Below are 113,675 nucleotides of genomic sequence, written 5' to 3'. Positions count from 1 at the left end.
CAATGCCGAAATGGAACGGATCGAGCACCACCGACGCGTGGTAATTGACGGCCGCAAAGTCCTCGCGATCCCGGAGAAATGGCAGGAAGTGCAGGCGCTCTGACAATCGATCGCCGAGACGATGCACCAGCCGCGCCCTCAGATCACGCTCCCAGCCGGCGTTCGGGTGCTCGAAGAAGATGGCATGCCCGTGCTGGTCGCGCCGCAGTATCTCGGCCACCGCCACGTCGAAATCCGGATGGATCTTGTGCAGCATCATCGGGCAGACATAGAGATTCCCCTGCTCGGGGAGCCCCAGCGCGCCGCGGTCCTTGAACCGCTCGGGCAGGGTTGGCCGCTCGAACTTCGCGAGCCCCGGATCGAGTGCGACCAGACGCTCGCTGTAATGCGCTTGAGCGTCGGGCGGCTCGCCCAGGGACGATGAAAGGACGATGTCCATCTCGGGCAGACCGGTCGTCACCGGGTGCCCACCCATGGCAATCTGCGTACGCGCGAGTCGGGCAAAGCCCATGAAATAGCTGATGTCGTCCATGCCGATATCCTGGTAGGCCAGGACATCGAGTTCGAGACCCGCAATTTGACGTCGCACGTCCTCATGGGAGCCTGAAACCCGGACGAAACGGCCCGCGAATCCTTCGTAGGGCTTCCTTCCTCCACCTTGCGGAAGGGCCTGATCGGAGATCAGCAGCACTTCGAAACCCGGATCTTCGGCGAGCGCCTTGACCAGACCCGCGTAGCAATGGGCAACCGGGTGATCATGAACATACGCGCTGTAAAAGCCGAGGCGCACCGGTCGGGCGGCGTCACGCGGCCGGTCGACATGCAAGGCACGGAACTGCAATGAAGGGCAGAGCGCCGAATACATGGCCGCCGCCTTGCGCAAGACGGGAAGGACATTGTCGCCCTGGTAAGCGAGATTGAAGAGTGCTGCACAAAATAGATGCCCGCTGGAGCTCTCAACCAGCCCTCCGGCCTCGATCAATTCATCCAAGCCGGCCTCGAAGCGCCTGCGCTGTGCCCACATATCGTCGAGCGACTCGAACACATGGCTGATCAGCAAGGTCTTGCGCAGCCGTCGCACCGGGCTAGGGTCAAGCTGGTAGGCGCGAGTGAAGGCTTCACGGGCCTCATCGGTGCGATTCACCGCGTTGAGGATCACGCCGACGCGGTCCCAGATTTCGGGCTGGCGCGATTCGATCGACAAGCTGTCGTTGTAGTGCTCCAAGGCCACACTCGGTCGACCTCGAGCCCACATCAGCGCCCCGAGACCGGAGTGGGCCTCGGCGAATCGAGGATCCGCCGCGACCGCCGCCCGCAGCGCCGGCTCTGCCTCGTCGAAACGCCCGAGTTTGAGCAGGCTCGCGCCCAGATTGCACAACAGGGGGGCAGACGCCGGACGAAGGGCAATGGACGCGTTGAAGGCCTGCAGGGCGTCCTCATGGCGTCCCAAGGCCTGCAGCACGATCCCCCGATTGGAGTGCATGGAGTCGTTCTCGCCCAACGAGATGGCGTGATCGATCAACCCCAGCGCGTCCCCTAAATGGCCCTGCTGCATGGCGATCAGCCCCAGGATATGGTGCGCATCGGGCTGGCTCGGGGCCTTGTTCAGTATCGCTCGGCTGATCGTTTCGGCCTCGGATAATTGCCCCCGCTGATAGGCCGCGAAAGCCTCGTACAGACGACGCCGGGTGAGGTCATCGACCGGAGCCGGAGGTGGCCGCCGCTGTTCGACCAGCGCGTGACAGCTTTTGTACTTCTTGCCGCTGCCGCATGGACAAGGGTCGTTGCGGCCCACTTTCATTGAACTCATACTCTCAATTGTCCATGAGTTTCCGAGGAGCGGCCCCGGGCCCCTCCCTGCCGGAAGCCAGATAGCCGCGAATCTGCGCCAGATAGGCCTGATTGTCGAAGAAGCGCGACCTGTTCTCTTGAATCCCGGCACTGAGGCGGTCCCGCAGCGCTGGGTCACAGGCAATCTGTACCGCCTTCCTGACATAGTCGGCGGCGTCGATCGCGACACACGCTTCGACCTCAAGCATCCGGGCATACGCAAGCCCGACGCGCCCGCGCAAAAACTTGCCAGGCAGGGTCACAAACGGTGTTGCGACAGCCATCGTCGTCGCCGCTGTCGAGCCGATGCCAAAGTGAAACGGGTCGAGGATGACCGCAGCCAGGGCGTTGATGGCGGCAAAGTCGTCACGGTTTCGGACCCATGGCAGGAACAGTACGCGCTCGCGCAACTCGGGCGCTATGGTCTGCTCGAAACGGCTCCTCAGATGGCGGTCCAGCGGCAAGCTGGCATGCTTGAAGAAGACCACGTACCCGTGCGGATCGGCTTCGAGAATTCCCGCCACAGCGCGATCAAAGTCCGGGTGGATCTTCTGCAGCATGACAGGGCAAACGTATAGATTGCCCTCCGATGGCAAACCCAACTCCAGCTTCGACTTGAAACGCGACGGCAGAGTCGGCTGCTCGCAAGACGCCGGAATTGCATCCAGCATCACCAGGCGTTCACTGTAGTGCGCCTGTGCATCGTCGGGTTCCCCCAGTGACGACGACAGGTGGACATCCATTTCCGGAAGCCCGGTCGTCACAGGATGCCCTCCCATCACGCACTGCAGCCGCGCCAATCGTGCGAAACCCAGAAAGTAGCTCAGGGCCTCCATGCCGATGTCCTGGTAGACAAGGATGTCAAGTTCAAGGGCGGCAATTTCCTGCCTTGCGTCAGTCAGGCGGTCACTGACCTCGACGAAGCGTCCCGTGTACCCAGCATAGGGTCGGCGCCCCTCGCCGAGCGGCAGCTGGCGGTGCGAGATGAGGTGAATCTCGAATCCAGCGTTCTCGACGAGTGCCTGCATCAACGGCGCAAAGCAATGGGCCACCGCATGGTCGTGCACATACGACGTGAAGAACCCGATTCGCAAGCCTCGCCCCCCGTCCGCCGGCCGCGTCACGTGAGGTGCCGTCCAGGCAAGACCCGGAAAGAGTTTCAGGTACAGGGTCGCCAGCTTGCGCAAGGCGGGCAGCACATCATCACCCTGATAGGCCAAGCTGAAAATGCCGGGGAGGAACGAGCTCATATCGAACTCGGCGGGGGCGGCCGGCGCCGCGAGCAGTGCCTCGAGCTGCGCTTCGAACTGCTGCCGCTCCTCTCGCATCGACTCGAGCGATCGATGTACATGACTCAGCACCAGCGACTTCCGAAGCAGGCGTGCGGGTTGCGGTTCAAGCTGGTAGGCACGCGTGAAAGCGTCGCGGGCAGGCTCGGCTTCGCCCATTTCCTGAAGTAGGCCGCCCAAACGATCCCAGCTCTCTGCACGATCGGGCGCAAGCGCAACAAGCTGCTGAAAATCGACCAAGGCCTCCTCATGGCGCCCCAGCGCAGCATGCACGACGCCAAGATTCGTGCGCGCCGTCACCGACTGCGGATCCGCGATACAAGCCTGTGTCAGAACCCGAGCCGCCTCGTCGAGACGGCCTGCCCTCAGCAGGCATTGCCCCAGACCGTTCAGCGCCGCAGCGTCGGACGGCGCGAGATCCAACCCCGCTCGAAAGGACAGCTCCGCCTCATCGAGCCTGAGCAAGGCCATCAGCGACAGCCCTTGGTGAGTCCAGGCGGCGATGCCACGGGGGTCCAGGTCCAGCGCGCGCCTCAAGGAGGTCAAAGCCTCCTCATGACGGCCTAGCGCCTGCAGGACAATGCCCCGGTTGGAGTGCATCGTGTCATTGGCAGGCTCGGAGGACAGCGCACGGTCGATAAACTGCAAGGCTTCGAGCGGGCGTCCCTGCCGAAGCCCTATCAGGCCGCACAAATGCAAGGCATCGGGCTGCGATGGCACCCGTTGCAGCACCGCCTGACACCGTGAAGCCGCAGCCTCATCATGCCCCTGAACGAACAACTGGATGGCTTGTGACAGAAGCTCGGCCGGCGACCCCATTGCCCCGCCCTGGGTCTTCGGCAATGGTGCCGCCTGCTGGCGCACCTGCAAGCAGCATTGCTTGTGCTTCTTGCCGCTGCCACAGGGGCAGGCGTCATTGCGCCCTACCTTGATAGAACTCATCCCCTCGAATGCTCCCGGTCAGAATGCGGGTTCCTCCGCACGCTCCCGGATTATCTTTCATTCAAGGACTGGCCAGCACTGCGCGACAACGGCCCGCAGGGCGACCATGCCGCCTAGCCGGGCCGATTCGGTCTGAGTCTCAACTCAGTGCATGCATCACTCTTGCCGAGCCACGCCGCTCTTGCCCGCCACCACCGGGTCAGCCTTGGCCGGCTTCAGCTTGGCCAGGTAGCCGGCATCGGCGCCGTCGGCCTGCAGGGCAGCCAGCTCGCCGTTGCCCTGGGCGCGCTTCAGCTCGGCCAGCACCTGGGCGCGGGTCTTGGCCGTGGCGACCAGGGCGCCGCCGGTGAACTCGGCGGTATTCTCGCTGTTCATCGCAGTCAGTTCGCCGCTGGCGCGTGCGCGCACCAGCTCGGCCACGACCTGGTCACGGGTCAATTGGGTGTTGGTCGGCGCATCGGCCATGGCAACGGTGGCGGCGAGCAGGGCAGCGGCAAAAATGGTCAGGTTCTTCATGATGGGGTCCTTTGAGTACAGCCTTGGGTTGGGTATCTGTCTGGACGCCGCGAAGCTGTTTTGCTTGTCGCCGTGTCCATGGGCTGAACTCTAGGGATTCCACCTAGTTTGAAAAACCAGGCAATTAGCAAGTGACCGTTTCGAAATTAAGAAGAATCGCCCGCCGGCACTGTCAGCTGTGCTTGAAATCCGGCTTGCGCTTGTTGATGAAGGCGTCCATCCCCTCGCGCTGATCATCGCTGCCGAAGAGAGCGTGGAAGTAGCGGCGCTCGACATTGACGCCGTCGATCAGCGGGCCCTGGTAGGCCAGGTTGACCAGTTCCTTGATCAGCATCGCCGAGGGGCCGCTGAAGCCGTTGATGGTCTCGGCCGCGGCCAGGGCCTCGTTCAGCAGCTGATCTGCGGCGACCACGCGCGACACCAGGCCGCCGCGTTCGGCCTCGGCAGCGTCCATCATCCGTGCCGTCAACAGCATGTCCATCGCCTTGCTCTTGCCGACGGCGCGGGGCAGGCGCTGGGTGCCGCCGGCGCCGGGGATGATGCCCAGCTTGATCTCGGGTTGGCCGAACTTGGCGGTGTCGGCGGCGATGATGAAGTCGCACATCATCGCCAGCTCGCAACCACCGCCCAGCGCGAAACCGGCCACCGCGGCAATCACCGGCTTGCGCACCTGCAGAATCGTCTCCCAGTTCTTCGAGATCAGCCCGCTCTTGAAGGCGCTCATGAAGTTGTGCGGCGCCATCGTCGGGATGTCGGCGCCTGCGGCAAAGGCACGCTCGGAGCCGGTCAGCACGATGCAGCCGATGCTGTCATCGGCATCGAAGGCCAGCAGGGCCTGGCCCAGCTCGTCCATCAGCTGGTCGTTGAGCGCATTCAGCTGCTTGGGGCGATTCAATGTGATCAGGCCGGTCTTGCGGGGGCCGTCACCGCGCACGTCGGTGAGGATGCATTCATAGGTCATTGCGAGCTCCTGGGTTTTGATGGTTGCAACTATAGGTGCAGAGGCTATGGCGTCGGCGCAGCCTGCTGAGGCGGCGCCTTCAGCATCAGGTCGATGAAGGTGTTGGCATCCTGATGGATGCGCAGCCGCACCGGCAGGTACTGCAGGCGCGGGGCAATCCATACCTCGGCCGTCAGATCGCCGCCACCGGCCTCGCGCTGCGGCTTCAGGTGCCAGGTCTGAAGCGGGCCCATAGGGGTGTGGAGCGTCTCGTCGCCTATCACCTCATAGCGCCAGCGATAGAGCTTGCGCGGCAGGGCCAGCGGCATCTCGACCACACGGCCCAGCTCGAACTGCTCGCGCTGGGTCAGGAACAACCAGGTCAGCTGCACGAACTGGCTGGCCGTGTCCTGCACGCCGGGCTCGGCCGGCTCGCGCTTGCCATTGGCCAGCACCACATCGGCCCCCTGAAACAGCACGCTGACGCGTCGCCGATCACGGAACAGTATCTTGGTGTCTTCGTCATAGCGCAGCGGCCTCAGGCCCTGGGGCGTGAGTTCGCCGTCGCTGGTCATTCGGCGCGAAATCAGCGGCGCGAATGAGGGGCCTACGGCCACATCCAGATTGATCTGGTAGCGCTCGCCCTGGCGTATCCATTCGACCTGCGCGTTGCCGTTGACCTCGCCGCGATAGTTGCCGGTCAGCACATAGCTGAGCTTGGTGCTGGCCGGCCAATCGAAGGGCTCGGCCGCCGCAACCGCGCTGGCCGCCGGCTCGACGGGCACGGTTGGAGCTTCCACCACAGGCTCCGAAGCGGCAGCAACGACCAGCGGCGGCGCTTCGGCCACCGGTTCAGGCGAGGGTTCTGGCGCGGGATCGGGGGCCGAAGCGGGCACAGCCGGCGCCTCCGGCACTCGTGGCCTGGGCTTTGGCACGAGCTTGGCCGGTGGCGCCGGCGGCTCGGCCTGCGCCAGCTCGCGCACATAGGCCACCTGCAGGCGCTTGGGCATCTCGGCCACCGCCTCCCAGTCCAGGCGCATCTCGTCCAGCGCCACGGCCAGCCACAGATGCAGGGCCAGCACGGCCAGCGCACCGAGGGCGAATCCCCAGCGGCGACCTGCCGTGCGCAGTGCGGCCTGTTTCAGCCAGTCAGCCATGCTCGGCGCAGGCCGATCGCGCGGGCGTTGGCCTTCTCGGCCGGGCTGAGTTTGATGGGCACGGCGCAGACCTCTTGGGGCAGCTTCAGCGCCAGGTTCAGCACGCGCTGGTCGCGCGAGACCAGCAGCTCCAGTTGGTCGGGCCGTGCCGCATCAAGGGTCAGCAGCGCATCGTCCAGCCGGCGCAGGCGCCAGCCATTGCAGGCCAGCAGCTCGTCGCCGGCCGACAGGCCCGCCGCCTGCGCGGCCGAGGCGGTCAGCACATGGGTTGCGCGCACGCCGGTCAGCGCCGACTCAGCTACCCGCAGGCCCAGGCGCTGGCTCAGACTGGGCTTGCAGCCCGCACCCCAGCGCACGCCCACCCGCTCCAGCAGCGCCGGCAGCGGCAGGTCGTCGGTGCCATGAATCCAGGCCCGCAGCTCGGTGGCCATCGAGCGGCCGGCCACCTGCTCGACCACCTCGACCACATCCTGTTCGGCAATCGGTCCGCCACCGCTGCGCGACCACAGGCCGCGCATCACGTCGTCCAGGCTGCCCCTTGATTGGTCGTCGGTGCGCAGGCTCAAATCCAGCGCCATCGCCAGCATCGCGCCCTTGGTGTAGTAGCTGATGGTCGAGTTGGGCGTGTTCTCGTCCTGGCGGTAGTACTTGGTCCAGGCATCGAAGCTGGACCGGGCCACGCTCTGCACCTTGCGGCCCGGCGAGTCGAGCACGCCGGTCACGGTGCGCGAGATCAGCTCCAGATAGCGGCGCTCGTCGATCAGGCCCTGACGGACCAGGAACAGATCGTCGTAATAAGAGGTGAAGCCCTCGAAGAACCACAGCAGCTCGGTGTAATTCTCACGCGAGTAGTCGAACGCTATGAAGGCATCGGGCCGCAGCCGCTTGACGTTCCAGGTGTGGAAGTACTCGTGGCTGATCAGGCCCAGCAGCTTGACATAGGCATCGCTGGTCTCTTCCTGCCCGAGCCGCGGCAGGTCGCGACGGTTGGCGATCAAGGCGGTGCTGGCGCGATGCTCCAGGCCGCCATAGCCGTCTTCCACCGCATTGAGCATGAACACATAGCGCTCGAACGGCGCGCGGGCCTTGCCGCGCTTGGCCGTACCATGCCAGAAGGCAATCTCGGCCTCGCAGATTTTCCTGGTGTCGGCCAGCAGGCGCTCGCCATCGAAGCTGGGCAGGGCGCCGGCGATGACGAATTCATGCGGCACGCCTGCAGCGACGAACTCGCCGCGCCAGAAACGACCCAGCTCGAACGGATGATCGACCAGCTCGTCATAGTCGGCCGCCTCATAGCGGCCCTGACCGCGGGCATCCACCTTGGCGGCCTTCATGCCGGTGGCGACCTGCCAGCCGGCGGGCAGGCGGCCGATCTCGATCGCATGCGGCTCGTTTTCGCGGCCCTCTGCCCTCAGGCACATCCCGGTGCCATTGAAAAAGCCGCGCTGGGCGTCCAGAAAGGCGGTGCGCACCGAGTTGTCGAAGGCATAGACCAGGTAGCTGACCACCAGGGCCGTCCGGCCCTTGCAGGCGGCGCGCCAGCGGGTCTTGTCGGCCTGGATCAAGGGCACCTCGACCCCACCCTGCGTCGCCTGCAGGTCGCTGAGATGGCGGGCGAATTCACGCACCAGATAGCTGCCCGGTATCCAGACCGGCAGACTCAGCTCCTGGTCGGCGGCCGGCGCGGGCAGGGTCAGCGTGACGCGGAACTGGTGGGCGTGGAGGTCGGCAATCGCGATGCGATAGGTGATCATCGGCAGCAGGTGTAGTGTTTTTTCGGGGTTCAGCTGCCAGCGGCGGCAACGAAACAGCTCAAGGCGGCGACCGCGCTGAGCCGAAAGCGCAGGGTCAGCCAGGCGGCTGCACCCTGGGCCGGGTAGAGGCGCCGGTCAACCAGATAGCACAGCACCAGCATCACGCCGTGCAACACCAGACCGGCATAGGCCGGCATCACCACCGCCACCCAGGCGGCCAGCGAGGGCACGACGCCCCAGACAAAGGGCACCGGCGAAGGCACTTTCTGACGGAAGGCCAGGCCCCAGTGGATGCCACCCAGGAAGGAGATCACCAGCGCCGCATAGGCCGACAGGGCCAGGCAGACGAAGGCATGTGCCTCCAGATTGCGGTCGCCGATCAGCCACACCAGCAGGGTGCCCAGCACAAAGGGCAGCAGGCCGGCATAGGCCAGGCGCATCGCCACCGGATTGCTGGCCGGCGAGCTGGCGGGGGCCGATCTGTCGCTCGCCTTGTCCAAATCCCCTTTTGGGGCCGCTTGCATCACTGAACGCTCCGATCAAAGACTTGAAACTGAACCGCCGCGCATGGGCCGGCGGGCCAGATTGTCTCTTACCGGAGTGCCGACGGGTGCGCCGGCGCCTTCAAATGGGCGATCAGGAACGCGCGGCTTGCGTCTGCAGGCGCTTTTCCAGCTGTTCGGCGGTCAGGGCGCCAGGCACGCGCTGGCCGTCCTCGAACACGATGGCGGGGGTGCCATTGATGCGGTGCTTACGAATCAGCGCATTGTTGCGCTCGATCGCCGAGTCGTCGCAGGCGCCCGCCACCTTGGGCGGCGCCGTGCCTTCCAGCATCCAGTTGCGCCAGGTGTTCTGCTGCTCCTTGGCACACCAGATGGCACGGCTCTTCTCGGGTGAATCACCGCCCAGGATGGGCACCACAAAGGTGTAGACGGTGATGTCCTTCATCTCCAGCAGTGCGCGCTCGAAGCGCTTGCAATAGCCGCAGTTCGGATCGGCGAACACGGCAATGCGGCGCTTGCCGGTGCCGGCCTTCCAGACGATGGCGTCCTTCAGCGGCAGGCTGGCGAAGTCGATCGCGGTCAGCTTGTTGACACGCTCCTCGGTGAGGTTGCGCTTGCTGCGCAGATCGATCAGATCGCCCTCGATCAGATAGTTGCCCTGGGCATCGGTGTAGCGTATCTCGGTGCCGATGCGGATCTCCCACAGCCCCGCCATCGCGGACTGCTTGACCTCGTCGATCTTGGGCAGGGTCGGCAGGCGCTCGACCAGGTTCTTGCGGATGACCGCCTCTTGCGCCAGGGCGGTGCCCGCCAGCAGCACCAGCGCGGCCATGGCGGTCAATTTACGAATCAGCATGAATGTCCTTAAAACGGGGCGGGTCAGCCTTCCAAGGCGCGGGCTGTCAGCCAGCGCTTGAGCGGCGTCAGTGTATTCACCAGAGTCAGTCCGCGATTGCGAAGTTCCCGCAGCGGGGCCTGATCACTGGCAAAAAGTCGCAACAAGCCATCGGTCATCTGGCCCATGGCCCAGGTCGGGGCCAGGCGCTCACGCTCGTAGCGGCGCAGCAGGCGCTCGTCGCCCAGATCGCGCCAGCCCTCCCGCTCGGCCAACACACGGCTCAGTGCCGCCACATCGGCCAGGCCCAGGTTCAGCCCCTGGCCGGCAAGTGGATGCACGACATGGGCGGCGTCGCCCAGCAGGGCCCAGCCCGGGCCGGTGAACTTCTCGGCCCGCGCCAGGCTCAGCGGCCAGGCCGTGCGCTCGCTGGCCAGGCGCAGCGCGCCGGCCGCGCCGCCGGTGGCGGCATTCAGTTCGGCCTCAAATGCCTCAGGGCTGGCCTGCAACAGCTCAGGCACCCGGTCCTCGGGCATGGACCAGACCAGGCCGAAGGACTGCTCGGGCGCGGGTCGGTTGAACGGCAGCAGGGCCAGCACATCGGGCGACCGGAACCACTGGCGCGCGCAGCCCAGGTGAGGCCGGTCGGCCACCAGGCGCGCGGCGATGGCCGTATGACCATAGGCCTGATTCTTGAACTCCACGCCCAACGAAGCCCGCGTCTGCGAGGCTTTGCCCTCGCACAGGGCCTGCAGCGCGGCCGGCACCGGCTGATCGACGATCTGGATATGGGGGGCAAAGCGCACCGCCGTGGCCAGCTCGGCCTCCAGCGCAGCGGCATCGACGATCCAGGCCAGTTCGCGCACGCCCTGCTGCCACGACGAAAAGTCGAGCTGGGCGCCGGGGCGGTCGCCCTCGATATGCATGTCATAGACCGGCGTGGCGGCGTCGGCCGGCATCGCGTCCCAGACCTTCAGCGCCTGCAGCAGGGCCACCGAGGCCGCATTCAGCGCATAGGCGCGCACGTCTTCACCCACAGGGGCGGCGACCTTGCCCGGCAGCAGCGCAATGCTCAAGCCCTGGCGCGCCAAGGCCAAAGCCAGGCTGCGACCCACACAGCCGGCACCAGACACCATCACGTCGAAGCGTTTCATCCGGCGGATTGTAGGCATGCGCAGAGGGTTTTCCCGCAAGGTCGGAAATGGCCAGCCAGCCAGGCGGCAAGCGCGGGTCGTCCTTGGCGACTAAAATCCCGCCTTTGCCTCCCGCGCCTGCCCCTGGGGCTACGCCACCTAGAAAGTCATCCATGAGCCTGAAATGCGGCATCGTGGGCCTGCCCAATGTGGGCAAGTCCACCCTCTTCAATGCGCTGACCAAAGCCGGCATCGCGGCCGAAAACTATCCCTTCTGCACGATCGAGCCCAATGTCGGCGTGGTCGAACTGCCCGATCCGCGGCTGCAGCAGCTGGCCGACATCGTCAAACCTGAGCGCATCCTGCCGGCCGTGGTCGAGTTCGTGGACATCGCCGGTCTGGTGGCCGGGGCGTCCAAGGGCGAGGGCCTGGGCAATCAGTTCCTGTCGCACATCCGCGAGACCGACGCCATCGTCAATGTGGTGCGCTGCTTCGAGGACGACAACGTCATCCACGTTGCCGGCAAGGTTGACCCGATCTCCGACATCGAGGTGATACAGACCGAGCTGTGCCTGGCCGACATGAGCACGGTCGAGAAGAGCCTGCACCGCTACAACAAGGCGGCGCGCTCGGGCAATGACAAGGAGGCCGCGGCCCTGGTCAAGGTGCTGGAGAAGTGCCAGGCGGCACTGAACGAGGCCAAGCCGGTGCGCTCGATCGACTTCAGCAAGGAGGAGTGGGCGCTGGTCAAGCCGCTGTGCCTGATCACCGCCAAGCCGGCGATGTTCGTCGGCAACGTCGATGAGGGCGGTTTCGAGAACAATCCCTTCCTCGACAAGCTGCGCGCCTATGCCGAGCAGCAAAAGGCACCCGTGGTGGCGATCTGCGCCAAGACCGAGGCCGAGCTGTCGGAGATGGAAGAGGACGATCGCACGATGTTCCTGGCCGAGATGGGCCAGAGCGAGCCCGGCCTGAACCGCCTGATCCGCGCCGCCTTCAAGCTGCTGGGCCTGCATACATACTTCACCGCTGGCGTCAAGGAAGTGCGCGCCTGGACCATACACATCGGCGACACCGGCCCGCAGGCGGCCGGCGTGATCCACACCGACTTCGAGCGCGGCTACATCCGTGCCCAGACCATCGCCTTCGAGGACTTCATCGCCTTCAACGGTGAGCAGGGAGCCAAGGACGCCGGCAAGATGCGCGCCGAGGGCAAGGAGTATGTCGTCAAGGACGGCGATGTGCTGAACTTCCTGTTCAACGTGTAAGCGGGCGTTGCCCGGCGGGCCGGTGGCTCCACCTGCCCGCAATAAGCGTGTAGGCTTAGCGACAACGCGCTCGTCCGAGACGGCCCGTCAATACTTGACCCCGTGGGTTCCGGAGTTGATGCGACCGGCGGCACTGCAGCGCACTCTACAGTGAGCTCAATGTCTCGTTACCTAGGTCTCGCTCCTGCCTGGCTGCTGCAGTCTGCAGGCGTCGCCCTGGCTTATGTGCTGGTGGCGGTGCTTGCGCTTGAGCTGACGATTGCGCCCAACTACGCCTCGCCGCTCTACCCTTCCGCCGGCATCGCCTTGGCCGCACTGCTGTGCTACGGCTATCGCATGGCGCCCGCGGTGGCGCTGGGCAGCTTTGTGGCCAATGTGCTTCTCAGTGCCGACCGCGGCCAGCTCAATCTGCTGGGTCCGGCGCTGATCGGCATTGGCGCGGCGCTGCAGGCCATCGCCGGCGCAGCCCTGGTACGGCGCTGCGTGGGCACCCCGGTCTCGCTCGAGGGGCCGCGCGAGTTGCTGCGCTTCAATCTGCTGGGAGCCCTGCTGGCCTGCACCGTCAGCCCGACCGTGGGCGTGCTCTCGCTGCGCCTGGCCGGCATGATGGAGCCCGACCAGACGGTGCTGAACTGGCTGACCTGGTGGGTCGGCGATGCTTTGGGCGTGCTGATAGGCGCGCCGGTGGCGCTGACGCTGATCGGTCAGCCGCGCTCGGCCTGGGCGCCGCGCCGCCTCAGCGTGGGTCTGACCATGGTGGTGGCGACGCTGTTCATGTCATTGGGCATCAGCCAGGTCGGCCGCTGGGACGAGCAGCGGGCGCGCAGCGTGTTCGAGCGCGACGCCTTGGGCGTGACCAACGCGCTGATCTCGGCGCTGCAGGAGCCGCTGCGCGCATTGGAGGCCACCCGCGGCGTGATGGTCGTGGCGCCGCAGCTGCCGGCCAGTGATTTCCGCCGCGCCAGCGAGGTCTGGCTGCTGCCAGGCGATGGTCTGCTGGCCCTGGGCTGGGCCGCGCGGGTGGCACTGCCGGCGGTGGCCGACTTCGAGGCCACGGTGCGCACGGCCGATGGCGCGGACTATCAAATCAAAGACCGGGCGGACGGCGATGCCGAGGCGCTGGCCCAGGACGGCCACAAGCTGGCGATACGCCACATCAGCCCGGCCGCGCGCAACAGCGGGGCGCGTGGCATCAATGTGCTGTCGGTGCCCGCGGCGCGGGAGGCGGCGCTGCGCTCGCAGCGCATCGACGCGCCGGCCGCCTCGGCGGGCTTTCGCCTGTCCCAGGACCCGCAAAGTGGCGACAGCAGCGGGGTCGGCGTGGTCGTCTACCACGCGGTCTATGCCGGGCCGGCGCAAACGGTGACCGAGCGCATGGAGGCGATGCGCGGCGCGGTGTTCGCCACCGTCCGGGCCGACACCCTGCTCAAGAGCATTGCCAGCAACGTGCCCGACTATCTCCAGGTCTGCCTGGTCGACACCGACCCGCTGGCCCGCTACCGGCGACTCGCCGGGCCTGAGGGTTGCGAGCAACTGCACCAGACCAGCTTCATGAAGGTCCACGCGCTGCCTTTTGCCGGCCGGCAATGGGACATCCGAACCTATGTTGTCGGCGGCCACCTGCCGGCGCCGGTGGTGCTGGGCACCTGGCTGTTCGCCGGCGTGGGCCTGCTGGCGATCTCGCTGCTGGGCGCGCTGCTGCTGACGGTGACCGGCCGCGCCCATCGCATCGAGGTGGCCGTGCATGAGCGCACGGCCGAGTTGCAGCAGGAGATGCAGGAGCGCGAGCGCACCGCCAGCGCACTGCGAGCCAGCGAGCAGCGCTTTCGCAATATCTTCGAGAACGTGCCTATCGGCATCATCTTCACCGACCTGCGGGGCTACACCAAGGAGTCCAATCCGCGCATCCGTCGCATGATCGGCTACGAGGAGGCGGAGATGTCGTCCATGGTGGCGCTGGAGTTCACCCATCCGGACGACCGCGAAGAAGACATCCGCCTCAGCCGCCAGCTGGTGCTGGGCGAGATACCGATGTACCGGCGGCGCAAGCGCTATGTCGCGAAGGACGGCAGCGAGGTCACGGTGCAGGTGCTGGTCTCCTTGCTGCACGACGAGACCGGCAAGCCCTATCGCATCGTGGGCGTCGTCGAGGACATCAGCGAGCACCTGAAGCTGCATGAGCTGGAGCGGGCCCGCGAGGCTGCCGAGGCCGCCAACCAGGCCAAGAGCGACTTCCTGTCGCGCATGAGCCATGAGCTGCGCACGCCGCTGAACGCCATGCTGGGCTTCACCCAGTTGCTGGAGATGGACCGCGAGCACCCGCTCAGCCAACGCCAGCAGGGCTGGATGATGCAAGTACAGCAGGCCGGCTGGCACTTGCTGGAGATGATCAATGACACGCTGGACCTGTCACGCATCGAGTCGGGCGCGATCAAGCTGACGGTCGAGTCGCTGTCGCTGCCCGACCTGCTGACCTGGGCGCTGGCGATGGTGCACAACGACGCAGAGCAGCGCGGCCTGTCCGTCACCCAGGCCCTGCATCCGGATGCCGCACTGGTGCTGGCCGATGCCACCCGGCTCAAGCAGGTGCTGACCAATCTGCTGAGCAACGCCGTCAAGTACAACATCGAGCATGGGCGCATCCATATCGCCACACGGGTGCTGGGGCCGGACTATCTGGAGCTGGCCGTCACCGACACCGGCCTGGGCATGAGCGAGCAGCAGCTGGCCGCGATGTTCGAGCCCTTCAACCGCCTGGGCCGAGAGCACAGCGCCACCGAGGGCACCGGCATCGGCCTGGTGATCTGCAAACGCCTGGTCGAACTGATGGGCGGCACCTTGAAGGTGCGTAGCACCAAGGACGAAGGGTCGTCCTTCATCGTCACCCTGCCACGCGCCGTCGAGCCCTCCGGCGTGCGGCCGGTGCGCGACACGGCACCCGGCCTGCCGCCCGAGTACCGCAAGCGCATGGTCCACTACATCGAGGACAACGAAACCAACGCCGAGGTGATGCGCGGCATACTGGCCCAGCGACCGCAGGTCGAGCTGCTGGTGTCCATGACCGGTCAGGCCGGCATCGCCGCAGCGCGGGCCCACCCGCCGCATGTGATCCTGCTGGACATGCACCTGCCCGACATGAATGGCATGGACGTACTGAACCAGCTCCGAAAGCACCATGAAACCGCAGACACGCCGGTGGTGGTGGTTTCGGCCGACGCCCTGCCCCTGCACATGGAGGCGGCCTATCAGCAGGGCGTCTATCGCTACCTGACCAAGCCTGTCAATGTGCCCGAACTGCTATGCGTGCTCGACGAGCTGCTGGACGTGATGGAGACGCGCTTCGGCTGAGCGTCCACTCAATCCGGATATCCGAGAAATTTCGCACTTTCCGGGCGCTGGGCAAGGCCCGGAGCATGCGCAAAATACAGAGCCCGGCTTTGCAGCCGCCTGCCACACCCATTCCTGTCGATTTGATTGCGCCCCACCATGAGCTCCACCGATATTGCCCTGCGCGGCCAAACCGAACTCAGCACGACCCAGAGCCCGGCCACCCGCCAGTACCTGAGCTTCCGCCTGGGAGCCGAGGAGTACGGCATCGACATCCTTAGGGTTCAGGAGATCCGCTCCTACGAGGCACCCACCCGGGTGGCCTATGCGCCGGACTTCATGAAGGGCGTGGTCAATCTGCGCGGCGCCATCGTGCCGATCATCGATCTGCGCCTGTGCATGGGCGGCCAGGCGGAGTACGACAGCTCCACGGTGGTGATCGTCCTCAATGTGCGAAGCCGGGTGATGGGTGTGGTCGTCGATTCCGTGTCCGACGTGCTCGAGCTCGATCCGGCAAGTATCAAGCCCGCCCCAGAGGTCAGCTCATCGATGGACACCCGCTTCATCACCGGCATCAGCCGGGTCGGCGAACGTATGCTGATACTGATGGATATCCAAGGCCTGATGAGCAGCGAGCAGATGGGCCTGGCCTGAGGCCCCGGCAGGCATCGCGCGACTGATCTGGCGCAAGCTTGCGCTCCAAAGTTAGCAGACACTGCCTTTTGAGCCCTTAAATTCCGGTCAACCCCGGAATAGCCCCAGCGTTTAGCACTCGTCCGCCACGAGTGCTAATATGTGTGGAACCAAAGGAGCTTGGAGGTATCTGAGATGTCCATGAACAACACCGCTGCCCTCACCGTACGCAACAGCTGGGCCCCCGTGCCCTCGCTGGGCAATCTCGACGCCTATATCTCGGCCGTCAACCGCATGCCCATGCTGACCGCCGAAGAGGAAGTCTCGTTCGCACGCAAGCTGCAGGAGCAGGGCGATGTCGATTCCGCCGGAAAGCTGGTGCTCTCGCACCTGCGTCTGGTCGTGTCGATCTCCCGCCAATACCTGGGCTATGGCCTGCCCCACGGCGACCTGATCCAGGAAGGCAATGTCGGCCTGATGAAGGCCGTCAAGCGCTTCGACCCGAACCAGGGCGTGCGCCTGGTCAGCTACGCGATGCACTGGATCAAGGCCGAGATCCATGAATACATCCTGAAAAACTGGCGCATGGTCAAGGTGGCCACCACCAAGGCCCAGCGCAAGCTGTTCTTCAATCTGCGCTCGATGAAGCAGAGCCTGAAGGAAGACGCGGCCGATGTGGACACCCACCGCAACACCTTGACCGAGCAGGAGGTCGACCTCGTCGCCAGCCGCCTCAACGTCAAGCGTGAGGAGGTGCTGGAGATGGAGACGCGCATGTCCGGCGGCGATGTGGCGCTGGAGCCGCAGACCGACGACGACGGCGAGTCCTATGCTCCGATCGCCTACCTGGCCGATGACAGCCAGGAGCCGACCCGCGTGATCGAGGCACACCGCCGCGACGTGCTGGCCAGCGACGGCATCGCGCTGGCGCTGGATGCGCTGGACGACCGCAGCCGTCGCATCGTCGAGGAGCGCTGGCTGAAGGTCAATGACGACTCGTCGGGCGGCATGACCCTGCACGAGCTGGCGGCCGAGTACGGCGTCAGCGCCGAGCGCATCCGCCAGATCGAGGTGGCGGCGATGAAGAAGATGCGCAAGGCGTTGGTCGAACTGGCCTGAACCAGCGGCCGCGCGACAAAGCAAAAGAGCTCCCTCGGGAGCTCTTTTTTCGTCCGGACCTCGCGCGCCCTCAGGTCTTCTCGGCCAGCAGGATCTTCAGATCGTCGGCCAGCACCTGGGCGCCGGCACCGTAGCGCGAGAACACGCGCACCTTGCCCTGGGCATCGAACAGGAAGCTGGCAGCCGTGTGGTCCATGGTGTAGCTCTCCGGCGTCTTGCCGGGCACCTTGGCGAAGAAGACCTTGAACTCCTTGGCCACGGCCGCGGTCTGGTCGGGCGTGCCGCGCAGGGCCACAAAGCCAGGGTCGAAATTGGCCACATAGGCCTTCAGCAGCTCGGCGGTGTCGCGCTCGGGGTCAATCGTCACGAACACGCCCTGCACCCGCTCGCCGTCGGCGCCCAGTGCCTTCTTCACCTGGGCCAACTCGGCCAACGTGGTCGGGCAGACATCGGGGCATTGGGTGTAGCCGAAGAACACCACCACCACCTTGCCCTTGAAGTCACCCAGCGTGCGCGGCTGGCCCATCTGATCGCTCAGATTGAGCGTGCGCGCGTACTCGGCGCCGGTGATGTCCACGCCCTTGAACACCGGCTTGTTGCCGGCGCCGCCCAGGCCCAGCCTGTCGCAAGCAGCCAGGCCGGGCAGCAAAGCCATCAACAAGGCGGCCTGCAAAATCTTGCGTCTGAGGTTCATGCGGGCTTTCAGTTGATCAGATAGTGGTCCAGCAGCAGCGCGGCAAACAGCAGCGACAGATGCCAGATGGAGAACCAGAAGGTCTTGCGCGCCAGCGCGTCCGAGTAGTTGCGCCAAAGCGCGAAGGCGTGAGCACAAAAGCCCAGGCCCAGCACCAGCGCGCTGACCAGATAGAGCCAGCCGCTCATGCCGGTCATGAAGGGCAGCAGGGTGGCGGCCAGCAGTATCAGCGTGTACAGGAAGACATGCAGGCGGGTGAACTCCGAGCCGTGGGTGACCGGCAGCATCGGCAGGCCGGCCTTGCGATAGTCCTCGGTGCGGTACAGGGCCAGGGCCCAGAAATGCGGCGGTGTCCACAGAAAGATGATGAGGCACAGCAGCAGGGCCTCGTAGCCCACATCGCCGCGCAGCGCGGCCCAACCCAGCACCGGAGGCATCGCACCCGAGGCGCCGCCGATGACGATGTTCTGCGGCGTCATCGGCTTCAGGATCACCGTGTAGATGACCGCATAGCCGATGAAGGTGGCGAAGGTCAGCCACATCGTCAGCGCATTCACCCAGATCAGCAGGATGGCCATGCCCAGGCTGCACAACACGGCCGAGAACAGCAGCGCCTGCATCTGGCTCAGCTGGCCCTTGGCGGTGGCGCGCCAGGCGGTGCGCTTCATCTTCGCGTCGATCTGCTGCTCGACCAGGCAGTTGAAGGCCGCCGCGGCACCGGCCACCAGCCAGATGCCCACGGTGGCGGCCAGGGCCACGCCAAACTCCGCCGCGCTGGGCACACCCGGCACGGCCAGGGCCATGCCGATCACCGCGCAGAACACGATCAGCTGCACCACGCGCGGCTTGGTCAGTTCGTAGTACTGGCGGAAGCGCGAGGCCGTGGTCTGGGGAGGCAGGGTGGTCGAGGACATGAGGAGGCGATTCTACGAAAGCGTGCGGTGGGCCGACTGATGGACCCGTGTGAGCAGCAAGGTCAGCAGCACCAGCAGGGCGGCGGCGCCGCCGGTATGGGCCACGGCCGCGATCAGCGGCCAGCCCAGCACCACATTGGACAGGCCAGACGCCAGCTGCCACAGCGCAACCAGGGCCAGGCGCAGGGCCCAGGGCTTCAGGTCGGGGTTGCGCGACAGTTGCAGCGCCCAGGCCAGGGCGAGCAACCCGGTCAGCACCACGGCAGCGCCGAGGCGGTGGGTCAGGTGGATGGCCGTCAGCGCGGCAAAGGGCAGCCAGCCGCCGTCCTTGCCGACACCGAGCTCGCGCCACAGCGCGAAGCCGTGTTCGAAGTCAGTCTCGGGCCACCAACGGCCCTGGCAGGTCGGGAAGTCGGTGCAGGCCAGCACCGCGTAATTGGTGCTGACCCAGGCGCCCAGCGCGACCTGGAGCAGGCTCAGGCCCAGCATGGCCCAGACGGCGCGGCGCAATCCACGGGCCATGCTTAGTGGCCTGGGCTCGTAGGCCTGGGCCTGCACGGCCAGCAGCATCAGCAGCAACATACCGCCCAGCAGATGCATCGTGACGATGGCCGGGAACAGCTTCATCGTCACCGTCAGCGCGCCAAAGGCGCCCTGCACACAGACCCAGACCAGGGTGGCCGTGGCCCACCAGGGCGACAGCAGCGGGCCGGCGCGAGTCCGCAATCTCCAGGTCATCGCGCACAGTGCCAGCAGCAGCACGCCCACGGCGGTGGCCAGGTAGCGATGAATCATCTCCACCCAGGCCTTGCCGTGGGTGACCGGGCCGGAGGGCATGGCGCTCTGCGCCGCATCGATGTGGGCAGTGGCACCCAGGGGACTGGCGCTGCCATAGCAGCCGGGCCAGTCGGGGCAGCCCAGACCCGAATCGGTCAGACGGGTGAAGGCGCCGAACAGCACCAGGTCGAAGGTCAGGAACAGGGTCAGCAGCGTCAGCGCGCGCAGGCGTCTGGTGGGTGCCGCGCCGCGATGGCGCAGCTGCAGCCACAGCAGCGGCCCGGCGGCCAGCAGCAGGCCCAGGGCGGCCATGCTCAGCAGCGGTGACACAGCAGATCCAGCGTCCGCCATCGCTCAGCGCCCTGCCCGGTCCCAGCTGGCGGCGGCGCGCAGCAGGCGGTCCAGGTCGCGCTTGACCTTGCCCGGCTCGGCCTGCGCAGGCGTGCGCATCATCCAGTTGCCCATCGGGTCGACGACGAACAGATGCTCATTCAGTTGGTGGCCGGCAGCCGGCGCCAGCCAGGTCTCCAGGGCCGCCTTGGGCACGCGCAGCACGGTGGCGTCGGCGCCCTGGTTCAGGCCCTGCAGTGCAGCGGCCGAAACCGGCTCCGAGTCAGGGATCAACCAGACCTTGTCCAGCTTGTCGCGCTCCTTGCCCAGCATCTCGCGCAGCTGGCGCTGCATGAACAGCTGCTTGTCGCAGGCCGCGTCGCAGGCCGCACCCTGCACGGCGATGAGCAGCCACTGGCCCTTCAGCGATGCGGCCTGCACCGGCTTGCCTTGAAGGTCCTGCAGCGGCAGGTCCGGCGGCAGGTCACGCATCGGCGTGATCAGTTCGCTATAGGCCTGGCCCTTGGGCTGGATGACGAAGAAGGTGAAATAGGAGGCGATCACCGGCGCGGCGCAGGCGGCCATGATCAACAGCATGCGGATGCGTCCGCCTCGTGTGCGCTCCGGGCTCACCAGAGAGGCCGACGTCGGCTGGCTGTGCACGGTCATCGAAACAGCTTCAGGGTCGGTGCTCATGAAGGGATACGGCCTTTGCGGCGGGGTTGGATGATTTGGAACCAGATGTACAGACCGACCAGCAGTGTGCTCAGCGCGAACCACTGGAAGGCATAGCCATAGTGCTTGTGGATGTCCACCGCCGGTGCAGGCCATTGGCGCAGCAGCCCGTCGCTGCTATCGGCCGGGGTGGCCAGCTGCTGCAGCACCAGCGGCCGCAGCGCCAGCCCGGTCTCGCGGGCGAAGTCGCTCAGGTCCACATTTTGCCGGATGGTTCCTGACTCGGCCGCGCCGAACTGATACAGCCTTGACGGCGTGGGGCCAAGCTTGCCCCAGACCTCGACCAGGCCGGCCGGTGTCGGTAACGCCGGCAACTCGGCACGCTGCGCCGCATTGCGGGGCGCCCAGCCGCGCAGCACCAGCAGCGGTGTGCCATCGTCCAGCAGCAGCGGCGTCAGCACATAGAAACCGACCCGGCCCGCCATCGGCCGGTTGTCGAGAAAGACGGTCTTGTCGGTCAGCCAGCGGCCCCGCACGCGCACATGGCGTTCGTACTGGACCGGCGCTGCGGCCGCATTCAGCGCCAGCTCGGATGGCTTCAGTTCCGGCAACTGGGCGCGCTCGTCCAGCCGCGTCTGCATGGCCTGCTTCTGCGCAGCGCGGTCGAGCTGCCAGAAACCCAGGCGGGCGGTCAGGGCCACGGCCAGCAGCGCGGCGAGCAGCACGACCCAGGCGCGCGATGAGGGGGCCTTGCTCATCTCGGCGCCCACAGCCCCGGGGTGGAATAATCAAGCCCCATGAAGATCATCATCGTGCTCATCCTGGTCGGCATCCTCGTGGCCCTGGCCGCTGCCGGCCTGTTCATGCTCAAGCGCAGCGGCAAGAACAAGCCGGGCGGCATGGCGCGGGCGCTGGCGCTGCGGGTCGGCCTGTCGGTGGCGCTGTTCCTGTTCATTCTGCTGAGCTACAAGCTGGGATGGATACAGCCGACGGGCATACCCGCCGGACGCTGAAGAACCCGACCAACACCCAAGCGAAAAAGCGCCGCTGTCAGCGGCGCTTTTCTCATGGCGGCGGGCCCATGGGACCCACCTGAAGCGCTTACATCCAGTAGACGATGATGTACAGGCCGAGCCAGACCACGTCCACGAAGTGCCAGTACCAGGCCGCACCTTCGAAGCCGAAGTGGCGCTCGGGGGTAAAGTGGCCTTTTTGCAGGCGCAGCGTGATGAACAGCAGCATCAGCATGCCGACGAACACGTGGAAGCCGTGGAAACCGGTCAGCATGAAGAAGGTCGAGCCATAGATGCCCGAGCTGAGCTTCAGGTTCAGGTCCTTGTAGGCATGGGCATATTCATAGCCCTGCACGCCCAGGAAGGTAACGCCCAGCAGCACGGTGATCCACATCCAGGCGATGGTCTTGCTGCGCTGGCCGGCGATCAGCGCGTGGTGCGCAATCGTCAGGGTCACGCCCGAGGTCAGCAGCAGCGCCGTGTTGATGGTCGGTAGCGGCCAGGGGCCCATGGTCGTGAAGGGCTCGACCACGCCGGCCGGGGCGGCTGTGAAGCCGGCGGCAACGCTGGGCCAGATGGACTTGAAGTCGGGCCACAGCAGCATGTTCTCGATGTTGCCCAGATTGGGCACCGAGGACATCCGCGCCCAGCCCAGTGCGCCGAAGAAGGCGGCGAAGAACATCACTTCGGAGAAGATGAACCAGCTCATGCTCCAGCGGAAGGAGACATCGATGCGGTCGCTGTACAGACCGGACTCGCTCTCGTGAATCGCCTCACCGAACCACTGCTTGAGCACAAAGGCCCACCAGATCAGGCCGGCGCCCAGCGAATAGGCACCCCACTGATGGCCGTTGATCCACTGGCCTGCGCCAAGAATCACCAGCAGCAGGCCAAAGGCGGCCATGACCGGATGCCGTGAAGGCGCGGGCACAAAGTAATACGGCGTTTGGCCAGGTGTTGTCGCTGCCGACATGATTTCTCCTCGAACCTAAGACTTCAAACTGATTGTTAGCTGCCGGCGACGCCGCTGCCGATGACCCAATTGACCACCAGCACCAGCGCCAGCACAAACAGTGCTGCCCCTATCACCCCGGCGATGATCACATGCACCGGGTTGAGCTTGGCAACATCCTCTTCATATCCGGCGCCACGTCGCACGCCAAAAAAAGACCATGCGACCGCGCGCAGGGTCTGCAAAAACGAGCCCGGGCGCGCCGCGGCTTCCTTCAAATCCTGACCAGGCCTGCTCATGTGCGCGGCTCCGCTTCGAGCTTGGGCGCCTGGCCTTGTTTCACGTTCTTGCCCGGCACCTCGAAGAAGGTGTAGGACAGGGTGATGGTCTTCACATCGCGGGGCAGCTTCGGATCAACCACAAACACCACCGGCCACTGCTTCACCTCGCCCGGCTGCAAGGTGTATTCATTGAAACAGAAGCACTCCAACTTGTTGAAGTGAGCCGTGGCCTGCTTCGGTGCATAGCTCGGAATCGCCTGCGCCGACATGACACGGTCCTGCGTGTTGCGGAACTCGTACATGACGGTGGTCAGCTCGCCCGGATGCACGTTCAGCGTGTTCACCGCCGGCTTGAACGCCCAGGGGCCGCGCGCATTGGCGTCGAACTCGATGCTGATGCTGCGGCTGTAGTCGATCTGGCTGTTCTGGCCGTTCGCGGTTGAAGCGCCCGGCTGGCGCTCGCTGAGCGACAGCACATTGATGCCCAGGGCCGTGCAGATGGCCTTGTACATCGGCACCAGCGCGTAGCCGAAGCCGAACATCAGCGCCGCCACGACGGCGAGCTTGCCCACCATGCGCAGGTTGTCGCCGCGAAGGCCGGAGCTGATGCTGAAAGTGCCCATGGATGTCAGGAACCGAGCAAGACGATCTTGGTCACGAAGCCGATGGCGAAGACCGCGGCCACCGAGGCCAGGATCAGGGCCAGACGCAGATTGTTCTTGCGTTGCTGTTCAGTGCTCATGACGGATGCCTCGCTGTTGATCATCAACCGATGATCCTGGTTGCCGCCGCATTCAGCTTGGGCGGGGTTTCAAAGGTGTGGAAGGGCGCGGGCGAGGGAACTTCCCACTCCAGGCCTTCGGCACCCTTGCCGTCCGGGTCGGTCCAGGGGCGCTGGGGCGCCTTGGCACCCTTGCCGCGCATCATCGGCACGACGACGAACAGGAAGAAGTACACCTGCATCAGACCGAAGCCGAAGGCGCCCACCGAGGCGATCGCGTTGAAGTCGGTGAACTGCATCGGGTAGTCGGCATAGCGGCGCGGCATGCCGGCCAGACCCAGGAAGTGCATCGGGAAGAAGGTGACGTTGAAGAAGATCAACGAACCCCAGAAGTGGATCTTGCCGCGGGTCTCGGAGTACATCACGCCAGTCCACTTCGGCCCCCAGTAATAGACGCCGGCGAACAGCGCGTACAGCGAGCCTGCCACCAGCACATAGTGGAAGTGGGCAACGACGTAGTAAGTGTCCTGCAACTGGATGTCCACCGGCGCCATGGCCAGGATCAGGCCGGTGAAGCCGCCCATCGTGAACACGAAGATGAAGCCCACCGCGAACAGCATCGGTGTCTCGAAGGTCATCGAGCCACGCCACATCGTGGCGATCCAGTTGAAGATCTTCACGGCCGTGGGCACGGCGATCAGCATCGTCGCATACATGAAGAACAGCTGGCCCGTCACCGGCATGCCGGTGGAGAACATATGGTGGGCCCAGACGATGAAGGACAGGATGGCGATCGAGGCCGTCGCATAGACCATCGAGGCGTAGCCGAACAGCTTCTTGCGCGAGAAGGCCGGCACGATCTGGCTGACGATGCCGAAGGCCGGCAAGATCATGATGTAGACCTCGGGGTGACCGAAGAACCAGAAGATGTGCTGGTACATCACCGGATCACCGCCGCCTGCCGCGACAAAGAAGGAAGTCCCGAAGTGGCGGTCGGTCAAGGTCATGGTGATCGCGCCTGCCAGCACCGGCATCACGGCGATCAGCAGATAGGCGGTGATCAGCCAGGTCCAGCAGAACATCGGCATCTTCATCAGGGTCATGCCGGGCGCGCGCATGTTCAGGATGGTGACGATGATGTTGATCGAGCCCATGATGCTCGATGCACCCATGATGTGCATCGCGAAGATGCCGGCGTCCATCGACGGACCCATCTGCAGGGTCAGCGGGGCGTACAGCGTCCAGCCGGCGGCGGGGGCGCCACCGGGCATGAAGAAGCTGGCCACCAGCATGAGGGCCGCCGGAATCAGCAGCCAGAAGCTGAAGTTGTTCATGCGCGCGAAAGCCATGTCGGCCGCGCCCACCTGCAGCGGAATCATCCAGTTCGCGAAGCCCACGAAGGCCGGCATGATGGCGCCGAACACCATGATCAGGCCGTGCATCGTCGTGAACTGGTTGAACAGTTCCGGATTGAAGAACTGCAGACCCGGCTGGAACAGCTCGGCGCGTATGCACAGAGCCAGCACGCCGCCGATCATCAGCATCGTGAACGAGAACAGCAGGTACAGCGTACCTATGTCCTTGTGGTTGGTCGCGAAGACCCAGCGGCGCCAGCCGCTCGGGGCGTGGTGATCATGATCGTGGTCATGAACGTCGTGACCATGATGGTCAAGCACTGCACTCATGTTGTTTCCTTTTCTCGACGTTCAGACGGTCACTTGCGGGCGGCCAGCACTTCGGCCGGCTGCACCGCTTGGCCCGTCTTGTTGGACCAGCTGTTCTTGGTGTAGGTGATGACGGCGGCAATCTCGGTGTCGCTCAACTGCTTCCACGCCGGCATCGCGCCATTGTTCTGGCCGTTCAACAACACCGCAACCTGCTTGAGCTTGTCTTCGTCGAGCACCACCGGCGAACCGTCGATCGCCTTGATCGGGCCGGCACCCTTGCCGTCGGCCTTGTGGCAGGCGGCGCAGTTGGCGGCATAGACCTTCTCGCCACGGGCGACCAGGTCTTCCTGCTTCCAGACCTTGGCCGGATCATCGGCCTTGGCAGCCATTTCCTTCTTCTTGCCATCGACCCAGGCGGAGTAGTCGGCAGCCGACAGCACCTTCACATGGATGGGCATGTAGGCGTGCTCCTTGCCGCACAGCTCGGCGCACTGGCCGTAGAAGTCACCGGTCTTCTCGGCGCGGAACCAGGTGTCGCGCACGAAGCCGGGGATGGCATCCTGCTTCACACCGAAGGCCGGCACCATCCAGGCGTGGATCACGTCGTTGGCGGTGGTGATGATGCGCACCTTCTTGCCGACCGGCACGACCAGGGGGTTGTCCACCTTCAGCAGGTAGTTGTCGCCCTCGGGCTTGCCGGCGTTGGACATTTCGCGCTGGGCGGTGTCCAGGGTCGACAGAAAGCCCAGGCCTTCGCCCTCGCCCTTCAGGTAGTCGTAGCCCCACTTCCACTGGTAGCCGGTGGCCTTGATGGTCAGGTCGGCATTGGTGGTGTCCTTCATCGCGACCACCACCTTGGTGGCCGGCAGGGCCATGAAGATGACGATGATGAAGGGGGTCAGCGTCCAGGCCACTTCGACCTTGACGCTCTCATGGAAGTTGGCCGGCACCGCGCCCTTGGACTTGCGGTGCTTGAAGATCGAATAGAACATCACGCCGAACACGGCCACGAAGATCACCAGGCAGATGATCATCATGAAGTTGTGCAGCCACATCTGCTCGGTCGCGATCTTGGTCACCGGCGGGTGCAGATCGATCTGATTGACCGCCGGGCCGCCGGGCAGATCGCCCACCGCCAGGGCCGCATGCGTCGCCAGCGTCGCGCCCAGGGTCACCCCCAGCTGCCCCAGCCTGCGCCCGACTTCAAGTACGTTCATCGTCTTCATGGTCGTCACTTCTGTTTCAATTCCAACCCACAGCCCGGCAAGACCCAGCCGGGCTGCGCGCCCGCCTCTGGCCATCCCAGCCTCCGTATTCGCTCCCCAAGCCCACCGAAGTTCGGGGCGCACATGGCGCCCCGCTTCTCGTCATGGCACTTGGCCCATCTGCAATGACCGGATCTGCCGACAACGATCGGCAAACCCGCACCTCGTATTTCAATCCTTCTGCCCGCAAGTACCGACCGGTGCCCGCAACAAGGTCCTGATCCAGCTCAAGCCCGGCCGGCTGCCGGGCCGGTACATTCTCGCCAGCTGAGCCCCGACCATTTCGGCAAGTTCGCGATTTTAGCGTACGCGAGCGCACCGACCGCATGCCGATGCGGCGTTTTCGCCGCACGCACCGGGTTTGTGCTCATGCCGGGCGCTTTGCGCCCTGTTTGGCCATGCTTCTGAGGCTCTCGGCCGACAGACTCACCTCCTGCGCCATGCGCAGCCGCGGTGCGGCCTTGAAGGCATGACCGTAGATCACCTCCAGGCTCAACCACAAGCGGCCGTCCGGTCCGGCCAGCGGCAGCAGCGCCTGCTCCAGCCTGGCGCGCCAGCGCGGCGTGCGCAGGCCCTCGAAGCGCAGCGGCGCCGCATTGCCGCCGAGCAGACGCAGGTCCTTGAGCAGGGCCGCGGGCGTGGCCCAGGTCAGGCTAATGCGCTCCTGATCCATCACCGGATCGGCGAAACCGGCCTCGACCATCATGTCGCCGATGTCATGCATGTCCACCCAGTCCTGCAGCGGTGCGCCCCAGCCCATGGCGCGATAGACGGGACGCAACTCGCGCAGACTGTCCGGGCCCAGGCAGGAGAACATCACGAAACCATCGACGGCCAGCGCGGCCTGCCAGCGCCGCAGCTGGGTCGGCAGATCGGGCGCGGCATGCAGCACCATATTGGCCCAGAGCATCTGCGCCGCCCCGGGCACCAACGCCGACTCGGCCTGCACCTCGATGGCCGGCGCGCCGCCCATCAGGGCGGCCCACCAGGAGCGGCGCACCAGCTCGGCACTGCGCAGGCGCAAGGCCTCGGTGGGCTCGACCCAGACCTGCTTCGCCTTCGGATAGGCCTGGCTCAGCGCCTCGCGGCTGTCGCCCAGAAACCCCCACCAGTTCAGCAGCACGGCAGGCTGCAGCTTGATCACCCCCAGGCGTTCGGCCATGCGGCGCGCGATATCGGCATGCAGCCAGGGGGCTTGCGGCAGAGCGGCCAGGCGGCGCAGCTGCCTGGCCACGGCGCGCGGGTCCAGCAACGGATTGCCGCCGTGGCGGGGGGTCGTGTCGGTCATGGCCGGCAGTATATTGAGACGGTGTCCCAGCCGCCCGCCGCCCCCACAATCCCGCCCTCGGTCCAAGGCCGATGGCGGCACTGGCTGGGCCTGTGCCCATCCTTGTGTGCGCTTTGCCATGGCGCCTGCCTAGCGGCGGTGTGCGGCGACTGCCTGCGCCGGCACGCCGGATCCCAACCGCGCTGCCTCGGCTGCGCGCTGCCTGTGCCAGGCGGTGTGCGGCGCTGCGGCGCCTGCCTGGGTCAGGAGGTCGCGCTGGACCTGAGCGTGGCCGGCGTCGACTATGGCTTCCCCTGGAACGAGCTGCTGCAACAGTTCAAGTTTGGTGGCCGGCCCGAACTGGCCGAATTGCTGCTCGACCGCCTCGACGCGGCGCTCGATGACGCCCGCCCCCCGGCCCCCGACTGGCTGCTGCCGGTACCGCTGGCCCTGCCCCGCCTGCGCGAGCGCGGCTACAACCAGAGCTGGGAGCTGGCACGCCGCATGGCCCGCCGCCGCGGGCTGCGCTGTGACGCGCGGCTGCTGCTGCGCCTGCGCGACACCCCGCACCAGATCGCCCTGCCGGCCGCACAGCGCGCCTCCAATATGCGTGGCGCCTTTGCCGTCGAGCCGCTGCGCCTGGCCGAGCTGCGCGGCCGCTCGGTGGCCCTCGTCGATGACGTCATGACGACCGGCGCCACGCTGCGTGAACTTGCCCGGGTGCTCAGGGCCGCCGGGGTCATCCATGTGCAGGCCTGGATAATCGCGCGCACGCCATTGCCACCCTGAGAGACCCTATGTTCAACATCGTGCTGGTGCACCCCGAGATTCCGCCCAACACCGGCAACATCATCCGCCTGGCCGCCAACACCGGCTGCACATTGCATCTGATCGAACCGCTGGGCTTTTCGATGGAGGACAAGCTGCTGCAGCGCGCAGGTCTCGACTACCACGAGTACACGGCCGTGCTGCGGCATGCGAATTGGGAAGCCTTCATCACGGTGGCTCGACCCGACGCCGCCAGGATGTTCGCCTTCACCACCCGCGGCTCGCGGCCCTTCGCCGAGGTAGCCTGGCAGCCGGGCGACTATCTGGTGTTCGGCTCGGAGACGGCCGGCCTGCCCGAGGCGATACGTGAACATTTCAACGCCGCCCGGCGCGTGCGCCTGCCGATGCGCCCGGGCCAGCGCAGCCTGAACCTCAGCAACAGCGTGGCAGTGGCGGTGTTCGAGGGCTGGAGGCAGAACGGCTACAACGGCGCCACCTGACTCCCCCCTCAAGTGTGGGGCTATCCCTAGATCACACGATAGCCGTCGGGGGGGCGCAGCGCGCACAGTGCAGACACCTTGCCATCCATATTGGGGAGCCCCCATGAAACGCCTGCTTCTGAGCGCCGCGCTAGCGCTGTCCCTGCACACCGCCCAGGCCGTGACCCTGGTCTATGACACCACCCTCGCCCTGCCCGGCACCACATCGGCAGCAGAGCCGCAACTGGCCGGCGTGGTGCTGGAAGACAAGATGAGCGACTTCAGCATTGCCGCCCTGGGCATCTCGGGCAAGATCCAGTCGCGCGTGGTGCGCAGCGACCTGGACGGCACGCTGGACTTCTACTGGCGCATCTTCAATGACCCGAACTCGAGCGGCGCCCTGGGCGTGTTCCGCATCGGCGAGTTCTATGCGCCGGAGTTCAATGCCAACTGGCGCATCGACGGCCTGGGCGATGTGGGCCCGGCTAGCGCGCGCATGTACGGCGGCGCCAGCATCGGCAAGGGCTATATCAACTTCAATTTCCTGTCGGCCGCCTCAGGCGCCGGCTCGCTGGCACCGGGCGAGTCATCGAACTTCATCCTGATGGACACCAGCGCCGTCTACTACAACGAAACCTCGTTGATGGACGTTGCCAACATCGGCACAACGAAGGCCTCGGACCTGATGGCAACCTTCGGCCCCAGCGCCGTGCCGGAGCCGGGCAGCTATGCGCTGCTCGGCCTGGGCCTGGCGGTGCTGGGTCTGGCGCGCAGTCGCTCAACGGCAGTCCCGGATTACGTCCGGGCTACGAGCTGATCACATTAGCCCGGATGAAATCCGGGGCCGTCGGCCACATTATTCCGGCTTGACCCCCGCCGCCTTGATCACCTTGGCCCAGCTGTCGCGCTCGCTCTTGATCAAGGCCGCCAGCGCATCAGGCGTGGTGCCGGCGGCGCTGAAGTACTGACTCAGCATGCGGGTGCGCACCTCGTCGCTCTTGATGATGCGCACCAGCTCGGCCGAGACGCGGTTGACGATGGCCTGAGGCGTCCTGGCCGGGGCCAGCACGGCCTGCCAGGAGATGGCCTCGAAATTGGCAAACCCCTGCTCGGCCAGGGTCGGGATCTCGGGCAGTGCGCCGACGCGGCCCAGCGTGGTCACGCCCAGGGCTTTCAGCTTGCCGGCGCGCACCTGGCCCATCGCGATGCCAGGCACCATGAAGCCGGCCTGCACCTGGCCAGCCAGGATGGCATTGACCACCTGAGGGAAGCCCTGGTAGGGCACATGCAGCAGATCGGCGCCGCTGCGCGTCTTGAACAGCTCCATCGCCAGATGGGAGGCGCTGCCATTGCCGACGCTGCCGTAGTTCAGCTTGCCCTTTTGCTCGCGGGCGATGCGCACGAAGTCGGCGAGCGTACTGGCGCCGAGCTTGGGATCGACGACCAACAGATTCGGCGAGGTAGCGACCAGGGTCACCGGCGCCAGCTCCTTGATCGGGTCATAGCCCAGTTGCTTGCTCAGCAGCGGCGCCGTCACCAGCGGGCCCTGGATGGTGAACAGAAACGTGTAGCCATCGGGCTCGGCCTTGGCCACCATGCCGGTGCCCACATTGCCACCGGCGCCCGGGCGGTTGTCCACCACCACCGGCTGACCGAGTGCGGCGGCCAGCGGCTCGGCCACGGCACGGGCGATCAGGTCCGGTGAGCTGCCGGCCGGGAACGGCACCAACAGCTTGATGGGGCGGGAGGGCCAGGCCTGGGCCCAGGCGGGTGTGCTCAGGGCCACAGCGCCGGCCGCGGCGGTATGCAGGAAATGGCGACGTTGCATTGATTTCTTCTCCAGTTCGCGCCGCCCATGCAGCGCTTCAGTGTTCTGCGCGTGCCTGCCGCCCCATCAGCAGATCCAGGGCCGCCTGCGGCGTCAGCTGCCCCTGCAGCACGGCTACCATGGCCTCGGTGATGGGCATGTCCACGCCCTTGCTGCGCGCACGGGCCAGGACGGTGGCGGCACTGTAGACGCCCTCGGCCACATGGCCCAGCCGCTTGAGGATGGCGTCCAGGCTCAGCCCCTGGGCCAGCAAGAGGCCGACCTGGCGGTTGCGCGACAGATCGCCGGTGGCGGTCAGCACCAGATCGCCCATGCCGGACAGGCCCATAAAGGTCTCGGTCCGTGCGCCCAGCGCCTGGCCCAGCCGCATCATCTCGGCCAGGCCGCGGGTGATCAGCGCAGCGCGGGCGTTCAGACCCGGCGCGGCAGACACGTCATCGGCCGCCTCGGCCGCCAAGCGCAGGCCATCGGCAAGGCCCACGGCAATGGCCATCACATTCTTTACCGCACCGCCGACCTCCACCCCCACCGGATCGCAGGAGGTGTAAACGCGCAGGCGCTCGCTGTGAAAGGCATCGACGGCCAGTTGCGCCAGCTCGGCATCGGCACTGGCCGCCACCAGGGCGGTCGGCTGGCCGGCGGCCACTTCCTGGGCAAAGCTCGGCCCGGACAGAATGCCCACGCGCAGCCGGGGCTGCACCTCGCGGGCGATCTCATGGCCCAAGAGTCCGGTGCCGGCCTCGAAGCCCTTGCACAGCCACAGCACGGACGCGCCATCGGGCAGCTGCTTCAGCATGCCGCGCAGGCCGGCCATCGGTGTGGCGACGATGATCAGGCCGCCCTGCGCATGTTCAATGGCAGCAGCAAGATCAGCTGTAGGGGTCAGGCCTTGAGGCAGGACCACCCCGGGCAGATAGCGCTCGTTGAGGCGGCTGCTGCGCGCCTGCTCGACCCAGGCCGCGTCGCGCGCCCACAGGCAGACGTCATGGCGCGCACTGGCCTGCACGGCCAGGGCCGTACCCCAGGCGCCGGCCCCGAGAATGCTGATATTCATGCGGCAAAACGCCGGCGCTGGGCCGGCGTGTTGGGATCAGCTCAGTTCGGCAGCGACGTGGCGTCGGCGCCGGCGGCCATCGCAGCGCGTTGCTGCTGCTGCGCTTCGAACATGGCCTGAAAGTTGACTTCCGACAGCAGCACCGGCGGGAAGCCGGCACGGGTGCAGATGTCCGACACCACGGCGCGCAGGTAAGGGTAGATCATCTGCGGGCAGACGATGCCGATGATGCCTTCCAGCTGTTCGGCCGGCACATTGCGGATCTCGAAGATACCGGCCTGCTTGGCTTCGATCAGGAACAGCGTCTTGTCGCCGACCTTGGTCGTGACGGTGGCGGTGACGGCCACTTCGAAGATGCCGTCGGCCACCGGCTCGGCGGCCAGGTTCAGGTTGATGTCAACCTGGGGCTGGGTCTGCTCCAGCAGGATGCCGGGCGAATTCGGCTGCTCCAGCGACATGTCTTTCAGGTACATGCGCTGAATCTGGAACACGGGGGTGTTGTTGTCGTCGGACATGGAATTCTTTCAAATGGGAAGGCACGGCAGAGCGCGGGATTATCACCCAGGCCCAATGACAGTTTGCTGGGGGTCTGCCCGCCCTTGAAATCGAGCCGGGGCGCCCCTGTATGCCGCTCAGGCCTGCAGCAGCGCCTGCAATCCGCCGCGCTGATCGAGTGCCATCAGGTCGTCGCACCCCCCGACATGGGTGTCGCCAATGAAGATCTGCGGCACGGTGCGCCGGCCAGTCAGCGCCATCATCTCGTTGCGCTGCACCGGGTCGAGGTCGATACGGATTTCTTCGATCTGGTCCACGCCGCGCTGTTTGAGCAAGGACTTGGCCCGTATGCAATAAGGGCAGACCTGGGTGGTGTACATCTTCACGGCAGCCATCAACAAAACCTCGATTCGATCGGCAAAAAAACGGTCAGGCGGCGGTTTTCCAGCGAAAGGCGATTACACCTTTTCGATCGGCAGATTGGCTTCGCGCCAGGCCGCCAGGCCACCCGACACGGGCTGCACGTTCGCATAACCCGCTTTTTTCAGCATAGCGACGGCGCGCGTGGCGCGTGCGCCGGTCGCGCACATCACCACCAGGGGCAGGGCCTTGTTCGAGGGCAGGTTCTTGGCGCCGTCGATTGTGGCAAGCGGCACGTTCTTGGCACCGATGGCATGGCCGGCGGCATATTCGGCCGGCTCGCAGACGTCGATCAGCACCGCCTTTTCGCGGTTGATCAGGCGCACAGCCTCGGCGGTGGAAACCGCACCGCCAGCGACACCGCGGCCAAACGTGGACCACAGCAGCATCGAGCCCGAAGCGACCGCCATCAAAACCAACATCCAGTTGTCGAGAAGAAACTTCACAGGTGCGCCGTCCAGGGTGAGAGAAGCGCGGATTATAGAATTCGCGCTTCGCCCATCAATCAAGTGGGCGCAAATCGCCTCTCAACCCACTCAAGCCCCCCTGCCCATGTACAAGCTCGTGCTCATCCGCCATGGCGAATCGACCTGGAATCTGGAAAACCGCTTCACCGGCTGGACCGATGTGGACCTGACGGCCACCGGCGTCGAGCAGGCCAAGCAGTCGGGTCGGCTGATCAAGGAAGCCGGCTTGGACTTCGATATCGCCTACACCTCGGTGCTCAAGCGCGCGATCTGGACCCTGTGGCACAGCCTGGACCAGATGGACCGCACCTGGCTGCCGGTGGTCAAGGACTGGCGGCTCAACGAGCGCCATTACGGCGGCCTGCAGGGCCTGAACAAGGCCGAGACGGCGAAGAAGTATGGCGACGAGCAGGTGCTGGTCTGGCGCCGCAGCTATGACACGCCGCCGCCGGTGCTGGACGCCAGCGACCCGCGCAGCGAGCGCTCGGATCGCCGCTATGAGAAGCTGGACCCGGCCCAGGTGCCGCTGACCGAATGCCTGAAGGACACCGTGGCCCGCGTGCTGCCGGCCTGGAACGACAGCATCGCCCCGGCGATTCTGAGCGGCCAGCGAGTGGTGATCGCCGCGCACGGCAACAGCATCCGCGCGCTGGTCAAGTACCTGGACAAGATCGGTGACGACGAGATCGTCGGCGTCAACATCCCCAACGGCATTCCGCTGGTCTATGAATTGGACGCCGATTTGAAGCCGATCAAGAGCTATTACCTGGGTGACGCCGAGGCCGCGGCCAAGGCAGCCGCGGCAGTGGCCAGCCAGGGCAAGGCCTAAGACTCGATTTCGGCCCCGGCCTCGGCCTCCTCGGCTGATTCCGCTGGCTCGGCATGCTTGACCACAGTGACCGGGATAGTCGCGTCATGCAGCAGGGTCTTGGACACCGAGCCCAGCAGCGCGTCGCGAAGGCCGCCGATGCCGCGCGCACCGAGCACGATCACGTCGCAGCCATAGCGCTCGGCAATGTCCAGCAAGGTGTGGGCCGGGTCGCCGCTGCCGACCTCGTTTTCATAGGGCAGCCCTGCCGCATCCAGCAGGGCCTGGGCCGGCTCCAGGGCATGCATGCCGGCGGCCAGACTGGCCTCCAGCAGTTCGGCGCCGGGCGCCAGCACCATCTCGTACAGATAGGTGGGCTCCTGCACATTGGCAAGCACCACGCTGACCTGCAGTCCCTCCTGCGCCAGCCGCAGCACATGGTGGACGGCGTCAAGGGCCAGTTCGGAACCGTCGGACGGCAGCAGGATATTCAGCATGAGGTGGCTCCCAATCGTTCGTGTGTGGATGGCCCACTGTAAGCCCGGGCGAGCCAGGCAGACAAGTCCGAGCCTTGAGCCCCGTCATGTCACCCCGATGTCACCTGCCCGTTGTTGCGGCCGCCGCAGCGCGCCCCTAGCCTTGGCTCCACACAACAGGAGTCGAACATGGCGCTACATCACAAGTGGGCAGGTCTTGCCCTGGTCCTTCAGACCGGCTTGGCCGCAGCCGCGCCGATGGACCCGTTCTCGGTCGCCTCGCTGGGCACGCTGAACCTGGTCAGCGGCAGCTACCAGCTGATCACCGATGGCGCGGGTGGCGCGCCGGTGCTGATGGATGCGGCCAACACCGTGCTGTTTACCGGCGTCAACCGCGCCCAGGCCAGCGACTTCAACCCCAGCGTCGGTGTGCTGGACTTCGATGCGATCAGCATTGCGGCGGGCGTCACCGTGCGCGTCACCGGCAGCCAGCCGCTGGCGCTGCTGTCGCGCAGCAGCGTCAGCCTGGCCGGCATTGTCGATGCCAGCGGCTTGAACGGCGTGGACGGCATCTTCCGCGGCCCAGGCGGTGCGGGCGCGGCGGGCAATGCGGGCAGCGCGGGTGGGGGTGATGGTGGCAACGGCGCCACCGGCGGCCCGGGCCTCACCGGCTTCGGCCCTGGCGCCGGTCCAAGCACCGGTTGGTGGGGCCTGTGCCAGTGCACGATAGGCGTTGGCGGCGGCTATGGCGGAAAGGGCCTGCATCCGGTCGAGGCCGGCTACGGGCCGACCTATGGCAATCTGGGCCAGACCCTGGAGGCCGGCAGCGGCGGCAGCGGCTCGGGCAGCGCCTGGGGTGGCGGCGGTGGTGGTGGCGGCGGTGGCGGCGCCATCGAGCTGGGGGCGATCAGTTTTATTGACGTGACCATCACCGGCCAGCTGCTGGCCAACGGTGGCTACGGCGGCCTCAGCGGCGATGTGTTCGGCTACTACGGCGGCGGTGGATCGGGCGGCGGCCTGCTGCTGCATGCGGCCAGCATCACGCTCGATCAGTTCGGCCCGCAGCAGGCCGCCGTGCACGCGAAAGGCGGCGGCTACAACGGCGGCGGCGGCCGCATTGCCTTCTTCACCGCCGACGGCACCGTCAACGGCCTGACCGATGGCTACAGCCTGGTCGAGGCCAATGTCGGCACCGGCACCTATGCCGAGCGCGGAGTGATCTCCATCGGTGTGTTGAGTGCGGTGCCGGAGCTGCCGGGCTCGGCCCTGCTGTTGGCGGGCCTGGTGCTTCTCGGCAGCCGTTTCAGTCGGCGGGTCGAGGCTTGATGCTGGCCAAGAGCTCCCGCCAGGCCGGCTCTCCATGCATACGCTGGAAGCTGGGGTCCACGCGGACGAAAACGATGTTTGGGTCACGCTCCAGCACCGCGCTGCGCAGCTGGGCCAAGGCCTGCGCCAGCCTGCCGCTGCGCGTGTCGACAATGGCCCGGATATAGGGCGGCACCGCTCGCCCCTGCAGGCGCGCCATCGTGGCGTCGGACCCCGCCTGATCGCCGGCAAAGGCTTGGGCCGCTGCCAGGCTGGCCTGGCAGCCCGCATGGTCCGGCAACAGCTCGCAGCAACGGCCATAGTGGCGCAACGCCGCCGCACCGTCGCCGCGCTGCAGGGCCAGCAGGCCGCGCAGCCCTTCCAGCGCCATATTGTCCGGGGCCAGGTCAGTGGCGCCTTCGATCTCGCGCTCGGCATCATCGAGTCTGGCCTGGCCGATGCGCAGGTTGACCATGTGCAGCCGCGTGTTCAGGTACTGCGGGTCCAGGTTGCGGGCCAGCAGCAGCTCGCGCTCGGCCTCATCCAGCAGGCCCTGCGCGACCAGATGCCGGCCGTAGGCGGAGTGCACGAAAGCCACCTGCGGCGCCAGCTCGACGGCGCGCCGGAAGCTGCGCTGTGCGCCCTCCCAGTCGTGCTCGAACTGGTGCTGGATCGCCCCCAGCAGCGCATGGGCGACGGCATTCGTGTCATCGAGCACCAGGGCCTGGCGCAAGGCCTCGGCCGCATGCTCGGAGGCCACCGCCGGCGGGTGGTACCAGCCGCTGGCCAGATTGAACCAGGCCCGGGCCAGGCCGACGTAGGCAGGCGCATGGCCTGGGGACTCGCGCACCGCCATGTCGAAGCGCTCCAGGGCCTGCTCCAACGTGGCCTGGGTCAGCGGCAGACGCAGGAAATGCTCGCCGCGCTCGACCAGATCACGGGCCCGACGCGTGGCGGACTCCGGCTCGCGGACCTCGACGCTGGCGAGCACCGGCACATAGCTGCCCACCGGCAGCGTGATGCGCAGCGAAAGCTCGCGCCCTTCGCCGGCAAAGAACTCGCTCAAGCGCAGGCGCAGACGCCGCGCCTCGACGCGCACGATGCTGTCCAGCCGCGGATCGAAGCTGGCCGCCGGGCGCTCGAACACCTCCAGCGCGATCACCGTCTCCTTCAGCGCCGAGGCGTCGCCCTGCACGGAGCGCGTGACCAGGTAGCGCAAGAGCGCACGGTGCCGCGCCGAGCCGCGGAAGGCGGCGCTGCTCTCGATGCGCGCCAGCACCAGCTCCAGCTGCTCGGGAGCCGGGCACAGCACCTCGCCATCCAAGTCATCGCGCTTCATCGGGCATGCCTCAATCGGGCTCTCGGAGTCTGCGCTGACTCTACCCGAAGCCCTGCGCCCGGCCCACCCCGATTTCAGTGCCCGTGGCCGTCGCTGACGCTGTCGCCCAGCCCCTCGTCGCTGACCGGCACCTGGCTACCGTCCGCACTCTCGAAGAAAAACGGCTTGCGCGGTTTGCTGCGGGCACCGACTTCGTTCATCGTCGGCAGCTCGTACAAGCGGCCGTTGATCATCACCTGGCGGATGCGGTCGGACTGGCGGATGTCGGCCAGCACATCGCCGTCGAGCACCACCAGATCGGCCAGCTTGCCGGCCTCCAGCGAGCCGATGTCGCGGTCCATGCCCAGGTAGCGGGCCGGGTTGATCGTGGCCGTGCGCAGGGCCTCCAGCGGGCTCATGCCGCCCAGGCCAAAGGTCCACATCTCCCAGTGCGCGGCCAGGCCCTCGCGCTGGCCGTGGGCGCCGATATTCACGGGCACGCCGGCGCGCTGCAGCGCCGTGGCGGTCTTGGCCACCTCGATGACGTTGTAGTCGCCGACCGGCGCCAGCTCGCGACGCACACTGCGCGGCTCCAGCACCGAGCGGGGTACGAACTTCGACAGGATCGGATGCTTCCACACATCGGTCATCGCGTACCAGTAATGCTCGCCGTCCAGGCCGCCGAAGGCCACCACCAGCGTCGGTGTGTAGCCCACCTGGGTCTGGCTCCACAGCTGCCTGACGTCGTCATAGGTGCGGGCCACCGGCAACGCATGCTCGACGCCGGTGTGACCATCGACCACCATGGTCATATTGTTCTGGAACAGGCTGCCGCCCTCGGGCACCACCATCATGCCGGTGTCGCGCGCGGCGGCAACTATCTGCTGGCGCTGCTCACGCCGCGGCTGGTTGTAGCTCTTCACCGTGACCGCCCCCAGCGCCTTCTGCCGCTTCAGATGGGCCAGCGCGTCATCGAAGGAATTGATCACCGCCGATTGCGGCGACTTGGCCCCATACAGCACATTGCCGGTCGAATAGATGCGCGGCCCGACCACCAGGCCGGCCCGCTGCATCTCGGCCTGGGTGAAGATCTGCCCGCTGCGGTTGGACGGGTCATGCAGGGTGGTGATGCCGAAGGCCAGCGAGGCGTAGTTGACCCAGCTCTGCTGTGGAATGATGTCGTCCTCGCCCATGGTGCCGTGCCAGTGCACATCGACCAGGCCCGGGATGATGGTCTTGCCGCTGGCATCGATACGCGTCGCGCCGGCCGGAATCGCCACCGCGCCGGCGGAGCCAATGGCCTGGATGCGGTTGCCGTCGATAACGATCACGCCATTGGCGATCACCTCGTCGCCCTTCATCGTGACGATGCGCGCGCCGGTGATCGCGGTCAGGCCGCGCGGCCTGTCGGCGGTCTGGCTGAAGCCGATCTTCAGGCCGGCCTCGGTCGGCTTGGGCAAGTCCTTCGGAGAGCCAGGCACAAAGGCGAAGGCATTCTTCAGCTCGGTCGTGAACAGCTCGTCACCCAGCGCGTAGTAGAGCTTGCTGCTGTCACCGGACCAGCGCAGGTACTCGGCGGCGGTCGAGTCCAGCTGGCGCACCGGCAGCCCATCCATCTTCGGGCTGATGCTGATGGACTTGCCGACCGGAGGCAGCGGTGTGACGTAGGCATGAAAACGTTCGATGAACGACAGCCACTGCCCATCGGGCGACAGCGCGAACTCGGTCGCGAACTCGCTCTTGGCGACCTCGGTCTCCTTCTTGTCGGCGGCAAGATCGATGCGCACCAGCTTGCTGTAGAGATCGACCTCGTTGTTGACGCCACGGCGTGTCAGGAACAGCTCATCGGAGCGCTTGCCGAACTGCGGCGCCGAGCCCTCTTTGGCCACCCGTTGCGGGGCCGACTTGCCATCGCTGCCGACCAGATAGACGCCGGTCTCCAGCCCATGCCAGGGCGAGGTCAGGTAGCCGCCCTTGAGCTTGACGTAGGTCACGGCCCTGCCATCCGGCGCGAATTGCGGCTGCGTGTATTTGCCGGGTGCCGGGGTCAGCACCGTCTCCCGGCCGGTGGCGAGATCGAGCTTGCGCACGGTGCCGAGAGATGTATCGTTCCAGGCCGTGAACACCAGCTCGCGGCCGTCGCGCGACCAGCTGGGGAAGAACTCGAAGTGATCGTCCTGCTTCGTCAAACGCCGCGGCGTTCCGTTCGGCAAGTCCTTCACGTAGAGATAGCCCAGCGCCGAATAGACGACCCTGTCGCCCTGCGGCGATACGGCCGGCCAGCGCAGCTGCCTGACGTCGAACTGCTCGGGCGCCACCGCCACCTCGTTGCGCAGCGCCTTGCGGACCTCGCGCGTGTCTTTCACATGGAAGGGAATCTCGACGGCCGTCTTCTTGAACGGATCGACGCGCCAGATCTTGCCCTGGGCCCAGACGACCAGGGACTTGGCGTCCGGCAGCCAGGCGAACGATGGATACAGGCCGTGCACCGACCAGGACTCCTGCATGTCCCGCTCAAGCTTGTCCCAGACCGCGAACTCCTCGCCGGTCTTCAGGTCCTTCAGGAACAGCGTGCTTTGCATGCGCACGCGCCGCACAAAGGCCAGGTAACGCCCATCCGGCGACGGCGTGGGCCGCACCGCGCCGCCGCTGCCGGCCACGAAGGGCTCGACCGAGCCGTCCTGCAGGTCCATGCGGAAGATCTTGAAGATGCCCTGGTGGGCGTCCTTGTTGTATTCGAACTGGCGGCCGGGCGTCGCGTCATGCGAGTAGTAGAGGTATTTGCCATCGGGCGAGAAGGCCGGCTCGCCGAGGTCCTTCTGCCAGTTCGGCTTCTCGTTCAGCTGCACGCCCTTGCCGCCGCCCAGGTGGTAGAACCAGATCTCGCCCGAGCCCAACGAACGGGTGCCGGTGAAGTGCTTGCGCGCCGCGATGTAGTTGCCACTGGGGTGCCAGACCGGGTTGTTGGGCAGGCGGAAATCCTCGCTGCTCAGCGCCTTGGCATTCGTGCCATCCAGGTCCATCGTCCAGATGTTTTCGCCGCCGCCGGCATCGCTCATGAAGGCCAGGCGCTTGCCATCGGGCGAGAAGCGGGCCTGCATCTCCCAGGCGATGCTGTGCGTCAGCGGCTTGGCCTCGCCACCGGCGATGGGCAGCAGGTAGAGATCGCCGAGCAGGTCGAAGACGATCTGCTGGCCGTCGGGGCTGACGTCGACGCTCATCCAGGTGCCGCTGCGGGTGTCGATATTGACCGTCAGCTTCTCGCCGGGCGGGTTGTTGACGTCCCATTTCTTGCTTTTTGGCTCATCGGCGGCCTGCACGGTTGCGACAGCCATCAGGGCGAGGCTCAGGGCGGTGAGGCGGGGCTTCCAGGCGGGCATGGGCTTCTTTCGGTGACTGGCCCGCAGCATAGGTGCCAGGCCGGCCGCCGGGTTACCGCACAAACCCCGGCATCGTGCAGCAGCGTGCGCTGTGCGCGCTCAGCTGCCCACGGCTTGTCGTTGCAGATGATCGACCAGCAGCCGGGCCGTGGCCGTCAGCTCCTCGATCGAGCGCATGCAGATCACGAATCGGCGCCGCGCCCAGGCGTCCTGCAGCGGCAGCACGGCCAGGCCCAGCGCCTGGGCATAGGGCTCGGTGGCCTCGCGCGGCAGCACGGCCACGCCGAGACGCGCGGCGACGATGCGGCAGGCGGCATCCAAGGTCGAGACCTGGATGCGGCTGACCCATTGCCGGCCGGCCATCGCCGCGTAACGGCGCAACATCGTCTCCATGATGCTGCCCGGCACGACGCCCACCGTGTCATGGTCCAGCGCGTCGATGAACTCGATGCTTTGGCGTTGCGCAAGCGGATGCTCGGCATGGGTCAGCAGGCACAGCTGGTCGGCGCGGTAGGGCAGGGTCTGCAGGCCCTGCATATCGCCGGCATCCCAGAGCACGCCGAAGTCGGCCGAGCCCTCGCGCACGCTGCGAACGATCTCGGAGCTGACGCGCTCCTCCAGGCTGATGCGCACCGCCTGGTACTGGCTTAAGAAACCGGCCAGATCATCGGGCAGGAACTCCGACAGCACCGAGATGCTGGCCAGCACCCGCACGCTGCCATGCACGCCGCTGGCGAACTCGCTCAGCTCGGCGCGCAGCCGGCCCATGCCGGACAACATCGCCCGCGCCTGGCGCAGCAGCGCCTCGCCGGCGGCGGTGGGCGCAATGCCGCGCCGGCCGCGCACCAGCAGGGGCACCGCCAGATCGGCCTCCAGCGCGGCAATGCGCTTGCTGATCGCCGAGGCGACGATGGCCTCACGCTGGGCGGCGCGGGCAATGTTGCCCTCCTCGCAGACGGCGACAAACAGCCTCAGGGTGATGGGGTCAAAGGCGGCGCTCATGACCCATTGTGACATTCCCATCCGGAACGCTGATAGTTCCAAAATACCGCTAGTGCGGCATTCCGGAATGGCTGAACATTGCTCATCCCCAGCTTCTGCCCCGCCCCATGTCCACCCTCCCCTCTTCGGTCATCGTGCGCGAAGTCGGTCTGCGCGACGGCCTGCAAAGCATTGCCACCGTGCTGCCCACCGCGAAAAAGCTGGAGTGGCTGCGGCGCGCCCATGCCGCCGGCCAGCGCGAGATCGAGGTCGGATCCTTCGTGCCAGCCCGCTTGCTGCCGCAACTGGCCGACACCGCCGAGGTGCTGGCCTACGCCCAGACCCTGCCCGGCCTGATCGCCTCGGTGCTGGTGCCCAATCTGAAGGGCGCCGAGCACGCGATGGCCGCCGGTGCCGCGCTGATGGTCGTGCCGCTGTCGGCCAGCCATGCGCACAGCCTGGCCAATCTGCGCAAGACGCCGGACGAGGTGGTGGCCGAGGTGGCCAGGATGCGCGCGCTGCGTGACTCCAGCGGTTCAAAAGCCATCATCGAAGGCGGCGTCGGCACGGCCTTTGGCTGCACCTTGCAGGGCCAGGTCTCCACGGCCGAGGTCTTGCGCCTGATGCAGGCCCTGCTCGATGCCGGCGCCGACCGCGTCAGCCTGGCCGACACGGTCGGCTATGCCGACCCGGCGATGGTCGATGACCTGTTCGGCCGGGCCCTGAAGATTGCCGGCGAGCGCCTGGCCTGCGGCCATTTCCACGACACGCGCGGCCTGGCCCTGGCCAATGTCTACGCGGCGCTGCGGCTGGGCATCGGGCGCTTCGACGCCTCGCTGGCCGGCATCGGCGGCTGCCCCCATGCGCCCGGCGCCAGCGGCAATGCGGCCACCGAGGATCTGCTGTTCATGCTGCAGAGCATGGGCGTGCAGACGGGCGTCGATCTGCCGGCCCTGCTGGCGCTGCGCGCCGATGTCGCCGACTGGCTGAGCGGCGAAGCGCTGCACGGTACGCTGTGGCGCGCCGGCCTGCCCAAGACCTTTTTCAATCAGCACGCATCATGAGCACAGCCCCCAACACCGAGCGCACCCTGCCCCTGGCCGGCGTGCGCGTGATCGAATTCAGCCATATGGTGATGGGCCCGACCTGCGGCATGATCCTCGCCGATCTGGGCGCCGAGGTGATCAAGATCGAGCCGCCCAGCGGCGACCGCACGCGCAGGATGTCGGGTGTCGGCATGGGCTTCTACCGCAGCTTCAACCGCAACAAGAAGAGCGTGGTGCTGGACATCCAGACCCCCGAGGGCCTGGCCAGCGCACGCGAGCTGATCGGCCAGAGCGATGTGATGGTGGAGAACTTCCGCCCCGGCCTGATGGCCAGACTAGGGTTGGACTACGCCACACTGTCGAAAGACTTCCCCGGCCTGATCTATGCCTCGCACAAGGGCTTTCTGCCCGGCCCCTACGAGCACCGTCTTGCCTTGGACGAGGTCGTGCAGATGATGGCCGGCCTGGCCTATATGACCGGCCCGCCGGGCCGGCCGCTGCGCGCCGGCGCCTCGGTCAACGACATCATGGGCGGCATGTTCGGCGTGATCGGCGTGCTGGCCGCGCTGTGGGAACGCCAGCGCAGCGGCCGCGGCCAGGAGGTGCAGAGCGCACTGTTCGAGAACTGCACCTTCCTCGTCGCCTCGCATATGCAGCAGGCGGCCATGACAGGCGAATCGCCGCCGCCGATGCCGGCCCGCGCCTCGCCCTGGTCGGTCTACGATGTGTTCACGGTGGCCAACGGCGAGCAGCTGTTCATCGCCGCCGTCAGCGACAAGCAATGGACCCAGCTGTGCCAGGTCCTGGAACGCCCCGACCTGCTGGCCGACCCGGCCCTGGCCACCAATGAGCTGCGCGTGGCGATACGCCCGCAGCTGCTGGAGCGGCTGGGCGCCATCCTGGCCGGGCACGACATCGCCGAGCTGTCGGCCAAGCTCGAAGCCGCCGGCCTACCCTACGCCCCGATCGCCCGCCCCGACCAACTGCTGCAGGACCCGCATCTGCGCGCCAGCGGCGGCCTGGCCCCCATGCAGTGCGAGGACGGCAGCAGCACCGACGTCGTCCTGTTGCCGATGCTGATGGGCGGCGAGCGCCTGCCGGTGCGCCAGCCGCTGGCCGCCGTGGGCGAGCACACCGAAGAAGTGCTGGCCCGATTGGAGTCGACGAACTGATCCACAAGAACCACTGCCCTCCGCAGGAGACATGACCATGATCCAGATACATCGCCGCCTGATCGCCCTGCTCGCCACCGGCCTGCTTTGCGCCACCCCTCCCCTCTGGGCCCAGACCTCTGACAAGCCGCTGCGCATCATCCTGCCGGTCGGCGCGGGGTCGGGTGTTGACACGATTGTCCGCGCCGTCGGCCCGGCCCTGTCCAAGGCGCTGGGCGGCCAGCCGGTGATCATAGAAAACCTGCCCGGCGCCGGTGGCATCACCGGCACGGCGTCGCTGGTCAAGGCCGCACCCGACGGGCTGACGATAGGCGTGGTCTCGAACAACCATGTCATCAACCCCAGCGTCTACAAGAAGATGCCATTCGACTCGGTCGAGGACATCACCGCGATCTCGGTGATAGGCAGCACGCCCATGGTCCTGGTCGTCAATCCGGTCAAGGTGCCGGCGAAGAACGTCAAGGAGCTGATCGCCTTCCTGAAGGCCAGGCCCGACGCCTACAACTACGCCTCATCGGGCAACGGCACCATCCTGCACCTGGCGGCCGAGATGTTCGTCGATGAGGCCGGCGTGGTGATACGCCACATCCCCTACAAGGGCTCGGGCCCGATGATTGCCGACCTGATCGGCGGCCAGGTCGAGATGGGCGTGCTGGCCCTGCCTGCGATACAGGGCCACTTGAAGAGCGGCGCGCTGCGCGCCATCGGCGTCGGTGGCCAGAGCCGCTCGGCGGCTGCACCGGAGATCCCGACGATTGCCGAGCAGGGCCTGCCCAACTACGACGCCAGCGGCTGGTTCGCCGTGATCGCCCCGGCCAAGCTGCCCGCCGCCGAGGTCAAGCGCCTGCATGCCGCCTTCATCACGGCCTTCGCCACGCCCGAGGTCAAGGACGCGATGGCCCGCCAGGGCAATGACATCCACCCCAGCACGCCGGAGGCCGCCGCGCGCTTCTTCCGCAGCGAGACCGAGCGCTATGCCAGGCTGGTGAAGAAGTCGGATATCAAGGTGGACTAGGGGTCACTCGATGCGAGAAGCCCAATACTGCGGGCGCTTGCGATGCGGTGCGATGGCGACCACGAGAAGCTCGCTCTGTGAAGGTCGATAGACGACGTTGAACGGAAAACCCTTGACCAGAATGCTGCGGGTTTCCTTGAACGATGGCGCGCCGCCGAGGGGATGGTTGGCGGCGCGAGCCACTGCCGCTTGGACGGCAGATTGAAAGCGAAGGCCGGTACCTGTTCGAGCTTTCGAGTAGTAGGCAACTTCCTTAAGGAACTCAATCTCTGCTGCGGGAAGGAAGCGGACCTTGATCACTTGGCAATGTGCCTAGCCTTGGCGAAGACTTCTTCAGCATCAATCGCCTGCACCGAGCCTTGATCGTATTCGGCCAGCCGACGCTCTATCTCCGACTCCCATGCGGCATCCAGTTGAGCGGCGGCAGGCTCATTGAGCGATTCGAGCAGTTGATCTACGAGGCGCTCACGGTCCTCCGGCGGCAACGCACGCCCACGCTCAACAAGTTCAGCGACAGGATCTGGCATGGAAGACTCCTAGCGGGTTGCCCTCAGTTTAGATCAACACTCCTTACAGCTTCACCGGCCCTGCCACATCCACAGCGGCGCCCACGGCCTCCCGCGCCCGCTGCTGGCGCACCCGGTCCACATGGGTGTCGGCGCGGTCCAACTGCTCACGCAGCATCAGATTGTTCTGGCCCATCACATCGATGGCCTTGGCGCGGAAGTTGTCCATCGCATCCATGGCCTGGAAGGTCTGGTCGAACATTTCCTTCATCTTGTCAATGCCCAGCATCGGGTTCTGCGCGAACTGGGTGGTCTGGTCCACATGCTGGTTCAGCGCGCGGCCGGTCTCGCTGATCAGGTTGCCTATGGTCTCGTTGACGCCCGACAGCATCTCCATCACGCGGATCTGGTTGCCGGTGGCGCGGGCCACCGTCTGCGCCACGGCCAGCGCGCTCATGCCGGTGGTGGCCACGCGGGTGCAGCCATTGATCATCTCGCGGCCGGTCTTCTTCAGCACGTCCAGCGCCAGATAGCCGTTGACGCAGACGGCCTGCTGGGTCTGCACGTCGAGCAGGTTCTGGCGGGCATAGAACAGCACCTCCTGCTTCAGCGCATGGGCACGCTGCGGGTCGGTCGCCTCCAGCGACTGCACCTTGGCGGCCAGCTGGGTGTCCAGGGTCGTGGCAAAGCGCGCCGCGGCGGCCAGCTTCTGCATCGCGTCCCACAGCTTGGCGCGGGTGGCCTCGATGTCGATCACGTCCTTCTGCATGTCATCGCGGGCGGCGTAGAGCTGGCCCATCGAGGTCTTCAGCTGCTCGGCGGCGCTCTGGTACTTGCGAAAATAGGCCTCCAGTTTGTTGCCAAACGGGATCAGACCCAGCAGCTTGCGCGGCTGCATCAGGTCGCCCTCGTTGCCGGGGTTCAGCTCGTCGAGCTGGGCGCGGATGCTGGAGATCGCCTTGTAGGCCGAGCTGTCCTCGATGCCGTCGAAATTGCGCTGCATGAAGCGGCTCTGCATCAGGTCGGAGGCGCCGGCAATCTCCTCCTTGCCCAGCGCAAAGGCGCTGTCCAGCCGCGCGCGAAAGGCGTCGGACTGCACGTCCTCGCTGGCCAGCGCGTCGATGAAGCGCAGCACCTGGGCATCGACCTGCTGCTGCAGTTCCGGCTTGAGCGGCACGGCCTCGCGCGCCGCCTCCACGGCCACCGGCGTCAGCGCTTCGGGGGGCTGCAGCTGGAATGAAGTGGCTGCGGGTGTGGTGGTCGTGGTCGGGCTGTTCATGATTTGAGCTCCTTGTCGGCGAGATTGAGCGCAGGGGCATCCAGGCCCTGGGGCCCGAACTTCTGATTCAGAAACTTGGAGTGCACCAGGAAGGCATGCGCGTCCTGGGCGGACAGATCGTCACCAAGCTGGCGCAGCTTGGCGTCGAGCTCGTCCAGCGTGTCGGTGAAGGTGGCCTGGGCGGTCTTGCCGTTGTCCAGGACCTTGGTCGTGGCAAAGGCCGCCGGTATGGCCAGATAGGTGTTCAGCGCGTCGGGCAGATAGCTGATGGCGATATGGCGCGCATGAAAGCTGTCCTGCAGCGACAGGCTGCCACGCGAGCGCTCCCACTGCTGCAGCAGGGCCTCCAGCGCCTCGCACAGCTCCAGCACGCGCTTTTGCAGCGCCAGCGGAATGCGCTTGTCGGGGTTGTATTCGGTCAGCTGGCGCACGCCCTTGAGAGCACGCTCCATGGCTTCACGGGCATCGCCCTCGTCGCTGAACTCCAGCACCGCCCACTCGGGCTCGCGCGTCCAGGGCCAGCCCAGCCACAGGCCGCCGATCACGAAACCGGCCAGATAGCCCAGGCCGGCCATCGGCAGGGCCAGGCTGCCCAAGAGGCCCATGGCCTTGAGAACAAGCATGAGGCTGGCCAGTCCCAGGCCACACCAGTTGGCCGGGGAAGCCAGGAGGCGAAACAGCGCCGTCATTGATAGGCCCGGATGTCCTTGAACACCGTGTACAGCGGCGTGCTGCGCGCGTCGAACACGCGGCCACCGGTGATCTTGACCAGGGCCTTCAGGTCGGCCTCGTTGGCCTCGCCGAACAGCACCATGAACACGGGAATCGCGCGCACGTCCTCGGGCAGGGCCGCATAGTCGCGCTTGAAGGCCTCCAGATTGCGGCCCTGGTTGTTCTCACCATCGGTGAAGGCGACCACCGAATACTGGTAGCCAGGAGACTTCTCGCGCTCGGCCAGCATGTGCTGCAGCGACTCGAACACCGCGTCATACAGCGCCGTGCCGCCCTTCATGCGCAGCCGTTCGGCCTTGTCGCGCACCTCGGCCAGCACGGCCTGCTTGGCCTCGCTGTCGGCCTGCTCCTGCACGCCCTTGGCCCCCACCTTGCCGGCGGGCAGCTCGAAGCGCACCAGGCCATAGGGGTTCTCGGCAAAGGGCTGCAGCCACAGGCGCTCGCGATTCGTCAGCTTGGCAATGCGCCCGGTCAGCGAGGCGTCGGCCCCGGCGATGTAGTGCAGCGCCTGCACCAGCTGATCGCGGCGGCCGCCGCCGGCCATGCTGCCGCTGGTGTCGAGCACAAAGGTGCTGGCAATCGGTGTGCGGAATTCGTTCAGATAGGCGGCTATCAGGCCATCGGCCAGCGCGCGGTCGGGCGAGAACGGCAGCTCCACCTGGAGGCCCTGGCGGGGTAGCAGCTCCTCGACCTTGGCCGCGATGTCCTGCTTGATCGGCCGACGCAAGGTCTGACGCGCCAGCCACGCTTGAGCCGCATCGCTCTTCAGATAGTCCACCACCTTGAGGTAGTCGGCGAGCCTGGCCTCGTCGAGCAGCATGAAGGGATAGTCGGCCGTGCTGACGCCCTCAAACGGGTAGATCAGGTGCAGCTTCTCGCGCAGCTTGCCCGAGGCATTCAGGCTCAAGAGCCAGCTCTCGTAGTTGATGAAGGCATTGACCCGCGTGCCCTGCTGCAGGATGAACTGCTCGGACAGATAGGTCGAGTTGTCGCCGGGCAGCTTGTAGCCCTTGAGGAAATCGGCGATGGCGCCACGGTCCACGTCGGCCGCGTTCAGCGCCTCGGCCTTGCCGCCGGCCGAGGCCACCACGCCCATCAAGGCCATGAAGCCCTGGTTCGAGGTGGCCGGGTTCGACAGCGCATAGCGCAGCTTGCCGGTGCGCGCAGCCGCCGCGATGTCGCTCCAGGTCAGCTTGGCGTCTGCTCGGTCCCAGCCGTACTTCTTCGCATCGGATTCGCTGACGCCGACGGCGATCGGCGACAGCATGATCTTCTCCTGCAGCTTGACCCGGCCCTGACCCTGCGGGCTGGACAGCAGGTACTTGGCATTGGCGAACCAGGCCGCGTCGGCCTTGGCCTCGCCGCCCAGCACCGCCTCGGTGCTTTCCATCGTGCCGCCGAACTTGAAGCGCAGATTGACGCCGGTGGCCTTCTTCACCATCTCCTCCAGCGGCTGCACATCGCGCAGATCGCTGGTGGCCAGCACCTTGAACTCGGCCTCAGCTACCGCCGGGGCCGACACCGCCGCGGGTGCCGCAACAGGCGCTTCGCTCCTGCCCACCTTCTTGACCACGACATAGACCAGGGCCAGCGCCGCCACGCCCATCCACCACTTGAACTTCATTGCGCCATCTCCCTGGCCACCACATCGATCATCTCCGCCATCAACTCGAACGAGGGCGGGTCCACCACCTGGCTCAGGCGCGGCTCGACGGCCAGGCCGGTGGGTTGCAGTGCGGCCATGAAGCGCTGGGTGTCCGCGATCCGGAAACCGTACTCCACAGCAATGGACTGCAGCTCGGCGTCATTGGCCAGCAGCTCGCCCAGCGCCTTGGCGCGCTCGTTCAGCGACACGAACACGACCTTGTTGACGATGGTCGGCTGCGGGTAGAGCAGCACCATGTCGGCGCTGACGCCCTTCTTGGCCATGGCGTGGCTGACCAGCTGGTTCTCGTAGATGAAGGCCATCGGCGCCTTGCCCATGCCGATGGCGACATAGTCATCGAAGTTGCCGTTGACGTAGTTCTCCTGATAGCCCTGGCGCTTGAACAGCTCGGCCAGCTTCAGGGCGGTCTGCTGGGCGGTGGCGCGGTCGGTGACCACATCGCCCAGCAGTGCCTGGCTGGTCAGCGCCAGGTACATGGCGCCCGAGTTGCTGCGGCGCAGGTCGGTGGTGGAGACCAGCACGCTACGCGTGACCTCATAGGCGGAGGCCTCCTTCAGGTCCTTCCACTTCTTCTTGGCCAGCATCAGCTCGGTCAGCCTGGCCATGTCCACGCCATAGACCTTGGGCGAGATCGCCCTGGCCAGGCCATTGGCGACCAGGATCTTGGCAATCGGCTCCCAGGAGGCGATCACCATGGGCGTGTGGAAGGGCGAAACCTGGGCAGCATTGAGATTGGCCTTGCGCGCCGCGTCCACCACCTGGTTGGCCGCCACCACGCCGGACGGGAACAGAAAGTCCTGCTCGGCGCTGACCTTGGCCGCCATGTCGCGGCTGCCGACACGCTGCACCGCCACCGGCAGGCGCTTGGCGGCCAGCCGCTTGACGACGCGCTCGTCCTTGAAATAGGCCTCGACGTCGAGCGCGATCAGGCCCTTCAGCACCACCGTGGAGGCGAGCTGCGCCTGCTCCTGTTGCGCCGTCTGCTCTTCCTTCTGGCCACGCAATGCGAAAAAGAGGCTCCCGCCAAAGCCGGCCGTCAGCGCAAGCGTGATCAGTGCTCGCTTCGTCTTCGACAGTTCCGCCATGCCTCGCCCCTTTGTTCTCTATCTGCGCCGCGCAACTTGCGCGCAAATATAGACGCAAAAGCGATGGGGCTAGACAGTGCGCACCTTGACCCGGGCCCCGTCCTTGACGGAGGTCTGCGGATAGACGATCACCGAGGTGCCGGCCGCCGGCCCCTGCTTGAGCCAGGCATGGCTGGCGTTGCGCGCCCCAACCTGCACCTTAGTGAGCCGGGCCCGGCCGCCGTCGACGACGAACACGGCCATCTGTCCCTCGGGGCCGGGAAGCGGAAACACCGCGCTGACCGGCACACGCAACGCGGTGTCCATGGCCAGCGTGACGATGCGCACGCCGACGCGAAAACCGTCGCCCAGCGCGCGCCACTGCTCGGCCGGGCTGGTGATCTCTATCAATACCTTGACGCGCTGTTCCTCGACGCCCAGCGCCGAGACCTTGGTGAAGGCCGCCGGCTCGACCAGGCGCACGCGGCCCTGCAGGGTGCCGGTGCCACCCCAGCGCTCGATCAGCACCGGGCTGCCCGGCCTGGCCTGCAACGCATCCGCGGTCAGCAGCTCGGCCACCACCTCCAGTGCCCGGGTGTCGCCAAGCTCCACCAGCGGCGTGCCCAGGGCGACCACGGTCTCGCTGGTCTGCAGCACGCGCAGCACGGAGCCGGCGATTGGCGAGCGCAGCGCAAAGCCCGCCGCTCCGAGGCGCTGCGGCTCGCGCACCGCCAGCAGCGCGGCCTGGGCCTGCTCGACCTCGTGGGCGGCGACATGCCGCTCCTGCACGGCGGCGTCCAGATCCTTCTGCGCTGCCAGCACACCCAGGCGGTCGGTCTCCAGCTTGGTCGGTGCGACAAACCCCTGCTTGGCCAGCTGCTCGCTGCGCTGCGCCTCGTTGCGCGCGCGCAGCACGGCAACCTTGGCGCCCTCGACGCGTGCCAGCACCGCCTGCTCGCGGGCCTGGGCGCTCTCCACGCGCAGGCGCTGCTCGCGCATGCTGCGCTCGTCCAGCAACGGCGTCATCACCGGCGTGATGCCGGCCACCACGGCATTGGCAGCGATCACATCGCCCTCGCGCAGGCTGATACGCGTCAGCAGGCCGGCCAGCGGTGCCGAGACCACATAGCGCTCGCGCAGGCGCGTCTTGCCGTCCTCGTCGATGGTGGTCTGGAAGCTGCCCTGGCTGATCGCCGCGGCTTCCACCTCAACCGGCCGCGGCGCAAAGGCCCAGACCACCAGGGCCACGGCGGCCACCGCGCCGCCAGCGATATACAACCATGTCGTCTTCTTCATCATTCCCTCGTCTTCAAGGCGGCCACCATGTCCAGCCGGTCGATGCGTCGGCGCACCACCAGCGCGCTCGCCACACCGGCCACCACCACGCACAGCGCCGCGCCCACATAGGTGCGGGCCCGTATCACCACCGGAAAAAAGAACTGGTCGGACTTCAGGAGCTCGGTGATGCCATGGGTGAGCAACAGGCCCAGCAGCATGCCCAGCGGCAGCGCCACGGCGATGACGATGGCCAGCTCTCCCAGCAGCAGGCCCGAGACCTCGGCCCGGGTGAAGCCCAGCACGCGCAGGCTGGCCAGTTCCCAGGCCCGCTCGGACAGCGCGATGCGCGCATTGTTGTAGACCACGCCGACGGCGATGACGCTGGCAAAAACGGTCAGGATGGTGCTCATGATGCGCACATTGCGCGCACTGATCTCCTCCATATTGCGCAGCATCGTCGCCTTGCTCCAGGCCCCGGCCACACGGGGCATGGCCTTGCTGGCCTCCAGCACCCGTGCCTCGCCTCCGGGCTGCACGGCGACCACATAGCCGGTCGTCACATCGCCGTCGCCCAGGGCAAGGTTCAGCGTATCGCGGTCCATATAGGCGTTCAGGCCCATCATCTCGCGCACGGTGGCGCCGACGGGCAGGGTCAGGGTGCGCGCGCGGCCCTCCATCACCTCGATCTGCACCGGGTCGCCGACGCGCAGGCCCAGCTTGTCGGCCAGGCGGTCGGTGAGCACCAGGCCGCGGCCATCGAGCAGGGTCTCGCGGCGGTCCACGTCGATCACCCGGTAGAGCTCGGGCCGCCCGGCATAGCCACGGATCATGCTGCGCTCGCGGCGGTGGCCATTGACGAAGGTGACCGAGACGAAGCGCGTCGCCTCGACGCTGTTGACGCCGGGCAATCGCGCGATCTCGTGGCGCACGCTGTCCTGCACCGGCTCGGCCGTCCACAGCGTGACGTCTCCGCGCAGGCCCAGGGTCAACTGCGTGTCCAGCACCACATCCATCGCATCGCGGATGTAGTTGCCCATGATGACGATGGCCAGCGCCGCCGCCACGCCACCGACCGACAGCAGGGTGCGCAGCGGGCGGCGCTCCATATTGCGCAGGATCATGCGCAGCGCCGGCGCCATGCGATGGATGCCTAGCCGCTCCAGCACCGTGCGCCGGTAGCTGCCCGGCGCGGGCGGGCGCATGGCCTCGGCCGGCGGCAGGCGTACCGTGGCCAGGATGGCGTTCAAGGTGCCGGCCACGGCCGTGACGACGGTGACGCCGGTGCTCAGCACCAGCAGCCAGGGCGCAATGCGATGCTCCAGCAGCGGGAAGTGGAAGAACTCGGCGTACAGCCCGCTGAGCTGGCCGCCCAGCCAGTCGCCCACCAGCAGCCCCAGGCCCAGGCCAAGTGCCACGATCAGCAACACCAGCTTCAGATAGTGCGCGGCGATGGCGGTGTTCGGATAACCCAGCGCTTTCAGCGCCGCGATCTGCTCGCGCTGGGTCGACACCAGCCGCGCCACCACGACGTTCAGCAAGAAGGCGGCCACGCCAAGAAAGATCGCCGGCAGCACCGTGCCCAGCACGCGCTGCTCCTTGATCTCGTTGTCCAGCATGGCGTGCGAGGTCTGCTCGGTGCGGCCATGGGCCTCGCGCCCGCCATAGGGCGACAGCAGCCGCGCCACGCCATCGATGGCGGCCTGTTCCGAGGCCCCCGGCGCCAGCTTGATGGCTACCCGGTTGAAGGCCCCCTGCATGTCGTAGGCCGCGGCCAGCGCCTCGCGGTCGACCCAGAACACGCCGAAGCCGCGCGCATCGGGCATGCCCCACAGACCGGCGAAGATGAACTCGGGCGACAGCGCCGTGCCGACGACGACCAGGCCGCGCTGCTTGCCATTGATCAGCGCATTCAGACGCGCGCCGGGCTTGAGCCTGTGGGCCTGGGCAAAAGCCTCGGACACCAGCACCTCCAGGCTGCCATCGGAGCGCGCCGCGCCGCGCCCTTCCTGCACACCGGCCAGCGCGCGGCCGCTGCTGACGGTGACCAGGTTCATCCGCGCCGGCGCGCGCCAGTCCACGCCGATCAGCTGGCCGATGATGGGGTCGGCCAGGCCCGGCAGCTCGACTCGCACCACCTGCTCCAGGGTCGTCTGCACATCGGCCACGCCGGGCACGGCGCGCAGCTGCTCGGTCAGCGCCAGCGGCGCCCGCTTGAGTCCGGCGAACACATCGGCAAAGCGGCCGCTGGCATAGAAGCGGTCACGCGCCAGCGCCAGCGAATCGACCGCCGACAGGCTGGTGATGAAGCCGCCGATGCCGCTGGCCACCACCAGGGCGATCGTCAGTGCCTGGCTCCACATGCGGCGCAGATCGCGCAGCAGCTTGCGGTCAAGGGCTTTCATGATAAAAAGTGTTTCACCAGGTCAGCTCGGAAGGGTCGAGCTTGTGCGCATTGGTCTCGATGCGCAGGATCTTGCCGTCGCCGAGGTAGACGACCCGATCGGCCATGCCGGCGATCGCCGCGTTGTGGGTGATGACCACGGCGGTCGTGCCGATCTCCTTGTTGATGCGCGCAATCACCTCCAACACCAGCTTGCCGGTCTGGTAGTCCAGCGCGCCGGTGGGCTCGTCGCACAGCAGCACATCGGGGCGCTTGACGATGGCCCGGGCGATCGCCACGCGCTGCTGCTCGCCGCCGGACAGCTGGGCCGGGAAATGGTCGCGCCGCGGCGTCAGGCCGACGCGGTCTATGGCCTCGTCCGCCGACATCGGGTGCTCGACGATATCGGTCACCAGGGCGACGTTCTCGCGCACCGTCAGGCTCGGGATCAGGTTGTAGAACTGGAACACGAAACCGACATGCTCGCGGCGATAGCGGGTCAGCTCCGACTCGCTGGCGGCGCTCAGGTCGTGGTCGGCGAACATCACCTGGCCGCTGCTCGGCACGTCCAGGCCGCCCAGTATGTTCAGCAGCGTGGACTTGCCGCTGCCCGAGGGGCCCAGCAGCACGATGAATTCGCCACGGGCAATGTCCAGGTCCACGCCGCTGAGCGCGTTGACCACGACCTCGCCAGTGCCATAGCTCTTGCTCAGACCCCGGGCGCGGAACACCGGCGCCGCGGCTTCGGTCGACATCTCACTCAAGGCCGGCACGCCGCAGTCGCGATCGCAGCGCCTCGATCTCGTCCAGCAGGTCCAGCACCAGTGCCGTGGCCGCAGCGCTGAGCTCCAGATCTCGCGTCAGGCGCAGGGCCGCCTGGGCTCTGCGCAGCGACGAGCCGGCAAACTGCCAGTCCTCGGGGCCGTTGCCGGCCGGCTCGAGCACGCCCTCCTCGACCAGGGCCATCAATTGCTCGGCCTCGGCACGGCAGGCCCGGCACAGCTCGCCCAGGCTGAAGTACGAGGTCTGTTCGACGATCACGCCCTGCACAACGACTGCCGTGCTCATGATGCTGCCTCCACACGGGGATTGAACTGCTGGAAGCCACGCGCCAGCTCGGCATAGGCCTGCTTGGCCGCGTCGGTGTCCGCGGCCGGCAGCGCGATCGTCAACACCGCATACAAATCGCCCGGCGGATCACCGGGCAGCCCCCGGCCCTTGAGCCGCAGCTTGCGCCCGGCCGCCGAGCCCGGCGGGATCGTCAGCTCGACCTTGCCTGTCGGCGTGGGTGCGCTCACCGTGGCGCCCAGCGCGGCCTCCCAGGGCGCCAGCGGCAGATCGAAATAGACATCGCGGCCATCGGCGCGGAAGGTCGCGTGCGGCTTGAACACGATCTCCAGATACAGGTCGCCCGCCGGGCCCTCGCCCAAGCCAGGGCCGCCCTGCCCCGCCAGCCGCAGATGCTGACCGGCACGCACGCCCTTGGGGATCGCTACCTCGACCTTGCGCTCCTGCATGGCGACACGGCCCTGTGCGTCCGTCACCGGCAAGCGCAGCGTGATGGTGCGCGTGGCGCCGGTGAAGGCATCCTCCAGCGCGATCTGCACCTTGGCATGGTGGTCGCCGCCGGGCGCATGGGTCGCGGCGCGCGGGCCCCGTGCACCACCGGCCTGGCGGCCGAACAGTGCCTCGAAGAAATCGCTGCGGTCCATGCCGGCGCCAATGCCGCCATCCTTGCCGCTGAACTCGAAGCCGCTGGCCCAGCCCGGCGGCGGCGCAAAGTCCTGCCCGCCCGCTGGCCCACGGCCGATGTCGTCATAGGCGGCCCGCTTCTCCGGGTCATGCAGCGCCTCGTAGGCCTCGGCCACCTCCTTGAAGCGCGCCTCGGCCTGCGGCTCCTTGCTGACGTCCGGATGGTATTTGCGCGCCAGCTTGCGGTAGGCACGTTTGATCTCGTCCTGCGTGGCGCTGCGCTCCAGGCCCAGCGTGGCGTAGTAGTCCTTGAACTCCATGGGGCGTTCCGATGCTCGGTATGAGCTGCTGACGGTACGTCGCGACGGGGGCAATGGGCTTGCGTTTGATCAAGGGCCGAGCCCCGGAACAATGTCGTGTGTCGATGTCCGGCCCGGATACACAGGCGCACATATTCCGGGCCAAGCGGGGCTGACGCGACCAAGCGTGCGCTCATTCGCATCCACCAAGGCCCCGCTGGGCCGCATCACCATGAGCATCCGAACCAACGCGTTGCTGTTCGTCGCCGTCGTCGCCGCCTGAGTCCCCGATAGCCACCGACGCCCGGCCGGTGCCGGAGTTTCGCGGTGTCGACAACTGGTTCAACTCGGCGCCGCTGAAGCTGGACGAGCTGCGCGGCAAGGTGGTGCCGACAAGCCTCACCTGTTCGAGATGGAGTTCCTTGAGGCCGAGGCGCGGGCCTATGCCTTCACCTTCGGCTAGCTTTTCAGGGCTGCCACCAGCAACGGCACGATGGAGATGACATTGCTCGCATGCGGCACCGCGTTGGTGCTCCACACATGGCGCACCCCGGCCGCCTTGAGCTGCACATAGGCCTCGCCAACGAACAAGGCATGGGTGACAGCCACGTCAACGCTGGCCGCGCCGCGCGCCAGCAGCGCCTCGGCCGAGCCCATCAGCGTGCGGCCGGTGCTGGCCATATCGTCCAGCAGCACGACGGCCCGGCCCTGCACCGGCACATCGGGCAGGGCCAGTGTGACCTGGTGGTCGCCGTGGCGTACCTTGCGGCCGATGGCGCTGTCCAACCCATGGGCCGCGGCGGCCTCATGCACCCACTGGGCGGATTCTTCGTCGGGACCGATCAGCAGCGCGTCCGGCACATGCCGGGCCACCCAGGCACCCAGCAGCGGCGCAGCGCTGAGGCTCAGACCCCGGCGGCCCGGCAGCACCTCGTCCAGTGACTGGATGCGGTGCAGATGCGGGTCTATGGTGATGACGGCGTCAAAGTACTGGGCCAGCAACTTGCCGATATGGCGCTGGCTGACAGCCTCGCCGGGGGTGAACTCCATGTCCTGCCGCATATAGGCCAGGTAGGGGCTGACCAGGGTCAGGTGCCGTGTGCCGAGCTCGCGCGCCGTGGGCGCAGCAATCATCAGCTCGACCAGCTTCTCGTTGGGCTGATGCAGGCCGCGCAGCAGCACCACCCGCGGCGGCAGCCGGGCCGGCAGCACCAGCCGCAGCTCGCCATCGGGGAAGCGGTGGCGCTTGATGAAATGCAGCTGCACGTCGAGCGCGACGGCCAGTTCATTGGCCAGGGCGGCCTCGTCATCGAAGGCAAGCAAAAGGGTGTCGGTCATGGCTCGGATGTCAGAAGCTGTGCAGGGAGCTTTCGGCCAGCAGTTGGGCGGGTAGATGCACGCCATCGGCCACAGAGTAGCCCGTGTGTTTGTCGGCCTGCTTGCGCGCAAACTGGAGATCGGCCTCGAAGGCGGCATGCACACGGTACAGCGGCTCGCCGACCTGCACCGCATCGCCGAGCTTCTTCAGCAGGTCCAGCCCGGCGCCCGGCACCTGGGGCGCGCCGGCCAGCCGGGCGATGCGCGACAGCCGCAGATTGTCCATGCCAATGACGATGCCGGCCTCGCTGGCCAGCACCTCGAAACTGAGCGGCGCAATCGAGGGCTGTGGCGAACGCCGGCCCTGCGCATCGATGATGGCATTCATGCTGGCCAGCGCCCGGCCCGATTCGAGGATGTCGCGGGCGATGCCGTAGCCGTCGCCGCCGCGCACATCGGGATCGAACTCGATCATGCGGCCGGCCAGGCGCAGCGCCTTCTGGCGCAGGTCGCTGGGCCCATCGGGGTGGTTCTCCAGCACCTGCATCACGTCGCGCGCTTCCAGCACCGGGCCTATGCCGCGGCCTATCGGCTGGCGGCCATCGGTGATGACCACGTCCAGCTGCAGGCGCAGATGCTTGGCCACGTACTCGAACAGCTTCTTCAGCCGCTGCGCCTCGGGCATGGTGCGCACCTTGGCCGTGGGGCCCAGCGGGATGTCCAGCACCAGATGGGTGGAGCCGGCGGCGATCTTCTTCGACAGTATCGAGGCCACCATCTGGCCCGGCGAGTCGATGGACAGCGGCCGCTCGACCGAGATCAGGATGTCATCGGCCGGCGACAGGTCGGCCGTGCCGCCCCAGGCCAGGCAACCGTGATTGGCGCGGACGATTTCCACCAGCCGGTCGAAGGGCAGCGCCACCTCGGCCAGCACCTCCATCGTGTCGGCCGTGCCTGCCGGCGAGGTGATGGCCCGCGAGCTGGTCTTGGGGCACAGCATGCCGTGGGCGGCGACGATGGGCACGACCAGCATCGAGGTGCGGTTGCCCGGTATGCCACCGATGCAATGCTTGTCCACCACCGGGCCGGCACCGACCTTTTGATGCCAGTCCACATGGCGGCCGGCGGCGATCATCGCCTCGGTCAGGTGCAGCACCTCGTCGCGGTCCAGCTCGTACTGGTGGGTGGCGACGACAAAGGCGGCCAGCTCGATCTTCGAATAGCGGGCCTGGGCAATGTCACGGATGATGGCGGACAGGTCTTCGCGGGACAAGCGCTCGCCGGCGATCTTGCGGTGCAGGGCGGCGATCGAGCCGGCCGGCTCGGCATGCTCAATCGTCGCCGCATGGCCGTCGGCCACCCCGAGGCGGGCAAAGGCCTCCTCGCTCAAGCCCAGCTCGCAGCTGCGCACGATGCGTTCGTCGTCGACGACATTCAGCACCGCCAGGATGCCCTGCCGCCCATTGCCGTTGTCGGCATGGATCTCGACCTTGGACAGGGCCTGGAAGCCGGCCGCCCGCACCACCGGGCAGTCACGGTGCAGATAGGCCACGTTCTCGCGCCAGGTGTCTATGCCGACACGGCGGATCTGGAGTTGGGCGGCGGTCATGGTGTCACTGTCGCACAGATCGGCCTCACAGGGCCGCGGCAATCAGCTCCTGCAGATGCTGCGACAGCGCACGCCGGTCGGCGTGGCGCGCCCCCACCGGTGGCAGCACGGCGACGCGCACTCGCAAGCCGCGGCCCATGACGATCAGCCAGAGGCTTTGCACGATGGTGGTGTCGCCGACGTAGACCACGGCCTGGCTGATGGGGCCGTCGGCGTCCGAGAAGCGCAGCGCCACCGGCTGCACGGCCGCCTCGGCGGCGATGGCCGCCTGCAGCAGATTGGCATGAAAGGGCAGGAGCTTGTCGCCGGCGCCGGTCGTGCCCTCGGGGAAGATGCCGACGCTGTCACCGGCCTGCAGCGCCTCGGCCATCTGGTGGACGACGCGCATCGCATCGCGTTTGCGCTCGCGCTCGATGAACAGGGTATCGGCGGCATGGACCAGCGGGCCGACGATGGGCCAGGTCTTGACGTCGGCCTTGGAGACGAAGCGCGTACGCGGATGCACGGCATGGATGGCGACGATGTCCAGCCACGACACGTGATTGGCAACTATCAGAGAACTGCCGGCCTTGAACTGGCCCTGCAGCTCCAGCTGCACATCGAGCACAGACAGGAACTTGCCCGACCACCACTGAATGCGCCGGTGGCGCCCCGCAACGTCGAGGCGGGGGAACTGCGCCTTGATGATCCACAAGCCATGCAGCAAGTGCACAACGACGCGCACCAGGCGCCAACAAGCCAACAGGGTCCGCATCGGCGTCAGTTCGTCTCGACAGTGGATTCGTGTGCGACGTGCCCCGCCACAACGGTGTAGCGCACCCGCCCGGGCAGCTCGAAACCGGTGATGTCGAAGGCGAACGGCGTGTGCTTGCCCTGGCTTTCGAGCTTGTCCGGGGTGACGGCCCAGTGGGCCTCGCCATCGAACACGCAGACATCGGCCACGCCACCCTCGACCAGGCGGCCGGCGCTGGCGGCCAGCGAACCGAGCGTCGAGCCGAGCACCTGCACCGGCCCGCTGGTCACCGGCGCCAGTGCCTGGCCCAGGCTCAGCCCTTGATCGCGGCCCCATTTCAGTGCGAGGCTCAAGAGCAGTTCCAGGCCGGTGGCACCGGGCGTAGCCTCGGCAAAGGGCACATTCTTCTCGTCCTCGGCCACCGGCATGTGGTCACTGACCAGGGCGTCCAGGGTGCCATCGGCCAGCGCCGCTTGTAGCGCATCGCGGTCGCGGCCCTGGCGCAGCGGCGGGTTCAGGCGCATGGCCGAATTGAAGTAACCAATGTCCACATCGGTCAGGTGCAGCGAGTTGATGCTGGCATCGGCCGTCACGGGCAGGCCCTCGGCCTTGGCCGCGCGCACCAGGGCCACGCCGGCGGCGCTGCTGATGCGGCACAGGTGGACGCGGGCTCCGGTCACCCGCATCAGCTCGAACAGGGTGTGCAGGGCCACCGTCTCGGCCGCGGCGGGCACGCCGCTCAGCCCAAGCCGGGTGGCGACCGCGCCACTGGCGGCCACGCCGCCGCCCAGCCAGGGGTCTTCGGCGCGCAGCCAGACGGTGTAGTCGAAGGTGGCCGCATATTGCAGCGCGCGCTGCAGCACCAGGGTGTTACGGATCGCCACATCGGCCTGCGAGAAGCCGACGCAGCCGGCCTCGGTCAGCTCGGCCATCTCGGTCAGCGCTTCGCCGGCCAGGCCGCGGGTCAGAGCGCCGAGCGGAAACAGCCGGCACAGGCTCAGCTTGCGGGCGCGGAACTTCAGCATCTCCACCAGGCCGGGCTCGTCCAGCACCGGGTCGGTGTCGGGCGGGCAGACCAGGCTGGTCACGCCGCCGGCGGCGGCCGCGTTCAGCTCGGTCTCCAGCATGCCCTCGTGCTCATGGCCGGGCTCGCGCAGGCGTGCGGCCAGGTCGACCAGGCCCGGGGCGACGATGAGCCCGCTGGCGTCGATGACGCGGCCGGCATCGAAGTCGACCGGCACCTGGCCCAGGCCGACGATGCGGCCACCGGCGATGGCCAGATCACCGATCTGGTCGAGGCCGCTGGCGGGGTCGATCAGGCGACCGTTCTTGATCAGTATCTTCATTTGGCGTCGTTCCCCGCAATGATGGACATCACGGCCATGCGCACGGCAATCCCGAAGGTCACCTGGGGCAGGATCACGCTCTGCTTGCCGTCGGCCACGTCGGAGGCGATCTCGACGCCGCGGTTGATCGGCCCCGGGTGCATGACGATGGCGTCGGGTTTGGCGAGCTGCAGCTTCTCGGGCGTGAGGCCGAAGTTCTTGAAGAACTCGCCGGCACTGGGCAGCATCGCGCCATTCATGCGCTCGTTCTGCAGGCGCAACATGATGATGACGTCGGCGCCGCGTATGCCCTCGGCCATGTCGTGGCAGACGCGCACGCCCATCTCGCGCAGATCGCCGGGCACCAGGGTCTTGGGGCCGACGGCGCGGATCTCGGGCACACCCAGGGTCGTCAGCGCATGGATGTCGCTGCGCGCCACGCGGGAGTGGACGATGTCACCGACGATGGCCACCGTCAGATTGCGGAAGTCCTTCTTGAAATGCCGGATCGTGTACATGTCCAGCAGGCCCTGCGTCGGGTGGGCATGGCGGCCGTCACCGGCATTGACCACATGCACATGGGGCGCGCAATGCTGGGCGATCAGATAGGGGGCCCCGCTCTCGCTGTGGCGCACGACGAACATGTCGGCATGCATGGCGCTGAGGTTGGCCACCGTGTCGAGCAGGGTCTCGCCCTTGGCCGTGCTGGAGCGGGCGATGTCGAGGTTGATGACGTCGGCGCTGAGGCGCTTGGCGGCAATCTCGAAGGTGGTGCGGGTGCGGGTGCTGTTCTCGAAGAACAGATTGAACACCGACTTGCCGCGCAGCAGCGGCACCTTCTTCACATCGCGGTCGTTGACCGACAGAAAGCTCCCGGCGGTGTCCAGGATGTGGTGTATCACCGATTGAGGCAGGCCCTCGATCGACAACAGATGGACCAGCTCGCCGTGGCTGTTCAGCTGCGGGTTGCGCTTATGCAGCATGGTCGGAATCCCCCTTCAGGTCAAAGCTGAAGCGGCCGGCATCGTCTCTTGCCAGGCGCAGGCGCTGCTCGCGCGGCAGCGTCATCCTTGCGGCCGAGAAGGCCGGCTCGATCGGCAGCTCGCGGCCACCGCGGTCCACCAGCACGGCCAGGGTCACGCTGGCCGGGCGGCCGAAGTCGAACAGCTCGTTGATCACCGCCCGCGTCGTGCGGCCGGTGAACAGCACGTCGTCGATCAGCAGGATGTGGCGGCCGTTGACATCGAAGGGGAGCCTGGTGTGGTCGGAGCCGCCGAGGCCCTTGGAGCCGAAGTCGTCGCGGTGCATCGTGCTGGAGATCACGCCGATGGCGCCACTCAGGCCCAGATCACGCTGCAGCCGCTCGGCCAGCCAGGCGCCGCCGGACCAGATGCCCACCAGGGCCGTGTCGGGTTTCAGCAGGCCGCGCACGCCGCGCACCAGATCGGTGTACAGCGCCTCGGCGTCCAAAAGAAGGGTACTCATTTCAAAGCCCTGAAGAATTGTTCAAGAATCAGTGCGGCCGACGCCGCGTCCACGTCCGAAGCCCCCATCGCATGGGCCTCGGTGGTGGTGTAGCGCTCATCGACCTCATGGACGGTCAGGCCGTAGCGGCCCTGCAGCTGGCGGGCGAACTTCTTCGCCTTGGCCGTCATCTCGTGCGGTGCGCCGTCCGGGTGGCAGGGCACGCCGACGACCAGCGCGTCGGGCTTCCATTCGTCGATCAACTTGCCAATGGCGGCAAAGCGGGCGTCGCCCTCCAGCGCGATCGTGCGCAGCGGGGTCGCCAGGTTCATCAGCGTGTTGCCACTGGCCACACCCACGCGCTTGGTGCCGAAATCAAAAGCCAGGAAGGAGGCCGTCATGCGTGGCCTGCCTCCTGGCTGAGCATGCGCGGGTCTATGCCCAAAAGGCGCAAGGCCTTGTCATAGCGCTCGTCGATGGGGGTGTCGAAGATGATGTCGGCGCAGTCGTCGACGGAGGCATTGATATTGAGCCAGCCGTTGCGGCTGATTTCGTCCTCCAGCTGGCCGGCGCTCCAGCCGCTGTAGCCCAGGGTGACGAGGATCTTCTTCGGGCCGGCGCCGCTGGACAGGGCCTCCAGCACATCGCGGCTGGTAGTCATCTCCAGGCCCCCGGGAATGGCCAGCGTGCTGCTGTAGTGTCCGCCCTCCTCGCCCAGCCGCTCGTGGAGCACAAAACCGCGCTCCGTCTGCACCGGGCCGCCGTAGAAAACAGGGGTGCTGGCCAGGTCTTCCCGCTCCAGGCTCAGATCCACCTTGTCGAACAGGTTCTTGAGCTTGATGTCGATCGGCTTGTTGATCACCAGGCCCAGCGCGCCCTTTTCGGTGTGCTCGCACATATAGACGACGCTGCCGGCGAAGGTTTCATCCACCATGCCGGGCATGGCGACCAGAAACTGGTTGGTGAGGTCGATCCGGTCGTTTGGCATGCATTGATTTTAGAACCTATCCACCCCTGGGAAAGAGCGGGTGGTGGGGGATAGGTTCGTTCCTGAGCGAAACTAGGCCGATGGAAACCTCTCTTTCTTCCGCCCTGGTGTGGTTCCGCAGAGACTTGCGCGTCGATGACCAGGCCGCCCTGTTCCATGCGCTAAAGGGCGCGCGCAAGGTCTGGTGCGTGTTCGTGTTCGACAGCACCATCCTCGACGCCCTGCCGCGCCAGGACCGCCGGGTCGAGTTCATCCACGACAGCGTAGCCGTGCTGGACGCCGAGCTGCGGGCGCTCGCGCTGTCGCACGGCGTTCACGACGTGGGCCTGATCGTGCGCCACGGCGCGGCGGTCGAGGAGATCCCCAAGCTGGCGCAGCAGCTCGGCGCCGTGGCCGTCTATGCCAACCATGACGACGAGCCCTATGCCCAGGAGCGCGACCGTCGCGTGCGTGGCGCACTGGCCGGGGCCGGCATTGCGCTGCACACCAGCAAGGACCATGTGATCTTCGAGCGCGACGAGGTGCTGACCGAGGGCGGCCCGTCCTACCGCGTGTTCACGCCCTACAAGAACGCCTGGCTGCGCAAATTGAGCCCTTTCTATCTGCGCGCCTACCCGGTGGCCAGGTACGCCGACCATCTGGCGCCCTGCCCCTCCGCGCTGGCCCGGCCGCTGCCGTCCCTGACCGATCTGGGCTTCCAGACCAGCAATCTGCATGAGCTGAAACTGCCCAGCGGCAGCACCGGTGCGCTGGAGCTGCTGGACGACTTTCTGGAGCGCATAGACGCCTACGACCATGCCCGCGACTACCCGGCCATCAAGGGCCCCAGCTATCTGAGCGTGCATCTGCGCTTCGGCACGGTGTCGATACGGCGGCTGGCCAGGCTGGCCTACGAAAGGGTCGAGGCAGGCTCCAAGGGCGCGCAGACCTGGCTGTCGGAGCTGATCTGGCGCGACTTCTATCACCAGATCCTCTATCACCACCCCCATGTCGTCGGCAATGCGTTCAAGCGCGAGTACGACGCGATTCACTGGGAGAAGGGCAAGGCGGCCGACGCCCTCTTCAAGGCCTGGTGCGAGGGCCGCACCGGCTATCCGCTGGTCGATGCGGCGATGCTGCAGCTCAACCGCAGCGGCTATATGCACAACCGGCTGCGCATGGTCACCGCCTGCTTCCTGATCAAGGACCTCGGCATCGACTGGCGTCGCGGCGAGGCCTATTTCGCCGAGAAGCTGAACGACTTCGATCTGGCCGCCAACAACGGCGGCTGGCAATGGGCGGCCTCCACCGGCTGCGATGCCCAGCCCTATTTCCGCATCTTCAACCCGGTGACGCAGAGCGAGAAGTTCGATGCTGAAGGGCGTTTCATCAAGCGCTATCTGCCGCAACTGGCCTCACTGCCGGCCAAGCTGATCCACGCGCCTTGGCTGGCCAAGCCGCCCGAACTGGAAGCCTGCGGCCTGGTGCTGGGGCGGGACTACGCCACGCCCATCGTGCGGCACGACGAGGCGCGCATCGCAACGCTGAAGCGCTATGAAGTGGTCAAGGCACCCAAGCCAGCCAAGTAAGGCTCAAAAGCAAGGCTCAGGACCCGCTGCCGCTGACGTAGCGCGCCAGCAGCCCCTTGTTCTGCAGCCCCCACTGCTGCAGCGGATCGTCCAGCCCGTCGAACACGCTGCGCAGGAAGGCCAGCGACAGCTCGCGGGTGGCCGTCTTGACGCGGGGGTTCAGCGCCACGCCGCCGGTGCCGCCGCGGTCGGTGAAGATGCTGTGCGAGCCGCCCTGGAACACGGCCAAGGTCTTGCGCGGGCCGGCGGTGGCCTCATAGATGGCGATGCGGTCGCTGGCATCGGAGAAGTAGCCGGGCACGCGTATCACGTCCTCGGTGGCGGTGATGTGCAGGCTGGGCACGGTCACCCCGGCCAGCACCTTGGCCGGGTCGGTCTCGCCATAGAAGGGCGGGGCCGAGAGGATGATGGCCGCCTGGATGCGCTTGTCGCGAAAGTCCAGCAGCTCGCCCTTGCGCTCGACGCGGGCACCGATCGCCAGCAGCGTGGTGTTGGCGCCGTAGGAATGGCCGGCGGCGATGATGCGCCTCTTGTCGATCTGCTGGCCCTGGGGGCTGGCCAGGATCTGATCCAGCGCGAAGTGCAGGTCCTGCACGCGGTTGATGGCCTCGGTGTCCTGGGCCGCGCCCTGCAGCCGGCCGGGCAGGCTGAAGGGGTTGCCCATCCACAGCTGGCGGTCGCTGCCGACATGCTGCAGATGCAGGCTGGCATAGCCCTGGCTGGCCCAATAAGCGCCCAGATAGCTGTAGCCCCGCCGCGAGCCGCCGATGCCGTGGGAGAACACGACCAGCGGCGCCTTGGCGTCGGCCGCCAATTGGCTGGGCCAGTACAGCCGCACCGGCACTTCGCGCTGGCGGCCGGCGTCGCGCCAGTCGAACTCCTTGACCTGGTAGCTGCCTGCGGGCACCTCGGCCAGCAGCGGCTGCTGCGCCTCGGTCTGAGCAAGGGCATTCAGCGGATCGCTCTGCGCCTGCACCTGGCAGATCAGCAGGCCGCCGCCGAGCAGGCCGCAGGCCGCGAGCAGGGCCTTGCGGCGGGTGGTTCCGGTCAAGATTCGAGGGTTCAAGATTCACTCCGATCGATTGGCCGTGGCGACGGCTGGTGCAACGCTAGCAGCTTTGGCCGGCTTGCGGCCGAAACGGGAAAACAAGCGGCCGAACAAGGCCCCGGCCTTTTGCATGCCATCGTCCACATATGAGAACAAAACCGGAATCACCAAGAGGCTCAGAAAGGTCGAGGTGATCAACCCGCCGATGACGACGATGGCCATCGGCGCGCGGAAACTCGGGTCGACGCCTATGCCCAGCGCGATCGGCAGCATGCCCGCGCCCATCGCGATGGTGGTCATGACGATGGGCTGAGCCCGCTTGGAGGCCGCGTCCAGCAGCGCGTCGAAGCGGTTCATGCCGTGGTCGCGCCGCGCCAGCACCACATAGTCCACCAGCAGGATGGAGTTCTTGGTGGCAATGCCCATCAGCATGATCAGGCCAATCATCGACGGCATCGACAGCGCCGTGTGCGAGACGAACAGGGCCAGGAAGGCGCCCGGGATCGACAGCACCAGGGCGGCCAGGATGGTCACCGGCTGCACGAAGTCCTTGAACAGCAGCACCAGCACGAAGTAGATGCACAGCACGCCGGTCAGCATGGCCAAGCCGAAGCTGGCGAACAGCTCGGCCATGGCCTCGGCGTCACCGATCGTGGTCTGCGTCACGCCGGGGGGCAGATGGGCCAGGCTGGGCAGTGCCAGGGCCCGCTCGGCCACCTCGCCCAGCGGCTGGCCATTCAACTCGATCTCGAAGTTGATATTGCGCACGCGGTCGTAGCGGTCGATCTCGGCCGGGCCGCTCTCGAGGCTCAGCGAGGCGACCTGGCCCAGCGCCACCGGGCCGCGGCTGCCGGGCACGGGCAGCCGCGACAGCAGGTCAAGGTCCTGACGCGCCGAGGCCGGCAGGCGCACGACGATGGGGACCTGGCGCTGCGACAGATTCAGCTTCGGCAAAGCCTGGTCGTAGTCGCCGGCGGTGGCTACGCGCAGGGTGTCGGCAATCGCGGCGGTGGTCACGCCCAGGTCGGCGGCGCGGGCCGCATCGGGGCGCACCACCAGCTCGGGCCGCTCCAGGCTGGAGCTACTGGTCACCGCGCCTATGCCCGGCAGCGTGCGCAGCTCGCGCTCGACAACCGCCGCATGGGCCTGCAGCGCGCCGCCGTCCTCACCGGCCAGTACCAGCACATACTTCTCGCTGGAGGCGCCGAAGCCGACCTTGATGCGTGCGCCTGGCAGGTCCTGCAGCGCGTCGCGCAGCTGGCGCTCGATGTCCTGCTTGCTCACGCCCTTGCGCTCGGTGCGATGGGTCATGTTGAGGGTCAGCACCGCGGTGCGCACATTGCTGGCGCCGCTCATCGCAAACGGATCGGAGCCGGCCGCACCGCCGCCGATGGCCGTGTAGACCAGCTTCACATGGGAATTCTTCTGCACCAATTCGCGCGCGGCCTCGGCCAGCGCCCGGGTCTCCTCGAACCTGGCGCCCGGCGGCAGGGTCAGCGTGACCTGGGTCTGACTCAGATCGTCCGGCGGGATGAAGCCAGTCGGCAAATAGGGCACCAGGGCAAAGGAGCCGACGAAGAACACCAGCGCAGCGATCGAGGTCTTGACCCGGTGCTTCAGGCACCAGCGGGCCCAGCGCATATAAACCTGCATCCAGCGCGGCTCATGCTCCTTGGGCGGAATCGCGTGCAGGATGTAGGCCGCCATCATCGGCGTCAGCAGCCGCGCCACGACCAGCGAGAAGAACACGGCGATCGCCGCCGTCCAGCCGAACTGGACGAAGAACTTGCCCGGAATGCCGCCCATGAAGGCGGTGGGCAGGAACACGGCAATCAGGGTGAAGGTGGTGGCGATCACCGCCAGGCCGATCTCGTCTGCCGCCTCCATCGCCGCCTGGTAGGGCGTCTTGCCCATGCGCAGATGGCGCATGATGTTCTCGATCTCGACGATGGCGTCGTCGACCAGGATGCCCACCACCAGCGATAGCGACAGCAGCGTCACGACGTTCAGCGAGAAGCCGAGCACATACATCAGCGCAAAGGTCGGGATCGCGCTCAGCGGCAGGGCCGTGGCGGCCACAAAGGTGGCCCGCCAGTCGCGCAGAAAGAACCAGACCACGATGATGGCCAGGATGGCGCCCTCGTAGAGCAGCAGCATCGAGCCGTCGTAGTTCTCGATCACCGGGTCAACGAAATTGAAGGCCTCGGTCACGACCACGTCCGGATGCTGGGTCTTCAGCCGCTCCAGCACGGCCCGCGCGCCGTTCAACACATCCACCTCGCCGGCGCCGCGCGAGCGGGTGATCTCGAAGCCCACCACCGGCTTGCCGTTGAGCAGGGCGGCCGAGCGCTGCTCGCCGACCGTGTCGCTGACCGTGGCCAGCTGGTCCAGTCGCACATGGCGGCCGTTCGAGAGGGTGATGTCCATGCGGGCCAGCTCCTCGGCGCTGGCCACGGTGGCGATGGTGCGCACCGATTGCTCGATGCCGCCCACATCGCTGCGACCACCCGAGGCCTCCTGCTGGATCTGGCGCAGCTGGCGCGACACATCGGCCGCCGTGGCGCCCAGACTCAGGAGCTTGGCCGGGTCGAGCTCGACGCGCACTTCGCGCGTCACGCCACCCACGCGGGACACCGCGCCCACGCCCTTGACCGACAGAATCGCTTTGGCCACCTGGTTGTCCACGAACCAGGACAGGGCCTCCTCGTCCATCTTGGCCGACTCGACCGTGTAGGTCAGGATGGGCGCGCCCGACAGATCCATCTTCGAGATCACCGGGTCGCGCAGATCGCCGGGCAGGTCGGAGCGCACACGCGAGACGGCGTCGCGCACATTGTCGACGGCCTCCTGCGTGGGCTTTTCGAGCTGGAACTCGACCGTGATCGTGGCCGTGCCGTCCTGCACCTTGGTGTAGATGTGCTTGACGCCCTGCAGCGTGGCGACCGAGTTCTCGATCTTGCGCGCCACCTCGGTTTCCAGCTGCGCCGGTGAGGCGCCCGGCAGCGAGGCCGTCACCGACACGGTGGGCAGGTCGATGTCGGGAAAGTTCTGGATCTTCATTGCCTTGAAGCCCATCAGGCCGGCCAAGGTGAGGAGGATGAAGAGCAGCACCGACGGGATCGGGTTGCGTATGGCCCAGGAGGAAACATTCATCATGGTCTGTGTCTCCGCGCCGTTACTTGGCCACGGTGGTAGGGGCGGCGGCAGCGACGGGCGCCGGTGCCACCGGTGCCGCGACCACGCGCACCGCGTCACCTTCGCTCAGAAAGCCCGCGCCGCTGGTCACCACCTTGGCGGCAGCATCAACACCGCCCAGCACCTCGATGCGGTCACCCAGTCGGCGGCCGGTCTGCACCTTCAGCCGGGTGACCCTGTTGTCGGCGCCGACGCGATAGACATAGCTGAAGCCATCGCGCAGCAGCACCGCCGTCTGCGGCAGGCTCAGGGTCTGGCTGCGGGCGAGCTGGAACTCGCCACGGGCGAAGGTACCGGCGCGCAAGCTGTTCGCACTGTCCAGATCGACGTAGACCAGGCCCATGCGGGTCTGCGGATCTACGGTCGGGGCGACCATGCGCACCTTGCCGTTGACCGGCGCGGCGCCGCTGGCCTTGTCACTGACATTCACGCGAACGGCCATGCCGGAGCTCAGCCGCGACAGTTCGTCGGCCGGCACCTCGGCCCGCCATTCGAGCCGGCCCTTGCGTATCAGCCGGAACAGCTCCTGGCCCGGCTGCACCATGGAACCGGCGGTGGCGGCACGGGCCGAGATCACACCGTCGTCGTTGGCGACGATGCGGGTCTGGCTCAGGCGCAGCTCGTCGGCCTGCACGCGGGCCTGGGCGGCCTCCAGTCTGGCCTTGGCGGTGGCCGCGGCGGTCAGATACTGCTGCACCTGGCTGGCGCTGATGGCGCCGCTGGTCTGCAGGCTACGGGCGCGCTCGGCATTGGCCTGGGCCTCGGCCAGCGTGGCCTGGGCCTCCGCGGCGCCGGCCCGGCTCTGCGCCAGCTCGGCCTTGACCGAGTCGGCCGACAGCTGCGCCAACAGCTGACCGCGTTTCACCCTGTCACCCACATTGGCCTGCACCTCGGCCAGGCGCAGGCCGCTGAGCTCGGCGCCGACCACGGTTTCCTGCCAGGCGGCCACACTGCCATTGGCCTGCAGGGTCTGGGCCCAGTCGGCCTGGGCCGCACTGGTCACGCTGACCGTCAGCGCGGTCTTGACCGGTGCGCTGGTGGCCTGTCTGTCGTCGGCCGCCTGGACCAGGAAGCTGCTCGTGCCGGCCAGCAGGGCCAAGGCGGCGGCAACGCCGCCGAGTCGGTATGCGTTCTTCGTCATCATCATGTCCTCACCTCGATACGGTTGCTTGCGGCATGGGGTCGCTGCGGTCCCAGCCGCCACCCGCCGCCTTGTACAAACTGAGCCAGGCGCCTACGCGCTCGCGTTGCACCTGCAGCAGGCTTGAGCGAGCATTCAGCGCATTGCGCCGCGACTCTTCCAGCTCGATCAGATTGCCCAAGCCCGCCTGCCAGCGCGCCGCCGTGGCGCCCTGCACCTGCTCATAGCCGCTGGCGGCGCGCCGGGCATCGGCCTCGCGGGCTTGCGCCGCATCGAGGCGCACCAGCGCCTCCTCGACCTCGCGCACCGCCTGAATGGCGCTGGCACGGTACTGGGCATAGGCCTCGTCACTGCGAGCTCGCGCTGCATCGACAGCGGCGCGGAGCAGACCGCTGTCGAACAGCGGAATGTGCAGGATGGGCCCAATCGACCAGCCGGTGCCGCTGTCACTGCCGCCGCCGACGCGCAGTTCACCGCGAGACAGGGCACCGCCGAGTCGCAGCTGCGGCCAGCCCGCGGCCTCGACCGAGCCAACCTCGGCCAGGGCCGCCATCACCTGACGCTCGGCCGCGGCTACATCGGGACGCTGGGCCAGCACCTGAGCCGGCACGCTGGCCACCTCGAAGGCAGCCGCCTGAGGCAGGCGCCCGCTGCCCGGCTTCAGCAACTGGCGCAGCTCGGCTTCGGGCTTGCCGCTCAGCGCGACCAGGCCCTTGATCAGCACCTCGCACTCGGCCTGCTGGCCCAGATGCCGCGAGCGCGCGTCGGCGGCACTGGCGTCCAGCTGCTGGCCGTTGGCCTGGGCCTCCATGCCGGCGGCGACCTTCTTCGCCGTCAGGCCCGACATGCGCGACAGCGCCTCGGCGTCCTGAGCCAGGATGGCGGCGCCGGCCTCACAGGCACGGAAAGCCAGATAGGTTTGCGCCACCTCGGCGGCCAGGCTGACGCGGGCGCTGTGCCAGCTCAGCTCGCCGGCCTGGGCGCGGGCCTCGTCGGCCAGGATCTGGCGGCGGCGCTGCGCGAACAGGTCCAGCTCCCAGGAGGCGTCGAGGCCCACGGTGCCAAGGGTCTGCGCGCGGGCGCTGCTCGATGTGGTCGGCCGGCTGCGCAGGCTCGATACGGTGCCGTTCAGCTGCGGCCCCTGATCGGCCCGGCTGCTGCCCAGCTGGGCGCGGGCCTGGGCCATGCGCGCCAGCGCCACATCAATGCTGGGATTGCTCTGCTGAGCGCTGGCAATCAGCGCCACCAGGGCCTCGTCGTCCAGACGCGACCACCATTGCTTGAGCTGACCACCCTGGCCGCCATGGGGGAGCGGCGCGGCCCAGGCCACCGGCGTGGCGCTCAAGGCGGGCACCGTTGGCGCAGTGGCGGCACAGGCGCTCAGCAGCGCTGCCAGGGCCAGCGTCGCCAGCTTAGTGCCCTTGAATCGGGTCTTGATCGACATGGTTCTCTTCCTCTCCCTCAATTCGTTTGGCGCTGGCGCCGCTCATGCTCGACCAGGGCCAGGCCGTAACCGACCAGGCGCTCGACCAGCTGCGCGTAGGCCTGCGGGCTGGCCATCAGGCCAGGCGCCAGCAGCCGCATATAGTCCAGCGACATCCAGTAGTTCTCGACAATGGCCACCAGCGCGAAGGCCAGTTGGTGCAGCGCGTCGTCGGCCTCGGCCACACCGCAGTGCTGGGCCAGCATGTCCACCAGGCCCTGGTGCTCGGGCGCGATGTTCCGGTGCAGCACATCGGCAAAGGCCTGTGTCGGTTCGACCATTTCACGCAGGGTGACGCGGCGCAGATCGGCGAACTCATCCCCCCCATGGATCAGCGGCGTCAGGAAGGCGCCGTAGAACTGGCGCAACGCCTCCTCCATCGAAGGCATGGGCTGGTCATCGCCTGCGCAGGGGATCAGCGACACCACGTCCTGCACCGGCTTGGCCAGCACCGCCTGGTACAGGCCCTGCTTGCCGCCGAAGTAGTAGTGGATGGCGGCCACATTGGCCCCGGCCGCCTGGCAGATCTCGCGCGTGCTGGCACCGGCATAGCCCTTGGCGGCAAAGATGCGGATGGCGGCGGCCAACAGGCGAGCGGGCACGGTTTCCTGGCCCGAGGCGCCGTCTGGCCTCGGGTTTACACTGATTTTTGAGTCGTTGTCGGCAAGCATCGCCGGCATGATACGAATCAATTCAAGCGCTTGATTGATTTTGTAGTGCGCTTGACGGAAATAGAAAAAGGATCGCCAGGCGATCCTTTTTTTCCTTGGAACGAGCCCGTGAGCTAGAACAGCTCCATTGCTCCGACCTTCTCGTCCTCATCCTTGAAGTGGCCGGCGGCCACCAGGTCGGCATAGCAGAACACCTGATTCCGGCCATGAGCCTTGGCGTGATAGACGGCCTTGTCCGCGCGTTCGAAGGCCGCGGCCGGCGAATCGCTGGGCTTGACCTCGCTGTAGCCGACGCTGACGGTGATATGGCCCACCTGCGGAAAGCCGTAGTGCTCGGTGTTGCGGCGCAGGCGTTCGAAGGCCAGGGCGGCGTCCACATCCTTGTCGCAACGCATCAGCACGACGAACTCCTCACCACCGAAGCGGTAGAGCTGGTCATGGAAGCGGAAGCTGCTGCGCATCAACCGCGCCAGCAGCAGCAACACCTCGTCGCCAATCAGATGGCCGAAGCGGTCGTTGACCGACTTGAAGTGGTCGATGTCGATCAGGCCCAGCCAGTAGCGGGCCTCGCTGCCCCAGTGGCGGCGGCCATCGTTGCCGGCCGGCATCTCCATCGTCGCCTTCAGAAAGCTCTCGTCAAAGGTCTTGCGATTCAGCAGGCCGGTCAGCGTATCGCGCTCGCTGTAGTCCAAGAGGCCCTGGAAGTTGTGATAAATGCGCAGCACGCTGCTGACCATGCGACGCATCGCCATGTCCAGCGCCTGCACGCTCTGCACCTCGAGCACGCCAACGACCTCACGGTCATTGGCCAGCGGGAACAGGGTCACACAGGGCATGCCGGGCACCACGATCACCGTGCGGGAGCGGAAGCACTCCAGCCTTGCCGCATGATCGGCCAGCAGGGGCAGTGCCTCGAGATCGGCCCACAGCGGGTCGGCGGTGGCCACCGGATCGGTGGCGCTCATGCGCGCCCGCGTCAGCCAGCGCTCATTGGGAGTCTCGCCGACGCAGCGGTAGATGGCTACCGACAGCGGCTCCAGCAGGTCGCGCAGCGAGCCCACCAGGGTGACGTCCATGACATCGCGGTCCCGGTAGCCGGTCAGCTCGGCGAGGTGGTCTACGACTTCGGACATGGGATACGAATGCCAGCCAGCGCTTGCATGATGTTGGTTTCCCCAAGGACTGATGGACTCTGCGATGAGCCTGAGACCGCCGCGCCCCTACATCCAAGCGTTGCGACCTACCCGTTTATTCGGCGTGAAGTGTATCTGGCAATCAATGCTAAAAGTTCTTCTTCATCATAGGGCTTGCCCAGGTAGTGCTGCACACCCAGCTCTGCCGCATAGTCCTTATGCTTCTGCGCAATGCGTGAAGTAATCATGATTACCGGTAATCCGCGCAGCCGCGCATCGGCGTGCATATTGCGAACCAGGTCAAAACCGTCCATGCGCGGCATCTCGATGTCGGACAGCACCATATCCGGCAGTTCGTCGGCGAGCTTCTCCAGCGCATCGAGCCCGTCCTTGGCCAGGATGACGCGATAACCCTCGCGCTCCAGCAGACGCTGGGTGACGCGGCGCACCGTCAGCGAGTCATCCACCACCATCACCGTGGGCGCCAGCGTCGCAACAATCTCCTGCGCCTGCGGCGTCTGCGCATGCAAGGCCGCCTCGGCCCGCTGCCGCGCCCGGTCGCCATGCAGGGTGGCCAGGGCCACCGGGTTGTAGATCAGGGCTGCAGCGCCAGAGGCCAGCAGGGTGATGCCGGCAAGACCCGGCACCCGTGCCAGCTGCGGGCCGAGGTTCTTGACCACCACTTCCTGGTTGCCAATGACCTCGTCCACATGCAAGGCAACGCGCTGCTGGGCGCTCTTGACGATCACCAGCGGCTGGTTGCGCCCCTGCAGCACGCCGGCGGCGCTTTGCTGCAGCAGGCCACCGAGCCAGAAGAAGGGCATGGGCTCGCCGACGGTGAACGTGCCGCTGCGGTAGGCCGACTCGATCTCGGGCACCGGCACGCGCTTGACGACCTCGATCAGGGTGGCCGGCACCGCCACCACGTCGTCGCCGCAGCGCAGCATCACCACCTGGGTGACGGCAGTGGTCAGCGGCAGCAGCAGCTTGAAGCTGGTGCCCTGGCCGGGCGAGCTGGCGCTGGCGATGCGTCCGCCCATGGCATTGACATCATCGCGCACCACGTCCATGCCGACACCGCGGCCGGCCATCTCGGTCAGCGCGCTGGCGGTGGAGAAGCCATGCATGAAGATCAGTTGGGTCAGCTCGGCCGTGCCGGGCCTGGCATCGGCGGTCAGCAGGCCCATCTGCACCGCGCGCTGGCGGATGCGTTCCAGGTCCAGGCCGGCGCCGTCGTCACGGAACTCGACCGCGACCTCATTGCCCTCGTGGGTCAGCGCGACGACGATATTGCCGGTCGCCTCCTTGCCGGCGGCGACGCGCTTCTCCGGCGCCTCGATGCCGTGGATGACGCTGTTGCGCAGCAAGTGCTCGAAGGCAGCGGTCATGCGCTCGAGCACGCCACGGTCCACTTCGATGGAGCCGCCCTGCACATCCAGCCGCACCTGCTTGCCGGTCTCCTTGGCGGCCTGGCGCAGCACGCGGTAGAGGCGGTCCGACAGGCTGTCGAACTCGACCATGCGGGTACTGAGCAGATCGTCCTGCAGATCGCGGGTCAGGCGGGCCTGTGCGGCGAGTTCGTCCTCGGCCGCCTGCAGCGCGCGCTGCAGGGTACGCTGCACGGTGGCCACGTCGCCGACCGACTCGGCCATGATGCGGGTCAGTTCCTGCACCCGGGTGTAGCGGTCAAACTCCAGCGGATCAAAGTCACGCTCAGCCTGCTTGGCCGACTCAAGGCTCGAGCTGATCTGCGCATCGGCCTGGAATTCCATGTCGCGCAGTTGCTGGCGCAGGCGCTCCAGATTGTCGGTCAGATCGTTCAGCGAGCCCTTCATCTGGGCCACTTCGGATTCCATCCGCGAACGCCGGATGCTGACCTCGCCGGCCTGGTTGATCAGCCGCTCCAGCAGCGGTGCACGCACGCGCACCATGCCCTGGGCGGCCGCACTCTGGGCACGCTCCTGAGGCGCTGCGGCGGTGCCGCTCGGTGCAAAGCGGGACCAGTCGATCTCGACCGGCGCCGGCAGCGGCGCGGCGGGCGCGGCGGGCTGGGCCGCTTCGGGCTCCGGCGCGTCAAGCGCTTCCAGCGCCTCCAGCGCCTCCAGCTCCACCACTTCGGCCACAACGGGCAGTGCCGGTTCGGGTTCGGGAGCAGGGACCGCCGCGGCCAGCATCACCGGCTCCACCTCGGCCGGCACCGGCGGGTGACGCAGCGCATCAAACACCGCCGCCATCGCATCCACATGGGACTGCAGACGCTCGATGTCATGGGCATCGGCCTGGCCGCTGCCCAGCAGCGACTCGACCACCGACTCCATGCGGTGGGCCATCTCGCCCAGGCGCATCGCACCGGCCAGGCGGGCACCGCCCTTCAAGGTGTGCAGATTGCGCATGCAGGCCGAGGCGCTGCTCATATCGGCCGGCTTGGATTGCCAATCGCGCATCAGTGCGGCCAGCTGCTGCAACAGCTCGATGCCCTCTTCCTCGAAGATCGGGAACAGCTCCTCGTCGATCGCGTCCTCGGCATCCAGATCGGCGACGTCCAGCTCGTCCTGGGCATGGGCCCTGCCCGGTACGGCATGCACCTCGGCCACCGGCTGCAGCGGACCGCTCAGGACCTCGCCCAGCTGGCCGAGCAGGCTCTGGGCAGGTTCGGGTTCGGGTTCGACGAGCTCCATGACCTCGGGCGATTCCTCCACGCCGGCCAGCGTCTCGGCGGCCAGCACGGCCAACGCCTCGTCATCGGGCGCGGTGTGCGCCGGGTCTTCGATCACATCGGCCAGTGGCATGTCATCCGAGTCCGGCTCGACCAGGGGCGCATGCAGGGCCAGGTCTTGCAGGCGCTCGGCGGCGCGGTGCTCGTGATCGATCAGGCGCTGGTTCAGCGCCGCGTCGGGGGTCTTCAGGAAGCCGGCGGCAAATTGGTGCAACAGGCGCCGTATCTCGTCGGCGGCCTCGACAAACAGCTCGCCCTCCTCGACCGTGCCACGGCCCAGCGGATGGCTGCGCTCCAGGGCATGCTCCAGCAGACGGGCCAGGCGCGACAGATCCTCGAAGCCCACGGTGGCGGCATTGCCGGCCAGCGAATGAGCCAGCGAGACGCTGCTTTCGGGCAGCGGCTGGTTCAGCTCCAGCGCCCATTCGGCCAGCTCGACACAAAGGCGCCGCGACAGTTCGTCGGCCTCGTTCAGAAAGATATTGAACAGCGCAATGCTGATGCGCAGCGGGCCAATGACCTTGACGGCCTCGGCCTGCTCGGCCAGCGCCTGCACCCGTTCCTCATCGGCCACCAGGGCATCGACCGAGTGCACCAGCTCCAGATGGGGTTTGGGCGGAACCTCCTCGGCCGCCGGCTCGGCCACTGGCTCTGGCTCTGGCTCTGACTCTGGTTCAGGTTCGGGTTCAGGCTCGACAGGCGCCGCAGGCTCGGCAACCTCGATGACTTCGGGCTCCGGCCCCACCACCGGCGGCTCGTCCTCGGGCAGCAGCAGGTCCTCGTCATCAGGCTGGTCCAGCGACAGCGGCACATCGGCCGGTACGGGCAGCGCGGGCAACTCGTCGTCCGGCAAGGCCGGTGGCGCTTCGTCCTCGGCGACCACCAGCGGCTTGACCTCACCGAAGTCCAGATCCAGCTCGAAGGTGGGCAGGGCCGGTTCGGCCACCGCTTCCGGGATGGTTTCGGGCAGGGCTGTGACAGCCAGATCGGGCAGATCGAGTTCGAAGAAATCGTCTTCTTGAGTCTCGGGCGCTGCGATCGCTTCCACCGGCAGGTCGAGCATCAGCTCGGGCTCCAGCGCGGCCAGCTCGGTGGGCTCCAGAACGGCCTCGGGCTCCGGCACCGGAAACTCCGGCACCTCGCCCGCGACTTCGGCCACCCCGTCAGCCGCGGGCTCGGCGACCGCCGCCTGCGGCCATTCCAGCGCCTCGACCCGGCCTTCGATGCGCAAGGCATCGGCGGCGCGGCGCAGGCTGGCCGACTGATGGCCGCCCTGGCGCTTCTCGGCGATGGCATTGCGCCAGTCGTACAGATAGTCCAGTGCCTCGGCGCTGAAACCCAGCAAGCCGGCATCAGCCGGCCGGTTGTCGCCCAGGCGGGCGTTATAGAGCTGTTCGCAGGCCCAGGCCCCCTCGCCAAAGTCGAGCAGGCCGACCATGCGCGAGCTGCCCTTCAGGGTGTGGAAGGCGCGGCGCACGGTGGTCAGCTGGTTCTGGTCGCTGCTGTCCAGCTGCAGCTGGGCCAGGGCCTCGCGTGCGTTGGCCACGACCTCGTCACATTCCTCGAGGAAGACTTCGAGCATCTCGGCGTCGATCTCGGTGTCGGTGGCCTGAGCCGTCAGCACCGGCAAGGCCGCAGCCGCCGGCAGTGGCGAGCGCACGGGATCGGGCAGCGGCGGCGGTGCATCGATATCGGGCAGTGCCGCAAACTCGGGCTCCTCGGCGACCGGCGGCTGGGCTTCGTCCAGGCCAAAATCCAGGCCGAAGTCCGGCACCTCGGGCTGTTCGGCCGGAGCTTCGGCAAGGGGTTCGGGCTGGGTCGGCACCTCCACCGGCTCGGCCAGCGGCAGCAGCTCGTCCAGACCGACAAAGCCGCTGGTCTCGCCTTCGCGGCGGCCCATCACCGGGGCCAGCACGCCGGTCTCGTCGTCGTACTTGAACAGGCGCTTGGCCAGATGCGGCTGCACACTGAGCATGTCGATCAAAAAGCCCAGGGCACCCAGATTGCCGGCCAGACGCTCGAAGATCTGGCGCGGGCCCTGACGGGTGGCGTCGACCTCGGTGTTGACCAGCTCATCGACCTCGTCGCGCATGCGCAGCACCGCCTGGGCGGCCTGCTCCATGCCCAGCACGGTCAGCACGCCGCGCATCGCCGACAGCTGGCCGGGCACCGGTATCAAGACCTGGCGCCGGCTGGTGTCACGGAAATACTCGTCGACCAGCTTCTCGGTCTCGGACAGCGAGCTGCGCAGCTCCTGCACGACACTGCCCATGGTCTGGCGGTCGGAGACGCGGCGGTACAGTTCCTCCATCCAGGCTTCCAGCGGCTGGGCCGGATCGCCATGGGCGACCGATTCGACGCGCTGGGCCAGGCGCTGCACGCGATCGGCCTGTTCGGGGGCATCGAAGGCGGCATCTTCCAGCGCCGCATCGACGTACAACATCGCCGTGGCCACCTCCATGGCCAGGGCCGAACTCGGTGCCGCACTGGCGCGGGCCGTGCCGACGACAGCGCGCTGCAGGGTCTGGCCCAGCACCTCGCCGCGGGGGAACAGGCGCTGCAGCGATTCGGACACCAGGGCGAACAACTCGTCCAGGCCCTGCAGCCGCTGCACATCACCCTCGGCCACCGAGGACCAGGCATCCTTGGCCACCGAGACGCGCTTGCGCGCCTGCACCACCCAGGCCGGGTCGACCAGGCCCAGACGGGCCTCTTCATAGTCCACCGCCTGGTGCTCGTCCAGCCCATAGGCCTGACGCACCGCATGCAGGCGAGGTGCGGCAGCAGGGAACGGCGGCGCGGCGCTCTGGGCGCAGAAGAACAGCAGGTCACGGGCCAGGCGGTCGGCCACGGCCGGGTCGCCCGCAGCTCCGGCACGCAGCTGGGCCAGCAGGCGCGAACCGATGCGCTTGGCAAAGGCGTCGGGTTGCAGCATGCCAATGCCCTGGGCCTCGAAGAAGGCCGCGGCCACATGCCAGAGGCTGCGTGCGGCGGCCGTCGGCGCGCCGGCGGCCATGCTGGCGCACAACTCGCTCAGCGCGCGCGCGCCATCGGCCGAACCCTCGCGCATGAACTTCAAGAGCGTGGTCTCGAACGCCGAACGTGCGCTCTCGGGCTTGCGCGGGGTGACGGTGATCTCTCTGGGCGGCTCCTGCCAGCTCCATTCATGGGTCCACAGATCGGCGGGATGGATGCGCTCGGCGCCGGCCAGCGCCTGCACCGCGCGGTAGGGCGGGAACAGGCTCAGCGAGGAGACCGGCCGGCCGGCCAACAGCCTGGCCACATAGTCGAGCAGCGCAAAGTCAGCCCGCTCCAGGGTCTCGATCGCATCGAGCTTGATGCGCTCCGGGTGGTCGATCAGGCTTTGCAGCCCGGCCTCGCAGGCCCGCAGCATCGTCGCACCGGCCGGCAGGCCGACCAGGGAAACCACGCCAGCGGCCTGGTGCACCTGCTGGCGGGCGCTGTTCAGCGCGCTGAGGTCCAGCGTGTCCTGGCCGGCCACTCCGGACGAAATACGCGGCGCATCGACATCGCGCGCATAGCGGCGCAAGGCCTTGTGCGCGGCCTCCAGCGAACGGCGCAGCTCTTCCTGCACCCATGCGAGGGGGCTGAGGTCGGCCGGAAACTCGGAATCACGCGGGAGGTCCATGCGCTGGCGTGCCTTCTGTTCAGGTCGGTGCGTTGTTCATCATCATGCTGCGGCGGCTTCGGCGTCAGTCGATCTTGAACCGCGACACCGAGGCCTTCAGCTCCTCGGCCGTGCGCGACAGCTGGTGCACCAGCGTCGCGGTGGAGCGTGTGCCCTCACCGGTCTGCTCGGTCACCGCAAAAATGTGCTGGATGTTCGAGGCCACGATATTGGCCTGGCTGGCTTCGCTGAGCGCCTGGTCGGAAATCTTCACGATCAGGTCCGACAGCTGGCGCGACACCTGGTCGATGTCGGTCAGCGCCGTGCCGGCCGCGTCGGAAAGTCGCGTACCCTCGACCACGTTCTGCGTCGAGCGCTCCATGGCGGCCACCGCGTCCTGCGTGTCGGTCTGAATCGTCTTCACCAGCGCGGCAATGCGGCGTGTGGCGCTGCCGGAGCGCTCGGCCAGCCGCTGCACTTCCTCGGCCACGACCGAGAAGCCGCGACCGGCCTCACCGGCCGAGGCGGCCTGGATGGCGGCATTCAGGGCCAGCACATTGGTCTGCTCGGTAATGTCGGAGATCAGCTCGGTGATCTCGCCGATTTCCTGCGAGCTCTCGCCCAGGCGCTTGATGCGCTTGGAGGTTTCCTGGATCTGCTCGCGGATCGCGTTCATGCCGCCGATGGTGTTCTGCATCGCCTGCAGGCCGGACTCGGCCACCGCCCGCGAGCGCTGCGCCACCTCGGCCGTCTGCTGGGCCTGGGCCGACACCTGGTTGATGCGGCCGGCCATCTGCAGCACTGCCTCGCCGGTGTCGCGGATCTCGTGCAGCTGTTCGGTCGAGGCGGCCAGCAGCTCGGTCGAGTTCTGGTCCACCTGCTGGGTGGTTTCCGTCACCCGCGCGGCCGTGCCCTGCACCTGGGCCACCAGGGTGCGCAGCTCTTCCACCGTGTAGTTCACCGAGTCGGCGATGGCGCCGGTGATGTCTTCCGTCACCGTCGCCTGCTGCGTCAGGTCGCCCTCGGCGACCAGCTGCAGCTCGTTCATCAATCGCAAAATGGCAGCCTGGTTGGCATCGTTGACGCGCTTGGCCTCCTGCTCCTGGCGTTCGGCGGCGTTCTTCTGCGTCTCGGCCAGGGCGGCACGCTGGCCCTGATCGGACACATACAGGCGCAGGAAGCCAAAAGCCCCCAGCGCCAGCATCAGCACCGACAGCAACAGCACGATCAGCACCCACGGCTGCATGCCGCTCTCGGCCTGGATTCGGTTCTGCATGTCCTGCAGCCCCAGGCGCAGCGGTTCGCTGTCGGCCAGGATGGCGGTCTGCGCCTCGCGTGCCGACACCAGGCCCTGCAGATTGCCCAGGATCGCATAGGCCTGGGCGCGGGTCTGCTCATACTGCTTGAGCAGGGCCTGCAGGCGCTCCTTGGTCTGGGCGTCCTTGGCGCCGGTCAGGCGAAGGTCCTGGCTGCCGCTGATCAGGCCCTCGGTGATTTCCTTGAAGGTGTTCAAGTCCTTGCCGAGCAGGAACACCGCCTCGGGGCTGACGCCTTCTTGCGTCAGGAACTCGTTGGCGCTCTTGCCGATGCGCTGGGTCAGCATCACCAGCTGGCTGACGGCGGCGCTCTCGGCCACCGGCGCGTTCTGCTGCATCGCCAGCGAGGCCACGGCCTCGGCGCTCTCCAGCAGGTCGGAGGACTGGCGGTTGATGGTGCGCAGCGCGGTGCCGACCTGGGTCAGCACCTTCTCCTGGGCCAGCACCACCTTGGCGCTCTTCTCGGCCCGGTCCACCATCGGCAGCAGCGGATCGATGACTTCCTGCACCGCACCAGAGGCCTGGGGCACAGCGCCCTCGCCGGTCTTCAGGCTGCGCACCAGGCTGGCCATGGTGTCGGCGCTTTCGCGCAGTTCCGGGAAGCCCTTGGGATTGCCGGCCACCGCCTGCCAGACCGATTTGGCCAGCCGCTGCGACTGCATCAGGGCCTGGCCGCTGGCGCCCACCTGTGCCGACACGCGGCCGGCGCTGATCAAGGTCGAAACCACCGCACCGGCGACCCCGATCACCCCGGCGACGACCAGCAGGGCCAGCACCTTCTGCTGGCTGGCCAGCCCCAGATGGCCGATGAAGGGCATCTGGGCCGGCGGCACGCGGCGGCGGGCCTCGGCGGCCTGGCTGTCGGCGAAATCGGCCTGCATGCCGGTGGGCATGGCCTCGGAAATGATCGAGGTGGTGGCCGGGCCCATGCGCGTGCTGGGCATGCCGCTGGACTCGGTCAGCGTGATGGTGTCGGGCGACCCACTGTCGGCCTGGGCCGCGCCACCACCGGCAGGAGCCGATTGACGCTTGCCGAAGCCCTTGATCTTGTCCAGGAAGCTCATGTCTCTGTCACCCTTGTGCCCAATAGCCTGTCGTTGTGCCGCAGCGTGCCGAAGTGCTGAGCGCACCTCATGCCACGATGCTCAGGAAATGCTCGTCCACCACCAGGGCCTGCAGCAGCAACTCCTGCCACACCCTGCCCTGCCCGTCGCGCAGCCTGCGCCCGACAAAGGGCGGCAGCGCGGCCGCCTCGGCTGGGGCCTCGACGGGGGTCAGTTCTGCACTGTTGCGCAGGCCGGCCAGCCGGTCCACCAGCAGCGCGCAATTGATGTCCAGCTTGGCATTCACCGCCACCAGCCGGCTCTGATCGTTGCGGGCGGGAGCCTGCTGGCGCAGCCCAAGAAAGCCGCCCAGGTCTACCACCGCATAGAGGCCGCCGCGCAGATTGGCCACGCCGGCCAGCCAGGCCTGGGTGTGCGGCACCGGCGTGATCGCGGGCACCGGGAAGATCTCGCCGGCCTGCTGCAGGGCCAGCAGGAAATCGTGTCCGCCGCACTCCACCGCCAGCCAGGAGTTGCCCGGCGCCTGGGAACGCGCGGCCTGCATGCGCTCGGCCAATCGGTGCTGCAACTCGCGCAGGGCTTCCTTGTTGGACATGGTGGCGCGAACCGCTTACTCGAGGGCCTTGATCTTGGCCAGCAACTCTTCGGCCTTGACCGGCTTGACGACATAGTCGCGCGCGCCCTGGCGCATGCCCCAGACCTTGTCGGTCTCCTGATTCTTGCTGGTGCACATGATCACCGGGATATGGGCATAGCGCTCGTCCCTCGTGATGGCGCGGGTCAGCTGGAAGCCGTTCTGGCCGGGCATCACCACATCCATCAGGATCAGCTCGGGCACTTCCTCTTCCAGACGCTTCATCGCCTCTTCGCCATTGACGGCGGTGCGCACATTGAAGCCCTTCTTGCTCAGCAGGTCGGTCAGGTAGTGCAACTCGGTCTTGGAGTCGTCCACCAGCAGGATCTTGTGAATGGCCATGGGGTGTTACCTCGATCTACTCTTCAGCGGCACGGGACCGGGGGGTCTCATGCCTGCGGTCGGTGCTGGCGCACCGCGCCCAACAACTGGTCTTTGGTAAAGGGTTTGGTCAGATAGTCTTGCGAGCCGACCATGCGGCCGCGCGCCTTGTCGAACAGCCCGTCCTTGGACGACAGCATGATGACCGGCAAATGGGCAAAGCGGGGATTGCGCTTGATGATGGCGCAGGTTTGATAGCCGTCGAGCCGCGGCATCAGGATGTCGCAGAACACCAGATCGGGCTGATAGTCGTTGACCTTGGCCAGCGCATCAAAGCCATCCTCGGCCAGCACCACCTCGTATCCACCCTGTTTCAGGAAGATCTCGGCACTGCGCCGGATGGTGTTGCTGTCGTCAATGACCAGCACCCGGGTCAGCTGGGTGTCAGGGCCTGTCACCATATAAAAGCCCCCTGCGTAGCACCCCCAAGCGGGCGCAATCTAGGCGCAAAGCGGAACCGGGGTAGGCCCCCCGGTGAGCATTTGCAACGACGAGTGCGCCCGCTTGGGGGTGCTACCCGAAGGGCCGGGGCTGCAAGACACGCTTCGCGTCGTTGCGGTCCTTGCTCGGGGGCCCATCCCGGGCTGCGGCCCACGCCTAGCGCTGCATGCCTTGCAACCCCGGCGCAGGGGGCTTTCATATGATGACAGGCCCTAATTTCGGCTGCGGAACTCAAGCGTTGTTCTCCTGGTGACGCGCAGCTGGGAGGCTGCCGTCAAATGCGAACCATCTCGAAATCTTCCTTGCGTGCGCCGCACTCAGGACAGGTCCAGTTCATCGGTACATCGGCCCAAGACGTGCCGGGCTTGATGCCATGTTCGATATCTCCGGTGGCTTCGTCGTAAATCCAGCCACAGATCAGGCACATCCAGGTACAGGGTTCGGTCACGATGTTTTCAAGGGCGGTCGGAGCCCGGTTTGCTTAACTACAATGGAGAAAGATTGTAGCCACGCCAGTTGGCAAAAATACCCGGGCTTATAGGTACTTACGCAACATTCCTCACCGATTTGTCGAACATTGCCCATTTGCGATTTTCTGTTACCTACTCCCCTAGCGCCCTGCCCGGCCTTGCCCTAACGCCTACCTGGCCTTGCGCCGCATAACGCCATGAGCACCACCGATACCTCCGTCACCAGCTCCCAGGTCGAGAACCAGGAGTCGCCGGCTCCGGCCTGCGTGATGACCTTCAATGCCAATGACCCCAGCGGAGCGGGCGGTCTGGCCGGCGACATCGCCACCATCGCCGCGATGGGTGCGCACGGCCTGCCGGTGGTCACCGCCATCGTGCTGCGCGACACCGCCGAGGTCTTCGACCAGCATGTGCTGGACGCCGAGACGATTGCCGAGCAGGCGCGGGGCATCCTCGAAGACGTGACCATTTCGGCCTGGAAGGTCGGCTTCCTGGGCAGCGCGGAGGGCATCAGCGCCGTCGCCGAGGTCTTGAGCGACTACCCCGAGGTGCCCCTGGTGTCCTATATCCCCAGCCTGTCCTGGCTCGATGAAGAGCAGCAGCAGAGCTATAGCGATGCCTTCCGCGAGCTGATACTGCCGCAGACGCAGGTGCTGGTGGGCAACCACAAGACCCTGACCGACCTGCTGCTGCCCGACTGGGAGCTGGATCGCCCGGCCTCGCCGCGCGAACTGGCCGTGGCCGCCGCCGAGCATGGCGCGGCCCATGTGCTGGTCACCGGCATGGCCCTGCCCGACCACTTCGTCGACAACGTGTTGGCCACGCCCCAGGGCCCCATCACCGGCGAGAAGTTCGAGCGCTTCGACGTCAGCTTCATCGGCGCGGGCGACACCCTGTCGGCCTCGCTGGCCGCGCTGATGGCCGTCGGCAGCGAGCCGCATATCGCCGTCGGCGAGGCCCTGTCCTTCCTCGACCAGGCGCTGGACGCGGGCTTCCGCCCCGGCATGGGCAATGTCGTGCCCGACCGCTTTTTCTGGGCCCTGCCGCCCAACGAGGAAGAAGAGTCTGATCTTGACGAACCCTCTCTTGACGATATTGACGGAGCCCCGCGACGTGTCCACTGAACCCGATCTGAATCAGGCGCTGTTCGAGCGCGCTCAAAAAGTCATTCCCGGCGGCGTCAATTCGCCGGTGCGCGCCTTCCGCGCAGTCGGCGGCACGCCGCGCTTCATCACCCGCGGCGATGGCGCCTACATCTTTGACGCCAACGGCCGCCGCTATATCGACTACATCGGCTCCTGGGGCCCGATGATCCTAGGCCATGGCCATCCGGCCGTTCTGGAGGCGGTGCAGAAGGCCGCCGTCGAGGGCTTCTCGTTTGGGGCGCCGACCGAGCGTGAGGTCGAACTGGCCGAGGCCATCCTGGCGCTGGTGCCCAGCATGGAACAGGTACGCCTGGTCAGCTCCGGCACCGAGGCGACGATGAGCGCCATCCGCCTGGCCCGCGGCGCCACCGGCCGCTCCAAGTTCATCAAGTTCGAGGGCTGCTACCACGGCCACACCGACGCGCTGCTGGTCAAGGCCGGGTCGGGTCTTGCCACCTTCGGCAACCCGACCAGCGCCGGCGTGCCGCCCGAGGTGGCCCAGCACACCATCGTGCTGGAGTACAACAATCTCACCCAGCTGGAAGAGGCCTTCGCGCTGCACGGCAAGGCGCTGGCCTGCGTGATGATCGAGCCGATCGCCGGCAATATGAACTTCGTGCGTGCCTCGGTGCCCTTCATCAAGCGCCTGCGCGAGCTGTGCACCGAGTACGGCGCGCTGTTCGTGTTCGACGAGGTGATGACGGGCTTTCGCGTCGCGCTCGGCGGCGCCCAGGCCCACTACGCCCGCCTGATTCCGGGGTTCAAGCCGGACATGAGCGTGTTCGGCAAGGTCATCGGCGGCGGCATGCCGCTGGCGGCATTCGGCGCCAGCCGCGCGATCATGAGCCATCTGGCCCCGCTGGGTTCGGTCTATCAGGCCGGCACGCTGAGCGGCAACCCGGTCGCCACCGCCTGCGGTCTGGCCACGCTGCGCGAAATCGCCAAGCCCGGCTTCTTCGAGGCGCTGAGCACCAAGACCCGCACCCTGACCGATGGCCTGAAGACGGTCGCCCGCGAGAACGGCGTGCCCTTCAGCACCGACAGCGAGGGCGGCATGTTCGGCTTCTTCCTGATGGATCAACTGCCGCAGAACTACACAACGGTGATGACCACAGACAAGGAGCGTTTCAACCGCTTCTTCCACGGCATGCTGGACCGCGGTGTGTATCTGGCCCCGGCGCTGTACGAGGCCGGCTTCGTCAGCGCGGCGCACAGCAGCGCCGATCTCGACGCCACCCTGGACGCCGCACGCCAGGCGCTGCGCTGACAGCGCCTCAGGCAGGCGAGGAGCGCAGGCCGTAGGTCTTGCCGGCAACGAACAGGTATTCGACGCGCAGGACCGCATCGCCCTTTTCGCCGGAGAAGGTGAAGCCGAGCAGGCCCAGCGGGGTGCCGGGCTTGATCTCCTCGACCTTCCAGGCCTGCATGCGGGTCAGCGGCGCCAGCTCGATCTGCCAGAGCCGGTCGCGCCGCATCGGCAGGGTGGCGGCGGCCAGCAGCCGAGCGCCGTCAACGCCTGCGCTCTGGGCCGGCAACGGGCGGCTGGCAAGGTCGGCCGGCAGCTTCAGCTCCGGGTCCAGCGCCAGCTCGAGCTCGACATGCGGATTGCGCCAGGCCACCTTGGCGGCCTTGCCTTCCAGCCAGATCGGGCGATTCTGGTCGAAGCTGCTCCAGCCGTGGTGAGCCAGGACGGCCCGCGGCAGCAGCAAGGTCAGGCCGGCGGACATCAAGCAATGGCGACGGTTCATGAGCGTTCCTCAGACATAGGCGATCCAGCGACCGCAGATGATGACCGCAAGCCAAAGACCCAGTGACAGCAGGGTCTGCGCCCGCGCGACGCCATCCATCTTGGCCAGGCCGCCGCGCGAGTGAAAGGCGGCGGCGTTCAGGCCGGCCAGCATCAGCAGGCCCATCTTCAGCACAAACGCGCGGTTGGCGATCAGCTCGCCCGGCTGGGTGCCGAACATGGTCAGCCCGGTCGCTACCGCCAGGCCGAAACCGGCCAGCGAAAGAGTCAGGGCCAGCCGCGCCAGCGGGGCCGCCGGCAGCTCGGCCGCCGCGCCCCAGACACGCAGCTCGAACAGCACCAGGCTGCCCAGCAGCAGCGCAATGCCGACGATGTGCAGGGCCTCCAGCAGCGGGTAGGCATAGGGGTGGGAGATCAGCGAGGCCATGCGCAAAACTACCACGGCGGCGAGGCCAGGCACGGCGGACCACGCTCCTACAATGCCGCCATGCATATTCACATCCTAGGTATCTGCGGCACCTTCATGGGCGGCCTGGCCGCCCTGGCCCGCGAGGCCGGTCACCGGGTCACCGGCTGCGACGCCAATGTCTACCCCCCGATGAGCGACCAGCTGCGCGCGCTGGGCATTGAGCTCATCGAGGGCTTCGGCCCGGAACAGCTGGAGCTCCAGCCCGATCTGTTCGTGATCGGCAACCTGGTCACCCGCGGCGAGAAGTTCCCGCTGATGGAGGCCATTCTCGACGCCGGCCTGCCCTACACCAGCGGCCCGCAATGGCTGGCCGAGCATGTGCTGCAGGGCCGCCATGTGCTGGCCGTGGCCGGCACGCACGGCAAGACCAGCGTGACCTCGATGCTGGCCTGGATACTGGATCAGGCCGGGCTCAAGCCCGGCTTTCTGGTTGGCGGCGTGCCGCAGAACTTCGGCGTCTCGGCGCGCTTGGGTGAAGGCGCCCCATTCGTTATCGAAGCCGATGAGTACGACACCGCGTTCTTCGACAAGCGCAGCAAGTTCGTCCACTACCGGCCGCGCACGGCGATCCTCAACAACCTGGAGTTCGACCATGCCGACATCTTCGCCGACCTGGCGGCGATCGAGACCCAGTTCCACCACCTGATACGCACCGTGCCGGCCAGCGGCCGCCTGGTCGTCAACGCCCGCGAAGAGGCCCTGCAGCGCGTACTGACCCGCGGCTGCTGGAGCGAGCTGGTGCGCTTCGGCCCGCGCAAGGAAGAGCCCGGCGCCCTGCGCGCCCGCGGCGAACCACAAAGCTTCGACGTGCTGCGCGGCAGCCTCAAGGTCGCCCATGTGGACTGGCCGCTGCTGGGCGAGCACAACCAGCTGAACGCGCTGGCGGCGATCGCCGCGGCCGAGCATGTGGGTGTGGCGCCCGAGGTGGCCGCCCAGGCCCTGGGGACGTTCGAGAATGTGCGCCGACGCATGGAACTCAGCGGCGAGGCCGGTGGCGTCAAGGTCTATGACGACTTTGCCCACCACCCGACGGCGATGCGCACCACCATCGACGGCCTGCGCCGCAAGGTCGGCCTGGAGACGCGCATCCTGGCCGTGTTCGAGCCGCGCACCAACACCATGAAGCTGGGCGCCATGAAGGCCCAGCTGCCCTGGGCGCTGGAGGAATGCGATATCGCCTTCTGCCACCAGGGCCAGCTCGCTTGGGACGCCGGGGAGGCCCTCGCCCCCATGGGCAGGCAGGCGGTGGTCTGCCCCGATATCGACAGCCTGGTGCAGGCCGTGGTCAAGGCCGCCAGGCCCGGCGATCAGGTGCTGTGCATGAGCAATGGCGGGTTTGGCGGCATCCATGCCAGGCTGTTGAAGGCACTGGCCGAGCGCGGCTGAGCAGACCTTTCCTGCACATGGCCGCCCGCAAGCTGCTGCTCAAGGCCCTGGGCCTGGCCTGCGTGGTGTTGGGCGTGATCGGCGCCTTCCTGCCGCTGCTGCCAACCACGCCCTTTCTGCTGCTGGCCGCCTGGTGTTTTGCCCGCGCGCACCCCGAGTGGGAGCAGCGCCTGCTGAGCCACCCCCGCTACGGCCCCAGCCTGCGCGCCTGGCGCGCCCGCGGCGCCGTGCCACTGAGCGCCAAACGGGCCGCCACCCTGCTGCTGCTGATCAGCGCCGTGGGCGGCTGGTTCACATTGCCCGGCCCCTGGCACTTTCTACCAATGGCCATTGGCCTGGCGGTAGGCATTTGGCTCTGGACCCGGCCCAGCGCCTGAAGCGCTGGACCGGGGTCACTTTCGCGATCAGCTACGCTGCATGGTCGCGCGCAGCGCTTCGGTCAGTTGGCCCAGGCTGTCGGCCAGATGGGCGCGGCTTTCGACCGAGAGGCCGCCCTTGGCCACGGCCGCGCGCAGCTGGCCCTGCAGCTCGACGGCATGCAGACGGGCCAGGCTCAGTGCGTCGGGCGGCAGGCTGGCCGGCGCGCGGGTCAGCACCGCCTGCAAGCGCTTCAGATGTTCGCGCTGCAGATTGCGGCGGATGCGGTCGATCTCGGTGCCGCTCTTCAACTCGGACCAGACCGTACCCTGCACCGTGGCATAGACCTCGCTCAGCGAGATCATGCCCTTGCGCTCGCCCGGCGCCACATAGCCGGGCAGGTCCAGCAGGCGGCGGGCCGTGTTGGGGCTCAGCAAGCGGTCCATTGCAACGATCTGGATGCGCGCCACGGCGGCCGGCACGTCCAGCGGGCCACCACGGTCCCACTCGTTGTAGTCCACCGTCAGGCCGGACAGAAACTCCGGACGGAAGCGGAAGCTGTCCACGCTGAACAGCCCCGTGGCCAGGAACTGCAAGGCCTCGCGCTGCTTCACCGGCTCCACCGGCCTGTAGCTGGCACGGCCGGTCGAACCGGGCAGATCGCGCAGCGCATGCATGCCACCCACATACTTGCCCACCAGTTCGGCGGCGCGGAACAGCTGATTGAAGCCGCCCATCAGCGCACGACGCTGGCGCAGCGGATCGTCGGTGGCCAGCGGCTTGCGGTCCTGCACCCGCTCCCACAGCTCCTGCGACAGCTTCAGACGCTTCTTGAAGTAGGCCAGCGGGTCGTCGCCCAGGTCGAAGCGGTTCGCCAGCGGGTCCATGCCATCGTAGGGGCCGAAGCCGCCGGCATCGGCATCATCGCCATAGGCCAGCGCCGGCTCGGTGCTGCGGGCGGCAATTTTGCCCAGTTCGGCGGCTTCCGCGGCCGGCTCCAGCGGCTTGTACGCGTACTCGATCGCCCAGTAGTCGTAGGGGCCCAGCGTGGTGGAGTTGTAGTTGCCCTGCGCCTCGCCCTTGAGCGCCAGGTTGTAGGCGTTGTAGTCCATCACCGAGCCTGATATGCCCTTGGCATCGGTGAAGGCCCGGTCCTGCAGCTGCTTTTGCGTGATGGTGGTGCTGGCCTTGAAGTTGTGCTTCAGGCCCAGCGTGTGACCCACCTCATGCATGATGGTGTCCTTGATCACCGCCTGCACAAAGGCCTCGGCCTCGGGACCATCGGGTGCGATGTCGCCACGGGCTTCGAGCACATCGAGCGCAAAGTCCATCTCGGCCGCAGCCTCCTTGGCGTAGCTGCAAACGGCCGCGCCCTGGCCATCGCGCCAGCCGGCCGTCATCTGTGCCAGACGCTGCTCGCTGCTCATGCCCACATCCTCGACCAGGAAGCGGCGCGAGCCACGCGCGAACACATCGCTCATGCCGATGTCGGCGTCCAGTATCTCGCCGGTGCGCGGATCGGTATGGCTGGGGCCGATGGCAAAGCCGACGTCGGCGCCGACGAACCAGCGTATCGACGCATGGCCGGCGTCCATATTGTCCCAATCGGCATCGTCGGCCTGCTGCCTGGCGACCACGGCATTCTTGAAGCCAATCTTCTCGAAGGCCTTGTTCCACTCCAGGATGCCGGCCTCCACCGACGCGCGGTAGCGCACCGGGATGTTCTTGTCCATCCAGTAGGTGATGGGCGTCACCGGCTCGGACAGTTCCGCCGCCGGGTCCTTCTTCTCCAGGCGCCAGCGCTGCACATAGTGCACGCGGGGATTCGCCTTCAAGTCACCACCGAGGTCGGTGAAGGACTCGGCGAAATGGCCCAGGCGCGGGTCGACCTTGCGCACCGCCATCGGTGTTTCGGGCAGCTGCGCGAAGTTGTAGACATAGCTGACGAACAGGCTGCGCGGGTCCGGCGTGGCCTGCGGTGGCGTGGGCGTGGGCACCGGGCTGGGCGTTGGCACCAGTGGCGGCGCCGGAATGCGCGGTGTGGCGAAGTGCACGCGCGCAGTCAGGGTGCTCAGGCGCTCGTCGGCCCGCGCCGTCTCGATAAAGGAATTGGAGCGGTCCAGGCCGTAGGGCAGGCGGTAGGCCATCTCCAGCCGGGTGGAGTAGCCCGGAATGTCGCTGAGCAGGAAGGCAGCATCGACCAACACCGACTTGCGCTCCGGATGCTCGGCACTGGCCACCGGGCCGGCGCCCAGGAGGCTGGGCGAGAAGGCCTGGTCAATGGCACGCTTGGAGCCCTGGTCGGCGACGGCACGGAACTTGGTGTTCAGTGCCATCAGCTGCAGCTGGTTGCCGATCTTGCGGAACTCGGCCATATGGTCGGTGCCCATCTGGCTGGCATAGAGGCCACGCTCGCCCACCGAGTTGGCGATGTTGACGCTGAACAGAAAGGGCTTGTTCAGCTGCGCCTTCGGGATCTCGATCCAGACCTTTTCGTCCTTGCGCCAGATCGGGAACAGGCCCTGCTGCACCTTGGCGTCCTTGATCACATCGGCAAAGGGTTTGGGGGCGGTCGGGTCGGCCGGGGGGCGCGGGGCACCGGGAGCCGCACCGGAGGCAGCACCGGCCGGCGGCACGGCACCCTTGGCCATCGGCGTGAAGCTGTTCGCCGCCGTGGGTGCCGAAGCGCCTGGCGCGGCCGCCTTGGCCGCATCACCTTCCTTGGCCGCCGGTGCGGCACAGCCGTACAGCAGCGTCACGGCAGCAGCCAATAGCGACAGGTTCAGGGGGTTCGAAGAAACAGCAGATTTCACGCTCATGAGGTCCAGTGCTTGGGTGCCCGAAAAAAAGAAAGCCTGGCTCGTGGCCCGGCTCTCAGACGGAGTGCGTACGTCGCGCTCAAAAGCATGACTGTGCCGCGCCCATTGGCCCGGCGTCAACGCGCTCGGACCGCCATTAGTACCCAGAAATCCCCAGTTCGTCGGCCAACAAGGGAAAACCCCGGGGCATTTGTGCGGTCTGCGAGCGCGAGGCTAGCGCCTTAGACTTGGCGCCCATGCCCACCATCACCCATCTGCTGTACCTGCACGGCTTTCGCTCCTCACCCCGCTCGGCCAAGGCGCAGCGCATGGCACGTTGGGTGCTTGAGCAGCGCCCCGAGCTGCAGTGGCTCTGCCCGCAACTGCCGCCCTCGCCGGCCGAGGCGCTGTGCCTGGTGCGCAATCTCCTGGCCGACTGGCCGCGCGAGCGCATGGCGGTGATGGGCAGCTCGCTCGGCGGCTTCTATGCCACCGTGCTGGCCGAGGAAATGGGCTGTCCGGCCGTGTTGCTGAACCCGGCCGTCGATCCGGCGCGTGATTTGTCACGCCATATCGGCGAGCAGACCGCCTGGCATGACCCGAACGAGCACTTCTTTTTTCGCCCCGAATTCGTCGCCGAGCTGCGCGCGCTGACGCCGCCGACCCTGACCCGCCCCGAACGCTACTTCGCCGTCATTGCCAAGGGCGACGAGGTGCTGGACTGGCGCGAGATGTGGGCACGCTACCAGCAATGCCAGGTGCTGCTGCTGGAAGGCAGCGACCATGGGCTCAGCGACTTCGAGACCCAACTTCCTTCCGTACTTCAATTTCTACATCTGAATCCATGAGACTCCAGAACAAGGTTTGCATCATCACCGGTGCCGCCCAGGGCATAGGCCTGGCCACCGCGCTGAAATTCGCCGCCGAAGGCGCGATCGTGATCGCCTGCGACGTCAAGGTCGCGGCCGTGGCCGAGGCGGTGGCCCAGCTGAGAGCCACAGGCGCCCAGGCCCAGGGCCATCCGCTGAACGTGACCGACCGCGAGCAGGTCGATGCGATGGTGGCCTCCGTCAAGGCACAGTTCGGCCGCATCGACGTATTGGTCAACAACGCCGGCATCACCAAGGACGCACGGCTGCAGAAGATGACCCTGGAGCAGTTCGACGCCGTCATCGACGTCAATCTGCGCGGTGTCTTTCATTGCGCCCAGGCGGTGGCCGACACGATGGTCGCGCAGGGCGCGGGCGTGATCCTCAATGCCAGCTCGGTGGTGGGCATCTACGGCAACTTCGGCCAGACCAATTACGCCGCATCCAAGTTCGGCGTGATCGGCTTCACCAAGACCTGGGCCCGCGAGCTGGGCCCCAAGGGCGTGCGCGTCAATGCGGTGGCGCCGGGTTTTGTGGAGACACCGATACTCTCGACCATCCCCGACAAGGTGCTGGACCATATGCGCGAGCAGGTGCCGCTGCGACGCCTGGGCAAGCCCGAGGAGATCGCCAACGTCTATGCCTTCCTGGCCAGTGACGAGGCCTCCTATGTGAACGGGGCGGTGCTTGAGGTGTCGGGCGGGATGACGGTTTAGATGCGTTACGCCGCTCAGCAGGAACTGACCCGTTACCTGGCCCACTTCCCGGACGAGTTCCAGCGCCTGACCGCCCTGCAGGCACAACTGCTCGACCCCGCCGGCGAAGACATCTTCGCCCGGACGACCATGCGCGGCCACATCACCGCCAGCGCTCTGGTGCTCAGCGCCGACCACAGCAAGCTGCTGCTGATACACCACCGCATCATCGGCCGCTGGCTGCAACCCGGCGGCCATGTCGAGCCGGGGCAGGATCTGTGGGCCTCGGCCTGCCGGGAGGTGGCAGAGGAAACCGGCGTGTCCGCCGTCGAGCGCCTGGCACTGGGGCCGTTAGGCGCCATGCCTATAGACATCGACAGCCACGCGATCGCCGCCAACCCGCGCAAGGGCGAGGCGGCCCATTGGCACCATGACTTCCTTTACCTGGCCCGGGCCGACGACTCCATTGCGCTGCAGGCCCAGCTGGATGAGGTCCATGCCGTGCGCTGGGCGCCGCTGGCTTGGCTGGCCGAGGCCGGCGAAGCGCGGTGGCGCCTCATCGCCGCCAAGCTGCAAGCGTTCATTTAAGCACCCGCATTTCGCGCCGCATCGATGTCGTTTCGCGCCTGCGGCCGGTCGCGGGTCGCAAAGCGGCTGCGGCGCCGGGGCCGCTTCTCTAGCCTGACGGGGTTGATTGATCCAACCCTGTCGCCAGAGGAGCCTCCATGAATCAGAACCGCCGCCACGTCACCCACACCCTGCTCGCCCTGAGTCTGGCGCTTGCCTGCAGCCTCAGCCTGGCCGCGCCCGAGGCCCAGCTGCAGGCCGCTCAAGCCCAGTTCCAGGCCGCGGCCAAGGGCGACTCGGATGCGATCGAAAAGTCCGTCGAGACCTACACAGCCCTGCTCAAGGCCGAACCGGGCAACCCGGTGCTGATGGCCTATCTGGGCGCGGCCACGACGCTGCGCGCCACCACCACCATGCTGCCCTGGAAGAAGATGAGCCACGTCGAGGACGGCCTGGCCTGGCTGGACAAGGCCCTGGTGCTGCTGCAGCCCCAGCATGATGTGCCCGCGCCCGGCCAGGTTGCTGCCAGCCTGGAAACACGCTTCACCGCCATCAACACTTTCCTGGCCCTGCCGTCCATGTTCAACCGCGGCCCGCGCGGCGCCAAGCTGTTCGGTGAGCTGCTGGCCAGCCCGCAGTTTGCCCAGGCGCCGCTGCCCTTCCAGGGCGCCGTGTGGATGCGCGCCGCCAAGTGGGCGGAGCAGGACAAGCGGCCCGAAGACGCCCGCAAGTTCTATCAGATGGTGACCGAGCGCAAGGCGCCTCAGGCCGCCCAGGCCGGCGCTCAGCTGAAGGCGTTGCAGTCATGATCAAGCCCGTGGTCATCGAAATGCGCGGCGTGCACAAGACCTACCGCCTGGGTGAGCACATCGTGCCGGCGCTGCAGGGCATAGACCTGCAGGTGCGTGCCGGCGAGCTGCTGGCGCTGACCGGCCCCTCGGGCAGCGGCAAGTCGACGATCCTGAACCTCTGCGGGCTGATCGACGCGCCCGACAGCGGCGAAATCCTGTTGCAGGGCAAACCCGTCGATGCCAGTGACGAGACCGGCTCGACCCTGCTGCGCCGCGACGCCATCGGCTTCATCTTCCAGAACTTCAATCTGGTGCCGGTGATGACGGTGGCCGAGAACGTGGACTACCCGTTGTTCCTGGCTGGCGTGCCGACGAAAGAGCGCAATGATCGGGTGGGCGAGGCCCTGCGCGCCGTCGGCCTGCTTGAGCATGCGAAACACCGGCCCGACGCCCTCTCCGGCGGCCAGCGCCAGCGCGTGGCGATTGCCCGCGCGCTGGTGAAACGGCCGAAGCTGGTGATTGCCGATGAACCGACGGCCAGCCTGGACTCGGTCACCGCCGACCAGGTGCTGGACCTGATGCGCGAGCTGGCCCATGGCCAGGGCGCGGCCTTCGTCATCGCCACGCATGACGGGCGGCTGACGCGGCGCTGCGACCGCATCGTGGCCTTGCTGGATGGCCGCATCACCCACCCCGAACTCACCGCCCTCGGAGAAGCCGCATGAACAACTTGCGCTGGCTCAAATTTGCCTGGCAGAACGCCCTGCGCAACCGCCGCCGCTCGCTGGTAACGGTGTCCATCGCCGCTTTAGGCACCGCCGCCATCCTGCTGGCCAGCGGTTTTGCGCTGTCCACCTACCAGGGCCTGGCCCAGATGGCGGCGCGCAGCACCGGCCATCTGATCGTGGCCAAGCCCGAGCAGTTCAGCAGGGACGAGGACACGCCGCTGCAGCACGGCCTGGACAATGCCGCGGCGCTGACGGCCCAACTGCTGGCCGACCCCGACGTGCGCCAGGTCTTGCCCCGGGTGGACTTCAGCGGGCTGATCAGCAATGGCGACAAGTCCACCGTGATGATGGCCGTCGGCGTCGACCCGGACAGCGAGTTCGCCGTCAAGGGCCCGTTCCTGAAGATCAAGGCCGGCGAGGCCCTGGTCAGCGGCAAGGAGGCCACCGCCGAGGTGATGCTGGGTGAAGGCCTGGCACGCAGCCTGAAGGCCGAGCCCGGCACCAGCCTGACCCTGCTGTCCAGCACGGCCGATGGCGCGCTGAATGCGCTCGATGTGCGCGTGCGTGGCGTGTTCTCGACCGGCATCCCGGACATGGACAAGCGCCTGGTCTATACCGATGTGCTGACGGCGCAGAAGCTGCTCAACAAGCAGGGCGTCAGCAGCCTGGGCGTGTTCCTGCGCAGCATGGAGGCCACACCCGGTGCCCAGGCCCGCGTGGCTGCGGCCCTGCCGGAACTGAAGGTGCAGAACTGGCAGGACCAGGCCTTCTTCTACAAAAGCGTGCGCGAACTCTACGACCGCATCTTCGGCGCCCTGGGCCTGATCATCTTCCTGATCGTCGTCTTCGTCGTCACCAATGCAATGGCCATGGCCATCATCGAACGCACCCGCGAGATCGGCACGCTGCGCGCCCTAGGCACCCTGCCCGGCCAGCTGCTGCGCAGCCTGGCGCTGGAGGGCATGGTGCTGGGCGGTGGAGGTGCGTTGCTCGGCGCCGTCATGGCGCTGGGCGTCAGCGTGCTGCTGTACCTGTTCCCGGTGCAGATGCCGCCGCCGCCCGGCCGCTCGGACGGCTATCCGCTGAGCATCGCGATCGACCCGACCGTCTATGCCGCCACCCTGCTGGCCATGCTGCTGCTGGTGATGCTGGCCTCGGCCCTGGTGGCCCGCAAGACCGTGCACAAGCCGGTGGTCGATGCCCTTGCCCACACCTGAGAGAACACCATGAAAACCACATTCGCCTCCATCGCTCTCGCCCTGCTGAGCGCTGCCACCCAGGCCCAGGACGTCAGCGCCCTGCTCAAGGCCGCCGACCGCTTCCGCAATGGCAGCGACGTCAATATGCAGGTCGAAAGCCTGGTCACCCTGCATGGTGCCGACGGCAGCCAGGAGAAGGAGCGCCGCTACACGGTCTTCGTGCAGGCCAGGCACCAGTCGCTGGTGCTGATGCAGAGCCCGGCCGAGAAGGGCCAGAAGGTCTTGATGCTGGGGGATGACTTCTGGCTGCTGATGCCCGGCAGCCAGCGGCCGATGCGCATCACGCCGATGCAGAAGCTGCTGGGCGATGCCTCGACCGGCGACATTGCCACGCTGTCCTGGTCGGAGGACTACACCGGCACCCTGGTCGGAGAGGAGAAGTGTGGCGACGCCCCCTGCCTGCACCTGAGCCTCACGGCCAGCCGCAAGAGCGTCAGCTACCAGCGCATCGAGCTGTGGCTGGGCAAGGCCCGGCACGAGCCGATCAAGGCCGATCTGTATGTGCAGTCCGACAAGCTGGCCAAGCAGGCCCGCTTCGTCATGGACAAGGCACAGTCCCTGGTCACCGAGATGGTGCTGCAAGACCAGCTCAGCAACAAGAAGGAGACGCGCATCCGCTACGTCTCGCGCCAGCCGCGCACCGTGCCCGAGAACTGGCTGAACCCGATGTTCCTGGCCCGCAACCCGAGTCTGGACTGATGATGAAGGTCAAGCCCTTGCTGGCGGCCGTTGCCGCAGGCCTGCTGGCGCTCGCGGCACAGGCCCAGGATGTCAGCGGCCAGCTGCGCGCCCGCGTCGAGGACAAATCGGTCAATGCCCGAGGCCCTGTGGCCGCCGCCAATGCCCTGCAGCCCGGCACCGCGGCCGCACCAGCCGATGTGCTGGCCCTGGACGCCGAGCTGCGTGGCCAGTGGCGCTGGCTCAATGCCGCCGTGGCGCTGCGCCAGGAGAAGGCCGAGGGTCTGCCCGGCCGCAGCACGGGCGTCGTCAACGAGCTATACGCCTCCGGCGCCTTGGGCCTGTGGCAGTTCAGTGCCGGCCGCAAGCTTGTCAGCTGGGACGTCGGCTATGCCTTCCGCCCCAATGACGTGGTCGCCCAGGAGGAGCGCCGCACGCTGCTGTCCAGCCAGGTGCGGGGCCGGCCGCTGGTCTCGGTCGAGTATTTCGATGCCGACACCGCCTGGTCCCTGGTCTGGGTCAACCCGAACCACCGCGACCACGAACGCAACGGCGACGAGCAAGCGCTGGCCGGCCGCGTCTACAAGCGCATAGGCGGGCTTGATGCTCACGGCTTCGCCCGCTGGGGCGAGCACACGGGCGCCAGCGTCGGCGCGGCGCTGGCCTGGGTGGCGACCGAGTCGCTGGAGCTGCATGGATCGCTGCGCCATGCGCAACGCGCCGACGCGCTGCTGGCAGACAGCTCGGCCAGCGGCCTGGCGCGCAGCGCGCCCTGGGTCTCCGGTATGCGCAGCAACGTCACGCAGGCCCTGGTCGGCCTGAGCTGGACGGGCGAGAGCCGCATCAGCGTGCTGGCCGAGGCCTGGTTCGACGGCAATGCCGCGAGCAGCCAGGACTGGGGCACCTGGAACGCTCGCGGCGCCCAGCTGCTCGGGCTGGCCGGCAGGGCACCGGCCCAGGCGCTGGCTGGCAATCTGGCCTGGCAGGCCCAGGGCTTCGGCGGTGGCAGCAGCCTGCAGCAACGTAATCTGTTTCTGCGACTGTCCTGGGACCATGAAGGCTGGACGCCGGCCTTGGATTGCCTGTACCACCCGGCCGATGGGGGCCAGGTCTGGACCGCCTCGCTGGGCTGGCAGGGCGACCGCCTGCGCATCGATGCCGGCCTGCGGCGCTACGGCGGACCGTCCGCCTCGGTGCTGGCCCAGCTGCCGCAGCGCGGTCAGGCTTATGTGGCGGCGGGCTGGTCGTTCTGAAGACACTGGGGACGGCCCGTGCCGTACTCGGCAAGGTCCGTCCTCAACCGACTGGAATGGCGGCCAGCCGCGCCTTCAGGAAGCCGCTGGCCGCGTACCGCGTCACCCGCGCGTAGTACCGCTCGGTGAGGCGGCGCACCATCGCGTCATAGGCCTCGATCAGCTCGGGACGGATGCTGAAGTGGTCGTAATTGACGACCACATTGGCCCGCTTGCCCAGCGGCCCCAGCTGACGCTGGACCTCGGCCTCGATGGCAGTGATATCGGCCTCGCCGTCCACCGCCAGGCCTTCGAAATTGATGAACAGGATCTGGCTGCGCGGGTTGAACTCGATGCGCTGCGCCAGGGGCAGCTGCAGCATGCGTTCGCGCAGATCCATGGGCCCGTCGGCGAACAGCGCGGCATCCATCAGCCGCAGCTGGGGGCTGATCAAGGGCAGGAAGTCCATCTGCGCCAGGATGTGGCGCTCCAGGTCTATGCCCGGCGCGATCTCGATCAGCTCCAGGCCGCCAGCGTCGGCCAGGCGGAACACGCAGCGCTCGGTCACGTACAGCACGCGCTGGCCGCGCGCCCGTGCGCGCTCGCCGCTGAAGGTGCGGTGTTCGACTTCGGCGACGAATTTCTTCAGGCTGCCCTCGGCGTCGATATGCACCTTGCCGTCGGCCACGCGCACATGCAGATCGCCGGCCGTGAACGTGCCCACGAACACCACCGCCCGCGCCGCCTGGCTGATGTTGATGAAGCCGCCGGCACCGGCCAGCCGGGGGCCGAACTTGCTGACGTTCAAATTGCCCTGGGCGTCGGCCTGGGCCAGGCCCAGCACGGCGATGTCCAGGCCGCCACCGTCATAGAAATCGAACTGGCTGGGCTGGTCGATGATGGCCTGGGTGTTGACCGCGGCGCCGAAGTTCAGCCCGCTGGCCGGTATGCCGCCGATCACGCCGGGCTCGGCGGTCAGCGTCAGCAGCTGTATCACCCCCTCCTCGGCCGCCACATCGGCCACCCCCTCGGGCATGCCAATGCCCAGATTGACGACCGCATTGCGCTTGAGCTCCAGCGCCGCACGGCGGGCGATCAGCTTGCGTTCGCTCATCGCCATGGGCGCCAGCGTGCTCATCGGCACGCGGATCTCCCCGGCGAAGGCGGCGCTGTACTGGCAGGCAAAGGTCTGCATATGGTGTTCCGGCTGCTCGGCCACCACCACACAGTCGACCAGCACGCCGGGAATCTTCACCTGACGCGGGTTCAGCGAGCCGCGCTCGGCCAGCCGTTCGACCTGGGCGATGACGACGCCGCCGCTGTTGTGCGCGGCCATGGCGATGGCCAGCGCCTCCAGCGTCAGCGCCTCGCGCTCCATGGTCAGATTGCCGTCGGGGTCGGCCGTGGTGGCGCGGATGATGCCAACATGCACCGGGAAGGCCTTGTAGAACAGGAACTCCTCGCCGTCGATCTCCATCAGCCGCACCAGGTCCTCGGTGGTGCACGCGTTGATCTTGCCGCCGCTGAAGCGCGGATCGACGAAGGTGCCCAGGCCGACCGCGCTGAACGTGCCCGGCTTGCCGGCGGCGATGTCGCGGAACAGGTGCGAGATCACGCCTTGCGGCAGGTTGTAGGCCTCGATCTCGCCGGCCACCGCCAGCGCCTGCAGCTTCGGCACCAGGCCCCAGTGGCCGCCAACGACCCGCTTGAGCAGGCCGGCATGGCCGAAATGATTGAGCCCGCGCTCCTTGCCGTCGCCCTGGCCGGCGGCATAGACCAGGGTCAGGTTGCGCGGCGCGCCCAGGCCGGTTTCGAGCTCGGTGGCAAGGAAGCGCTCCTCCAGCGCGATGGCGATGCCCTCGGCAAAGCCGATGCCGACAAAGCCAGCCGTGGCCACGGTGTCGCCGTCATGGATCAGGCGCACCGCCTCGGCGGCGCTGACGATCTTGTCACTGCGAGCCACGCCAAGGGCCTGCTGCCGGGGGAGATTCGGATGCATGGACCAGCTCCGTCGGGGGGATGGCTCAGTCTACGTCCAGGAAGACCGTCGGATTCGGGGTCGGGTCCATCTGCGACAATCCGCCGCCTATGTATGCTCTCTTTGATGACGCCGGTAAATTCCTGGCCGGCCGTGTGATGTCCGAAGCCGACAGCTCCATGCAAGTGGAGCTCGACTCGGGCAAGCGCGTGAAGGTGAAAGCCGCCAATGTGCTGCTGAAATTCGACAAGCCGGCCCCCGCCGAGCTGATTGCCGAAGGCCAGCGCCTGGCCCAGGAGATCGACCTGGACCTGGCCTGGGAATTCGCCCCCGACAGCGAATTCACCTTCGCCGAGCTGGCGCGCGACTATTTCGACGCCAAAGCCAGCATGGCCCACCAGGCCGCGGCGCTGTTCCGGCTGTATGAGGCGCCGCACTACTTCCGCCGCATCGGCAAAGGCCAGTTCAAGAAGGCGCCCGAGGAGATCGTCAAGGCCGCCCTGCTGGGCATCGAGCGCAAGCGCCTGCAGGCCCTGCAGATCGAGGCCTGGGCCAAGGAACTGGCCGCCGGCCAGTGCCCGGAGCCGGTGCGAAGCGAGATCTACAAGATCCTGTTCAAGCCCGACAAGAACGGCCCCGAGTACAAGGCCGTGGTCGAGGCGACCAAGCTGGCCCACAAGGCGCCGCTGGACCTGCTGCAGGCGGCCGGCGCGATTGCCAGCCCCTACCAGTTCCACTGGCGGCGATTCCTGTTCGAGCAGTTCCCCAAGGGCACGGGCTTTCCGGCCTTGGCCGCGCCTGCCATCAAGGATGATCTGCCTCTCGCCACCGTGCAGGCCTTCTCGATCGACGATTCGGCCACGACCGAGATCGACGATGCGCTGTCGGTGCAGGGCATGGGCACGGGCACCATCGTGTTCGGCGTGCACATTGCCGCGCCGGGCCTGGCGATACAGCCCGACTCGCCGCTGGACAAGGTCGCCCGCGAGCGCCTGTCCACCGTCTACATGCCGGGCTGGAAGCTGACCATGCTGCCCGACGAGGTGGTGCAGACCTACACACTGATGGCCGGCCGAGACTGCCCCGCCATCTCGCTGTACGTGACGATGGACGAGGCCACCTTGCAAGTGCGTGGCAGCGAGACCAGGATCGAGCGCGTGCCCATCGTCGCCAATTTGCGCCACGACCAGCTCGATGCCGTCGTCACCGAGGCATCGCTGACCGGCGAAGCCCCGGCCGACTACGAGTTCGCCAAGGAACTGGCTTTCACCTTCCGCCTGGCCAAGCACCTGAAGGCCGGGCGCGAGGTCGTGCGCGGCAAGCCCGAGACCTTCAACCGGCCGGACTACAACTTCAAGCTCGATGGCGACGGCAGCGAGCCCAAGGGCCAGGAGACGGTGCGCATCAGCACCCGCCAACGCGGCGCGCCGCTGGACCTGATCGTCGCCGAGGCGATGATTCTGGCCAACAGTACCTGGGGCGGCTGGCTCAACGAGTTGGGCCTGCCCGGCATCTACCGCAGCCAGGCCAGCCTCGCGCCCGGCATCAAGGTGCGCATGGGCACCAAGGCCGCGCCGCACGCCGGCATGGGCGTGGCGCAGTACACCTGGGCAACCTCCCCGCTGCGCCGCTATGTGGACCTGGTCAACCAGTGGCAGATCATTGCCTGCGCCCGCCACGGCCGCACGGCCGCCCTGGTGGCGCCGTTCAAGCCCAAGGACGCGGCGCTGTTCTCCATCATCTCCGGCTTCGACGCTGCCTACAGCGCCTACAACGGCTTCCAGTCGGGCATCGAGCGCTACTGGACGCTGCGCTACCTGGCGCAGAACGAGATCCAGGAGCTGGACGCCAGCGTGATGAAGGACGGCCTGGTCCGCGCCGACACCCTGCCCCTGGTCTTCAAGGCCCTGGGCGCCGAGAACATGGCGCGCGGCGCCCATGTGCGGGTGCGCATCACCGGCATGGACGAGATGACCCTGGACCTGCACGCCAACGTGATCGCCAAGCTCGATGAGGCGGTGGCCGCGGCCGAGGAGATCGAAGACGCCGAAGGCGATGAAGAAGAGACGGCCGGCCCGCTGACGCTGGCGATCGACATGACCGGCGAGGGCGAGGAAGCCGCGCCGGTGGCGGAAGGCAAGGCCTAACACCCCCAATGCCGGCCTGGCCCAAGCTCAGCACCGTTCAGATCGCCCTGCTCGCCTCGGTGGCGGTGCATGCAGCGCTGCTGACGGTGCGCTTTGTCGATCCGGAGGGCTTCAACCGGGTGTTCAAGGACACGCCGCTGGAGGTGGTGCTGGTCAACTCGCGCTCCGAGACGGCGCCGGCCAAGGCCCAGGCGCTGGCCCAGGCCAATCTCAATGGCGGTGGCATGGCCGAGAGCGGCCGCGCCACCTCGCCGCTGCCGCCGTCCGCGGTGATGGAGGTCGGCGAGACCACCGGGCTGCAGCGCGCCCAGATCGACAAGCTGCAGGAGCAGCAGCAGCAATTGCTGGCCCAGATCCGCCGCGAGCTGGCCCTGCTGCCCGCCCCCGACCCGAACCGCGACAAGGGATCGCCCAAGGCCAGGGACCAGGACGAGCGCCGCCGCCAGCTGGTGCAATTGCTGGCCGAGATCGAAAAGCGCGTCAACGCCGAGAACGCACGGCCGCGCAAACGCTATGTCAGCCCGGCCACCCAGGAAGTCGTCTACGCCCAGTACTACGATGCGCTGCGCCGCCGCATCGAAGATCGCGGCACCCGCGACTTCCCCGAGCACCGGGGCAAGAAGCTCTACGGTGAGCTGACGATGAATATCCACGTCGACCTGCGCGGCCGGGTGATAGAGACCGACATCGTCGCCTCCTCCGGCAACAAGCAACTCGACCGCCGCGCGGTGGCCATCGTTCGCGCCGCCGGGCCCTTCGGCCTGTTCACCCCGGTGATGCGCCAGGGTGCCGAGGTGCTGGTGATCACCTCGAAGTTCCGCTTCACGCGGGAAGACGGCCTCGAGACCAGCCTGTCCAATTGAAAGAGCACAAGCAAGCCATGGACCTCTACGCCATCCTCGGCAACCCGGTCGAGCACAGCCAGTCGCCGTTCATCCACGCTCAGTTCGCGGCGCAGACCGGCGAACCCGTGCGCTACGAGCGCCTGCTGTGCCCGCTGGACGGCTTTGCAGCCACGGTCAAGGCCTTCGCCGATGGCGGGGCCAAGGGCTGCAATATCACCGTGCCGTTCAAGTTCGAAGCCTATGAGCTGGCCACCCGCCGCAGCGAGCGGGCACTGCTGGCCGGCGCCGCCAATGTGCTGCGCTTCGACGCCGACGGCTGGTTCGGCGACAACACCGACGGCATCGGCCTGGTGCGCGATATCGAGCAGAACGCCGGTATCACGCTGGCGGGTAAGCGCCTGCTGATGCTGGGCGCCGGTGGCGCGGCGGCCGGCGCGCTGGGCCCCTTGATCGCCGCTCGCCCGGCCGAGCTGGTGCTGGCCAACCGCACGGTGGCCAAGGCGCAGGCGCTGGTGGAATCGCACGCCAGCTGGGCAGCGCAGCATGGCGTGCGTCTCGTCGCGTCCCGCCTGGACGACTGCGGCACGGGCTTCGCCGTGCTGATCAATGGCACAGCCAGCAGCATCGCCGGGGCCGAGGTGCCGGTTGCGCACGAGGTACTGGCGCCCGGCGCGCTGGCGCTGGACATGATGTATGGCGCCAAGGCCGAGGGCTTTCTGGGCTGGGCCGCCGCCCATGGCGCTGTGCCGCGCGATGGCCTGGGCATGCTGCTGGAACAGGCCGTCGAGGCTTTCTATGTCTGGCGCGGCGTGCGGCCCGAGGGTGCGCCTGTGCTGAAGGCACTGCGCGAGCGGCTGGGGCTGGCCACATGAACGCTGCACTGCGCCATGCCGGCCGGCTGCTGGCGCTGCTCGTGCTGTCCCTGTTCGCCCTGCAGCTCTACTTCCTGCTGCGCATCGCGCTGATGGTGGTGGTCGATCCGCAATCGACCACCTTCCAGCGTTCCGAGGCCTGGCGCCTGCTGACCGAGAAGCACTACATCGCCTGGAGCCAGCAATGGGTGGACGACGCGGCGCTGTCGAAGAACCTCAAGCGAGCGGTCATTGCCAGCGAGGACGCCGGCTTCACCGACCACGGCGGCGTCGACTGGGATGCGATCGAGAAGGCCTGGGAGCGCAATCAGCGCGAGGAGACCCGGCTGGAGAAGCTCAAACCGAAACCCAAGGCCGGCACGGCGATCGAGAAGCCCAAGCCCGCGCCCAAGGTCGTCGGCGGCTCGACGATCACCCAGCAGCTGGCCAAGAACCTGTTCCTGGGCAGCGAGCGCAGCCTGGCGCGCAAGGGCCAGGAGTTCGTCATCACGCTGATGCTGGAGGCGGTCCTGAGCAAGCAGCGCATCCTCGAGATCTATCTGAACAGCGTCGAATGGGGCGAAGGCGTGTTCGGCGCCCAGGCTGCGGCGCGGCACTACTTCCGCATCGATGCCGCCAGGCTCAGCGCCAACCAGGCCGCGCGGCTGGCGGTGATGCTGCCGGCGCCGAAGCGCTTCGAGAAACGCCCCAACACCGGCTATGTGCTGGGCCGGGCAGGCACCATCGAAGCTCGCATGGGCGCCATCGAGCTGCCCTGATAGCCCTGCAGCGGGACGGCTCGTCCCGTCTGCCTAGAATGCCGCCATGCCTCCCGCCTCTGATCTGACGATTGAAATCGCCGCCATCGCCGCCCGTCTGGTCGTCGATGAGGGCATGGAATATGGCCCGGCCAAGCGGCGCGCGCTGAAAAGCCTGGGTCGTGGCCTGGAGCGGCGGGTCGAGCTGCCCGATAACGATCTGCTGGAAGAACAGGTTCGCGAGCACATCGCGCTGTTCTGCGGCGACACCCAGCCGCAGGAGCTGGCCGCGATGCGAGAGGTGGCCGCGCTGTGGATGCAGCGTCTGGCCGAGTTCCGCCCGCACCTGACCGGCGCGGTCTGGCGCGGCACGGCGACCCGGCTGTCGGCCGTGCATCTGCAGCTCTACTGCGACGACTCCAAGGCGGCCGAGATCGCGCTGATCAATCAGGGGGTGGACTATGACGTGGGCAGCACCACGGGCCCGCGGGGCCGCGAGGTCGATGTGCTGACGGTCGCCACGCCCAGCCCGACCCTGGGCGAGCTGGTGACCGTGCATTGCAGCGTGCTGGACTATGACGACCTGCGCGGGGGCCTGAAGGCCGACGCCAAGGGCGAACGTGAACGTGGTGACCTGCCGGCGCTGCGCCGGCTGATGGAGAGCAGCAATGCAGCGGCGTGACTGGTTGGTGGGCGGCGTCGGAGCCGCGGCGGCGCTGGTGGGCGCGGGCTGGGCCTGGCGCCGACAGGCGGCGCCGACGCCACCGGCTACCCCCGTGGCGGCCGACGGCGAGGACTTGAGCGCGCTGTGGGCCGCCAGCTTCACGCGACCCGATGGCGGCGAATTGAAGATGGCCGGGCTGCGCGGCCAGCCGCTGCTGATCAATTTCTGGGCCACCTGGTGCGCGCCCTGCGTCAAGGAGATGCCGGACCTGGACCGTTTCCAGCAAGATTTTGCCAAGCAGGGCTGGCAGGTCGTCGGTCTGGCGATCGACGGCCCGACGCCGGTGCGCGAGTTTCTGCAAAAAGTGAAAATCAGCTTTCCTATTGGCCTGGCCGGGTTCGAAGGCACCGACCTGGGCCGGGCGCTGGGCAACAAGCAGGGCGGCCTCCCCTTCACCGTCGTCATCGGCCGCACGGGCAAACCCCTGTGGCGCAAGCTGGGCGGCAGCCACTACGATGAACTGGCCGCCAAAGCCGCTGAATGGGCATCTTGAGACCCCCGAACCTGTCGCTTTGCGCCAGGCCCCCCGAGGGGGGAAAGCAAGCTCGGGAACGGCCCTTCGCTTGCCTGTGATAAGTCAAGTGCTTTCTTTCCGAGCTGAATTGGCGATCTGAGCTTAAAACGCTTAAACTTCCGCCTTTCCGCTTCAGGATCACCGGAATTACCGGGGTCCCAGCCCAGTTTGAAACAGCTTCTTGTCATCCACGGTCCCAATCTGAACCTCTTGGGCATCCGCGAGCCCGGGGTCTATGGCGCGGCGACTTTGGAGCAAATCAACGCTGAATTGACGAAGATCGCCGAAGATGCCGGGGCGAAACTGGATTGCTTTCAAAGCAACCACGAAGGCGCCCTGATCGACCGCGTGCAGGCCGCAAGAGCCGATGGCACGGCCTTCATCATCATCAATCCGGCCGGCTACACCCACACCAGCGTTGCCTTGCGCGATGCCCTGGCCGCGGTGGCCCTGCCCTTTGTTGAAGTGCACCTGTCCAATATCCACAAGCGAGAGGCTTTCCGCCATCACTCGTTCTTTTCCGAGTTGGCCGTCGGTGTGATCTGTGGCCTGGGCCCGGCCGGCTACCGGCTGGCCCTGGACTATGCGCTCGCGCATTCCCTGACCTCGCCCGCCCCTGGCAAGAGCTAGAGTCCGGGCCTACGGCTCGGCCGGCACCCATCCCCATAACAATATGTCCGTTGGAGAAAACCTATGGATCTGCGCAAGCTCAAGACCCTGATCGACCTGGTGTCCGAATCAAACATCTCCGAGCTGGAGATCACCGAAGCCGAAGGCAAGGTGCGCATCGTCAAGTCCGAGGGCGGCCAGGCCATGCCCTATGTGCAGCAGATGCAGCCGGCGCCGCAGACCATGGTCTATGCGCCCGCCCCGGCACCGGTGGCCGCAGCGGCCGCTGCCCCTGCAGCTCCGGTGGAGACCGGCCATGTCGTGAAGTCGCCGATGGTGGGCACCTTCTACCGCTCATCCAACCCGGGCTCCAAGCCTTTCGTCGAGATCGGCAGCCAGGTCAAGGAAGGTGACGCCGTGTGCATCATCGAGGCGATGAAGATCATGAACGAGATCGATGCCGACCGCGCCGGCACCATCACCCAGATCCTGTGTGAGAACGGCCAGGCGATCGAATTCGGTCAGCCGCTGTTCATCATCGAGTGATTGAAGACCGATGTTTAAAAAGATCCTAATTGCCAATCGAGGCGAGATCGCGCTGAGAATCCAGCGCGCCTGCCGCGAAATGGGCATCAAGTCGGTGGTGGTGTATTCCGAGGCCGACCGCGACGCCAAGTATGTGAAGCTGGCCGATGAGGCCGTCTGCATTGGCCCGGCCGCCTCCGCCCAGAGCTATCTGAGCATGACGGCCATCATCGCCACCGCCGAGGTGACCGATGCCGAGGCCATTCACCCGGGCTACGGCTTTCTGTCGGAGAACGCCGACTTCGCCGAGCGGGTCGAGAACTCCGGCTTCACCTTCATCGGCCCGACCTCCGAGTCGATCCGGCTGATGGGCGACAAGGTCTCGGCCAAGCAGGCGATGATCAAGGCCGGCGTGCCCTGCGTGCCTGGCTCCGAAGGTGCCCTGCCCGACGACCCCAAGGAAATCATCCGCCAGGCACGGGCGGTGGGCTATCCGGTCATCATCAAGGCGGCCGGCGGCGGCGGTGGACGCGGCATGCGTGTCGTGCACACCGAGGCGGCCCTGATCAATGCGGTGCAGACGACCAAGGCGGAGGCCGGCGCGGCCTTCGGCAACCCCGAGGTCTATATGGAGAAGTTCCTGGAGAACCCACGCCATGTGGAGATCCAGATCCTCGCCGACACCCACAAGAACGCCGTCTGGCTGGGCGAGCGCGACTGCTCGATGCAGCGCCGCCACCAGAAGATCATCGAGGAAGCGCCGGCACCGGGCATCCCCCGCCGCGTGATCGAGAAGATCGGTGACCGCTGCGCCGCCGCCTGCAAGCGCATGGGCTATCGCGGCGCCGGCACCTTCGAGTTCCTGTACGAGAACGGCGAGTTCTACTTCATCGAGATGAACACCCGCGTGCAGGTCGAGCATCCGGTGACCGAGCTGGTGACCGGCATCGACATCGTGCAGATGCAGATCCGCATCGCAGCCGGCGAGAAACTGCCGTTTGCGCAGCGCAATATCGTCATGCGCGGCCATGCGATCGAGTGCCGCGTCAATGCCGAGGATCCGTACAAGTTCACCCCCTCGCCCGGTCGCATCACGATGTGGCACCCGCCCGGCGGCCCCGGCATTCGTGTTGACTCCCATGCCTACACCAACTACTACGTGCCGCCGAATTACGACTCGATGATTGGCAAGATCATCGCGCACGGCGATACCCGCGACCAGGCACTGGCGCGCATGCGCATTGCGTTGTCCGAGACCGTGGTCGAAGGCATATTGACCAATATCCCGCTGCACCGCGAGCTGATGGTGGACGCCAAGTTCATCGAGGGCGGCACCAGCATCCACTACCTGGAAGGCTGGATGAGCCAGCACAAGCGCTGATGTCCGAGCCGAAAACCCCCGCGATGTTTGAACTCGTCTTGATCTCGCGTGAAGACGACGTTGAGAACGTCAGCGACGCGCTGGTGGAGCTGGACGCGCTGTCGGTCTCGGTCGAAGACGCCGATGCCGACACGCCGGCCGAGCAGGCCCTGTTCGGCGAGCCCGGCATGCCGGCGCCCAAGGGCGGCTGGCAGCGCTCGGTGCTGCGCGCGCTCTACCCTGACGAAGCCTCGGCCACCGATGCCGCCACCCTGCTGCTGGCCCAGGACTGGGCCAGCGACGTCCATGTGCAGGCGATTCAGGCGGTGCCCGAGCAGGACTGGGTGCGGCTGACGCAATCGCAGTTTGCGCCGGTCGAGATCACCGAGACCTTCTGGATCGTGCCCTCCTGGCACGAGGCGCCGGCCCAGGCCGAGCAGATCATGCGGCTGGACCCGGGCCTGGCCTTCGGCACCGGCACGCACCCGACCACCCGCATGTGCTTGCGCTGGATCGCCCGCCATGCCGACCTGGCCCCGGGCTGGAACCGCGTGCTGGACTACGGCTGCGGCTCGGGCATCCTGGCCATTGGCGCGGCGCTGTTCGGCGCACGCGATGTCGACGCGGTGGACATCGACCCCGCTGCGGTGACCTCGTCTCATGCCAATGCCGCGGCCAACAATGTCACCTTGACGGTCGGCCTGCCCGACAAGGCCAAGGGCACGTATCCGCTGGTGCTGGCCAATATCCTGGCCACGCCGCTGAAGCTGCTCGCGCCGCTGCTGTGCAATCACCTCGCGGCCGGTGGCCATCTGGTGCTGGCCGGCATCCTGGAGCGCCAGGCCGATGAGCTGAAGGCCGCTTACGAACCCTGGCTCAAGCTCGAGGTCAGCGACTCGGAAGAGGGCTGGATTTTGATGACAGCGCAGCGGAACTGAGCGCTCTCCATGGCATGATTCCAGCATGAGTCTTGCCACCCGTTGCACTGCCTGCGGCACCGTTTTCCGGGTCGTGCAGGACCAGCTGAAAGTCTCCGAAGGTTGGGTGCGCTGCGGCCGCTGCGCCGAGGTGTTTGACGCCCGCGAGCAGCTGTTCGATCTGGAGCGCGAGGCGCCGCCCCCCTGGCCCCGTCCACCCGAGCCGGAGCCCGAACCGGAGCCGCTGGACATCGCGCTGGACGACACCGGCTATGGGCAGCAATACCCGGCCCCAGAGCCGGAGGACGACGAGGCCCTGGCCGCGCAGTCGCTGCCGCCTGAAGAAGCAACCTGGGAGATGCGCGAGGGCGATGACGGCAGCATGGCGCCGAGCGTGCCGGGCGACGAAACCCCACCGCGCCGTTTCGCGAGCTCACAACCCTGGCCGCCCTCCGAGCTGCCGCCCGAGCCCGCCACCGCCGACTTTGCCCCGATCTCGGACGAGCGCATGGGCGCACCAGACATCACCGGGCTGGCCGCCGATCCCGACGACTCCCCCCATGTGCCGACCTTTGTGCGCGATGCTGCCAAGGTGCGCGCGCCGATGAATACCAAGCAACGCCTGCTCTGGGGTGGCGCGGGCCTGCTGCTGACACTGCTGCTGGCCCTGCAGGCGCTGTTCCACTTCCGCGATGCACTGGCCGCTCAGCAACCGGCGCTGGCCGGGCCGCTGCAGCAGCTGTGCCAGGTCTTGAGCTGCGAGATCCGGCCGCTGCAGCGCATCGAGTCACTCAGTGTCGAGGGCAGCTCGCTGACCCGTGCGCCCAACGAGGCCGGGACTTACCGCCTGGCCGTGACCCTGCGCAATCGCGCCGATGCCGCGCTGGCCATGCCCTCGTTCGAGCTGAGCCTCAGCGACTCGGCCGGTGCGCTGCTGGTGCGCAAGGTGCTGAGCCCGGCGGACTTTGCGGCCAGCGCTCCTGCAGCTGGCAACCCGGCCGGCACCATCGCGCCTCGCAGCGAGCTGAGCCTGCAGACTCAGCTGCGCGCGGGTGACACGCGCCTGGTCGGCTACACGGTGGAAGTGTTCTACCCTTAGGAAGAAGGGTTCAGCGGGCGAGAATGCGCTCGCCCCACTGCCGCGCCTTGGCGTTGACGTCCTGCACATCGACCGTCGTCAACTGACGAGCGCTCAGCACACGCCGGCCACCGACCCAGACGTCGCTGACATGCTCACGCCCGGCCGCATAGACCAATTGCGAGATCGGATCGAACACCGGCTGGCACTCGGGTGAGCTCAAGTCCACGGCGGTCAGATCGGCCAGCTTGCCGGCGGCGATCGAGCCGAGTTCGTGGGCTCGGCCGAGTGCGCGAGCGCCGGCCAGCGTCGCCATCTCCAGCGCCTTGTAGGCCGGCACGGCGCGCGGCGCATGGTTGCCGACCTTGGCCAGCAATGCCGCGGCACGCATCTCGGTGAACATATCCAGGCGGTTGTTCGATGCCGCGCCATCGGTGCCCAGCGCCACATTGACACCCAGGTCCTGCACCGCCTGCACCGGGCTGATGCCCGAGCCCAGCTTCATGTTAGATGAGGGGTTGTGCAGCAGATGCAGGCCGCGCGCCGTGCACAGCTCGCGGTCGGCCTGATCCAGCGCCACCATGTGCACGGCCTGGAAGCGCTCGTTCAAGAGGCCCAGCTTGTCCAGCCGCGCCAGCGGGCGCATGCCATGCTCCTTGAGCCCGCCATCGACCTCGACCTGCGTCTCGTGCACATGGCAGTGCATGCGCAGGCCCAGGTCCTGGCACATCGTGCCCAATTGCAGGAACGTCGCATCGCTCACCGTGTACGGCGCATGCGGGGCGATCGTGATGTCGATCAGCGGGTGATTCTTGAACTGCGCATGGGCTTCGAGCCCGCGGGCAATGTACTCCTGCGCATTGGCCGCGTACGGCGTCGGGAACTCCAGCACATTGATGGATGTGCCCAGGCGCATGCCCGCGTCGATGGCCGCACGGGCGCCATCTACGGGATAGAAATACATGTCATTGGTGTACGTGATGCCGCCGCGCAGCGACTCTACCGCCGCCAGCCGCGTGCCGTCATAGACGAACTCCGGGCCCATAAAGGCGCGTTCGATTGGCCAGATCGCGTTCTCCAACCAGTCCATCAGGTCTCGGTCATCGGCCACGCCGCGCAGCAGTGTCATCGCCGAGTGCGCATGCATATTGATGAAGCCGGGGATCAGCACCTGCTCGGGCAGCAACACCTCCTCGGCCTGGGCGCCGTACTGGGCGCGGGCCTCGGCCGTCGACAGCACGGCGACGATGCGCTCGGCGCGCAGCACGACGCTGTGCCCGGTCAGCACCGGCTGGGCGCCCTCCATGGGCACGACCCAGCGCGGGGAGATGATCAGGTACTGCTGCTCGCTCATGACTCAGGCCTTGGCCGCTTTCTCTGCACGCTTCTCGGCGCGGATCTCGTCCAGGCGCTCGGCCAGATAGGCGCCGGCGGTGATGCTGTCGAACTGCTTGGGGTGGGTGGCGTCGACGCAGCTGTCCAGACAAGTCAGGTCCATCTCGGGCCGCGGGTGCAGGAAGAAGGGCACCGAGTAGCGCGAGGTGTGCCACAGCTCGCGCGGCGGGTTGACGACGCGGTGCGTGGTGGACACCAGTCGCTTGTTGGTCAGGCGCTGCAGCATGTCGCCGACATTGATGGTGATATAGCCCGGGGGTGCCTGTATGGCCAGCCATTCGCCGGCCTTGGTCAGCACCTCCAGCCCCGAGGCCGAGGCACCCATCAGAAGCGTGATCAGATTGATGTCTTCATGGGCGGCGGCGCGCACGGCGCTGTCGGGTTCCTGCGTGATTGGCGGGTAGTGGATGGCGCGCAGGATGCTGCTGCCGCCCGTGATCTTGGCGTCGAAATAATCCTCGGGCAGGTTCAGATAGACGGCGATGCCGCGCAGCAGATCGCGGCCACTGGCCTCCAGCGCCTCATAGACCTGCTTCAAGGTCGGCGTGAAGTCGGGCTGCTCGGCAACCTGCACATTGCCCGGCTCGCTGCCATGCAGCGCATCGCCGGCCGCATGGGTCTGGCCGTGCTGCCAGAACTCCTTCATGTCGGCCACCTTCTCCGATTTGGCCACCTCGGTGCCGAAAGCGCTGTAGCCGCGCTGGCCCTTCAGACCCGGCACCTCGTGCGCCTGCTTGGTCGCCACGGGCAGCTTGAAATAGTCCTCGACCTGCTGGAACAGCTTGTTCTGCAGCGCATCGTCCAGATCATGGCCGGTGACGACGGCAAAGCCTATGCCGGAGAATGAGTCGCCCAGGGTCTGGATGAAGCGCTGCTTGCGCGCCGGGTCGTTGCTGCGGTAGTCACGCAGATCAACGGTTGCGACGGGGAAGGGATTCGACATGATGGCTCCAAACGGTAGTAGCGATTCGACCTGCGCAGTTCAAGGCGCTGTCTTGATCACGTCCTCGATGAACTTGAGCACGCCTTCGCTGTCCACCGTGGTGCAGACCTCGACGTTGGTGCGCTTGCCCCAGCCGGGCTCGGCATACATGAAGCCGGCCGGGCCGAACAGCGTCTTGCCCAGGGCCAGGCCCTCGGTGACGACCTCGATCTGGCCGCGCTGGGTGCCGAACAGGTCGGGACGCAGCACCTGCACGACGGTGGCCGGGTCATGGA

At 67.1% G+C, this 113,675-nt stretch carries 105 protein-coding genes (2 of these 105 cut by a window edge); 37 read left to right on the top strand and 68 right to left on the bottom strand.

The window, feature by feature from the left end; translation table 11 throughout:
- The 9 genes from DES47_RS13165 to DES47_RS13125 all read right to left on the bottom strand — a co-directional run.
- Positions 1-1,801 carry the 5' portion of a tetratricopeptide repeat protein gene (locus tag DES47_RS13165; RefSeq protein WP_208114989.1) on the bottom strand. It extends 323 nt beyond the left edge of the window, so 1,801 of the gene's 2,124 nt are visible here — the first part of the coding sequence; its start codon is at positions 1,799-1,801; its stop codon lies beyond the left edge, outside the window.
- Positions 1,802-1,814: 13 nt separating this feature from the next.
- Positions 1,815-4,061 (bottom strand): tetratricopeptide repeat protein, encoded by a 2,247-nt coding sequence (locus tag DES47_RS13160; RefSeq protein ID WP_133701162.1) that lies wholly within the window; start codon positions 4,059-4,061, stop codon positions 1,815-1,817.
- 156 nt (positions 4,062-4,217) lie between these two features.
- Positions 4,218-4,577 (bottom strand): DUF4148 domain-containing protein, encoded by a 360-nt coding sequence (locus DES47_RS13155; RefSeq protein WP_133701161.1) that lies wholly within the window; start codon positions 4,575-4,577, stop codon positions 4,218-4,220.
- A 172-nt stretch (positions 4,578-4,749) separates the two neighbouring features.
- Positions 4,750-5,538 (bottom strand): enoyl-CoA hydratase, encoded by a 789-nt coding sequence (locus tag DES47_RS13150; protein WP_133701160.1) that lies wholly within the window; start codon positions 5,536-5,538, stop codon positions 4,750-4,752.
- Positions 5,539-5,582: 44 nt separating this feature from the next.
- Positions 5,583-6,674, bottom strand: coding sequence for a DUF3108 domain-containing protein (locus DES47_RS13145; protein ID WP_133701159.1), 1,092 nt, complete (start codon positions 6,672-6,674; stop codon positions 5,583-5,585).
- Entirely contained in the window at positions 6,659-8,428 is a 1,770-nt protein-coding gene (locus tag DES47_RS13140; protein WP_133701158.1) for a M61 family metallopeptidase, read from the bottom strand. The genes DES47_RS13145 and DES47_RS13140 overlap by 16 nt, the downstream gene beginning before the upstream one ends.
- 29 nt (positions 8,429-8,457) lie before the next feature.
- Positions 8,458-8,952 (bottom strand): DUF3429 domain-containing protein, encoded by a 495-nt coding sequence (locus DES47_RS13135; RefSeq protein WP_133701157.1) that lies wholly within the window; start codon positions 8,950-8,952, stop codon positions 8,458-8,460.
- Between the two features lie 112 nt (positions 8,953-9,064).
- Entirely contained in the window at positions 9,065-9,787 is a 723-nt protein-coding gene (locus tag DES47_RS13130) for a DsbC family protein (RefSeq protein WP_133701156.1), read from the bottom strand.
- Between the two features lie 23 nt (positions 9,788-9,810).
- Positions 9,811-10,920, bottom strand: coding sequence for an FAD-dependent monooxygenase (locus DES47_RS13125; RefSeq protein WP_133701155.1), 1,110 nt, complete (start codon positions 10,918-10,920; stop codon positions 9,811-9,813).
- Between the two features lie 152 nt (positions 10,921-11,072).
- Between DES47_RS13125 and ychF the strand changes: the two genes are divergently transcribed.
- The 4 genes from ychF (at position 11,073) to rpoH (ending at position 17,246) form a co-directional block, all read left to right on the top strand.
- A complete protein-coding gene (gene ychF, locus DES47_RS13120; protein WP_133701154.1) occupies positions 11,073-12,167 on the top strand; it encodes a redox-regulated ATPase YchF in 1,095 nt (364 codons plus the stop codon).
- A 159-nt stretch (positions 12,168-12,326) separates the two neighbouring features.
- Positions 12,327-15,515: an ATP-binding protein gene (locus DES47_RS13115; RefSeq protein WP_133701153.1), complete on the top strand. Its 3,189-nt coding sequence runs from the start codon at positions 12,327-12,329 to the stop codon at positions 15,513-15,515.
- 138 nt (positions 15,516-15,653) lie between these two features.
- Positions 15,654-16,148 carry a chemotaxis protein CheW gene (locus tag DES47_RS13110; protein WP_133701152.1) on the top strand — a complete coding sequence of 165 codons (495 nt, stop codon included), beginning with the start codon at positions 15,654-15,656 and terminating at the stop codon, positions 16,146-16,148.
- A 180-nt stretch (positions 16,149-16,328) separates the two neighbouring features.
- A complete protein-coding gene (rpoH, locus tag DES47_RS13105; protein ID WP_133701151.1) occupies positions 16,329-17,246 on the top strand; it encodes an RNA polymerase sigma factor RpoH in 918 nt (305 codons plus the stop codon).
- Between the two features lie 70 nt (positions 17,247-17,316).
- Here rpoH and DES47_RS13100 read toward each other — a convergent pair whose 3' ends face one another.
- From DES47_RS13100 to DES47_RS13080, 5 genes are read right to left on the bottom strand one after another with little or no spacing between them, the layout of a single operon-like run.
- Positions 17,317-17,940: an SCO family protein gene (locus DES47_RS13100; RefSeq protein WP_133701150.1), complete on the bottom strand. Its 624-nt coding sequence runs from the start codon at positions 17,938-17,940 to the stop codon at positions 17,317-17,319.
- An 8-nt stretch (positions 17,941-17,948) separates the two neighbouring features.
- Positions 17,949-18,854 carry a heme o synthase gene (gene cyoE, locus DES47_RS13095; protein WP_133701149.1) on the bottom strand — a complete coding sequence of 302 codons (906 nt, stop codon included), beginning with the start codon at positions 18,852-18,854 and terminating at the stop codon, positions 17,949-17,951.
- Positions 18,855-18,866: 12 nt separating this feature from the next.
- Positions 18,867-19,982: a COX15/CtaA family protein gene (locus tag DES47_RS13090; protein WP_133701148.1), complete on the bottom strand. Its 1,116-nt coding sequence runs from the start codon at positions 19,980-19,982 to the stop codon at positions 18,867-18,869.
- Positions 19,983-19,985: 3 nt separating this feature from the next.
- Positions 19,986-20,657 (bottom strand): thioredoxin domain-containing protein, encoded by a 672-nt coding sequence (locus tag DES47_RS13085; protein WP_133701147.1) that lies wholly within the window; start codon positions 20,655-20,657, stop codon positions 19,986-19,988.
- Positions 20,654-21,394, bottom strand: a complete 741-nt coding sequence (locus DES47_RS13080; protein WP_133701146.1) for an SURF1 family protein — start codon at positions 21,392-21,394, stop codon at positions 20,654-20,656. The genes DES47_RS13085 and DES47_RS13080 overlap by 4 nt, the downstream gene beginning before the upstream one ends.
- A gap of 39 nt (positions 21,395-21,433) precedes the next feature.
- Here DES47_RS13080 and DES47_RS13075 point away from each other — a divergent pair, with 39 nt between their 5' ends.
- A complete protein-coding gene (locus DES47_RS13075) occupies positions 21,434-21,649 on the top strand; it encodes a DUF2909 domain-containing protein (protein WP_133701145.1) in 216 nt (71 codons plus the stop codon).
- 88 nt (positions 21,650-21,737) lie between these two features.
- Here DES47_RS13075 and DES47_RS13070 read toward each other — a convergent pair whose 3' ends face one another.
- The 7 genes from DES47_RS13070 to DES47_RS13045 all read right to left on the bottom strand — a co-directional run bounded on the left by DES47_RS13070 (position 21,738) and on the right by DES47_RS13045 (position 27,823).
- The gene (locus tag DES47_RS13070; RefSeq protein ID WP_133701144.1) at positions 21,738-22,622 is read right to left on the bottom strand and encodes a cytochrome c oxidase subunit 3; all 885 of its coding nucleotides are present in this window, start codon (positions 22,620-22,622) and stop codon (positions 21,738-21,740) included.
- Between the two features lie 35 nt (positions 22,623-22,657).
- Complete coding sequence (locus DES47_RS13065; RefSeq protein ID WP_133701143.1) at positions 22,658-22,900, bottom strand: DUF2970 domain-containing protein; 243 nt, start codon at positions 22,898-22,900, stop codon at positions 22,658-22,660.
- Positions 22,897-23,505 carry a cytochrome c oxidase assembly protein gene (locus DES47_RS13060; protein WP_133701142.1) on the bottom strand — a complete coding sequence of 203 codons (609 nt, stop codon included), beginning with the start codon at positions 23,503-23,505 and terminating at the stop codon, positions 22,897-22,899. Before DES47_RS13060 ends, DES47_RS13065 begins: the two co-directional genes overlap by 4 nt.
- Positions 23,506-23,510: 5 nt before the next feature.
- Complete coding sequence (locus DES47_RS29315; RefSeq protein WP_243748290.1) at positions 23,511-23,624, bottom strand: cytochrome oxidase small assembly protein; 114 nt, start codon at positions 23,622-23,624, stop codon at positions 23,511-23,513.
- 23 nt (positions 23,625-23,647) lie between these two features.
- Positions 23,648-25,288 (bottom strand): cytochrome c oxidase subunit I, encoded by a 1,641-nt coding sequence (gene ctaD / locus DES47_RS13055; RefSeq protein WP_133701141.1) that lies wholly within the window; start codon positions 25,286-25,288, stop codon positions 23,648-23,650.
- 29 nt (positions 25,289-25,317) lie between these two features.
- Complete coding sequence (gene coxB / locus DES47_RS13050) at positions 25,318-26,496, bottom strand: cytochrome c oxidase subunit II (protein WP_133701140.1); 1,179 nt, start codon at positions 26,494-26,496, stop codon at positions 25,318-25,320.
- A 406-nt stretch (positions 26,497-26,902) separates the two neighbouring features.
- Positions 26,903-27,823, bottom strand: a complete 921-nt coding sequence (locus tag DES47_RS13045) for a class I SAM-dependent methyltransferase (RefSeq protein ID WP_133701139.1) — start codon at positions 27,821-27,823, stop codon at positions 26,903-26,905.
- Positions 27,824-28,027: 204 nt separating this feature from the next.
- On the opposite strand from DES47_RS13045, the gene DES47_RS13040 reads away from it, so the two are divergent.
- The 3 genes from DES47_RS13040 to DES47_RS13030 all read left to right on the top strand — a co-directional run bounded on the left by DES47_RS13040 (position 28,028) and on the right by DES47_RS13030 (position 29,866).
- Positions 28,028-28,591 (top strand): ComF family protein, encoded by a 564-nt coding sequence (locus DES47_RS13040; protein ID WP_133701138.1) that lies wholly within the window; start codon positions 28,028-28,030, stop codon positions 28,589-28,591.
- 8 nt (positions 28,592-28,599) lie between these two features.
- On the top strand, positions 28,600-29,070 hold the full coding sequence (gene trmL / locus DES47_RS13035) for a tRNA (uridine(34)/cytosine(34)/5-carboxymethylaminomethyluridine(34)-2'-O)-methyltransferase TrmL (protein WP_133701137.1): 471 nt from the start codon (positions 28,600-28,602) through the stop codon (positions 29,068-29,070).
- Between the two features lie 103 nt (positions 29,071-29,173).
- Positions 29,174-29,866, top strand: coding sequence for a PEP-CTERM sorting domain-containing protein (locus tag DES47_RS13030; protein ID WP_133701136.1), 693 nt, complete (start codon positions 29,174-29,176; stop codon positions 29,864-29,866).
- Between the two features lie 39 nt (positions 29,867-29,905).
- Here the strand turns inward: DES47_RS13030 and DES47_RS13025 are convergent, their stop codons facing one another.
- From DES47_RS13025 to DES47_RS13005, 5 genes are all read right to left on the bottom strand, one after another.
- Positions 29,906-30,877, bottom strand: a complete 972-nt coding sequence (locus DES47_RS13025; protein ID WP_133701135.1) for a Bug family tripartite tricarboxylate transporter substrate binding protein — start codon at positions 30,875-30,877, stop codon at positions 29,906-29,908.
- Between the two features lie 37 nt (positions 30,878-30,914).
- Positions 30,915-31,931: an NAD(P)H-dependent glycerol-3-phosphate dehydrogenase gene (locus DES47_RS13020; RefSeq protein ID WP_133701134.1), complete on the bottom strand. Its 1,017-nt coding sequence runs from the start codon at positions 31,929-31,931 to the stop codon at positions 30,915-30,917.
- Between the two features lie 41 nt (positions 31,932-31,972).
- Positions 31,973-32,446 (bottom strand): protein-export chaperone SecB, encoded by a 474-nt coding sequence (secB, locus tag DES47_RS13015; RefSeq protein ID WP_133701133.1) that lies wholly within the window; start codon positions 32,444-32,446, stop codon positions 31,973-31,975.
- Positions 32,447-32,563: 117 nt separating this feature from the next.
- Complete coding sequence (gene grxC, locus DES47_RS13010) at positions 32,564-32,821, bottom strand: glutaredoxin 3 (RefSeq protein WP_133701132.1); 258 nt, start codon at positions 32,819-32,821, stop codon at positions 32,564-32,566.
- Between the two features lie 63 nt (positions 32,822-32,884).
- A complete protein-coding gene (locus DES47_RS13005; protein ID WP_133701131.1) occupies positions 32,885-33,292 on the bottom strand; it encodes a rhodanese-like domain-containing protein in 408 nt (135 codons plus the stop codon).
- A 106-nt stretch (positions 33,293-33,398) separates the two neighbouring features.
- Between DES47_RS13005 and gpmA the strand changes: the two genes are divergently transcribed.
- The gene (gpmA, locus tag DES47_RS13000; protein WP_133701130.1) at positions 33,399-34,142 is read left to right on the top strand and encodes a 2,3-diphosphoglycerate-dependent phosphoglycerate mutase; all 744 of its coding nucleotides are present in this window, start codon (positions 33,399-33,401) and stop codon (positions 34,140-34,142) included.
- Here the strand turns inward: gpmA and DES47_RS12995 are convergent.
- On the bottom strand, positions 34,139-34,618 hold the full coding sequence (locus tag DES47_RS12995) for a universal stress protein (RefSeq protein ID WP_133701129.1): 480 nt from the start codon (positions 34,616-34,618) through the stop codon (positions 34,139-34,141). The genes gpmA and DES47_RS12995 overlap by 4 nt on opposite strands.
- Positions 34,619-34,786: 168 nt before the next feature.
- On the opposite strand from DES47_RS12995, the gene DES47_RS12990 reads away from it, so the two are divergent.
- The gene (locus DES47_RS12990) at positions 34,787-35,923 is read left to right on the top strand and encodes a hypothetical protein (RefSeq protein WP_133701128.1); all 1,137 of its coding nucleotides are present in this window, start codon (positions 34,787-34,789) and stop codon (positions 35,921-35,923) included.
- Here DES47_RS12990 and DES47_RS12985 read toward each other — a convergent pair.
- The 3 genes from DES47_RS12985 to DES47_RS12975 form a co-directional block, all read right to left on the bottom strand.
- Entirely contained in the window at positions 35,901-37,241 is a 1,341-nt protein-coding gene (locus tag DES47_RS12985; protein ID WP_133701127.1) for a tetratricopeptide repeat protein, read from the bottom strand. The two genes, DES47_RS12990 and DES47_RS12985, sit on opposite strands and share 23 nt — an antisense overlap.
- Positions 37,242-37,315: 74 nt before the next feature.
- Entirely contained in the window at positions 37,316-40,600 is a 3,285-nt protein-coding gene (locus tag DES47_RS12980; protein WP_133701126.1) for an amidohydrolase family protein, read from the bottom strand.
- Between the two features lie 99 nt (positions 40,601-40,699).
- The gene (locus DES47_RS12975) at positions 40,700-41,602 is read right to left on the bottom strand and encodes a LysR family transcriptional regulator (RefSeq protein WP_133701125.1); all 903 of its coding nucleotides are present in this window, start codon (positions 41,600-41,602) and stop codon (positions 40,700-40,702) included.
- A gap of 107 nt (positions 41,603-41,709) precedes the next feature.
- Here DES47_RS12975 and DES47_RS12970 point away from each other — a divergent pair, with 107 nt between their 5' ends.
- From DES47_RS12970 to DES47_RS12960, 3 genes are read left to right on the top strand one after another with little or no spacing between them, the layout of a single operon-like run.
- Positions 41,710-42,645 carry a hydroxymethylglutaryl-CoA lyase gene (locus DES47_RS12970; RefSeq protein ID WP_133701124.1) on the top strand — a complete coding sequence of 312 codons (936 nt, stop codon included), beginning with the start codon at positions 41,710-41,712 and terminating at the stop codon, positions 42,643-42,645.
- Positions 42,642-43,799 carry a CaiB/BaiF CoA transferase family protein gene (locus DES47_RS12965; RefSeq protein ID WP_133701123.1) on the top strand — a complete coding sequence of 386 codons (1,158 nt, stop codon included), beginning with the start codon at positions 42,642-42,644 and terminating at the stop codon, positions 43,797-43,799. Before DES47_RS12970 ends, DES47_RS12965 begins: the two co-directional genes overlap by 4 nt.
- A 37-nt stretch (positions 43,800-43,836) precedes the next feature.
- A complete protein-coding gene (locus tag DES47_RS12960) occupies positions 43,837-44,814 on the top strand; it encodes a Bug family tripartite tricarboxylate transporter substrate binding protein (protein WP_425057437.1) in 978 nt (325 codons plus the stop codon).
- Positions 44,815-44,817: 3 nt separating this feature from the next.
- On the opposite strand, the gene DES47_RS12955 is transcribed toward DES47_RS12960, so the two are convergent.
- The 19 genes from DES47_RS12955 to DES47_RS12860 all read right to left on the bottom strand — a co-directional run bounded on the left by DES47_RS12955 (position 44,818) and on the right by DES47_RS12860 (position 63,146).
- Entirely contained in the window at positions 44,818-45,114 is a 297-nt protein-coding gene (locus tag DES47_RS12955; RefSeq protein ID WP_133701121.1) for a type II toxin-antitoxin system RelE/ParE family toxin, read from the bottom strand.
- On the bottom strand, positions 45,111-45,341 hold the full coding sequence (locus tag DES47_RS12950) for an addiction module protein (RefSeq protein ID WP_133701120.1): 231 nt from the start codon (positions 45,339-45,341) through the stop codon (positions 45,111-45,113). The genes DES47_RS12955 and DES47_RS12950 overlap by 4 nt, the downstream gene beginning before the upstream one ends.
- Before the next feature lie 43 nt (positions 45,342-45,384).
- Entirely contained in the window at positions 45,385-46,599 is a 1,215-nt protein-coding gene (locus DES47_RS12945; RefSeq protein ID WP_133701119.1) for a toxic anion resistance protein, read from the bottom strand.
- Positions 46,596-47,222: a hypothetical protein gene (locus DES47_RS12940; RefSeq protein ID WP_133701118.1), complete on the bottom strand. Its 627-nt coding sequence runs from the start codon at positions 47,220-47,222 to the stop codon at positions 46,596-46,598. The genes DES47_RS12945 and DES47_RS12940 overlap by 4 nt, the downstream gene beginning before the upstream one ends.
- A 62-nt stretch (positions 47,223-47,284) precedes the next feature.
- Positions 47,285-48,955, bottom strand: a complete 1,671-nt coding sequence (locus tag DES47_RS12935) for a vWA domain-containing protein (protein ID WP_133701117.1) — start codon at positions 48,953-48,955, stop codon at positions 47,285-47,287.
- Positions 48,952-50,082, bottom strand: a complete 1,131-nt coding sequence (locus DES47_RS12930; RefSeq protein WP_133701116.1) for a hypothetical protein — start codon at positions 50,080-50,082, stop codon at positions 48,952-48,954. Before DES47_RS12930 ends, DES47_RS12935 begins: the two co-directional genes overlap by 4 nt.
- Before the next feature lie 69 nt (positions 50,083-50,151).
- On the bottom strand, positions 50,152-51,357 hold the full coding sequence (locus tag DES47_RS12925) for an efflux RND transporter periplasmic adaptor subunit (protein ID WP_133701115.1): 1,206 nt from the start codon (positions 51,355-51,357) through the stop codon (positions 50,152-50,154).
- Positions 51,357-53,741 (bottom strand): ABC transporter permease, encoded by a 2,385-nt coding sequence (locus tag DES47_RS12920; protein ID WP_133701114.1) that lies wholly within the window; start codon positions 53,739-53,741, stop codon positions 51,357-51,359. Before DES47_RS12920 ends, DES47_RS12925 begins: the two co-directional genes overlap by 1 nt.
- 13 nt (positions 53,742-53,754) lie before the next feature.
- Complete coding sequence (locus DES47_RS12915) at positions 53,755-54,474, bottom strand: ABC transporter ATP-binding protein (RefSeq protein WP_133701113.1); 720 nt, start codon at positions 54,472-54,474, stop codon at positions 53,755-53,757.
- 1 nt (position 54,475) lies between these two features.
- The gene (locus DES47_RS12910; protein WP_133701112.1) at positions 54,476-54,787 is read right to left on the bottom strand and encodes a chaperone modulator CbpM; all 312 of its coding nucleotides are present in this window, start codon (positions 54,785-54,787) and stop codon (positions 54,476-54,478) included.
- Positions 54,784-55,731 (bottom strand): DnaJ C-terminal domain-containing protein, encoded by a 948-nt coding sequence (locus DES47_RS12905; RefSeq protein ID WP_133701111.1) that lies wholly within the window; start codon positions 55,729-55,731, stop codon positions 54,784-54,786. The genes DES47_RS12910 and DES47_RS12905 overlap by 4 nt, the downstream gene beginning before the upstream one ends.
- A gap of 438 nt (positions 55,732-56,169) precedes the next feature.
- Complete coding sequence (locus DES47_RS12895) at positions 56,170-57,048, bottom strand: ribose-phosphate diphosphokinase (protein WP_133701110.1); 879 nt, start codon at positions 57,046-57,048, stop codon at positions 56,170-56,172.
- A 10-nt stretch (positions 57,049-57,058) separates the two neighbouring features.
- Positions 57,059-58,636 carry a thymidine phosphorylase family protein gene (locus DES47_RS12890; protein WP_133701109.1) on the bottom strand — a complete coding sequence of 526 codons (1,578 nt, stop codon included), beginning with the start codon at positions 58,634-58,636 and terminating at the stop codon, positions 57,059-57,061.
- 25 nt (positions 58,637-58,661) lie between these two features.
- The gene (locus tag DES47_RS12885; RefSeq protein WP_133701108.1) at positions 58,662-59,390 is read right to left on the bottom strand and encodes a lysophospholipid acyltransferase family protein; all 729 of its coding nucleotides are present in this window, start codon (positions 59,388-59,390) and stop codon (positions 58,662-58,664) included.
- A 5-nt stretch (positions 59,391-59,395) separates the two neighbouring features.
- Entirely contained in the window at positions 59,396-60,715 is a 1,320-nt protein-coding gene (locus DES47_RS12880; RefSeq protein ID WP_133701107.1) for a dihydroorotase, read from the bottom strand.
- Entirely contained in the window at positions 60,712-61,677 is a 966-nt protein-coding gene (locus DES47_RS12875; RefSeq protein WP_133701106.1) for an aspartate carbamoyltransferase catalytic subunit, read from the bottom strand. The genes DES47_RS12880 and DES47_RS12875 overlap by 4 nt, the downstream gene beginning before the upstream one ends.
- A complete protein-coding gene (gene pyrR / locus DES47_RS12870; RefSeq protein ID WP_133701105.1) occupies positions 61,667-62,179 on the bottom strand; it encodes a bifunctional pyr operon transcriptional regulator/uracil phosphoribosyltransferase PyrR in 513 nt (170 codons plus the stop codon). Before pyrR ends, DES47_RS12875 begins: the two co-directional genes overlap by 11 nt.
- Positions 62,176-62,559 (bottom strand): Holliday junction resolvase RuvX, encoded by a 384-nt coding sequence (gene ruvX / locus DES47_RS12865; RefSeq protein ID WP_133701104.1) that lies wholly within the window; start codon positions 62,557-62,559, stop codon positions 62,176-62,178. Before ruvX ends, pyrR begins: the two co-directional genes overlap by 4 nt.
- Complete coding sequence (locus DES47_RS12860; RefSeq protein WP_133701103.1) at positions 62,556-63,146, bottom strand: YqgE/AlgH family protein; 591 nt, start codon at positions 63,144-63,146, stop codon at positions 62,556-62,558. Before DES47_RS12860 ends, ruvX begins: the two co-directional genes overlap by 4 nt.
- A gap of 80 nt (positions 63,147-63,226) precedes the next feature.
- Between DES47_RS12860 and DES47_RS12855 the strand changes: the two genes are divergently transcribed.
- On the top strand, positions 63,227-64,714 hold the full coding sequence (locus DES47_RS12855) for a cryptochrome/photolyase family protein (protein WP_133701102.1): 1,488 nt from the start codon (positions 63,227-63,229) through the stop codon (positions 64,712-64,714).
- A 16-nt stretch (positions 64,715-64,730) separates the two neighbouring features.
- Here the strand turns inward: DES47_RS12855 and DES47_RS12850 are convergent, their stop codons facing one another.
- The 12 genes from DES47_RS12850 to DES47_RS12795 all read right to left on the bottom strand — a co-directional run bounded on the left by DES47_RS12850 (position 64,731) and on the right by DES47_RS12795 (position 83,992).
- On the bottom strand, positions 64,731-65,780 hold the full coding sequence (locus DES47_RS12850; protein ID WP_208114988.1) for an alpha/beta hydrolase family protein: 1,050 nt from the start codon (positions 65,778-65,780) through the stop codon (positions 64,731-64,733).
- 3 nt (positions 65,781-65,783) lie between these two features.
- On the bottom strand, positions 65,784-68,915 hold the full coding sequence (locus DES47_RS12845) for an efflux RND transporter permease subunit (protein ID WP_133701562.1): 3,132 nt from the start codon (positions 68,913-68,915) through the stop codon (positions 65,784-65,786).
- A 22-nt stretch (positions 68,916-68,937) separates the two neighbouring features.
- Positions 68,938-70,098 (bottom strand): efflux RND transporter periplasmic adaptor subunit, encoded by a 1,161-nt coding sequence (locus DES47_RS12840; RefSeq protein WP_243748289.1) that lies wholly within the window; start codon positions 70,096-70,098, stop codon positions 68,938-68,940.
- Positions 70,099-70,108: 10 nt separating this feature from the next.
- Positions 70,109-71,542: an efflux transporter outer membrane subunit gene (locus DES47_RS12835; RefSeq protein ID WP_133701101.1), complete on the bottom strand. Its 1,434-nt coding sequence runs from the start codon at positions 71,540-71,542 to the stop codon at positions 70,109-70,111.
- Between the two features lie 17 nt (positions 71,543-71,559).
- Positions 71,560-72,183, bottom strand: coding sequence for a CerR family C-terminal domain-containing protein (locus DES47_RS12830; protein ID WP_166651973.1), 624 nt, complete (start codon positions 72,181-72,183; stop codon positions 71,560-71,562).
- A gap of 182 nt (positions 72,184-72,365) precedes the next feature.
- A complete protein-coding gene (locus DES47_RS12825; protein ID WP_133701099.1) occupies positions 72,366-73,385 on the bottom strand; it encodes a GGDEF domain-containing protein in 1,020 nt (339 codons plus the stop codon).
- A gap of 107 nt (positions 73,386-73,492) precedes the next feature.
- Complete coding sequence (locus DES47_RS12820; protein WP_133701098.1) at positions 73,493-79,750, bottom strand: hybrid sensor histidine kinase/response regulator; 6,258 nt, start codon at positions 79,748-79,750, stop codon at positions 73,493-73,495.
- 64 nt (positions 79,751-79,814) lie between these two features.
- Entirely contained in the window at positions 79,815-82,109 is a 2,295-nt protein-coding gene (locus DES47_RS12815; protein WP_133701097.1) for a methyl-accepting chemotaxis protein, read from the bottom strand.
- Positions 82,110-82,176: 67 nt separating this feature from the next.
- The gene (locus tag DES47_RS12810; protein ID WP_133701096.1) at positions 82,177-82,704 is read right to left on the bottom strand and encodes a chemotaxis protein CheW; all 528 of its coding nucleotides are present in this window, start codon (positions 82,702-82,704) and stop codon (positions 82,177-82,179) included.
- 15 nt (positions 82,705-82,719) lie between these two features.
- Positions 82,720-83,085: a response regulator gene (locus tag DES47_RS12805; protein ID WP_133701095.1), complete on the bottom strand. Its 366-nt coding sequence runs from the start codon at positions 83,083-83,085 to the stop codon at positions 82,720-82,722.
- A gap of 47 nt (positions 83,086-83,132) precedes the next feature.
- Positions 83,133-83,525, bottom strand: a complete 393-nt coding sequence (locus tag DES47_RS12800) for a response regulator (protein ID WP_133701094.1) — start codon at positions 83,523-83,525, stop codon at positions 83,133-83,135.
- Positions 83,526-83,839: 314 nt separating this feature from the next.
- Complete coding sequence (locus DES47_RS12795; RefSeq protein WP_133701560.1) at positions 83,840-83,992, bottom strand: rubredoxin; 153 nt, start codon at positions 83,990-83,992, stop codon at positions 83,840-83,842.
- A gap of 240 nt (positions 83,993-84,232) precedes the next feature.
- On the opposite strand from DES47_RS12795, the gene thiD reads away from it, so the two are divergent.
- Entirely contained in the window at positions 84,233-85,159 is a 927-nt protein-coding gene (thiD, locus tag DES47_RS12790; RefSeq protein WP_243748288.1) for a bifunctional hydroxymethylpyrimidine kinase/phosphomethylpyrimidine kinase, read from the top strand.
- The gene (gene hemL / locus DES47_RS12785; protein WP_133701093.1) at positions 85,149-86,447 is read left to right on the top strand and encodes a glutamate-1-semialdehyde 2,1-aminomutase; all 1,299 of its coding nucleotides are present in this window, start codon (positions 85,149-85,151) and stop codon (positions 86,445-86,447) included. The genes thiD and hemL overlap by 11 nt, the downstream gene beginning before the upstream one ends.
- A 7-nt stretch (positions 86,448-86,454) precedes the next feature.
- Here hemL and DES47_RS12780 read toward each other — a convergent pair whose 3' ends face one another.
- Both DES47_RS12780 and DES47_RS12775 read right to left on the bottom strand, forming a co-directional pair.
- Entirely contained in the window at positions 86,455-86,928 is a 474-nt protein-coding gene (locus DES47_RS12780; protein WP_208114987.1) for a DUF6152 family protein, read from the bottom strand.
- A gap of 9 nt (positions 86,929-86,937) precedes the next feature.
- Positions 86,938-87,354: a hypothetical protein gene (locus DES47_RS12775; RefSeq protein ID WP_133701557.1), complete on the bottom strand. Its 417-nt coding sequence runs from the start codon at positions 87,352-87,354 to the stop codon at positions 86,938-86,940.
- 60 nt (positions 87,355-87,414) lie between these two features.
- On the opposite strand from DES47_RS12775, the gene mpl reads away from it, so the two are divergent.
- Both mpl and DES47_RS12765 read left to right on the top strand, forming a co-directional pair.
- Positions 87,415-88,782: a UDP-N-acetylmuramate:L-alanyl-gamma-D-glutamyl-meso-diaminopimelate ligase gene (gene mpl, locus DES47_RS12770; RefSeq protein ID WP_133701092.1), complete on the top strand. Its 1,368-nt coding sequence runs from the start codon at positions 87,415-87,417 to the stop codon at positions 88,780-88,782.
- A gap of 17 nt (positions 88,783-88,799) precedes the next feature.
- Positions 88,800-89,159 (top strand): YbaN family protein, encoded by a 360-nt coding sequence (locus tag DES47_RS12765; protein ID WP_133701091.1) that lies wholly within the window; start codon positions 88,800-88,802, stop codon positions 89,157-89,159.
- Positions 89,160-89,186: 27 nt separating this feature from the next.
- Here the strand turns inward: DES47_RS12765 and DES47_RS12760 are convergent, their stop codons facing one another.
- Positions 89,187-91,958, bottom strand: coding sequence for a zinc-dependent metalloprotease (locus DES47_RS12760; protein WP_133701090.1), 2,772 nt, complete (start codon positions 91,956-91,958; stop codon positions 89,187-89,189).
- A gap of 236 nt (positions 91,959-92,194) precedes the next feature.
- Between DES47_RS12760 and DES47_RS12755 the strand changes: the two genes are divergently transcribed.
- The 8 genes from DES47_RS12755 (at position 92,195) to DES47_RS12720 (ending at position 98,777) form a co-directional block, all read left to right on the top strand.
- A complete protein-coding gene (locus DES47_RS12755) occupies positions 92,195-92,785 on the top strand; it encodes a YqiA/YcfP family alpha/beta fold hydrolase (RefSeq protein WP_133701089.1) in 591 nt (196 codons plus the stop codon).
- The gene (fabG, locus tag DES47_RS12750; RefSeq protein ID WP_133701088.1) at positions 92,782-93,522 is read left to right on the top strand and encodes a 3-oxoacyl-ACP reductase FabG; all 741 of its coding nucleotides are present in this window, start codon (positions 92,782-92,784) and stop codon (positions 93,520-93,522) included. The genes DES47_RS12755 and fabG overlap by 4 nt, the downstream gene beginning before the upstream one ends.
- Positions 93,523-94,089, top strand: a complete 567-nt coding sequence (locus DES47_RS12745) for an NUDIX hydrolase (RefSeq protein ID WP_133701087.1) — start codon at positions 93,523-93,525, stop codon at positions 94,087-94,089.
- A gap of 137 nt (positions 94,090-94,226) precedes the next feature.
- Complete coding sequence (locus DES47_RS12740; protein ID WP_133701086.1) at positions 94,227-94,877, top strand: hypothetical protein; 651 nt, start codon at positions 94,227-94,229, stop codon at positions 94,875-94,877.
- Positions 94,874-95,584: an ABC transporter ATP-binding protein gene (locus DES47_RS12735; RefSeq protein ID WP_133701085.1), complete on the top strand. Its 711-nt coding sequence runs from the start codon at positions 94,874-94,876 to the stop codon at positions 95,582-95,584. Before DES47_RS12740 ends, DES47_RS12735 begins: the two co-directional genes overlap by 4 nt.
- Positions 95,581-96,804 carry an ABC transporter permease gene (locus DES47_RS12730; RefSeq protein ID WP_208114986.1) on the top strand — a complete coding sequence of 408 codons (1,224 nt, stop codon included), beginning with the start codon at positions 95,581-95,583 and terminating at the stop codon, positions 96,802-96,804. The genes DES47_RS12735 and DES47_RS12730 overlap by 4 nt, the downstream gene beginning before the upstream one ends.
- A gap of 9 nt (positions 96,805-96,813) precedes the next feature.
- On the top strand, positions 96,814-97,545 hold the full coding sequence (locus DES47_RS12725) for an outer membrane lipoprotein-sorting protein (protein WP_133701084.1): 732 nt from the start codon (positions 96,814-96,816) through the stop codon (positions 97,543-97,545).
- On the top strand, positions 97,545-98,777 hold the full coding sequence (locus DES47_RS12720; protein WP_133701083.1) for a hypothetical protein: 1,233 nt from the start codon (positions 97,545-97,547) through the stop codon (positions 98,775-98,777). Before DES47_RS12725 ends, DES47_RS12720 begins: the two co-directional genes overlap by 1 nt.
- A 43-nt stretch (positions 98,778-98,820) precedes the next feature.
- On the opposite strand, the gene DES47_RS12715 is transcribed toward DES47_RS12720, so the two are convergent.
- Entirely contained in the window at positions 98,821-100,755 is a 1,935-nt protein-coding gene (locus DES47_RS12715; protein ID WP_133701082.1) for an acyl CoA:acetate/3-ketoacid CoA transferase, read from the bottom strand.
- 89 nt (positions 100,756-100,844) lie between these two features.
- Here DES47_RS12715 and DES47_RS12710 point away from each other — a divergent pair, with 89 nt between their 5' ends.
- The 11 genes from DES47_RS12710 (at position 100,845) to DES47_RS29310 (ending at position 111,083) form a co-directional block, all read left to right on the top strand.
- Positions 100,845-102,881, top strand: a complete 2,037-nt coding sequence (locus DES47_RS12710) for a ribonuclease catalytic domain-containing protein (RefSeq protein WP_133701081.1) — start codon at positions 100,845-100,847, stop codon at positions 102,879-102,881.
- Positions 102,882-102,889: 8 nt separating this feature from the next.
- Complete coding sequence (locus DES47_RS12705) at positions 102,890-103,744, top strand: energy transducer TonB (protein ID WP_133701080.1); 855 nt, start codon at positions 102,890-102,892, stop codon at positions 103,742-103,744.
- A 17-nt stretch (positions 103,745-103,761) separates the two neighbouring features.
- Positions 103,762-104,598, top strand: coding sequence for a shikimate dehydrogenase (gene aroE / locus DES47_RS12700; protein WP_133701079.1), 837 nt, complete (start codon positions 103,762-103,764; stop codon positions 104,596-104,598).
- Positions 104,595-105,356: a transglycosylase domain-containing protein gene (locus DES47_RS12695; protein WP_133701078.1), complete on the top strand. Its 762-nt coding sequence runs from the start codon at positions 104,595-104,597 to the stop codon at positions 105,354-105,356. Before aroE ends, DES47_RS12695 begins: the two co-directional genes overlap by 4 nt.
- Before the next feature lie 46 nt (positions 105,357-105,402).
- Positions 105,403-106,017, top strand: a complete 615-nt coding sequence (locus DES47_RS12690; protein WP_133701077.1) for a hypothetical protein — start codon at positions 105,403-105,405, stop codon at positions 106,015-106,017.
- Positions 106,004-106,552, top strand: a complete 549-nt coding sequence (locus DES47_RS12685; RefSeq protein ID WP_133701076.1) for a TlpA disulfide reductase family protein — start codon at positions 106,004-106,006, stop codon at positions 106,550-106,552. Before DES47_RS12690 ends, DES47_RS12685 begins: the two co-directional genes overlap by 14 nt.
- 189 nt (positions 106,553-106,741) lie before the next feature.
- The gene (gene aroQ / locus DES47_RS12680; protein WP_133701075.1) at positions 106,742-107,203 is read left to right on the top strand and encodes a type II 3-dehydroquinate dehydratase; all 462 of its coding nucleotides are present in this window, start codon (positions 106,742-106,744) and stop codon (positions 107,201-107,203) included.
- Positions 107,204-107,266: 63 nt separating this feature from the next.
- Positions 107,267-107,728, top strand: coding sequence for an acetyl-CoA carboxylase biotin carboxyl carrier protein (gene accB / locus DES47_RS12675; RefSeq protein ID WP_133701074.1), 462 nt, complete (start codon positions 107,267-107,269; stop codon positions 107,726-107,728).
- Positions 107,729-107,738: 10 nt separating this feature from the next.
- Complete coding sequence (gene accC / locus DES47_RS12670) at positions 107,739-109,088, top strand: acetyl-CoA carboxylase biotin carboxylase subunit (RefSeq protein ID WP_133701073.1); 1,350 nt, start codon at positions 107,739-107,741, stop codon at positions 109,086-109,088.
- Between the two features lie 23 nt (positions 109,089-109,111).
- Positions 109,112-110,005: a 50S ribosomal protein L11 methyltransferase gene (prmA, locus tag DES47_RS12665; protein ID WP_133701072.1), complete on the top strand. Its 894-nt coding sequence runs from the start codon at positions 109,112-109,114 to the stop codon at positions 110,003-110,005.
- 25 nt (positions 110,006-110,030) lie between these two features.
- Positions 110,031-111,083: a zinc-ribbon and DUF3426 domain-containing protein gene (locus tag DES47_RS29310; protein ID WP_243748287.1), complete on the top strand. Its 1,053-nt coding sequence runs from the start codon at positions 110,031-110,033 to the stop codon at positions 111,081-111,083.
- Between the two features lie 10 nt (positions 111,084-111,093).
- Here the strand turns inward: DES47_RS29310 and DES47_RS12655 are convergent, their stop codons facing one another.
- The 3 genes in view from DES47_RS12655 to DES47_RS12645 are tightly spaced (at most 39 nt apart) and all read right to left on the bottom strand, a layout consistent with a single transcriptional unit that may run on beyond the window.
- Positions 111,094-112,416 (bottom strand): TRZ/ATZ family hydrolase, encoded by a 1,323-nt coding sequence (locus DES47_RS12655; RefSeq protein WP_133701071.1) that lies wholly within the window; start codon positions 112,414-112,416, stop codon positions 111,094-111,096.
- A gap of 3 nt (positions 112,417-112,419) precedes the next feature.
- Positions 112,420-113,400, bottom strand: a complete 981-nt coding sequence (locus DES47_RS12650) for an isopenicillin N synthase family dioxygenase (RefSeq protein WP_133701070.1) — start codon at positions 113,398-113,400, stop codon at positions 112,420-112,422.
- Positions 113,401-113,439: 39 nt separating this feature from the next.
- On the bottom strand, positions 113,440-113,675 hold the final stretch of the coding sequence (locus tag DES47_RS12645) for a nucleoside hydrolase (RefSeq protein ID WP_133701069.1). Its footprint extends 724 nt past the window's final position; only the last 236 of its 960 coding nucleotides appear in the window; the start codon falls outside the window, past its right edge; it ends in the stop codon at positions 113,440-113,442.

The organism is Roseateles toxinivorans, assembly GCF_004362525.1.
GTDB classification, from domain to species: Bacteria; Pseudomonadota; Gammaproteobacteria; order Burkholderiales; family Burkholderiaceae_C; genus Paucibacter; species Paucibacter toxinivorans.
The sequence above is the reverse complement of the archived record's forward strand: the minus strand, read 5'-3'. Positions and strand labels throughout refer to the sequence as shown.

Coding starts and splice junctions, on each gene's coding strand:
- DES47_RS13160 (WP_133701162.1), bottom strand. CDS start 4,061: ATGAGTTCTATCAAGGTAGGGCGCAATGACGCCTGCCCCTGTGGCAGC.
- DES47_RS13155 (WP_133701161.1), bottom strand. CDS start 4,577: ATGAAGAACCTGACCATTTTTGCCGCTGCCCTGCTCGCCGCCACCGTT.
- DES47_RS13150 (WP_133701160.1), bottom strand. CDS start 5,538: ATGACCTATGAATGCATCCTCACCGACGTGCGCGGTGACGGCCCCCGC.
- DES47_RS13145 (WP_133701159.1), bottom strand. CDS start 6,674: ATGGCTGACTGGCTGAAACAGGCCGCACTGCGCACGGCAGGTCGCCGC.
- DES47_RS13140 (WP_133701158.1), bottom strand. CDS start 8,428: ATGATCACCTATCGCATCGCGATTGCCGACCTCCACGCCCACCAGTTC.
- DES47_RS13135 (WP_133701157.1), bottom strand. CDS start 8,952: ATGCAAGCGGCCCCAAAAGGGGATTTGGACAAGGCGAGCGACAGATCG.
- DES47_RS13130 (WP_133701156.1), bottom strand. CDS start 9,787: ATGCTGATTCGTAAATTGACCGCCATGGCCGCGCTGGTGCTGCTGGCG.
- DES47_RS13125 (WP_133701155.1), bottom strand. CDS start 10,920: ATGAAACGCTTCGACGTGATGGTGTCTGGTGCCGGCTGTGTGGGTCGC.
- ychF (WP_133701154.1), top strand. CDS start 11,073: ATGAGCCTGAAATGCGGCATCGTGGGCCTGCCCAATGTGGGCAAGTCC.
- DES47_RS13115 (WP_133701153.1), top strand. CDS start 12,327: ATGTCTCGTTACCTAGGTCTCGCTCCTGCCTGGCTGCTGCAGTCTGCA.
- DES47_RS13110 (WP_133701152.1), top strand. CDS start 15,654: ATGAGCTCCACCGATATTGCCCTGCGCGGCCAAACCGAACTCAGCACG.
- rpoH (WP_133701151.1), top strand. CDS start 16,329: ATGAACAACACCGCTGCCCTCACCGTACGCAACAGCTGGGCCCCCGTG.
- DES47_RS13100 (WP_133701150.1), bottom strand. CDS start 17,940: ATGAACCTCAGACGCAAGATTTTGCAGGCCGCCTTGTTGATGGCTTTG.
- cyoE (WP_133701149.1), bottom strand. CDS start 18,854: ATGTCCTCGACCACCCTGCCTCCCCAGACCACGGCCTCGCGCTTCCGC.
- DES47_RS13090 (WP_133701148.1), bottom strand. CDS start 19,982: ATGGCGGACGCTGGATCTGCTGTGTCACCGCTGCTGAGCATGGCCGCC.
- DES47_RS13085 (WP_133701147.1), bottom strand. CDS start 20,657: ATGAGCACCGACCCTGAAGCTGTTTCGATGACCGTGCACAGCCAGCCG.
- DES47_RS13080 (WP_133701146.1), bottom strand. CDS start 21,394: ATGAGCAAGGCCCCCTCATCGCGCGCCTGGGTCGTGCTGCTCGCCGCG.
- DES47_RS13075 (WP_133701145.1), top strand. CDS start 21,434: ATGAAGATCATCATCGTGCTCATCCTGGTCGGCATCCTCGTGGCCCTG.
- DES47_RS13070 (WP_133701144.1), bottom strand. CDS start 22,622: ATGTCGGCAGCGACAACACCTGGCCAAACGCCGTATTACTTTGTGCCC.
- DES47_RS13065 (WP_133701143.1), bottom strand. CDS start 22,900: ATGAGCAGGCCTGGTCAGGATTTGAAGGAAGCCGCGGCGCGCCCGGGC.
- DES47_RS13060 (WP_133701142.1), bottom strand. CDS start 23,505: ATGGGCACTTTCAGCATCAGCTCCGGCCTTCGCGGCGACAACCTGCGC.
- DES47_RS29315 (WP_243748290.1), bottom strand. CDS start 23,624: ATGAGCACTGAACAGCAACGCAAGAACAATCTGCGTCTGGCCCTGATC.
- ctaD (WP_133701141.1), bottom strand. CDS start 25,288: ATGAGTGCAGTGCTTGACCATCATGGTCACGACGTTCATGACCACGAT.
- coxB (WP_133701140.1), bottom strand. CDS start 26,496: ATGAAGACGATGAACGTACTTGAAGTCGGGCGCAGGCTGGGGCAGCTG.
- DES47_RS13045 (WP_133701139.1), bottom strand. CDS start 27,823: ATGACCGACACGACCCCCCGCCACGGCGGCAATCCGTTGCTGGACCCG.
- trmL (WP_133701137.1), top strand. CDS start 28,600: ATGTTCAACATCGTGCTGGTGCACCCCGAGATTCCGCCCAACACCGGC.
- DES47_RS13030 (WP_133701136.1), top strand. CDS start 29,174: ATGAAACGCCTGCTTCTGAGCGCCGCGCTAGCGCTGTCCCTGCACACC.
- DES47_RS13025 (WP_133701135.1), bottom strand. CDS start 30,877: ATGCAACGTCGCCATTTCCTGCATACCGCCGCGGCCGGCGCTGTGGCC.
- DES47_RS13020 (WP_133701134.1), bottom strand. CDS start 31,931: ATGAATATCAGCATTCTCGGGGCCGGCGCCTGGGGTACGGCCCTGGCC.
- secB (WP_133701133.1), bottom strand. CDS start 32,446: ATGTCCGACGACAACAACACCCCCGTGTTCCAGATTCAGCGCATGTAC.
- grxC (WP_133701132.1), bottom strand. CDS start 32,821: ATGGCTGCCGTGAAGATGTACACCACCCAGGTCTGCCCTTATTGCATA.
- gpmA (WP_133701130.1), top strand. CDS start 33,399: ATGTACAAGCTCGTGCTCATCCGCCATGGCGAATCGACCTGGAATCTG.
- DES47_RS12995 (WP_133701129.1), bottom strand. CDS start 34,618: ATGCTGAATATCCTGCTGCCGTCCGACGGTTCCGAACTGGCCCTTGAC.
- DES47_RS12990 (WP_133701128.1), top strand. CDS start 34,787: ATGGCGCTACATCACAAGTGGGCAGGTCTTGCCCTGGTCCTTCAGACC.
- DES47_RS12985 (WP_133701127.1), bottom strand. CDS start 37,241: ATGAAGCGCGATGACTTGGATGGCGAGGTGCTGTGCCCGGCTCCCGAG.
- DES47_RS12980 (WP_133701126.1), bottom strand. CDS start 40,600: ATGCCCGCCTGGAAGCCCCGCCTCACCGCCCTGAGCCTCGCCCTGATG.
- DES47_RS12975 (WP_133701125.1), bottom strand. CDS start 41,602: ATGAGCGCCGCCTTTGACCCCATCACCCTGAGGCTGTTTGTCGCCGTC.
- DES47_RS12970 (WP_133701124.1), top strand. CDS start 41,710: ATGTCCACCCTCCCCTCTTCGGTCATCGTGCGCGAAGTCGGTCTGCGC.
- DES47_RS12965 (WP_133701123.1), top strand. CDS start 42,642: ATGAGCACAGCCCCCAACACCGAGCGCACCCTGCCCCTGGCCGGCGTG.
- DES47_RS12960 (WP_425057437.1), top strand. CDS start 43,837: ATGATCCAGATACATCGCCGCCTGATCGCCCTGCTCGCCACCGGCCTG.
- DES47_RS12950 (WP_133701120.1), bottom strand. CDS start 45,341: ATGCCAGATCCTGTCGCTGAACTTGTTGAGCGTGGGCGTGCGTTGCCG.
- DES47_RS12945 (WP_133701119.1), bottom strand. CDS start 46,599: ATGAACAGCCCGACCACGACCACCACACCCGCAGCCACTTCATTCCAG.
- DES47_RS12940 (WP_133701118.1), bottom strand. CDS start 47,222: ATGCTTGTTCTCAAGGCCATGGGCCTCTTGGGCAGCCTGGCCCTGCCG.
- DES47_RS12935 (WP_133701117.1), bottom strand. CDS start 48,955: ATGAAGTTCAAGTGGTGGATGGGCGTGGCGGCGCTGGCCCTGGTCTAT.
- DES47_RS12930 (WP_133701116.1), bottom strand. CDS start 50,082: ATGGCGGAACTGTCGAAGACGAAGCGAGCACTGATCACGCTTGCGCTG.
- DES47_RS12925 (WP_133701115.1), bottom strand. CDS start 51,357: ATGAAGAAGACGACATGGTTGTATATCGCTGGCGGCGCGGTGGCCGCC.
- DES47_RS12920 (WP_133701114.1), bottom strand. CDS start 53,741: ATGAAAGCCCTTGACCGCAAGCTGCTGCGCGATCTGCGCCGCATGTGG.
- DES47_RS12915 (WP_133701113.1), bottom strand. CDS start 54,474: ATGTCGACCGAAGCCGCGGCGCCGGTGTTCCGCGCCCGGGGTCTGAGC.
- DES47_RS12910 (WP_133701112.1), bottom strand. CDS start 54,787: ATGAGCACGGCAGTCGTTGTGCAGGGCGTGATCGTCGAACAGACCTCG.
- DES47_RS12905 (WP_133701111.1), bottom strand. CDS start 55,731: ATGGAGTTCAAGGACTACTACGCCACGCTGGGCCTGGAGCGCAGCGCC.
- DES47_RS12895 (WP_133701110.1), bottom strand. CDS start 57,048: ATGACCGACACCCTTTTGCTTGCCTTCGATGACGAGGCCGCCCTGGCC.
- DES47_RS12890 (WP_133701109.1), bottom strand. CDS start 58,636: ATGACCGCCGCCCAACTCCAGATCCGCCGTGTCGGCATAGACACCTGG.
- DES47_RS12885 (WP_133701108.1), bottom strand. CDS start 59,390: ATGCGGACCCTGTTGGCTTGTTGGCGCCTGGTGCGCGTCGTTGTGCAC.
- DES47_RS12880 (WP_133701107.1), bottom strand. CDS start 60,715: ATGAAGATACTGATCAAGAACGGTCGCCTGATCGACCCCGCCAGCGGC.
- DES47_RS12875 (WP_133701106.1), bottom strand. CDS start 61,677: ATGCTGCATAAGCGCAACCCGCAGCTGAACAGCCACGGCGAGCTGGTC.
- pyrR (WP_133701105.1), bottom strand. CDS start 62,179: ATGAGTACCCTTCTTTTGGACGCCGAGGCGCTGTACACCGATCTGGTG.
- ruvX (WP_133701104.1), bottom strand. CDS start 62,559: ATGACGGCCTCCTTCCTGGCTTTTGATTTCGGCACCAAGCGCGTGGGT.
- DES47_RS12860 (WP_133701103.1), bottom strand. CDS start 63,146: ATGCCAAACGACCGGATCGACCTCACCAACCAGTTTCTGGTCGCCATG.
- DES47_RS12855 (WP_133701102.1), top strand. CDS start 63,227: ATGGAAACCTCTCTTTCTTCCGCCCTGGTGTGGTTCCGCAGAGACTTG.
- DES47_RS12845 (WP_133701562.1), bottom strand. CDS start 68,915: ATGAATGTTTCCTCCTGGGCCATACGCAACCCGATCCCGTCGGTGCTG.
- DES47_RS12840 (WP_243748289.1), bottom strand. CDS start 70,098: ATGACGAAGAACGCATACCGACTCGGCGGCGTTGCCGCCGCCTTGGCC.
- DES47_RS12835 (WP_133701101.1), bottom strand. CDS start 71,542: ATGTCGATCAAGACCCGATTCAAGGGCACTAAGCTGGCGACGCTGGCC.
- DES47_RS12825 (WP_133701099.1), bottom strand. CDS start 73,385: ATGTCCGAAGTCGTAGACCACCTCGCCGAGCTGACCGGCTACCGGGAC.
- DES47_RS12820 (WP_133701098.1), bottom strand. CDS start 79,750: ATGGACCTCCCGCGTGATTCCGAGTTTCCGGCCGACCTCAGCCCCCTC.
- DES47_RS12815 (WP_133701097.1), bottom strand. CDS start 82,109: ATGAGCTTCCTGGACAAGATCAAGGGCTTCGGCAAGCGTCAATCGGCT.
- DES47_RS12810 (WP_133701096.1), bottom strand. CDS start 82,704: ATGTCCAACAAGGAAGCCCTGCGCGAGTTGCAGCACCGATTGGCCGAG.
- DES47_RS12805 (WP_133701095.1), bottom strand. CDS start 83,085: ATGGCCATTCACAAGATCCTGCTGGTGGACGACTCCAAGACCGAGTTG.
- DES47_RS12800 (WP_133701094.1), bottom strand. CDS start 83,525: ATGGTGACAGGCCCTGACACCCAGCTGACCCGGGTGCTGGTCATTGAC.
- DES47_RS12795 (WP_133701560.1), bottom strand. CDS start 83,992: ATGTGCCTGATCTGTGGCTGGATTTACGACGAAGCCACCGGAGATATC.
- thiD (WP_243748288.1), top strand. CDS start 84,233: ATGAGCACCACCGATACCTCCGTCACCAGCTCCCAGGTCGAGAACCAG.
- DES47_RS12780 (WP_208114987.1), bottom strand. CDS start 86,928: ATGAACCGTCGCCATTGCTTGATGTCCGCCGGCCTGACCTTGCTGCTG.
- DES47_RS12775 (WP_133701557.1), bottom strand. CDS start 87,354: ATGGCCTCGCTGATCTCCCACCCCTATGCCTACCCGCTGCTGGAGGCC.
- mpl (WP_133701092.1), top strand. CDS start 87,415: ATGCATATTCACATCCTAGGTATCTGCGGCACCTTCATGGGCGGCCTG.
- DES47_RS12765 (WP_133701091.1), top strand. CDS start 88,800: ATGGCCGCCCGCAAGCTGCTGCTCAAGGCCCTGGGCCTGGCCTGCGTG.
- DES47_RS12760 (WP_133701090.1), bottom strand. CDS start 91,958: ATGAGCGTGAAATCTGCTGTTTCTTCGAACCCCCTGAACCTGTCGCTA.
- DES47_RS12755 (WP_133701089.1), top strand. CDS start 92,195: ATGCCCACCATCACCCATCTGCTGTACCTGCACGGCTTTCGCTCCTCA.
- fabG (WP_133701088.1), top strand. CDS start 92,782: ATGAGACTCCAGAACAAGGTTTGCATCATCACCGGTGCCGCCCAGGGC.
- DES47_RS12745 (WP_133701087.1), top strand. CDS start 93,523: ATGCGTTACGCCGCTCAGCAGGAACTGACCCGTTACCTGGCCCACTTC.
- DES47_RS12740 (WP_133701086.1), top strand. CDS start 94,227: ATGAATCAGAACCGCCGCCACGTCACCCACACCCTGCTCGCCCTGAGT.
- DES47_RS12735 (WP_133701085.1), top strand. CDS start 94,874: ATGATCAAGCCCGTGGTCATCGAAATGCGCGGCGTGCACAAGACCTAC.
- DES47_RS12730 (WP_208114986.1), top strand. CDS start 95,581: ATGAACAACTTGCGCTGGCTCAAATTTGCCTGGCAGAACGCCCTGCGC.
- DES47_RS12725 (WP_133701084.1), top strand. CDS start 96,814: ATGAAAACCACATTCGCCTCCATCGCTCTCGCCCTGCTGAGCGCTGCC.
- DES47_RS12720 (WP_133701083.1), top strand. CDS start 97,545: ATGATGAAGGTCAAGCCCTTGCTGGCGGCCGTTGCCGCAGGCCTGCTG.
- DES47_RS12715 (WP_133701082.1), bottom strand. CDS start 100,755: ATGCATCCGAATCTCCCCCGGCAGCAGGCCCTTGGCGTGGCTCGCAGT.
- DES47_RS12710 (WP_133701081.1), top strand. CDS start 100,845: ATGTATGCTCTCTTTGATGACGCCGGTAAATTCCTGGCCGGCCGTGTG.
- DES47_RS12705 (WP_133701080.1), top strand. CDS start 102,890: ATGCCGGCCTGGCCCAAGCTCAGCACCGTTCAGATCGCCCTGCTCGCC.
- aroE (WP_133701079.1), top strand. CDS start 103,762: ATGGACCTCTACGCCATCCTCGGCAACCCGGTCGAGCACAGCCAGTCG.
- DES47_RS12695 (WP_133701078.1), top strand. CDS start 104,595: ATGAACGCTGCACTGCGCCATGCCGGCCGGCTGCTGGCGCTGCTCGTG.
- DES47_RS12690 (WP_133701077.1), top strand. CDS start 105,403: ATGCCTCCCGCCTCTGATCTGACGATTGAAATCGCCGCCATCGCCGCC.
- DES47_RS12685 (WP_133701076.1), top strand. CDS start 106,004: ATGCAGCGGCGTGACTGGTTGGTGGGCGGCGTCGGAGCCGCGGCGGCG.
- accB (WP_133701074.1), top strand. CDS start 107,267: ATGGATCTGCGCAAGCTCAAGACCCTGATCGACCTGGTGTCCGAATCA.
- accC (WP_133701073.1), top strand. CDS start 107,739: ATGTTTAAAAAGATCCTAATTGCCAATCGAGGCGAGATCGCGCTGAGA.
- prmA (WP_133701072.1), top strand. CDS start 109,112: ATGTTTGAACTCGTCTTGATCTCGCGTGAAGACGACGTTGAGAACGTC.
- DES47_RS29310 (WP_243748287.1), top strand. CDS start 110,031: ATGAGTCTTGCCACCCGTTGCACTGCCTGCGGCACCGTTTTCCGGGTC.
- DES47_RS12655 (WP_133701071.1), bottom strand. CDS start 112,416: ATGAGCGAGCAGCAGTACCTGATCATCTCCCCGCGCTGGGTCGTGCCC.
- DES47_RS12650 (WP_133701070.1), bottom strand. CDS start 113,400: ATGTCGAATCCCTTCCCCGTCGCAACCGTTGATCTGCGTGACTACCGC.